The following is a 109,060-nucleotide window of genomic DNA, read 5'->3' as shown; positions in this document are numbered from 1 at the left end:
CACGCCGACGCCCGCCCGCTGCTCTTCGCCCACGAGCCCGCCTTCCTCCAGCGCCTGTCCGCCGAACGCCCCGGTCTCGTCGTCGAGCCGCTCACCGTCGACGAGAAGCGCGCTTGGATGCTGCTCCCCGACCTCGGCGAACCGCTCGCGATCCAGGACGACCTCGACCAGTGGTCGACGGCGATCCGCACCCACGCCCAGCTCCAGCGCAGCTACGTCGACTCCCCCGACGCCCTGCTCGCGATGAGCTGCACCGACCGCCGCCTCGACCAGCTCGAGGCGGCGATCGACGACGTGCTCGGCGCGAACGAGCTGACCGCCGACCTCACTCCCGCCGAACGCGACCAGCTCGCCACCCGCGGCCCCGCGCTGCGCGAAGCGATCGCCGAGCTCGCGGCCATCGGCGTACCGGAGACGCTCCTGCACGGCGATCTCCATCCGCGGAACATCGCCGTACGGGACGGCCGGGCACTCGCCTTCGACTGGACCGACGCGTGCCTCGCGCACCCGTTCCTCGATCTCGTCACCTTCGTCGAGGGCCGGTCACCGCACTCGCGCGATCCGCAGGTGCTGGACGCTTATCTCACCGAGTGGCTCGACTACGCGCCGATGCCTGCACTGCGCCGCGCACTCGAGCTGGCGAACCAGATCGGCGCCCTCCACCAGGCGGTCACCTACCTGCACCTGGTCGACAGCCTCAGCGGCCCGAGCCGCGCGTCGATGCGCTCCGGCGGCGTCTGGTGGCTGCGCAAGATCGCGACCGGCGAGCGGCCCGGATAGGTTGGCCGTATGACCCTGCAGATGCGCCCGCTCGGCTCCTCCGGTATCGACGTCAGCACCATCGGGCTGGGGGCGTGGCAGCTCGGCCGGTCGTCGAGCTGGCCGACCGGGCCGGACCCGGACGAGGCGGTCCGGATCGTGCACTCCGCACTGGATGCCGGGATCAACTTCATCGACACCGCCCCGGCGTACGCCGACGGGCAGAGCGAGCTCAACGTCGGTACGGCGCTGCAGAGCGTCCCGCGCGAGCAGGTCGTGCTCTGCACCAAGGTCGGCCCGACGCACGACGGGCGCACCGACTGGTCGGTCGACGCGATCGCGACGTCGGTCGAGGGCAGCGCGCGCCGGATGGGCGTCGAGCACATCGACGTGGTCGTCCTGCACAGCCCGCCGCCGGAGGTGCTGACCAGTGCCGAGCACTACGCCGCCCTGGAAACCCTGCGGGACAAGGGGATGATCCGTGCGTTCGGCGCATCGGTCGACTGGGACGCCGACGTCCGCACGGTCCTGGCCACCGACTCGCAGGCTGCCGAGGTCCGGATGTCCGCGCTCTTCCAGGAGACCTGGCCGAGCGTCACCGAGGCGCCCGCCCACGGCGTCGGCGTGATCGTCAAGGTCCCGCTGGAGTCCGGCTGGCTCTCCGGCCGGTACGACGCCACCAGCACGTTCGACGACGTCCGGTCGCGCTGGTCCGCCGAGGACGTTGCGCTGCGCGCCGGCCTGGTCGACGAGCTGCGCGAGCTGCTGCCGCCGGGTGTCAGCCTGGTCGACGCGGCGGTGCAGTTCCTGCTCGCGAACGACGGTGTCTCGACGGTCATCCCCGGCACCCGCTCGGTCGACCACCTGGAGACCAGCATCGACGCGGTCGCCAACCCGCTGCCCGCGGAGACCGTCGAGGCGATCCGCGCTTGGTACGCCGACCGCTTGGGCACGCAGCACCTGGACTGGTGAGCGAGCCCGCCTACTTCAGCAGCAGCTTCCCCAGGCGCCGGGAGGCGACGTACATCCCTGCGGTGCCCATCGCGATCAGGTAGAGCGCGTTGATCAGCAGGGTCCAGCTCACCGTGCCGGTGGTCAGCGCGCGTTCCAGCGCGACGCCCTGGTACAGCGGGGTGATCTCGACCAGCCAGCGGATCGCGCCGGGGTAGGTCTCGATCGGGTAGAACGTCGCCGAGAACAGGAACATCGGCATCGTCGCCAGCTGGACGAACTCGAAGTCCTGCCAGCTGCGCATGAACGTCGTCATCGCCATCCCGGCACCGGCGAACGCGTACCCGATCAGGACCGAGGCCGGCAGCGCCAGCAGCGCCCACCACGACTCGACCAGGCCCATGATCAGCATCACCACGATGAACGCCGCCGAGTAGCAGGCGCCGCGCAGCAGCGCCCAGGTCACCTCGCCGGTCGCGACGTCCCACGGCCGCAGCGGCGTCGCCAGCATCGAGTCGTACAGCCGGGCGTACTTCATCCGGAAGAAGATGTTGTACGTCGAGTCGAAGATCGCGCCGTTCATCGCCGAGCTGGCCAGCATCGCGGGCGCCACGAACGCGGCGTACCCGATCGCCGTACCGTCGGCCAGCGTGAAGTCGCCGACCAGTTGCGCGACGCCGATGCCGATCGAGAGCAGGTAGAAGACCGGCTCGAAGAAGCCGGACACGAACACGACCCAGGACCGCTTGTAGACCAGGAAGTTGCGCTCGACCAGATGCCGGCCGCTGCCGAGGCGGACCGGCAGCGGCAGCACGCGCGCGGTGAGAGTGGCCATCAGCTGATCAACCTCCGGGTCAGGCCGCGGACCGCGAACCACGTACCGACGACGAACCACGCCGCCAGGTAGGCCAAGTTGCCGAGCGCGGCCAGCGGGTCGACCGTGCCCAGGCTCAGGTCACGCGACAGCTCGACGCCGTGCCACAACGGGCTCAGGTAGGCCAGCCACTCGATCCAGTTCGGCAGTTGGGAGACCGGGAAGAAGGCGCCCGAGAACAGGAACGCCGGCACGACGCCGAACCGGAAGATCATCGCGAAGCCGGAGTCGTTCTCCAGCCGGGTCGCGACCGCGCAGACCGGCGCGGACGCCGCCATCCCGACCAGCAACGCGACCGGCAGCGCGAACAGCCCCCACGCCGTCGCCAGCCCGCCGAACGCCGCGATCACCACCAGGAACACCGTGCAGGTGGTCAGCACCCGGAAGCCGACGAACGCCAGCTGCCCGTACATCACGTCGGCCGGCCGCAGCGGGGTCGCGATCATCGAGAAGTAGAACTTCTGCCACTTGATCCCGCCCATCACCGGGTACGTCGACTCGCCGACCGCGATCTGCAGCGCGGTCGCGGCGAGCAGACCGGGCGCGATGAACTGCAGGTAGCTGATCCCACCGAGCGCGCCGGACCCGTTGTCGTCGACGAACGAGCCGAGCCCGATTCCCATCGCGGCCAGGTAGAGCAGTGGCAGCAGGAAGCTGCTGACCAGGCTGCCCTTCCAGGTCCGTTTGTAGACCGTCGCCCAGTAGTCGAACTGACGGCGGCCGTTCTCCACGACGACGCTCATCAGTCGACCAGCGTCCGGCCGGTCAGCCGCAGGAACACGTCCTCGAGCGTCGACCGCCGCACCAGTACGGCGGCCGGCTGCAGCCCACGCTCGTGCACCGCCGCGACCGCGCGCTCACCGTCGTCGGTGTAGAGCAGCAGCCGGTCGGGGAGCACCTCGATCCGCTGCGCGAGGTCCTCGACCTTCCCGGCCAGCGCGTCGTGGTCGGACGACATCACCTCGGGCCCGAACCGCAGCTCGGTCACCTCACGGGTCGAGTAGTCCCGGATCAGCTCGGACGGCGAGCCCTCGGCGGCGATCAGGCCGGCGTCCATCACGACCAGCCGGTCGCACAGCTGCTCGGCCTCGTCCATGTAGTGCGTGGTGATGATGAGCGTGACCCCGGCCTGCTTGAGCCGGAACAGCTTGTCCCACAGCAGGTGCCGGGCCTGCGGGTCGAGGCCGGTGGTCGGCTCGTCGAGCAGCAGCAGGTCGGGCTTGCTGACCAGGGACCGGGCGATCGTCAGCCGCCGCTTCATCCCGCCGGACAGCTCGTCGACCTTCACCTTGGCCTTGTCGGTCAGCGCGACGAACTCCAGCAGCTCGTCGGCGCGCTCCCGGCAGTCGGCGCGGCTGAGCCCGAAGTACCGGCCGTAGACGGTCAGGTTCTCGTGCACGGACAGCTCGGTGTCGAGCGTGTCGTCCTGCGGGCAGACCCCGAGCCGGGCCCGGATCGCCGGCCCGTCGGCCGCCGGGTCCATCCCGAGGATCCGCAGCTCACCACCGCTGACCGGCGAGACCGCGCCGATCATCCGCATCGTCGAGGACTTGCCCGCCCCGTTCGGCCCGAGGAACCCGAACGCCTCGCCCCGCAGCACGTCCAGGTCGATCCCGCGCACCGCCTCGAACCCGCCGTACGCCTTGGTCAGCCCACGCGCGTGGACCAGGGACTCCCGCTGCTCACTCACCCTGCAGACCCTAGACGCCGCCGCCGACAAACTTCTTGTCGATTTGCCCCCCACGCCGTCCGCCGCGCCGATCGCGGAGGGTGACCGCACACTGACTGTTAGGACCCGTCCGTCCGTTCTGCCTGGGGAGGCCTCGTGAAGTTCCGTCGTACGTCGTTCCTGCTCGCCCTCAGCACCGCCCTCGTCGCCCTGACCGCGTCACCCGCGTCCGCCGCATCGATCGTCGCCAGCGGCTTCGAGACACCTCGCCTGACCGTCGAGTTCAAAGGCTTCGGCACCGGCCAGCAGCTCGACGGCTGGACCGTGACGTCCGGAGGCGTCGACCTGACCACCGACTGGCAGGACGCCGAAGGCCGTCAGTCCCTCGACCTGAACAGCTCCAGCCCGGGCGCGGTCGCGCGCTCGTTCCCGACGCAGCTGCTGACGACGTACAAGGTGACGTACGCGCTGGCCGGCAACACCGAAGGCCCGCCGACCCTCAAGTCCGGCCGCGTGTCGGTGAACGCGCAGGAGGTCGACACGTTCACCTTCGACGTCACCGGCAAGTCCAACGCGAACATGGGCTGGACCTACCGCACCTTCTACTTCACCAACCTGTTGAACAGCACGGCAACGCTGGAGTTCGCCAGCACGTCACTGCAGGCCTGGGGCCCGGTGATCGACGACGTCAAGGTCGACAGCTGTCTGCTCGTGCTCTGCCCGGCCGGGGCCTCGCAGGTCAACCGGATCAGCTGAAGCCGGTACGCCGGTCGCTAGCCGCGGCCGGCGTACGGCATGCCGGCGGCCATCACCGTCAGCGTCGGTACGGCGACCGACGTCGGCAGCAGCGCGACCCGCGCCACGAAGTCCGCGACGATCCGCGGGTCGAAGGTCGGCTCGACCGCGGTCGAGCCGTCGGGCTGCAACGCGCCCTGCTCCATCCGCTCGGTCATCGCGGTGGCGGCGTTGCCGATGTCGATCTGGCCGGCGGTGATGCCGTGCGAGCGGCCTTCGAGCTCGAGACCCTTGGTCAGGCCGCTGACCGCGTGCTTGGACGCCGTGTACGCGATGGCGTGCGGCCTCGGGACGTGAGCCGAGATCGAGCCGTTGTTGATGATGCGGCCGCCCTTGGGGTCCTGCCGCAGCATCAGCGCGAACGCCGCCTGGGCGCACAGGAACGACCCGGTCAGGTTGGTGTCGACGACGGCCCGCCAGTCGTCCTCGCCGACCTCCTCGACCGGCGCCGCCGGCATCCCGGTCCCGGCGTTGTTCACCAGGACGTCGATCCGCGACAGGCTCGCGAAGAACTCCCGGACCGCCGCGCCGTCGATCACGTCGAGCACCGCCGTCCGGACCTCGCCGACCCCGGCATCCCCGACCGCGTCGATCTCCTCGGCCGCCGCCGCGGTCTCGCGCAGCTTGGCCTCGGTCCGCCCGGTCACGGTCACCTGGAACCCGGCCGCGGCCAGCGCCAGCGCCATCTCCCGCCCGAGCCCGGACCCACCGCCGGTGACCACCGCGATCCTCTGCATGCCCGTCCCCAATCCGTTCGGTGACCGCCAGACTACGGGCGGTTAATCATTGGCGATTCTCGGAACATCTTAGGAAACTCATTTGCATGCATCACGCATGCATGTATATGCTTGCACCATGCATGTAAATGACGGGTACGCCCCGCAGACCCCGGTCGAGGGGGTCCTGCACGCGTTCACCCGGATCGGGCGGCGGCTGAAGGCCAAGCAGCCCGGTGACTCGCTCGACCAGAGCGCCCACCTGGTGCTCTTCGTCCTGCGGTGCAACGGCGCGCTGCGGCTGTCCGACCTGGCCAACAAGATGGAGATCGACGCCTCCACCGCCAGCCGGCACGTTCGCTCGCTGGAGCAGGCCGGGCTGGTCCAGCGCTCGGCCGACCCCGACGACGGCCGCGCCTTCCGGGTCGAGCTGACCGCCGAGGGCACGGCCTCCTGGGAGGAGAACGCGCGCCGCCGGATGGCGCTGCTCACCCAGGCCATGGAGGGCTGGTCCGAGCAGGACATCAAGAACTTCGAGCAGTTGATGACGCGGTTCGCCGACGGCGTCGCGAACCTCACCGACGCACGCGACGACAAGTCCTGGGCCGACAAGGGCTGGGCCGCCGCCGCGCGACTGAACACCGAACAGAACGTGGAGAGCACCAGATGAGCACCACCGAGCCCGCCGTCAGCGGCGGCGCCCCGCCCGATCCGAACACCCCGAGCTACCTGTCCCACAAGCAGATCCTGGTCGTCCTCGGCGGCCTGATGGCCGGCATGTTCCTGGCCGCGCTCGACCAGAGCATCGTCGGGACCGCGCTGCCGCAGATCGTCAGCGAGTTCAACAGCCTGGACAAGCTGTCCTGGGTGGTCACGGCGTACCTGCTGACCTCGACCGCCTCCACCCCGCTGTGGGGCAAGATCTCCGACCTGTACGGCCGCCGCCCGCTGTTCATCGCGGCGATCGTCACCTTCCTGGCCGGCTCCGTGCTGGCCGCGCTGGCGCAGAACATCGAGATGCTGATCGGCTTCCGGGCCGTCCAGGGCCTCGGCGCCGGTGGCCTGATGTCGCTGGCCTTCGCCACCATCGGCGACGTGATCCCGCCGCGCGAGCGCGGTAAGTACATGGGGTACTTCGGTGCCGTCTTCGGCCTCTCCTCGGTGGCCGGCCCGCTGCTCGGCGGTCTGCTCACCGACGGTCCGGGCTGGCGCTGGATCTTCTGGATCAACCTGCCGATCGGCCTGGTTGCCCTGGGCATCGTCGGCGCGGTGCTGAAGCTGCCGCACGTGAAGCGTTCGCACAAGATCGACTACCTGGGCGCCGCTGTGGTCACCGCCGCGGTCACCACGCTGCTGCTGGCCGTCTCCTGGAGCGGCCCGGACAACGGCTGGGGTTCGGCCACCACGATCGGCCTGCTGGTCGCGGCCGTCGTGCTCGCCGTCGCCTTCGTCTTCGTCGAGCTGCGGGTCGCCGAGCCGATCATCCCGATGGACCTGTTCAAGGGCCGGATCTTCTCCGGGTACGCCGGGTTCGCGTTCCTGCTCGGTTTCGCGATGTTCGGTGCGCTGATCTTCCTGCCGCTGTACCTGCAGGCGGTCAAGGACCTGTCGCCGACCCGGTCGGGCCTGGCGCTGCTGCCGATGATCGTCGGCATCTTCAGCGCCTCGATCCCGAGCGGTCAGCTGATGAGCCGGACCGGCCGGTACAAGATCTACCCGATCATCTCCGCGGTCCTGGTCGGCGGCGCGATGGTGCTGCTGTCCACGCTGAGCATGAGCACGCCGTACTGGCAGCTCGCGATCTACATGTTCGTGATGGGTTCCGGCCTGGGCCTGTCGATGCAGATCACCGTCACCGCCGCGCAGAACAGCGTGCCCCGCAAGCACATGGGCACCGCGACCTCGACGATGACGTTCTTCCGCTCGATGGGTGGCGCGATCGGTACGGCCGTGTACGGCGCGGTGCTGACCAGCCGGCTCACCGACCACCTCGGCGACATCGTCCCGAGCTCGGCGCAGAACATGGTCGGCATGCTGGCCAAGGCGGCCAACAGCGTCCAGGCCCTGCACGCGCTGAAGGAGCCGATGAAGGGCTGGGCCCTGCTCGGTCTGGTCGAGGCGATGGGCGACGTCTTCCTGGTCTCGCTGCCGTTCCTCGCGATCGCCCTGGTGGTCGCGATCATCACCCCGGAGCAGCGCCTGGCCGGCCGCGACGACGCCCCGAAGGACGGCGAGGAGCCGAACCTCGAGGCCTCCGCAGCCGCCGCCATGCACTGACCCGTACGACGAAAAGCAGCCGCCCCCGGGGACTCCCGGGGGCGGCTGTTCTCGTCTTTGGTCAGACCGTGTCGGTCGCCGGTGGACGCCGTGGTCTTCGTGGCAGCGGTCGTGGTGGTTCCGGGTCGACGTCGTTGCCCGCGAGGTGGTTCACGATCGTGTTCAGGACCGCCGCTGTCGGTACGGCGATCAGCGCGCCGACGATGCCCGCGACCACGACGCCGGTCGCGATCGACAGGATGACGGCCAGCGGGTGCACGCTCACCGCGCGGCCGAGCAGGAACGGCTGCAGGACGTGCGCCTCCAGCTGCTGCACACCGATCACCACCGCGAGCATGATGATCGCGACCAGCGGGCCCTTGGCAACGAGCGCGACCAGGACGGCGACGATGCCGCTGACCAGCGCGCCCACGACCGGGACGAAGGCGCCGACGAAGACCAGGATCCCGATCGCGCTCACCAGCGGCAGGCCGAGGATCGCCGCACCGAGCGCGATACCGATCGCGTCCACCGCCGCGACGATGATCGTCGCGCGCACGAACGCGGTCAGCGAGACCCACGCCTTGCGGCCGGACGAGTCCGCCTTCTCGCGGGCCTGGCGCGGGAACAGCCGGACCAGCCAGGCCCAGATCTGCTCACCCTGGTACAGGAAGAAGAACAGCGAGAACAGCGCGATGAACAGGCCCGCGACGACGTGCGTGGCCGTCGTACCGACCTCTGCGGCCCGCTGACCGATCGCGCCGCCGGACATCACGGTGTCGCGCAGCCGGTTGAGCGCGTCGGTGATGTCGGCGTCCGTGACGTTCAGGTTGATCCGGGCCAGGTCGCGCAGCTTCTGAACACCCTCGCCGACCTGGGTCGACAGGTTCTCGAACTGGGTCGCGATCTGCGTCCCGACCAGCGTCAGCAGGCCGGCCACGAGCACGATCGTGAAGATCACCGTGATCCCGGCCGCGGGCCCGCGGGCGAGCTTCGCCTTCTGCAGCGCGTTGGTGATCGGGATCAGCAGCGCGGTGAGCAGGATCCCGACGGTCACCGGGACGACGACCTCGGACAGGTAGCGCATCGCGTACGCGATCACGAGCACCGCCGCGACCACGACCAGGAACCGCCACGCCCAGGCGCTGGCGATCTGCATCCCCGGCGTCACCCCGGTGTCCACCGCGCCACGACTCGACGCGACCACCAGATGGTCCTCCGCCGGGCCCGGTACGACGGTGTCGCTGACCCCCTCGGCGACGTCGTTGTCGGCGACCGGACTCGGCTCGTCCCGACCCACCTCCGGTACGTCGGACCGCTCCTGCTCCGGCTTGTCCGGTTCGCTCATGGCACCTCCCCAGGGTTCGTCCCTGACCCTAGTGCCCGGTGGCGACCGATCCATGTAGCTCGGCGCCGATCCCGCGCGCCAGTCCCTCGGCAGCCACCGGATCCACCTCGGCGAGCAGCCCCACGCCCGCGAGCACGTAGTCCTTGTCGACACAGACCTTGGCTGTCGTCGGGACCAGCCAACCCTCCTCCTGCGCGTTGCGCCCGACCGCTCCGAGGATCCGCTCGGCCACCTCGGGCCCGTTGTGCCGCAGCACTCCCCCGGACCCGACCAGCAGGTCGACCTCCCGCAGGTCCTTCCCCGACCGCTCGATCACCCGCCCACCCGAGCTGAACACGACCCGCTGCCGCCCCGCATGCCGCCGGAGGGCGACGGTCGCCGCGATGGTCGCCAACTGCTCGTCGTACGCCGCCTCCTGCTCGCTGTCCGGCAGGTACGCCGGATCCTCGTGCCTTCTACTCGCTGCTTGCTGCAGAGTTGGTGACTCTTCCAGCAGCCCGGCCTCCACACCGGCCTCCACCACCGGAACCGCACTCCACCGCATCCCGAGATCCCCCTCGACCGTCCGCGTCACCGGATGCGTCGCGACGACCTCACGCCCCAGGTTGGCGTCCTCCGGGTCGAGCTCGATCACCGAGTGCACGTCGGTGGTCGCCCCGCCGATGTCCACCACCGCGACATCCCCGTGCAACCCCGCCAGCACCTCGACACCCCGCAGTACGACGTCAGGCGTAGCCGCCCGCACCATCCGCGCGAACGCCGGATCCTTCGACAGGTTCTTCCCGCCGATCACGTGCGCCAGGAACATCTCCCGGATCGCCGCCCGCGCCGAGTCCGGCGCGAACACCCCGATCTCCGGCACCACGTTGTCCGCCAGCACCGCCGGCACCCCACCGTCAGCGAGCAGCCCAGCAACCTCGTCCCGCGCCTCGACGTTGCCCGCAGCAACCACCGGCTTCCGCCACTTGTACTTCGCCAGCACCCCCGCCGCGCCGGTCAGCACCGCCGAGTTCCCCCCGTCGGTCCCGCCCAGCAACAACACCACATCAGGCTTCTCCCCCCTGAGCGCCTTCACCGACGAGGCAGTCAGCCCCCCACTGACAACCGCCACCACCCGCCCGCCACTGGACAAGGCAACCCGCCGCCCAGCCTCAGCAGTAACCAGCTCCTCGTTCCCCACCACAGCAATCCGCAGCCCACCCCCAGCCGACGAACAAGCCAACACCTCAGCCCGCTCCACTCCCCGATCAACCGCAACCAACTGCTCCCGGCAAGCAAACCACCCATCCAGCACGTCGGTCTCAACAGTCGTCCGATGCTCAGCCCGCCCGACAAGCTCCCCAGACCCAGCGTCCACAGCAATCGCCTTGGTGAACGTCGACCCGAAATCCACCGCCACCAGCAAACCCACGCCAACTACCGCCCCTCACCAACAACGCGCCACGCCACCCACGACCCCACGGCCTCTACCACCTTCCGCTTTCTCCGGCCGCCGCGGCCTCAGCCCCCGCAACCTCCCCGGCCGCATCCCCGCCGACCTCAACCCAGCGCAGAAACACCAACGCGACCCGCCACCAGCAAGGCAACGGGTCGCGCGGCATTCAGCAAATCACCCCATGGCGCGGTCAAGATCCTGCAGCAGGTCGTCGACGGTCTCGATCCCGACGCTCAGCCGGATCAGATCCGCCGGCACCTCCAGCGGCGTACCAGCGACCGAGGCATGCGTCATCTTCCCCGGGTGTTCGATCAGCGACTCGACACCACCCAGCGACTCACCCAGCGTGAACACCTCCGCCTTGTTGCAGATGTCCAGCGCGTGCTGCTCGCCACCGGTGACCCGGAACGACACGATCCCGCCGTACCGCTTCATCTGCTTCGCCGCCGTGTCGTGCCCCGGGTGACCCTCGACGCCCGGGTACAGCACCGAGGTCACCGCCGAGTGCCGCTGCAGAAACTCCACGACCTTCTCCGCGTTGTCGCTGTGCCGGTCCATCCGTACACCGAGCGTCTTGATCCCGCGCAGCACCAGCCACGCGTCGAACGGCCCCGCGACAGCACCGATCGCGTTCTGGTGGAACGCGATCTTGTCCGCCAGCTCGGCGTCGCGCACGATCAGCGCACCGCCGACGACGTCGGAGTGACCGCCCATGTACTTCGTGGTCGAGTGCACGACCACGTCGGCGCCGAGCTCCAGCGGCTGCTGCAGGTACGGCGAGGCGAAGGTGTTGTCGACGACCAGCAGCGCGCCGGCGTCGTGGGCGATCTGCGCGACGATCGCGATGTCGGCGACGTTCAGCAGCGGGTTGGTCGGGGTCTCCAGCCAGACCACCTTGGTCTTGCCGGGGCGGATCGCGGCCCGGATCGCCTCCGGGTGCGTGACCGCGGCTGGGGTCATCTCGACCCCCCAGTTCCCGAGCACCTTGGAGAACAGCCGGAAGGTGCCGCCGTACGCGTCGTCGGGGAAGACCACGTGGTCACCGGGCACGCACAGCGACCGGATCAGCGTGTCCTCGGCGGCCAGCCCGCTGGCGAACGCGAACCCGCGCTTGCCGCCCTCGATCGCGGCCAGACACTCCTCGAGCGCGCTCCGGGTCGGGTTCGCCGACCGGGAGTACTCGTAGCCGTTCCGCAGCCCGCCGACACCGTCCTGCTTGTAGGTGCTGGTCGCGTAGATCGGCGGCACCACCGAACCGGTGGTCGGGTCAGGCTCGTTCCCGGCGTGAATGGCAAGCGTCTCGAAGCCGTAGGGCTGGTTCATGTCCACCGAACCAATGTACGGCGTGGTTCTATCCGTTCCCGAATCGTGCCATCGGTGCTGTGGACAACTTTGCCGTCAGGTGCAGTCCGGCCTGCCTGTGGACAACGCTGTGCGTTGACCCCGGAATGCACCTAAATTTTCCTCGTTGAGCGAAAGGGATCCGGGATGAACACGCAGGACAGGCCGCTGGACGAGGACGACCTGGCGATGGCCGACCTCGCCGAGGTGCGGGACTGGACCGCCGTCGCCGGGCCGGACAGCGACGACACCGGGCCGGCTGTGGTGACCGCGCTGGTCAACCGCGTGATGGCCGCGACCGGCTGGGCGCCGTGGGACCTGGAGCCGGGCGAGACGATCGACGAGTCGGCGGCGTCCTGGGGGTTCACCACCCGGCGCGGTACGACGATGATCGTGTTCGACGGCCTGGTCTTCGCGGACTGCCGCAACTCCGGCTGGTCGGCGTACCAGATCGGGCCGGACGACATCGCCGACGCCGAGGACGGCCTCGACGCGCACTGGCCGGACCATCTCGCGCTGGCCCGCAAGCACTGGGGCGAGCCGGACTACGTCGGTGACGAGTCCAGCCCCGACTTCCTGGACGGGTGGGGCCCGGGCGCGGGCGCGGACCGGCGGCACCTGGCCGTCTGGGCCCGGCCGGGCGCGCAGCTGCACCTGTTCAGCAACAAGCCGACCAAAGACCCGCTGACTCCGGCGGTGGGCGTCAACTACGCGGTCTACATCGACTAGGAGATCCGATGAGCACACCGAACGAGGGACAGGGGTTGCAGCCGTGGACGCCCGGTGACGCGAAGGACGCCGCGGAGAAGCTGGCCGCGCTGAACCCGCGGGAGCAGCAGGCGCTGCGCGGCGTGATCCGTGCGGGCGCGGCCGCGATGGCGATCGTGAACAACGTCGCGCGCGGGATCCGCGTCGTCCGGAACACGATGACCCGGCTCAGCCAGCTCGCGCAGCGGCTCACCCGCACCGACCGCGCGCTCACCCCGCCGGAGCAGTCGCAGGGCGGCCGGCACCGCGCCGAGTCCTCCGGGCTGAGCATGCCGACGCGAGAGGCCGTCACCCAGGCCCGCGACACCGCGCTCGGCCTGGCGCGCGACGCCACGATGGCGACCGTACGGGCGACCGGCCGCGGGCTCGCCGCCGCGGGCCGTGGGCTCGCCGCGACCGGCCGCTGGGCCTGGTCGAAGGGCCGCGAGGGCCTGAGCGCCGCCGGCCAGTACGCCGAGGTTCAGGCGAACCGGGCCGACCAGTGGCTCGACCAGAAGCTGCAGCCGATCGCCGACAAGATCGACGAGAAGCTCGCCCCGATCGACGCGTGGGCGGACAAGACCTACGCGGCGGGCGCGGCCTGGGCCTCGGAGAACTACAACAAGGCGTCGACCGCGGTGAACCACCAGATCAGCAAGGGCGCCGCCCGGGCGAGCGCCGTACTGGCGGGTCTGGCCGCGAACCGGATGGACCCGACCGCCCGCGGCCAGCTCACCTCGCCGGACCAGAAGCTGCAGAAGCGCGAGACCCTGCTCGCGCAGAAGGCCGCCGAGTACTTCACCGCCCCCGAGAGCCAGCAGCCCGCCAAGGCCGCCGAGCTCGCGGCGTTCGTCCAGGCGGCGTACGCCAACCAGCAGAGCGGCCCGCAGCAGGGCGCGCCGGCCAACCGCGATGTGGAGGCCTCCCAGGCGATGTCCGCGGCCCTCACCGGGATCGCCCCGCCCGGCAACCGCGCCGAGGGCGCCGAACAAGGCACCCAGTCCGGCGACCAGCCCGGCACCGGCCGCCACCGCGCGCAGCCCGGCCAAGCCCCGAAGACCCCGGGCAAGGAAGTCTGATCCGAACACCAGCCTGAGGGCGATCAGAAGCACTGCCTGAGGGCGACCACAGCACCACCTGTGGTCGCCCTCAGGCATTTCAGGCTGTGGTCGCCCTCAGGCTTTCAAGCTTCTTCCGGCCGCAGCGACCTCAGCCCCGTGCGACCTCACCGGCCGCATCACCACCGGCCCTGGCCGCCGCTCAGCGCGGGATGTTGCCTCTTCCCGAGAGCACTGCGGTCGCCGCCTCCAGCAGCGTCTCGCGGATCTCCGTGTCGCTCAGCTGCGCCGGCTCCAAGCCTGACGACAGCACTGCGCCCACAACCTCCACCGCGGCCGCAGCGAGGACCCGGTCCTTCGGCTGCGGCTCCGGACCCGCCAGCCACAGCTGGAAGTTCCGGCTGCGCGCGATCAGCACGTCCAGGTCGTCGCCGAACGCCGCCAGCACCGCCGCGATGTCGCGCAGCACCGTCGGGCCGGTCCCCCGGTGCTTGATCACCACTTCCAGGTACGTCGTCAGCAGCTCCTGCTCGGCGGCCAGCGACCACGGCGTCGCCTCGACCCGCAGGAACACCGCGTTCATGTCGTCGAAGAACGTCCCGATGATCGCCTTCAGCAGGTCCTGCTTCGACGAGTAGTGGTAGTACAGCGACGCCTTGGTGATCCCGACCTGCTCGGCGATCTCGCGCAGGCTGGTCTTCTCGTACCCCTGCCCGCTGAACAGCTCGAGCGCGGCCCGGTGGATCTCGCCCTTGGTGTCGCGGGCTCTCGTCTCGTGCTGCAGGTCACCCAGGACCTGCAGACCATCCTGACCGTCGTCCTGTACGGCGTCGGCACCGACTACATCCTGTTCCTGCTCTTCCGGTACCGCGAGCGCCTGCGCGCCGGCGAGGAGCCGAAGCAGGCCCTGATCACCGCCGCGGGCCGGGTCGCCGAGGTGATCGTCTCCGCGGCCGGCGCGATCGTGGTCTCGTTCAGCGCGCTGCTGCTGGCCGTGTTCGGCGGGTTCAAGAGCCTCGGCCCGGGCCTCGCGATCGCGGTCGCGGTGATGGCCTTCGCCGCGATCACGCTGATCCCGGCCGTCGTCTCGCTGCTCGGCCCGAAGGTGTTCTGGCCGTCGAAGTCCTGGCAGCAGACGCCGAAGGGCGCGACCTTCAAGCGGCTCGGCCGGTTCACCGCGAAGCGCCCGGCCCTGGTCGCGACGATCTCCGGCGGCATCATGGTCGCGCTCGCCCTCGGCACGCTCGGAATGAAGATCGACTACGACGCGTTCGCGCAGCTCCCGGCCGACACCGAGTCGGCGCGGGCGATCAAGGACCTGCAGACCGGCTTCCCGGCCGGCGCGCTGAACCCGACGACCGTCTACGTGAAGAGCACCGACGGCAGCCCGCTCGACCCGGCCGAGCTCACGGCGTACGCCGGGAAGCTCGCGCAGGTCGACGGGGTCGGCGCTGTCCTGCCCGCCGCGGCCGACGGTTCGCCGGCGCTGCTCAGCAAGGACAAGACCGTTGCCCAGATCAACGTCGTGCTCGACGGCGCGCCGTACGCCGCGGAGTCGCTCGACCTGGTCGACGGTGCCCTGAAGGACGCGGCACACGCCGAAGCCCCGGCCGGTACCGCGACACTGCTCGGCGGCGTTTCGTCGTCGTACACGGACATCCGGGACGCCAACAGCCGCGACCTCTCGGTGATCTTCCCGGTCGCCGGCGGCCTGATCGCGGTCATCCTGGCGCTGCTGCTGCGCAGCCTGCTGGCGCCGCTGGTGCTGATGATCGCGGTGGTGCTCAGCTTCTTCAGTACGACGGGCGCCACGGTCCTGGTCTTCCAGGGCGCCGCCGGGCACGCGGGCGTGTCGTTCTCGCTGCCGATCATGCTCTACCTGTTCGTCGTTGCCATCGGCACCGACTACAACATCCTGATGATCGCCCGGCTGCGCGAGGAGGCCGAGCAGGGTATCGATCCACGGACCGCGGCCGACCTCGCGATCGAGCACGGCGGCCCGTCGGTCGCCGCGGCCGGGCTGATCCTGGCCGGCACCTTCTCCTCGCTGATGCTGGCCGGGATGGCGCTGCTCACCGAGATGGGCTTCTCGGTCGCCGTCGGGATCGCGATCTCGGCGTTCGTGATGTCGATCTTCCTGGTGCCGAGCGTCACCGCGCTGCTCGGAACGAAGGCCTGGTGGCCGCGGAAGCTGAAGAAGCGCGAGCCGGTGCCCGAGGACCGGGAGCTCGAACCGGTCGGTTAGACCCGCAGCCTGAGGGGTGCTGCGCAGCGAGGCCCGGACCGTTCGCGGTCCGAGCCTCGCTGCGCTTGTTCGGTGTCGGCGCGCGGCGGTCGCCTGCTAGAACACCGGTATGGCGGAGCGCAGCATTGTCGTGGTCGGCGCCGGCATCGTCGGCGCATCGCTCGCGTACCACCTGAGCGGACAAGGCCGACCGGTCACGCTGATCGACTCGGGCCTGCCGGGGTCGGGCGTCACGCGGGCGTCGTTCGCGTGGATCGGGCGGCCGGTGACCAGCGACCGGCCCTCGGCACTGCTGCGGTACCTCGCGGTCGACGAGTACCGGCGGCTGGAGGCGGAGCTGCCCGCGCTGGCGATCCGCTGGACCGGATCGCTGGTCTGGGACGGCTTCGACGACTCCCCGGGGCCACTCACGCGCGACGCGCGGGCGCTGGAACCGAACCTGATCGATCCGCCGGCTGAAGCGGCTCACCATCCTGACGACGCGGCGCTCGATCCGGTCGCGGCGGCCGAGGTGCTGGTCGCCGCGGCGCGTGCGCGAGGCGCGAAGGTGCTGGTCGGTACGACGGTGACCGCGCTCGAACAGCACGCGGGAAGGGTGACCGGCGTACGGACCACCGCCGCGACAATCGCCGCCGACACCGTCGTGCGGGTTGCCGCCGGGACGACTCGCGCCGACACCGTCGCGCGGACTGCCGCCGGGGCGATTCGTGCCGACACCGTCGTGCTGGCGGCTGGTACCGGGAGTGTCGCACTGTGCGCGGGGGTCGGCGTCGAGCTGCTGGTCGAGCCTTCGCCCGCCATCCTCGTGCGGTTGCGCGCGAAGCCCGGCGTGGTCCGGGCGATCGTGGCGACGCCGGCGCTGGAGGCCAGGCAGCTGGACGACGGGACCGTCCTCGCCCCCACGGTCTACTCAGGTGAAGCCGATCAGGCCGCGCTGCACGCGACCGCACAGCGCGTACGAGACCGGTTCGCCGCGTTCTTCACCGGTGCCGGCGACACTGAGGTGATCTCCGTCGACGTCGGCTGGCGCCCGATGCCCGTGGACGACGAGCCGATCATCGGTGCACCGGCGACCACCGAAGGCCTGTACGTCGCGGTGATGCACTCGGGGATCACCCTGGCCGCCGCAGCCGGCCGGCTCGCCGCCGCCGAGATCCTCAGCGGACAGCCGGCGCCCGAGCTCGAAGGCTGCCGACCCACCCGCTTCCGCTGAACTGCTACACCTTCGCGCGCTCCGGCAGCCGCACCGTGAAGAGCGGCAGCAGGACGTGCACGAGCGGGCCGATCGCCAGCGCGTAGGCGACCGTCCCGAGGCCGACCGCGCCGCCGAGCAGCCAGCCGATCGCGAGCACCGTCACCTCGATGCTGGTCCGGACGAGCCGCACGCTCAGGCCGGTACGGCGTACCAGGCCGGTCATCATGCCGTCGCGCGGGCCCGGGCCGAACTGGGCGCCGATGTAGAGCGCGCCGGCCAGCGCGTTCAGCACGATGCCGCCGACGGTCAGGAACAGGATCCGCACCCAGAGCGCGTCCGGCGTCGGGACCAGCGACAGCGTCAGGTCGGTGACCAGGCCGATCACGATCGCGTTGCTGATCGTGCCGAGCCCCGGCCACTGCCGCAGCGGGATCCACAGCAGCAGCACCAGGAAGCTCATCGCGATCACCACCGTGCCGAAGGTCAGCGGCAGGTGCTCGGTGATGCCGGAGTGCAGCACGTCCCACGGGTCCAGGCCGAGGTGGCTCTCGATCATCAGGCCCATCGAGGCGCCGTACAGGACCAGGCCGACGTACAGCTGGACCAGGCGGCGCGGGAGGCGACCGGCTTTCAGCTGCTCGATCGGGTTCAGCGCGGCCAGGGTCCGAGGGGGTGCGGTGGGTTCTGCGGTGGCGGTCACACGCTCCAGTTTGCGCGCCAGTGGCCTGGTGATCGATAGCCAATTGCGCAATAGTGGACTGCATGAGCGGCCAACAACTCCCTGCGAGCACCCTGACCGGCCTGCTCGGCGGCTGGTCCGACGACGGCGGCCCGGCGTACCGGGCACTGGCCGAACGGCTCCGGCTGCTGATCGCGGACGGGCGGATCATGCCCGGCGCGCGGCTGCCGAGCGAGCGGGAGCTGACCGACGCGCTCGGAGTCAGCCGGACCACCGTCGCGTCGGCGTACCGGGAACTGCGCGACCGCGGGTACCTGACCAGCCGGCGCGGGTCGGGCAGCGTGACCGCCTTGCCGTCGCGGATCGAGCCCGAGCTCGGGCGGCACCACGCACCGGGGATCGACACCGACGGGCTGTACGACTTCACGTGTGCGGCGTCGCCGGCCGTACCGGGGATCAGTACGGCGGTCGCGGCGGCGATGGTGGACCTGCCGCATCACCTCGCGACGCCGGGCTACCACCCGCAGGGGCTGCCTGAGCTGCGCGCCGAGATCGCAGCGTCGTACGAAGCGCGGGGGCTGCCGACGTCACCCGACCAGATCATCGTCACCGCGGGGGCGCTGGCCGCGACGTCGATCGCGGTCCGCGCGATGACGCAGATCGGCGACCGGGTGCTGACCGAGAGCCCGACGCACCCGAACTCCGTGGACTCGATCCGGCGCAGCGGCGCCCGCGTCGTCGCCGCGCCGATGAGCCCTGGCGGCTGGGACCTCCCGTTGCTGGAGGCAACGATCAGGCAGACCGCGCCACGGGCGGCCTGGATGGTGGTCGACTTCCAGAACCCGACCGGTGAGCTGATGCCGGCCGCCGACCGGCAGCGGCTGGCGATCGCGTTCGCGCGCAGCCGGACCACCGCGATCATCGACGAGACCCTGTACGAGCTGCCGCTGGACGGGCAGGAGATGCCGCCGCCGTTCGCGTCCTTCGACCCGTCCGGCGTGATCACGGTCGGGTCGGTGAGCAAGTCGTTCTGGGGCGGGCTGCGGATCGGCTGGCTGCGCGCGCCGGAGTCGCTGGTCGCGCGGATCCTGGACGCGCGGGCGTCGATGGATCTGGGGGCGCCGGTGCTGGAGCAGCTGGTCGTCGTACGGCTGCTGCGGGAGCGCGCTGCGATCTTGCCGGAGCGGCGGGCTGGACTGCGGGAGCGGCGGGACGCGCTGGCGGCCGCGGTGCGGTCGGTGCTGCCGGACTGGCGCTTCACGCTGCCCGGCGGCGGGCTGTCGCTGTGGTGCGAGCTGCCGGCTGCTGTCGGGTCGTCGCTGGTGGGGGTGGCGCAGCGGAACGGGGTGCTGCTGGTCGCTGGGTCGCGGTTCTCGCCGGAGGGTGGGCTGGAGACGTTCATGCGGTTGCCGTACACGCAGGATCCGGACACGCTGCGTCACTCGGTGGAGCTGCTGGCGGCGTCGTACGGGCAGTTGACCGAGCGGGGGCCGGCGGCCCGGCGTACGGCGTCGGCGTTGATCGCCTGACGTCATCGTGGCGTAATGCCGGGCGGGAAGGTTCGCTCCTGGGGTCGTGTTGAGACACTATGAAAGTCATTCTGCGAGAGGCGTGAGATGTCGTTCTTCAAGCGCAACACCGCTCTGGTCGAGCAGTCGGCCGCCCTGCCCGGCCGCCCGGAGCCCGGCTACGCCGTCCCGGCGGACAACATCGTGCTCGGTACGCCGCAGACGGCGCCGGTGCCCGAGGGCCTCGAGGAGGTCTGGTTCGGCACCGGGTGCTTCTGGGGCACCGAGGAGATCTTCTGGCAGCAGCCCGGCGTGTACACCACGGCGGTCGGCTACGCGGGCGGGTACAGCCCCAACCCGACGTACGAGGAGGTCTGCACCGGCGGAACCGGCCACACGGAGGCCGTCCGCGTCGTCTACGACCCCACCAAGACCACCTTCACCGACCTCCTGAAGGTCTTCTGGGAAACCCACGACCCGACCCAGGGCATGCGCCAGGGCAACGACCTGGGCTCCCAGTACCGCTCCGCCATCTACTACACGACCGAGGCCCAGCGCGCGGAGGCCGAGCGCACCCGCGACCTCTACGCCCCGGTCATCAAGCCCCGAGGCTACGGCGACATCACCACGGAGATCGCGCCGCTGGGCGCCTTCTACTACGCCGAGGGCTACCACCAGCAGTACCTGGCCAAGAACCCGAACGGCTACCGGTGCCACAGCAACACCGGGGTCCCGTTCCCGGCCTGAAAGCCTGACCGAGGGCCCCACCGCATCGCGGTGGGGCCCTCGACGCGTTTCAGGCCAGGCTCGGCAGGACGCTCTCGACGGCCTTTGTGTTGATGCCTGCGGCGCTTGTCCACCAGCACGCCGGATAGGCCTGGTCGATGAACCGGCGCGAGGGTAGGGCCCTTCGGCTCCACGGGACGAAGCCGTCGGCGTAGCCGCGGTGGTCGGTGGTGTCGAGCACGCCGCAGATCCCGAGGATGTCGATGAGGACCTGGCGCTCGGACCTGTTGCCTTTCAGCGGCTTGAGGTGGGTGACGGCCTGGGCTGCGGTGACGCCTTTCGGGAACTCGCTGAGGGTGGCGAGGATCGTGCGGCCGAGCCGGCGATCGGCGGCGGTGGGCTCGAGCTGCGGGGCTCGGTGGAACTGCTGCAGGTCGAAGGCGGCGTAGATGACGCTGTCGTGGCGAGCGCCGCCCCACTTGAAGCGCTCGAAGTTGAGGACGTTGAGGTCCTGGGCGAGCGCGTCGTCGTACAGGCCGCAGATCGCGCAGTGGCCTTCGGCGCCGGGTGTGAAGCTGTGGGCGGGGAGATCGCGCGCGACCAGGTACGACGCCAGCGCCGAGCGGAGGTCCAGGCGGCGCGTGGTCAGGCTGGCGACGAAGGCCGCTTCGACCTCCTCGAGGGTCGTCTCCCCCGCCGCCGCTCGTGCAGCTGCGACCCAGGCGTCGTGGTCGAGGGCGGCCGGTTCGGCGAACATCACGCCTCGGTCGACTGCGGCGCTGAGCGTCTCGTCGGTGGGCCATTGGACCGGCCGGCGCCATCCCGCCGGGGACCAGAACGTGTCGAACAGTGGCCGGAGGCTGCTCGGCGACGGGTCGTAGGTGTGCACGAGTCAGATGATGCCGTTCAGACCATGCCGTCGGTAGCGTGTCGGATTCGGGGGGCGCCGTTCGTAGTACGGGTGATGGGTCACCTGGACAAGGAGTGTTGAGATGGCGAAGTACCTGATCTCGTTCGACAAGGGCGCGATGGATCACATCCCGGACGAGGACTTTCCGGAGGTGGGGCGGGCCGGGCATGCGGTGTGCCGGGAGGCGAAGGAGGCTGGGGTGTTCGTGTACTCCGGTGGGCTGGACTACGACGCCGAGGATCCGAAGTACGCCGTCGAGCCTGCGGTGGTGGGGGTGGACGGTGTGGTCACCGACGGGCCCTATCCGGAGAGCAAGGAGTTGATCGGCGGGGTGTTCATCGTCGAGGTGCCTACGCGGGCAGAGGCGTTGGAGTGGGCGGCGAAGGTCGCGGCGGCGTGCCGGTGTGCGCAGGACGTGCGGAAGTTCATGTACGACCCGGACGAGGTCTGAGCCTGCGGTTGTCGCCTGATCACCTTGTGTTGCGTCGTTTGTGCTGTTTTCACCGGGGTACCGGCCTGGCGGCTGGGGGCCTGGTACGTGGTCGTGACGTCATGATCAGATCAGGGAGGCAGCAACATGGCCGGAACAGGGACCGCCGGACGGCTGGTCAAAGCCTGGGGCCACGGGGTGAAGGACTTGCCGCGCAACACCACCTGGCTGCTGTCGAAGGCCTTGGCGCCGTTGGAGGCGACCAAGGACGCGGCCGGCAACGCGACGCAGGCAGCAGGTAGCGGGTTGGTCGATTTCGCTCGGCAGGCTGGGGCGTCCGTCATGGACGTGCTGCCTGTCGGCGACTCGATCGAGCTGAAGCTGCAGCGGGCGCGGGCCGCGGCCGACGAGGCGCAGCAGGCGGAGGAGCAGGCTGTTCGGGAGGCCGAGGCCGCCAAGGCTCACAGCGATGACGCGCGGCAGGTCGCCGAGCGGTGCCGGGCGTACGTGCGTGACGTCGAGCGGGAGCAGAGCCAAGAGGTCAGCGACAAGGTCGCCGAGGCTCGGCGGGAGGCCGATGCGCGCGTCGAGCGGGCGCGCGGGTCGGCGCAGGCGGACGCGGATCGCGTGGTGCAGCGGGCGAAGGCCGAGGCCGACGAGCGGGTCGCGAAGGCGCGCGAGGAGGCTGAGGCGGCGCAGGCGAAGGCGAAGCAGGCGATGGCTGACGCGACCGCGAGCCTTGCGGAGGCGCGGCGGTTGGCCGACGAGGCCACCGAGGCGACGAAGGCCGCTGCCGAGGAGGCGCATCGGCAGGCGGCGCAGCTGGCGGCGTCGGCCGATCGCGAGGCGCGGAGTGCTGACGAGCGGGTTGCCGAGGCCGAGCAGGTGCGGTCGCGAGCGACTGCGTCACGCAGTACGGCGGCACGCAGCACGGCCGCTCGCAGCACGGCCGCTCGCAGCACGGCCGCTCGGAGTACGGCCGCCCGGAGTACGGCCGCACGCACGACCGCCTCGCGGCCCGCCGTACAGCGCAAAGGTCGCGCCCGGGCCGATCTCAACGAGATGACCAAGACCGACCTGCTCGACCTCGCCGGGAGCGAGGACGTGAAGGGCCGCTCGTCGATGAGCAAGACCGAGCTGGTGACCGCGCTCGCCCGCGGATCGAGACGGCGCTGACGCCGGCAGGAGGAACGACGATGAGACTGTTCCACAGGAAGAGCCGGTGGGAGCGGATCGTCGAACCGGTCGCGACCGGGGCGACGAACGCGATGCGCCGCGGCGCGGTGCGCAACGGCGTGGCCGCGGGAGTCGCGGCGATCGGGATGAGCGTCGCCAGCGCGGTGGTGTCCTCGCGGCGCCAGAAGGACAAGCGATGAAGCTGCGGACGGTCGCCGTGTTCGGCGTCGGGTACGTGCTGGGAGCCAAGGCGGGACGGGAACGCTATGCGCAGATTGTCGAAGCGGTCCAGACGGCGTCGCAGCGGATCGACGAGGTCCGGCGCGAGCGCGGCAAACCCGCTCAGCACGGGAAGAACGGACTCGACAGCTATCTGGACGAGCCCAGCCGGAACTGACACGCTCGACGGCGGTGCACTGGTCCGGACGTCGCTGGTCGCGCGGTTGCTCGGCGTACGGCTGCTGACGGTCGAGGGGACGGTGCTGCTCGCGCCGGTCTCGTTCGGTACGGCGCCTGGCGGCCGTCTGGACGTCGGCACGCCGATGGGCGGTAGGGCGGCCGAAGCCATCGGCGCGCGGCTCGGCCCGACCGCCCGGCTGATCGACCAGAGCGTCGACGAACTGCGCGCGCTGGACTGACCCCCTATCGCCCAGCGCGCGGCGAACCTACGCTGGCGAAGGTGAGCACGAAGGTGCAGGACCTGCTGTTCGGGGGCTTTCCGCTGCTGCGGTACGAGCCGACCGAGATGCGGGTCCGGGTTCGCGACGGGGAGTTGCTGGTCGCGGACACGGTGCGAGCGATGCTGGTCTGGGAGCCGCGCCGGATCGTGCCCTCGTACGCCGTACCGGTCGCTGATCTGCGCGCCGGGCTGACGGCGTCGTCGCTGCCGTCGATGCCGGCGCCGGAGCGGATCCTCGACCCGGGGACGCCGTTCGCGGCGCACTCGTGCCCGGGTGAGGCGGTCGATCTGGTGGTCGGCCGGACGCGGTTCGCCGGGGCGGGGTTCCGGCCGGAGGACGCGGAGCTGGCGTCGTACGTGGTGCTCGACTTCCGGGCGTTCGAGGAGTGGTACGGCGAGGACGACCGGCTGTTCGCGCACCCGCGCGATCCCTACCACCGCGTCGATGTGCGGCCGAGCTCGCGGCCGGTGCGGATCGAGGCGGACGGCGTACTGCTTGCTGAGAGCAACCATCCGGTGCTGGTCTTCGAGACGAGTCTGCCGACGCGGTACTACGTGCCGCTCGAGGATGTCGTCGCGGAGCTGACGCCGAGCGAGCGGATCAGCGAGTGCGCCTACAAGGGGCGGGCGTCGTACTTCTCGACGGCCGGCTACCGGGATCTCGCGTGGATGTACCCGGCGCCGCTCGACGGCGCGACACCGCTGGCCGGGCTGGTCGCGTTCCTCGACGACAAGCTCGACGTGTTCATCGACGGGGAGCCGCGGCGGGCCCTGTCGTCGCCGGCGGCCGGGCTGTTCAACGACCGCTTCGGGCTGAAGAACGACGCCTGAGTCGGGCTTCAGCACGACGCCTGAGTCGGGCTTCAGCCCGGCGCCTGACCGGCTTTTGGCGCCGGCCAGGCGTCGGACGGCTCAGCCCATCGACTTCTGACCGTCGATCGTCTCCCGGATGATGTCGGCGTGCCCGGCGTGCTGCGCGGTCTCCGCGGTGATGTGCAGGAAGACCCGGCGGACCGACCAGAACACCCCCGGCGGCTGCCACGGCGCGGCCGGCAGCTCGTAGGTCGTGTCGAGGTCGAGCGTCTTCACCAGCTCGTCGGTCGCGGCGGCGACCTTCTCGTACTCCGCGAGCGCGCCGGCCAGGGTCTCCCCCTCGGTGAGCCGGAACTTGTCCTCCCACGCCGCGATCACCTCCGGCGTGAACTCCACCTCCGGCACCTCCGCGCCGCCCCCGTTCACCGCGAACTCGGCCCAGTGCTGCTCGACCGACGTCACGTGCTTGATCAGCCCGCCGACGGTCAGCGCACTCACCGTGCTCCGCGTGTTCGCCTGCTCGTCGGTCAGCCCCTGCGCCGTGTGCCGCAGGAAGTACCGGTGCTTCCCGAGGAACTCCAGGATGTCGGCCCGCTCACCGGTCAAGGTCTGCTCGTTTGTCGTCATGCAGATGACTCTAGAAGGGGTAGCGGCCAGGTTGTGTCCTCTTCTCCAGGCGATGTCCGAGGGGCTTGCTGGAATGGCCGGGTGCGGAAACTGGTGCGGGATCGGATGCCGGAGATCATTCGGGCGAAGGGCGAGGAGGCGGTGGTCTACCGGGCTGACGCTGCGGAGTACCGGCGGCGGCTGCGGGAGAAATTGGTGGAGGAGGTGGATGAGTTCCTGCGCGAGGGCGAGCGGGAGGCCGCGCTGGAGGAGCTTGCGGACGTGATGGAAGTGGTGCGGGCGCTGGCTGTTGATCTGGGGGCCAGTGCGGAGGAGGTCGAGCGGATCCGGGTGGCGAAGGCGGCGGAACGGGGTGGGTTCGCCGAGCGGGTGGTGTGGACCGGGTGAGGTCTCCGGTGTCTCCGTCCGGTTGAGCGCGCATTCTCAACGCTCTCGAGCTTCAGCAGCGTGGTTCGTCGTACGGCGGGCTGATTCTGTCGGTGGCTGGTGGGAAAGTCTGTGCATGGATGCGGCGGACGGGTTGTTGGTGGAGTTTCTCGATGCTCAGCGGGGGCGGGTGTTCGAGGTGTTGGACGGGTTGGGGGACGAGGAGTTGCGGCGGGCTGTGTTGCCGTCGGGGTGGGCGCCCTTGGGGTTGGTGGAGCATCTGGGGCATGCGGAGCGGCACTGGTTTCAGCAGGTGACGTTGGGGGCGGCGGAGGCGTTGCCTTGGGAGCGGTTGCCGGAGGACGACGCGGACGGGCCGTTCACGACTTCGCGGAGTGCCGAGGATGTGTTCGGGTTCTACCGGCGGCAGATCGCGGTGGCCAACGAGGTGCTGGTGTCGACTTCGTTCGACGCGGCGCCGGTTGGGAAGCACGGGTTCGGGCCGGAGCCGGTGGAGTTGCGGGTGATCGTGCTGCACATGATCGAGGAGACGGCGCGGCATCTGGGGCATCTGGATGCGGCGCGGGAGCTGATCGACGGGGCGGTTGAGCTGGGGCGGGATCAGTGGTGACGGAGGGCGAGACCGAGCAGGTCGAGAGGGGCGTCCACGGCAGCGTCATACGAAGCGCAGAGAGCCAATTGAATCTTGTACGGACTGCAACGACGACGCTACGGCCCGTCGCGACGGAACGGGAGAGGGTGGCTGGCATTCTCTGCGGATGGTGATCGAGCGGCGCAGTCCGTGGTGGCGGGGGTCGGTGAGTACTGATCTTGCGGAGTTCCTGATGGTGTTCTCGCACGGGCAGGTGAGCGAGATCGTGCCGGCGCGCTGTGACGGGTGTGGGGACTCGGTGTTCGTGGTCGGGATCGACGAGCAGCACGGGTACGCCGTACGCCGGTGCGCCGGGTGCGACCGGCCGTGGGTGATGCTCGGCGGGACCGACTGGTCGGACGTGCAGCGCGCGGTCTGCCCGTGCGGCGGCGAGCTGTTCGAGGTCGCGGCCGGGTTCACGGAGCGGCTCGACGGGGAGCTGGGCTGGGTGTACCTGGGGCTGCGGTGCACGACGGACGACGTACTGGGGTTGTACGGCGACTGGCGGATCCCGGCCCGGCCGACGCGGAAGCTGCTCGATCTCGTCTGATCCTCCGGGTGGCATCCTTGGCATCCGATCGAGGAGGCCTGGATGGCGTTGCGGTGGTACTCCGTGGTGGTGGACTGCGTCGATGTGCGGGCGCAGGCGGCCTGGTGGGCCGAGGCGCTGGACTGGCGGGTGATCCACGCGAGCGACGACGAGTGCGTGATCATCCCGTCGTGGGTCGACGAGGCGGTGATGCGGGAGACGCAGTGGGAGCGGGTCGGGCCGGGGATCGTGTTCGTGCCGGTGCCGGAGGGCAAGGCGGTGAAGAACCGGCTGCACCTCGACTTCGCGCCGCACACGAGCCAGGACCGCGAGGCCGAGATCGCGCGGTTGCTCGCGCTGGGCGCGAGCCGCGTCGACGTCGGGCAGCCGGAGGGGCCGAGCTGGACGGTGCTGGCTGATCCGGAGGGGAACGAGTTCTGCGTGCTGAGCTCGCGGGACAGCTGACCGCGCGGGCGAGCGTACTCGCGGGGCGAGCGCCAGGGCTGGTCAGTCGCCCGAGGTCAGCCGCAGGTCGACGAACGCGATGGTGTCGCCGGGCAGCACGTAGCGGTCGGTCTCGACGAAGCCGTGGTGCTCGGCGAAGCGGAGACCCTCGAGGTTGCTGGCGAGGATCACGGTCTCGATCTCGGCGGCACCGAGCTCCTTGGCCTTGGTCAGGCCGCGCTGGTAGAGCAGCTCGCCGTACCCGCGACGCCGGTACGCCGGGAGCACGCGCGCGATCACGGTCGCCGCCGGCGACTCGCCCGGCGCTGCCGGTTCCTCAGCCACCTCTTCAGGCGGCCGCACCGTCGAGCACCCCACCAGCACCTCCCCCGCGTACAGCACCTCCAGATGATTCCGCCCCGCCCGCTCCCGCACCTCCGCGCTGGACAGCGCCGCCGTCGGGATGATCGCGTTGTGGACCTCCCGCCAGTCCTCGATCGCCCGCTCGTCGCCCGCCTCGACCACCACCACCCGCAGCTCGCTCATCCGCCCACCCAACCCGCCGAGGACCAACCAGGTCAACCGGAGCCGCCCATGCACAACCACACCCCGCCCGGCTACGTCTGCCCGTTCTGCCGCCTGATCGCCGGCCGCGCGGACGCGCTCACCAGCCAGCACGACGTCGTACGCCGTACCGACGGCGCCCTCGCTTTCGTCGCCTCGCGCTGGTGGCCGAACAACCGCGACCACTTCGAGCAGGAGGAGCACCGATGATCGGCCCCACCCACGAACTGCTGCCCGAGGCAACCATCACCCAGCCGGGCCGGATCGTGTTCCTGAACGGGACATCGAGCTCCGGAAAATCCACCCTCGCCGAGGAGCTGCTGCGCACGCTCGACGGCGCCTGGTACCACCTGGCGATCGACCACTACCACCGGGCGCGCTCGCGGCACGACTGGTCGGAGGAGGAGTTCCTCCCGATCTTCCAGCGCACCGTCCGCGGCTTCCACCGCGTGGTGGCCGGGATGGCGTCGGCGGGGAACGACGTCGTCGTCGACCACATCCTCGGCGAGCGGTGGCGGGTCGCCGACTGCCTGGAGACGTTCGCGGGCCTGCCGGTCTACCTCGTCGGTGTGCACTGCGCCCTGCCCGAGCTCGAGCGCCGCGAGCAGGCCCGCGGCAACCGCACGATCGGCCGGGCCGCGCTGCAGTTCCCGATCGTTCACGAGAACCTGCGGTACGACGTCGAGGTGCACACCGACCAGCAGACCGCACAAGACTCCGCCGCGCAGGTCGCCGCCCGGCTGAGCGAACCCGCGACAGCCTTCGAACAGCTCAGGACCGCAAAACCTTCGCGCTCGTGACCACGCTCCAGGAAAACGCGGGAGAAGCACTTCGCAGCCAGGGACAACCAGCTAGTACTCCCCGTGCCGCCGCATCCGGCGCGGCCGGCCGTCCGGGTCGTAGACGTGGTCGAACACCGGTCGCGCCCAGACTCGTTGCCATCGGCTCACTTCAGCGGGCCGATGGCAACGAATCTGCCCGGCCGGCCGCTCTCCCACAGCACCCGCTGAATGCCAAGCATCCAAGGCTTCAGCCGTCCGCCGCCACAACGAGAAACCCTCGACCGGATCCAGATCACCAGCGACCCCGAGATGCTCCGCCCACAGCTCAGCACGCAACCCCCGAGCTACCTCAGGCGAAACCACGGCACACGTCAGCTCACTGTCGTTCGTCCAGGACCGCCGGTTGAAGTTGTCCGACCCGCAAGCGAACCACTCGTCGTCGATCAGACAAACCTTCGCGTGCACGTAGATCGGCACCCCGTCAGCGTTCTCCAAGTCGTACACCGCAACCCGAGGCGACTTCAGCAACGCCAACGCCCGCCGCTGCCCGTCCAACGCCGGCGGCCCGGTGAACCGCCCGTCAGCATCCGGATAGCGCGGCACCACCACGATCACCCGCAACTCCGGCGACCGCTCCAACGCCTCCTGCAGCGCCGCCGCCACATCCCGCGACCAGAAGTACTGATCCTCGATGTAGATCAACGACCGCGCCCGCCGCAACGCCTTCAAATATCCGCGCGCGATGCTGTACTCACCCCGAGGCGCAAACGGAAACCCCGGATGCTTGTGCGCGTAGGTCCGCAGCACCTGCACCGCACTCCGCCCGGCCGCGGGCGGATCAGGAAACGACTCCGGCAACGCGGAAGGATGCCGGGGCATCCGCGACAACCGCTGCACGAACAGCCGGTACGGCGTCCGCCGATCGAGCGGATGCGGGTCGTCCCACCGCTCGACGAAGGTCCGCAACAGATCCCCGACGACCGGCCCGCGGATCTCCAGCGCCACGTCGTGCCACGGCGTCCGCGACCCGTACCGTGGATCCATCGGCGCCTGCTGCGGATCCCCGCGATGCGTCGCATCGTCCCGGCGCTGGTGCGACAGATCGATTCCGCCGACGAACGCGACATCGGCCGAACGATCGTCGAGGTGCTGGATCACGAACAGCTTCTGGTGGTGCGAAGCGAGACGCCGTACCCGCTGATCGAGCAGCACCTCCGCCCCCGCCTCGTTCAGCGCCGTCCCGAGTCGCTGGTTCTCCTGCGCGTTGAAGCTGACGTGGTCGGAGTGCGACCGCCAGAGCAGCCCGCGCACCTCGACACCGTTGCGCGCGAGGTCGCACAGCACCTCACCGACGCTCGTGCCGTCGGGGATCAGCGCCTCGTCCTGATCCCCGCGCCAGTCGGTGAAGTAGACCCGGTCACCCTTCTCGAGCCGGCACAGCTCGTCGTACAGACGCTGGAAGTACGTCGCACCGTGGACCAGCGGCCGGACCAGGTTGCCCTCGGACCAGGAGCCGTCCCGGTCGATGTCCGTCCCCGCGTTGCCACGCTCACTCGCCGTCAGGAACCAGTCGTGCTTCATCTCGTTCCAGTGCCCAGCCGGCCGCAGACCATGAGAGGCTGACCGGCGATGCGCACGCGAAACTGGCTCCTGGCCCTCGGTCTGCCCGCCTCGATGGCCTGGTCGGTCGCGGTGACCGCCGCGCTGCCGGACTGGCTCTCCCCGGCCGAGGACTGCGCCCTGACCGCCGGTCGTGCGTCCAGCGCCGGCGTGACCGTGCGCGACTCCTGGTTCCCGCCGCGCGCGAGCTGCGACTTCGGCGACGGCCAGGTCCACGAACTCATCTCGACAACACAGTCAGCCGTCCTGACCGTGCTCGGCGTCCTGATCGCACTCGCTGTGCTCGCCGGACTCACGCTCTGGGTCAAGAGCCCCCAGGACGAAACACCACGCACAGCCGAGAACGTCGACCTCCGCCAGCGCCGCCGAGCCCACCTCACCAGCGGTCTCGTCGTCGGCGCCCTCGGCACCGGCGCCCTGCTCACCCTGGTCGTCGTCGGCTTCGTCTTCGGCGGCCCACCCGGCGTGGTCAGCGCGGTCCTGATCGGCATCGTCGGCCTCACCGCCGCGACCACCGCCCTGGACCGCTCGGTCGGCCCACTCCCGAGCACCCGGAAGCAGTCCCGCCGCCGCGGCGCGACCCTGACCGCCCTGATCCTCGTCTGCGCCTCGATCGGCGCCGTCCCGCGCTTCCCGTTCCCTCAGTTCGGCGTCCTGGTCCTCGCCGCCGCCCTGTTCGGCGCGACCGTCCTGATCCAGTGGTCCATCACGACTGAGGCTTGATGTTCTGGTTCAGCCGGAACACGTTGTCCGGGTCGTACTCCGCCTTCACCCGGGCCAGCCGCCGGTAGTTCTCCTCGCCGTACCCGGCGACCACCCGGTCCTGCCCCTCGTCCCCGATGAAGTTCAGGTAGACCGCCCCCGTCGACCACTCCCGGACATCGGCGCACACGTCCCGCGCCCACTGCGTCCCCCGTACGTCGTCCGCCGGGTCCGACCACACCCCGAACGGGTGCACCACCCACGCGGCCGACCGGTGCGGCAACGGCCACTTGTCCGCCTCCCGCGCGACCGCGCCACCCCACGGCACGATCATCTGCTGCGACGGAGACGGCGACAGCATGTCGCCCGCCCGGCTGCAGAACGCGGCGACCGCCTCGTCGGGCAACTCGTTCAGGTGCTCGGCCGACCAGTAGTTCCGGAACCCCGGCGGGTCGTCGAGCGCCGACTGCAGCGCGGCGTACGGCATCTCGGCCACCATCACGCCCTCGGGCGTCAGGTCGAACAGCGGCCGCAGCACGTCCCGCGTCGCCGCCTCGTCGCCCAGATGCACCGCCGCCGCACCCACGAGGCGCCCCCCCTGCAGATGCAGCGGCACGAACTCCTCCGGCGGCCCGGTCAGGAAGAACGTCCCGCCCCCGAGCTCCTCCGGCGCACCGCCCTCGATCAGATCCCGATAAGCCCGTACGACGTCCGGCCCGGCGGCCGCCGGCCAGAGCAGCAGCGCCAGCGTGACCACCGGCAGCACCTGCAGCCGGAAGGTCAGCGCCGTCGCGACCCCGAAGTTCCCACCCCCACCGTGGAGCGCCCAGAACAGCTCGGTGTTGCGGGTCTCGTCCGCGATCACCAGCTCGCCGTCGGCCGTCACCAGCTCGACCGAGACCAGGTTGTCGCAGGCCAGGCCCCACTTGCGTTCCAGCCAGCCCGACCCGCCCCCGAGGGTCAGCCCGGCGACGCCGGTGGTCGACACCCGGCCGCCGGTCGTGCCGAGCCAGTACGGCTGGCACATGCTGTCGAAGTCGCCCCAGGTCGCCCCGCCGCCGACCCGCGCGATCCGCGCGTCGGCATCGACCTGGACCGTGTTCAGCCGGCGCAGGTCGACGACGAGCCCTCCGTCGCTGACCCCCGTTCCCGCCACGCCGTGCCCGCCCCCGCGGACCGCGATCTCGAGCCCCTGACCGACGCCGTACCGGACCGCGGCGGCGACGTCGGCGGCCGACTCGCACTGCGCGATCATCGCCGGCCGTTTGTCGACCATCGCGTTGAACACCGTGCGCGCCTGCTCGTAGTCCGGATCCCCGGACCGCAGCAGGCGGCCCCCGAACCCGAGCGGACGCGTGATCACCGTGTCGGACATGGGAACTCCCCCTCGATCTCATCCCCAGCTGACAGGCTCGATGCTGCTCCCGCGGGCGTCCCCGGTCAACGCCTCGATTCCCTTACTACGTTGGGTTTCCGGGCGGTCACCCCAGGCAGTCGACCCCCGGCAATCGCTTACCAACTACCCTGGTGCCATGCTCGACTCTTCTGTGATCGGCGACAGCACCCGGACGCTCACCGAGGACGAGGTCACCACCTTCGTCCAGGACTCGCTGGCCTCGGCCGGGCTGGACGGTCGCAGCGTCTGCGTGATCGTGCCCGACGCGACCCGCAGCTGCCCGCTCCCGCTGCTGCTGAAGGCGGTCCACCAGGCGCTCGCCGGGCGGGTCAGCAAGCTCACCGTGCTCGTTGCCCTCGGCACCCACGCCGAGATGTCGCCGGAGGCGCTGCGGGAGCACCTCGGCGGCGAGTACGACGTACTGAACCACGAGTGGTGGAAGCCCGAGACGTTCGCCGAGCTCGGCACCATCGACGCGCGCCGGGTCGGCGAGATCTCCGACGGGCGGCTGCACCAGGAGATCAGCGTCAAGCTCAACCGCGCTGTCGTCGAGCACGACGTCGCGCTGGTCGTCGGCCCGGTCTTCCCGCACGAGGTGGTCGGTTTCTCCGGCGGCAACAAGTACTTCTTCCCCGGTGTCGCCGGCCAGGAGGTGATCGACCTGTCGCACTGGCTCGGCGCCCTGATCACCAGCGCGAGCATCATCGGTACGACGGGCACGACGCCGGTCCGCGCGCTGATCGACGAGGCCGCCGCGCTGATCCCGGCCGAGAAGCTCGCGCTGTCACTCGTCGTCGAGTCGGGCACGCACAACCTGCACGCCGTCGCCTTCGGCGACACCCAGTCGTCCTGGCGCGCCGCGGCGGAGATCTCCGCGCAGACCCACGTCCGCTACCTCGACCACCCGGTCCGCCGGATCGTCTCGCTGATGCCCGAGCGCTACCAGGACATCTGGACCGCGGCCAAGGGCTTCTACAAGGTCGAGCCGGTCGTCGCCGACGGCGGCGAGGTGATCCTGTACGCGCCGCACGTCCGGCAGTTGGCCGCGATGCACCCGGAGATCGAGGAGATCGGCTACCACTGCCGCGACTACTTCGTCGGCCAGTGGGAGAAGTTCCGCGACCTGCACTGGGGCGTGCTCGCGCACTCCACCCACCTGCGCGGCGCCGGCACCTGGGACCCGGCAACCGGCGAGCACCTCCGCGTCCAGGTCACGCTGGCGACCGGCATCGGTGAGGACGTCGTCCGCCGCGCCAACCTCAACTACCTCGACCCGGCCGCGTTCGACCTCGCGGCGTACGAGAACGACCCGGAGACCCTGGTCATCCCGAACGCCGGCGAGATCCTGCACCGGCTGCGTTAGGGCGGGAGCCCCGCCCTCAGCCCTCGGGGCTCAGCCTCGGCCCCGGGAGCTTGCTCTTCACCAGGTCGGCCTCGGCCTTGGCCGCCTCGACCGCCTGCCGCAGCGCGTCCACGACGTACGTCGGCACCCGCAGCCCCTTGCGCGTCGCCCACAGCAGCTCGTGCTCGACGCGGGCGATCTGCTGCGCGTGATGCACGACGTCGGAGTCCTGCTTGGACATCCCGAGCGCCTCCATCACCCGCCCGAAGTCGGCCCGCTGCCGCTTGTGGTCGACCCCGACCGGCGTGAAGGTGAGCCGCCGCAGCGACCGGACCAGCCACTTCTGCCAGCCGCTCATCTGACCCCACAGCCCGCGCGAGGACATCTGGTAGAAGGCGAAGTGCCCCGGCTCCTGACGGCGGATCGGCGCGATCACGGTCTCCGAGATCGCCCGCTCGTCCAGCTCGCGCAGCCCGCTGTGCAGCTGCCCGTACGCCAGTACGGCGGACCGCTCGGTCGCCATGCCGGTCAGGTAGTAGAGCATCCGGCTGACGTCCTGCACCGGCCCGAACCGGCCGAGCGCGCCGAGCAGCCGGAGCCGGATCGACACCTGGGTCAGGTCGGCCTTGAGCGGGTCGAGCCCGATGATCGCCTGCAGCTTGTCCAGGATCTCGCCGTGGCGGGTCTCCTGCGGCATCCAGACGTCGGCGTAGAAGTGCCGGTCGACCTCCGGTGGGTTGGGCAGCAGCGCGGCCAGCTCGAGCACGTTGCGCTCGACCTCGAGCTCGACCCGCGCCATGTAGCTGAGCACCGGGCCGAACCGGCGCGCGATCAGACCGGGCTGGTTCATCGTGTAGTCGACGCTGTCCAGCTCGATCGGCGGATGCTCCTCACCGAGCTTGTCGACGTGCTCGGTCAGCCGCTCGTCCAACTTGTCGCGTCCGCTCATCCGACCGGCCCGTCGTGGGTCGTCGCAGCGTTCACGTCCGCCTCCTCACGAGACACCTGGCAGGGTCACCAGAATAAAGAACGGTTGTTCTTTGACCTAACGAGTATCGGGTCACCGAGCCAGTGAATCCGTTCACACTCCGGGGAGTGAGCACGCGGACCGGTGAGCGGGAGGTCTTCGGAGCCGACGCTGGACCGGATCGGAGCAAGCCGACCCTTACCTCCTAGCCTAACCCGCCGGTAACCTTCCGGTCATGGGTCAGACCGAGGTCGTTGTCATCGGATCGGGTTTCGCCGGGTTGGGCATGGCGATCAAACTGCGCGAAGCCGGGATCGAGGACTTCGTCGTCCTCGAGCAGGCCGACCGCCTGGGCGGCACGTGGCGGGACAACACCTACCCCGGCTGCGCGTGCGACGTCCCGTCGTACCTGTACTCGTTCTCGTTCGAGCAGAACCCGCGCTGGCAGCGGATGTTCGCGCCCTGGGACGAGATCCTGGCCTACCTGGAGCACTGCGCGACCAAGTACGGCGTCGCCGGCAAGATCCGGTACGGCGCGGAGGTGACCGAGGCCGCGTTCGACGAGACGACCGGCCGCTGGACCGTGACGGTCAACGGCGACGAGACGATCGAGACCCGCGCCCTGGTCGCCGGCGTCGGCAGCCTGCACCAGCCGAACATCCCCGACCTGCCCGGCCTGGACACGTTCGCCGGGCCGGCCTTCCACTCCGCCCAGTGGGACCACAGCCAGGACCTGACCGGCCGCCGCGTCGCCGTCGTCGGGACGGGTGCGAGCGCGATCCAGTTCGTGCCGAAGGTCGCCGAGCAGGCCGCGCAGCTCGACCTCTACCAGCGCACGCCGCCGTGGATCACCGCCAAGCCCGACCGCGCGATCGGGCGCCGCGAGCAGGCCCTGCACGCCCGCTTCCCGACCGGGCAGCGGATCATCCGGGACGCGATCTTCTGGGGTCTGGAGGCCCGCGGCCTCGGCTTCGCGGGCAACCCGAAGCTGATGAAGGGCCTGGAACTGCAGGCCCGCCGCCAGCTCGGCAAGCAGGTGAAGGACCCGGTACTGCGGGCGAAACTGACCCCGGACTACCAGATCGGCTGCAAGCGGATCCTGCTCTCCAACGACTACTACCCGGCGCTCACCCGGCCCAACGTCGACGTGGTCACCACCGGGATCAGCCGGATCACCCCGACCGGCGTGGTCGATGCCGAGGGCATCGAGCGACCGGCCGACGTACTGGTTCTCGGCACCGGTTTCGAGGTCTCCGGCAACCTGCTGCGGATGCGGATCCTCGGCCGCGACGGCACCGACCTGGCCGACCACTGGAAGCAGCAGGGCATCGGCGCCCACCTCGGCATCACCGTCGCCGGCTACCCGAACCTGTTCCTGCTGGTCGGCCCGAACACCGGCCTCGGCCACTCCTCGATGGTCTTCATGATCGAGGCCCAGGTCCGGTACGTCGTCCAGGCGCTGCGCCTGCTCGGCCGCGCGACCTCGATCGAGGTCCGCGAGGACGTCCAGGAACGCTTCGTCGACGAGGTGCAGTCGGAGCTGGACGGGACGGTCTGGGAGTCCGGCTGCAACAGCTGGTACCTGGACGCGCAGGGCCGCAACTCGACCATCTGGCCGGAGTTCACCGTCGGCTACTGGCGCCGGACCCGGCGGCTGAAGCCCTCGGACTTCGTGCTCACCCGGGGATGACCCGGACTCCCTTGGTCGTAGCGCTCAGGGTCCGGCGTACGACCAAGGGATGAGCCGGAGTCGGGCCCAAGGGCCGATGTCCGGACGGGCCTGGACGGACACCATGGATGACATGAACCTCATCCAGATCCTGAGCGCAGTTGTCATCGTCGGCGGTGTCGTGATCACCGCCCTGATCGCCATCGTCCCGACCGTCATCGACCGCTGAACCTCAACTTGCCGTAAGCAACGAATGCAGTAGCCGCAGGCAAGCGTCCGTGGCTCAGTCGACGGCGATGTGGCTCAGCAGGTCCTGCCGGGTCAGCACGCCGACCGGCTTGCCGTCGTCGAGCACCATCAGCGCGTCCCGGCCCTCGAGCAGCGCGACCGCCTTCGACACCTCTTCGCCGGCGCCCAGCGAGGGCAGCGCCGGGTCCATGTGCAGTTCGACGATGTCGGCCAGCCGGGCCTTCCCGCTGTAGAGCGCGTCCATCAGGGTCCGCTCCGAGACCGCACCGGCCACCTCGGCCGCCATCACCGGCGGCTCGGCCCGAACGACCGGCATCTGCGATACGCCGTACTCGCGCAGGATCTCGATCGCCTCGGCGATCGTCTCGTGCGGGTGGGTGTGCACCAGCGGCGGCATGCTGCCGTCCTTGCCGGCCAGCACCTCACCCAGCGTCGTGCCCTGCCGGGTGTGCGCGAGGAAGCCGTACTGCGCCAGCCAGTCGTCGTTGAAGACCTTGGTCAGGTAGCCGCGGCCGCCGTCGGGCAGCAGCACCACGATCACCGCGTCCGGGTCGTCGATCTCGTGCGCGAGCCGGATCGCCGCGGCCGCCGCCATCCCGGCCGAACCGCCGACCAGCATCGCCTCCTCGCGGGCCAGCCGCCGGGTGACCGCGAACGAGTCCGCGTCGGAGACCTCGATGATCCGGTCGGCGATCGTCTTGTCGTAGGTCTCCGGCCAGAAGTCCTCACCGACACCCTCGACCAGGTACGGCCGGCCGGAGCCGCCGGAGTAGACCGAGCCCTCCGGGTCCGCGCCGATGACCTGCACCTTGCCGCCGGAGACCTCCTTGAGGTACTTGCCGGTGCCGCTGATCGTCCCGCCGGTGCCGACACCCGCCACGAAGTGGGTGATCTTGCCCTCGGTCTGCTCCCAGATCTCGGGTCCGGTGGACTCGTAGTGCGAGATCGGGTTGTTCTCGTTGGCGTACTGGTTCGGCTTCCAGGCGCCCTCGATCTCGCGGACCAGCCGGTCGGAGACGTTGTAGTAGGAGTCCGGGTGCTCCGGCGCGACCGCGGTCGGGCAGACCACGACCTCCGCGCCGTACGCCTTGAGCACGTTGCGCTTGTCCTCGCTGACCTTGTCCGGGCAGACGAAGACGCACTTGTAGCCCTTCTGCTGGGCCACCATCGCCAGCCCGACCCCGGTGTTGCCCGACGTCGGCTCGACGATCGTGCCGCCGGGCTTGAGCTCGCCGGAGGCCTCCGCGGCCTCGATCATCCGGACCGCGATCCGGTCCTTCACCGAGCCACCGGGGTTGAAGTACTCGACCTTGGCGAGGACGAGCGGCGTGGCGCCGTCGGTCGTCTTCGTCAGGCGTACCAGCGGGGTGTTGCCGACCAGGTCCAGGAGTGAGTTCGCGTAGCGCACGAATCTCACTGTATGGGATGCGCGTGTTTCCCCCTATTTCACTTGCTTCGGTGTCACAGCGTGTAATCCTTGAACCATGAGCACAGCCCGGGCCGCGAAGCGACTGGCCCAGGCCGCAGCCTTCGGTGGTGGGGGACTCGGACTGATCGGCGCCACGCTGTACGGCGTACTGACCGCGGAAGCGCGGTACGCCGCGCGCGTGATCGGGCCGATGAAGGCTCACCCGGCCAAGGGCGACGGCCTGTACGGCCGGTATCCAGGTCGACCGATCACCTTGGCGATGATCGGCGACTCCAGTGCGGCCGGATACGGAACGTCGTCGGCCGACGAGACCCCGGGCGTCCTGCTCGCGTGCGGTCTCGCCGAGCTCGCGCAGCGTCCGGTCCGGCTCGTCGACGTGTCGAAGGTCGGGGCCAAGTCCACTGATCTCGCGCCGCAGATCGACACCGCGCTGCTGTCCGGGCCGCACGTCGCGGCGATCCTGATCGGCGCCAACGACGTGAAGTCGCAGATGCCGCCGTCGGTCTCGGTCCGGCTGCTCGACCACGCCGTCCGCCGGCTGCGCGCGGCCAACTGCGAGGTGGTCGTCGGCACCTGCCCGGATCTCGGCGTGGTCCGGCCGATCATGCCGCCGCTGCGGCAGGTCGCCCGGTCCTGGAGCCACCGGCTCGCGGCCGCGCAGACGATCGCCGTCGTCGAGGCCGGCGGGCGGTCGGTGTCGATGGGCTCGCTGCTCAGCGAGGTCTTCCGGACCGACCCGCGGATGTTCGGGCCGGACCGGTTCCACCCGTCCGTGACCGGGTACGCCGCGGCCGCCGCGGCGTTGCTGCCGTCGGTCGCGGCCGCGATGGGGGTCGGGACGGAGTCGTTCGTCCAGCCGGAGGCGTTCCGCGGCGAGGCGGTGCTGCCGATCGCGGAGGCCGCCGTACAGGCTGCTCGTACGGCCGGCACGGAGGTGGCCCCGACGGAGGTCGCGGGGCGCGAGCGGGGTCCGCGTGGGCGCTGGGCGCAGCTGCGGCACCGGCGCCGGCACCCGAAGGCCGACATCGAGCGCGTCGACGAGGAAGGCTCGGAAGAGCTCGGCCCGGAGGCCGGCAAGTCGATGGCCGGCTCGCCGTCCTGAGGCGGCCGGGCCGGTCCTCCCGGGCACTCGCCGGCGCCAGGCACTCCCCGGCGCCAGGCACTCCCCGGCGGCAGGCACTCCCCGGCGCGAGGCGCTCGCCCTGAGCTGACGGTTCAGCCGCACTGGATCCCGGCGACGTTTCGCCAGGATCCCGACTTTTCCACGTCCTTCGATCAGTAGCTGAATACGGTACCGCCGTACCGATTTCTACTCTCGAGGGGAACCACCATGACGCGAGTGCTCGACAAGGTCGCGCTGATCACCGGAGCCGGCCGCGGGCAGGGCCGCAGCCACGCCGTCCGGCTGGCCGAGGAGGGCGCCGACATCATCGCGCTCGACATCTGCGCGCCGGTCGACGGCATCAACTACCCGATGGCGACTCCGGAGGACCTGGAGCTGACCCGCGAGCTGGTCGAGAAGACCGGGCGCCGGATCGTCACCGCGGAGGTCGACATCCGCGAGCGGCACGCCCTGGGCGAGGCCGTCGACGCCGGCGTCGCCGAGCTCGGCGGGCTGGACATCGTGGTCGCCAACGCCGGTGTCGCGACGATCGCGCACTGGAACGAGTTCCCGCAGGCGCAGTGGGACGCGGTGATCGGCACCAACATCACCGGCACCTGGAACACGCTGCAGGCCACCGTCCCGCACCTCCTCGAACGCGGTGCCGGATCCGTCATCGCGACCGCCTCGACGGCCGGCCTGGTCGGCATGCCGTTCCTGGAGCCGTACGCCGCCTCCAAGCACGCGGTGATCGGCCTGGTGCGTTCGCTGTCGATCGAACTGGCCGAGCAGAACATCCGGTTCAACGCGGTCTGCCCGACCGGTGTCTCCGGCACCGGCCTGGACAACAGCCCGGGCGGCGAGGTGATCGCGGCCGCCAGCGAGCGGGTCCGTTCGGCGTACCTGAACGCCTTCGAGATCCAGACCGTGCAGACCATCGACGTCAGCAACGCCGTGCTCTACCTGGCCTCCGACGAGTCCCGCTACGTCACCGGTACGGCGATGTCGGTGGACGCCGGACTGGTCGTGCTCTGAGCGTTTCGCCGGGGTTGCCGAGGGCCCGGATCTCCCGTGCAGGAAGGGCTGCGGTGAAATCGTGCGTCCGCTGAGCGGCGACTTTCATCAAGAGGCCCTTGCCTGCACGGATTTCGTGATGCACAGTCGATAGCACTACGCACGACCCCGACGACGGGAGGCGAAGATGGGCCTGAACCACTCCGAGGAGACGCACAAACGTCTGGTGGAGAAGGTGCCCCAGTGCACCGGACGCGAGATGACCGAGTGGTTCGGCCTGATGAACGACGGACCGTCGTTCTCACGCTTCGACGACAGGGTGAGATGGCTTTCCAGCGAGTACGCCCTCGCTCACGGGCACGCCACAGCCATCGTTCACGAATACGACCTGGTCAAAGCGCACCGGCGAATGGGCTGACGAGCCGAACAGGAGTCGAATTTCGCGCGGGCCTGCCCTTTCAGGTGGAGGGGCAGGCCTGCTGCGTTTCCGGGCTGACGTGAGTCACTCGCGCAGCCGGGCGTTGTCGGCCGTCCCCTCGACCTCGACGATCTGCCCGTCGACGACCCGGTACAGGTCGAACTCGTCGGTCTCCACCTTGGAGCCGTCGCCGTCCGCGCCGAGGAACTCCCAGTGCCGCGTCCCGGTGTCGTACAGGTGCACCGCGAGCCACTCCCCCTCGACCACCGCGCGGCGCAGCTCCCAGCGGTAGTCCGGGAAGATCATCGTCGTCCGCCGGACGCCGGCGACGTACTCGGCGCGTGAGCGCGTCTCCCCGTTGACCAGCACCTGGTCGGCGACGAACGCCGCCACCGCGTCCCAGTCGCGCCGGTTGCACGCGTCCAGGTACTCGCCGTACCACCGCACGATCTCGTCCCGACCGGTCATCTTCTGATTGTGGACGCAGACAGGGCCGGTCTCCAGGTGGAGACCGGCCCTGTCGTCAGATCGTGCGTCAGTTGTCTCCGCGCAGGATCGCGAGGATGCGCAGCAGGTTCCAGTACAGCCAGACCAGGGTGACGGTCAGGCCGAACGCGGCCCGCCAGGCCTCGTTCTGCGGGGCGCCGTGCTTGACGCCCTGCTCGATCATGTCGAAGTCCAGGATCAGGTTGAACACCGCCAGGCCGGCGCCGAGCGCGGCGAACAGCAGGCCCATCGGGCCGAAGCCGCCGATCCCGGAGTTGAAGCCGAACAGGCTGGCGACGAAGTTGATCAGGATCACTCCGGCGAAGCCCATCGTCGCGATGATCACCATCTTGGTGAACCGCGGCGTGACCTTGATCGCGAAGTACTTGTACGTCGCCAGTGTCATCCCGGCGGTGACCATGGTCGCCAGCACCGCCTGCACGACGACGCCGGAGTCACCGACCCAGTTCGCGATGAACTTGCTGCCGATGCCCAGGAAGACACCCTCGGCGGCGGCGTACAGCATCACCAGCACCGGGTTGATTTTGCGCGAGAACGACAGCACCATCGCCAGGGCGAACGCGACCAGCGCGCCACCGAGGAAGGCCGGCGTGACCAGCGAGGTCGGGATCTTCCACCAGGCGACCGCGGCGGCCGCGACGACGACACCGAGCGTGATCGCGGTCTTCACGATCACGTCGTCCAGCGTCATCGGCCGGCTGTCGGCACCGGAGTACTGCTGCTGCGGGGGCATCCCCTGCCCGCCGTAGCCCTGGCCCGGCTGGCCGTAGGGACCCGGCTGACCGTACGGAGCGGCCCCGGGGTAAGCCTGGCCCTGGCCAGGCGCGAACGCACTCGACCGGTTCAGAACCGGGTTACTGCTCTGCATGACGTCCTCCTGATGACCCACTGTGGGTCGTACCGGAATAGTACGGTCCCACCCTTAACAACTGCTGAGGAAGAACCCACTGTTCCCCAACCGAAATCGCAGCGGGGAAAGCGGTTGCAAACCCCAACAGATCGGCGCCCGATGTATTCCCGCACGCGGCGCGGCGCCGTACTCGTATGGGCGAGTACGACGCCGGCTTCCGTGGCCACCCAGGAGACGTACTTCCCGCAGGCCAGTCCTGGGGTCAGCCGCTCGGCTGCTGCTCGGCCGGCGTGGAGAGGGCCGCGCCGACCTGGTCGGCGAGGGCCACCGCGACCAGGCGCTGCTCGAGGTCCGGGCGGGTCACCCTGGTCGCGGCGGTGAGCAGGAAGCGGCCGCGGGTGCGCCCGGCGTGCTGCACCGGCAGCTCGATCTCGGCGTTCGTGGGCAGGCCGTCGCGCTCGACCTTCAGCTCGTGCGACCCGCGGGTGACCGAGCCGTCGTGGTTCAGCAGCGGCCCGCGGCAGCGGAACTCACCGGGGACGAAGCGGCACCCGTCGATCCGCAGTACGACGATCAGCTGCGCGCCGACCTGGTCGATCAGCTCGGCCGTCGACGAACCGGAGGCGACCGCGCCCGACGTCGTCAGGACGCCGTCCAGGTAGCCCTTCTGCCGGCTCGCCCGGGCTTGTTGCCGACGGCCCCAGATCGCGAGCTGGGTGACCAGGAGACCGATCAGCACCAGCAGGAAGGTCATCTCCAGGTCGTCGCGCCGGTCGATCGTCAGCCGGTAGTACGGCGGCGCCAGCAGCAGGTCGAACCAGACCGCGCTCGACAGCGCGGCGACGATCCCCGCCGACCGCAGCCCGGCCGCGGCCACGGCGACGATCACCAGCACCAGCAGCAGCGCGGCGTTCGCGTTGGCGAAGCCGTCCCGGAAGGGGATCAGCGCCGCGCAGACGACGAGCGGGCCGGCGAAAGCCGCTGTCAGCACCCGTGCCCGGTAAGTTCCCACGACTCCATTGACGCGCGCCGACCGCCGCCGATCAACGCTTCTCACCGGACTCTGACAACAATTCGCCTGGCAGTCGGCCGTTCGTCGTACGCCGAACGGCTACTCGAGCCACTCCGTCTCGAACGACGAGTTCGCGTGGATGTGGACGGCCTCGTAGCCGCCCGGTCCGGTCTTGAACTTGTGCGGCGTGTCGGCCGGCACCACCAGGATCTGGCCGGCCCGCCCGACCACCTCGGTGGTGTCGACGGTGAAGGTCGCCGAGCCACGCCGGATGATGAAGGTCTCCGGGTACGGGTGCTTGTGCAGCCGCGGCCCGACGCCTTCCTGCGTGGTCGCCTCGAGGATGATCGAGATCCCGGCGGCGCCCGGCAGCTCCTCGTAGTTCTCGGTCCAGTCCTCGCCGTCGTCGCGCCCGTCGGCGCGGTTGACGACGAGCTCGCTCACGTCGGTCATCGGTTGACCCCCTCCTGGTGGCGTTCTGGGCACGCTACTGCGCGGGCGGACCTCCCGTGGAGCTTTTCGACCAGACCTTCACTGTGCGAGCCGCGCGGCGACGAAGTCCTCCCAGGTCCGCCCGGTGCCCTGCCCCGGGGACAGGTTCGCACCGGCCCGGTGCGCCGCGGCCGCCTTGCCCGGGGTGTGCATCGGCATCGTCAGCCGCCGCTTGCCGGCCGCCCGCAGGTAGACCTTGACCATCTCCTTGAACGTGTAGGTCCGCGGCCCGGCGATGTCCGCGACCTGCCCCTGCGGCGCCGCCAGCGCGAGCTCGACCATCCGCTCGGCGACGGCGCCGGAGTCGACCGGCTGGATCCTGAACCCGCTCGGAGCCGGTACGACGGGCAGCTTGGCCAACTGCTCGGCCGCGGTGAAGGTCAGCTCGTGGAACTGGGTCGCCCGCAGGTTCGTCCACGGGATGCCGGACCGCTCGATCAGCACCTCGGCGGCGCGCTTGCGCTCGAAGTACCCGAACATCTTGCGGTCCAGGCCACTGACGACCGGGACCGTGTCCGCGCCGACGACGGAGATGTTGACGATGTGCCGCACGCCGGCCGGAACCGCCGCCGCGACCAGGTGCTCGGCCTTGACGTCGTCACCCGTCGCGGAACCCGCGCAGTGCACGATCGTCTCGATCCCGTGCACGGCCTTCTCGACGCCCGCACCGGTCTCGAGGTCGCCGACCACGACCTGCACCCCGTCGTACGGCGCCTTGTCGCTGCGGCTCAGCACCCGGACCTCGCGGCCCGCGTCGAGCAGCCCGCGGACGACCTTGCGGCCCAGCGTTCCCGTTCCACCAGTCACCAGAATCATCGTCGGCATCCTTCGTCGTCGTTCCCCCGGGTTTTCCGGGGTCTCATCGGTGCGACGGATGCCGAACGGAGATTGTGACTAGCGCTTGGCGAGAAACTCCAGGACCCGCTCGGTGGCCAGCGTCGCGGCCTTCTCGTCGTACGACGGCAGCGAGCTGTCGGCGAACAGGTGCTGGTCGCCGTCGTACAGGAAGAGCTCGGCGCCCTCGGCGACCAGGCCCTTCGCCGCCTCGGCGTCCTCGAGGTAGAACTCGTCCCTTTCGTTGGCGTGCACCTGAACGGGAAGGCCTCGCGGCCAGGTCCCGAACTCCGCCACGGGCAACGCCGAGTCGAAGAACACCGCGCCCTTCGCACCGGGGCGGGTCTGCGCGAGCCGCTGGGCCGGGACGACGCCGAGCGAGAACCCGGCGTACACGAGCTCGGCCGGCAGCTTCTCCGCTTCGCGCGCGCCGCGCTCGGCGATCTCCCCGAACCCGACGCTGCGCACGTACTCCATTCCTTCGGGCAGGCTGCCGAACGTCCTGCCCTCGAACAGGTCCGGCGTGTGCACCGTGTGCCCCGCGGCCCTGAGGATGTCCGCGAACGCCCGCACCCCGTCCGTCAGCCCCACCACATGATGAAACAGCAGCACCTCGGCCATGACCGTCCCTTCCGGTTTATGATCCATCACCATAGAACGATCCATGGATTTGGATCAATAGGCGAGTGCTTCCAGCTCGTCCACCACCACGTCCAGCGGCCCAGAGGTGTCGATCTCGAGATCGGCCGAAGCCCTGAGCAGCGGCTCGACCGTGGCCAGGTGCTCCAGCACCAGCGCTCGCTCGCCGGGTGACTTCCCGTACGGGTTGTCGCTGCGCTCGCCGATCCGCCGCAGCATCACCTCAGCCGACGCACTCAACAACACCACCCGCTCGAACCGCGGGTAGAACACCCCCTGATTGCTCTTGCACCCGGCAACGAACAGATCGTCGTACCGCGCCAGCAGTTCGTCCATGGCGTCAGCCCGCCACACCCAGTCCTCGTTCCCCTGCTCGTCGACGACCCACTCACACCACTCGTCGGCGTCGGTGTCCACCGCGCGATGCCCACGGGCCCGCAGCGCCCGCAGTACGGTCGACTTCCCCGTCCCCGACATCCCCGTCAACAGAACCCTCACCGCCGCACCCCACCGACCTCCCGATCAGCCTCAGCCACACCGCCGCTCCAACACCCCGAGCCACCCCAGCCCACCGAACCAGCTTGTATCGTCATTCCCTGCGCACCCCAGCCCGGGTGGCGGAACGGCAGACGCAGCGAGCTTAAACCTCGCAGACCGAAAGGTCGTACGGGTTCGAATCCCGTCCCGGGCACCTGATCTGCGTGGGTTCACGCGTGTGCTCCCACCCACCCTTGGCGGGCGCCGTACCTTTGTGTCCGGCTAGCGCCGGCGGTCTTCGGGCCGGGAAGTCGGTTGATCCGCGCGGGTGGCGGCCCGAGACTGAGCACCGTGGCCCGTCGAAAGCACCCCGTCTACCGGTTCTCAGGCGCACCGTCGTGGGATCCGTCCGCCCTTCGCACCGTGCTGTCGAACGCACGGTCCGTGCGGCTGTCGCTGGGCGGATTCCTCATCTCCGCGGTGGATCCGGACGACGACGTCCTCGACGCGGCGACCGCGAAGTACGTTGGTGTTCTGCGTGACGACGACGGCCCGCTCGTCGACGAACCCCACGCGGTCGCGGATCTCGTCGAGGCACTCACGGTCACCCAGGTCACCGACGAGCTCTGCATGTGCGCCGGCGACGCCACCGCCGAGTTCTTCGACGTCGACCGCACGCTGATTGCCGTTGTCCGGATCGACTTCCCGGCCCAGATCGAGTGGCCACACTGGCCCGGCAAGGCAGAGGTCGCCGACCCGGAGCACCTGCGCCGATGGTTCTCGACGCACTACAGGCGCCCGCAGTGATCGCTTCGCCCACGCCCAGACCGCGATCTGCGGTCTCGGACCCGGCAGGTTCGCGGCGCTCGGTCAGTCGTCGAACGATGCCTTCAACGCGTCGATTGTGACAGTCCGCTCCTTCACCGCGAGCCGCCGCAGCACCGGCTTCGCCAGCCCCCACACGCCGTACGCCATCAGCTTGGCCTGGTGCCGCACCACCGTTTGATCGGCGCCCGAAGCCTCCAACCGATACCCCGGCCAGCCCTCGAACTTCAGCTTGCCCGCCTTCGACTTCTCCCACCAGTGGAAGACGATCGTGTGCGGCGCGATCAGCTCGGTGATCTCCCCCGGCATGTCCCCCTGGCTCGTCTCATCGACGAACGTCGTGCCGACAGCAGCCGGACCAGGCGATGTCTGCCGCGTACGCCGCAGCATGCTCCCGGTGCCGGCCAGCCACGTGTTGTGCCCCTCGATGTCCGCGAGCCGCGCGAACACCTCGTCGATCGGTGCCCCGACCGTCCGCTCGAGCTCGAACTCGATGGGCTTCATCCCCTCAGCATCGTCCTCTGGCTGATCGACCACAAGACGCAGCCGGCGGTCAGCGTTTCTCGGCGCGAAGCGCCAGGATCCAAGGCACCGGATCACTCCGGGGCTCGATCGCACGGGTGATCGTCAGCCCTGCCTGGGCGAACGCATTGAGCAGATCCGCGAGTGGAACATGCCGCATGCCGAGCCTCTGGCGGATGCCGTTCTCGCCCCACCACGGCGCGGCGGCGTGCCAGCCCGAGATCCGGTACGTCGGGTGAACGATGCGCCCGTCGTCGGCGCGGGTCTCCGTGTGCGGGCCGTTGAAGCACGGGTGTGCGCCGTAGAACACCAGTACGCCGTCCGGCCGCAGGACCCGCGCCGCCTCCAGAACGACCGCCGCGAAGTCGTCGACGTCCGTGGAGATCCACAGCATCGCGACCGCCGAGAAGACCCCATCGGCGAACGGCAGAGCGGCCGCGTCGGCGCGGGTCAGCAGCTCACCGTCAGCGACGCGTCGCCGCGCAAGGCGCAGCTGGTCGGCGGAGTACTCGACGCCGACGACCGTACGACCGGTGCTGCGCAGCGTGTCCAGGTTCTGGCCGGTTCCGCAGCCCAGGTCGAGGCACAGGCCCGTCCCAGGACCCAGCAGATCCAGCAACGGCTCGCGGTTGTTGTCCGCCGCGACGGCGTTGTGCTCGTCGTACCAGTCGGCGAGGCCGTCGTACCGGGCCATCAACTCAGCAGGGTGTCGAGGTCGCGGACGGCGTAGCGGTGGTGTTCCCACTCCTCTTCGAGGATCACGTAAAGGCAGGAGAGCACGGTCTCCGGGTACTGCGGGGCGTGCGGGTTCTTCCGCGGAGCCTGCAACATCTCGGGCGTCACCTGAGCGATGTACTCGCGGACCATCGTCTGGTGCTCGGCGCGAGCCTTCAGCACGTCCTCGTACGGCGGGGTGCCGTCAACGAAGAGCGACGAGTCACGATTCGAGTCGGTCCCCGCGTCCGCGAGCCCGAGCGGGTGGTACGGCTGCTCCTGCTCGAGGATCCCGCGGCCGAACCAGGTGTTGGTCGCCAACACCAAGTGTCGCAGGGTCTGCGCGAACGACCACTCGCCGTCGACCGACTCGTCGACCTTCTCAGCCGGAGCACGCTCGACCGTCTGAGCCCAGGTCGATTCGAGCACCGCCCAGGCCTCACACAGCCCCGCGGGATCCCCCGCCCGCCGCAGCTCGCGCCCGGGGAAGCGGCGGTTGAGCTCGCTCTCGACGTAGGGCGCGACGTCCACACCGTTGACCCGCAACGTGCTCAACCACGGCGCGTCGATGTCCCCGGACCCGATCTCGACCCCGCGCATCACCACGCCGGACAGATCGCACTCGACGAACCGGGCCTTCTGCAGATCCACACCGCTGAACCGAGCACCGCGCAGCTCGTCGGACCGATCGAAAGTCGCCATCGCCCCAGCATCGCCGACCGACGAGGTCGTGCGCGACCCCACCTGAGGGTCGCGCACGCGCGGCAGCCGCCCACTGCCGCGGTCTTCGGGTCGGTCAGCAGCCGCGTTTCCAGGAGCTGATCCGGTTGTCGATCCAGTGCGGCAGCACCGCCTCTCCCCCGAACTGAAAGGCAGCTCCTATCGCCTACAGGTAGACCTTCCGCGGATACACCGCGTGCGCCCCCGCCACCCGGTCCAGGAACAGCGCCCCGTTGCAGTGGTCGATCTCGTGCTGGAGGGCCCGCGCTTCGAAGGCGTCCGTCGACAGCGTCACGACATCCGTTGTCCCCGGCAACACCCCCGAGACCGTCACCCGCGTCGCGCGCTTCACGTCGCCGGTGAGATCCGGCACGGACATGCACCCCTCGCGGGCTTTCTCGCGGCGGCTCGACTCGTCGACGACCGCGTTGCAGAGCACGAAGACCCCGTGGCACGTCCGCGTCTTCGGGTGCCCCGTCACGTCCAGCGCGAACATCTGCGCCGCGACCCCGACCTGCGGCGCGGCCAGCCCCACGCACCCGGGCGACACCCGCATCGTCGCCACCAAGTCAGCGGCCAAGGCCAGCATCACCGGATCCAGCGGGTCGACGACAGCACCCTCCAGCGCCAGCACCGGATGCGGCGCCCGGACGACCTCCAGCACATCCCCCGCCAGCCCGAGCTGCGCGGGCGACCACGCGGCGAGCGTCCGGTTCAGGTGTCCGATCACAGGTCGTCGCTCTCGGCGGGATGCAGCGTGACGCCGACGCCGAGCTCCTCGGCCGTGATCTCCAGGGCGCGCTGCAGCATCGGGAGCTCCGCGGCCGGCGGGATCTCGACCTCCGCGGTCAGCACGTACAGCTCCCCGCTCAGCCGCGTCGTCAGGTCCGTGACCGTCCCGCCGACCGACGCGACCATCCGTGTCACCGCCGACACGATCCCGGGCCGGTCCGCACCGTGCACGCTCAGCAGGTACGGCGCCCCGAGCGGCGCGTGCGCGGTCTCCGGGCCCATCTCGCGCACCGTGATCACCAGCTCGCCGCGCAGCGGTTCGAGCGCCTCCTTGACCGGCGCGAACGGCCCGCTGCAGACGATCATCATCGCGAAGTGCCCGCGCAGCAGCGTCATCGTGGAGTCCTCGAGGTTCACCCCGACCTGGGCGAGCGCCTCGGTGACGTCGGCGATGATGCCCGGACGGTCGGGCCCGATCACGGTGACAGCCAGCTGAGTCATGGACGCACCGTACCCAACCGAAAGTCTCGACCTGCCCCGACTTCGGTATCCGGACCGCCGCTTCACCCCGTACGGCGGCCGCCGGCTCGCTATCGTCGGATCCGTGGACCAGTCGCTGAGTCGCAAGCGCAGTGCCCGCGACTGGTTCGTCGACTCGGTCGTCTTCCTGGTCGCGCTGCTGATCGGCGTCGTCCTGTACGACGAGAACTCGACCGACGACATCCCGCGCTGGCTGTTCCTGGCCGACTTCGTCAGCGGTATCGCGCTATGCCTGCTGCTGTGGTTCCGGCGGCGCTGGCCGATCCAGCTGGCGCTGCTGTCGACGGCGGTGACGGTGTACTCCGAGACCGGCGGCATCGCCGCGCTGATCCTCGCGATGACCGTGGCGGTGTACTTCCCGCTCCGGATCACGCTGCTGGTCGGCGCGGCGAACGTCGTCAGCGTCATCCTGTACTCCGTCGTCCGCGAGACCACCGACCCCGACGTCATCGTGTACGCCACCGCGATCCCGCTCTACATCGCGGCGGTCGGCTGGGGCTCCTACATCCGCTCCCGGCGTCAGCTCCTGCAGACGCTGCGCGAACGCGCCGAGCGGGCGGAGAGCGTCGCGCGGCTGGAGGCCGAGCAGGGCCAGCTCCGGGCGCGGGAGGAGATCGCCCGCGAGATGCACGACGTGCTCGGGCACCGGTTGTCGCTGCTCAGCGTGCACGCCGGTGCGCTCGCCTACCGGCCGGACGCGTCGACGGAGGAGATCGCGGGCGCCGCGGAGATCATCCGGTCGAGCGCGCACCAGGCGCTGCAGGACCTGCGCGAGGTGATCGGCGTACTGCGAGCGCCCGTCGGCGAGCTGCCGCAGCCCGCGTTCGGCGACCTGCCGGTCCTGGTCGAGGGAGCGCAGCGGGCCGGCGTACCGGTGGAGCTGGAGCTGGACGCGCCGGGGTCGTTGCCGGAGCACGTCGGGCGTACGGCGTACCGGATCGTCCAGGAGGGGCTGACCAACGCGATGAAGCACGCGCCGGACGAGCCGGTGCTGATCCAGGTGACGGGCGCCCCGGGCAACGGCCTGACGGTTGTCGTGAGCAACCCGGCGCCGCGGCAACGACCCGGCGACCAGGGCCAGGGGCTGAAGGGCCTGCGCGAGCGCGCGGCGCTCGTCGAGGGGCGACTCGAGCACGGCCGCACCCCGGAGGGCGACTTCCGGCTGACCGCCTGGCTACCGTGGCCCCCGTGAACCTGAAGCGAGGACGCAGATGACCATTCGCGTGGTGATCGTCGACGACGACCCGTTGCTGCGGGCCGGGCTCAAGCTGATGCTCGGCGGCGCCCCGGACATCCGGGTGGTCGCCGAGGCCGACGACGGCGCCGGCGTGCAGGCCCTGATCGACCGCGAGTCGCCGGACGTCGTGCTGATGGACATCCGGATGCCCGGGATCGACGGCCTGACCGCGACCGAGTCGGTCCGGTCGCGCGCGGGCGCGCCGGAGGTCGTCATCCTGACCACGTTCGACGCCGACGAGCACGTACTGCGCGCGCTCCGGGCGGGCGCGGCCGGCTTCATCCTGAAGGACACGCCGCCGGCCGAGATCGTCGAGTCGGTCCGCCGGGTCGCGAACGGCCAGCCGGTGCTGTCGCCCGCGGTGACGAAGCGGCTGATCAGCCGGGTCGCGTCCTCGGGCCAGGACCTGCGCAAGAACCGCGCGGCCACCCGGCTGGAGGAGCTCAACGAGCGCGAGCGCGAGATCGCCGTCGCGGTCGGCGAGGGCAAGTCGAACGCCGAGATCAGCGCGACGCTCTACCTGAGCGTCCCGACGGTGAAGACGCACGTCTCCCGGATCCTCACCAAGCTCGACCTGAACAACCGGGTCCAGATCGCGCTGCTGGTGCACGACGCCGGCTTCCTGGACGACAGCCGCTGATCACCCGCGCGTCACCGACCGCGCCTAGCCTGAGGAAGTCCGTCCGCTCCCGGAAGGTTTCCTCATGCGCCGCGTCGTCGCCGCCCTCACGGGTCTGGCTCTGCTCTTGCCCGCACTGCCCGCTCAGGCCCAGCCGCTCGACGGCGCCGCGAGCACCGATCCCGCGGCCGCGGTCGACCCGCTGATCGGGTCGGCGCGGGACGGCAACACCTGGCCGGGCGCGGTCCGCCCGTTCGGGATGATCTCCTGGAGCCCGACCAGCACGCGCGGCGACCAGACCAGCACCGGTGCCGCCAACGGCTACCAGTACGACACCACCCGCGTCCGCGGCTTCAGCCTCACCCACGTCAACGGCGCGGGCTGCAACCCGGGCGCGGCCGGCGACGTACCGATCCTCCCGTACGCCGGTGCGGTCGACTCCTCGCCGACGGCCGACACGAAGGACGCCAAGTACGCGAGCAACTTCAGCCACGCGAACGAGAAGGCGGTCCCCGGCCGCTACACGGTGAAGCTCGACAACGGCGTACAGACCGATCTCGCCGTCACCACCCGCGCGGGCGTCGGCGACTTCACGTTCCCGGCCGACCAGCCCGCGAACCTGCTGTTCCGGACGTCGAACTCGCTGAACGGCAGCGAGGACGCCGAGATCACCATCGACGCCGCGCACCGCAAGGTCACCGGCTCGGTGCTCACCGGCGCCTTCTGCGGCCGTCGCGCGAACGGCGGGGTCAACAACCGCAAGACCTACTACCGGCTCTACTTCAGCGCCTCCTTCGACCAGCCGATCGTTGCCAACGGCACCTGGAAGGACGCGGAGCTGGCGCCGGGCAGCACTCACACCACCGGCGGCGAGGGCTACGCGACCGGCGCGGACCGGGCCGGCAAGGGCTCCGGCGGGTACGTGACGTTCAAGCCCGGCGCCAAGGTCCGGACCCGGATCGGCATCTCGTACGTGAGCCTGGCGGGCGCCGAGCGCAACCTCGCGACCGAGGTCCGGCCGGACGCGACGGTCAACCGGATCGCCGCCGACGGGTACCGGGAGTGGAAGAACGAGCTCCAGGACGTCGAGGTCACCGGCGGCAGCGACGCGCAGCGGACGACGTTCTACACCGCGCTCTACCACGCGTACCTGCAGCCGAACATCTTCAACGACGTCGACGGCCGCTACCTCGGCACCGACCAGGCCATCCACCGGCTGGCACCCGGGCAGAAGGCGCAGTACGGCACCTTCTCCGGCTGGGACCAGTATCGCGCGCACATCCAGCTGCTCGCGCTGCTGAAGCCCGACATCGCCGGTGACTTCGCGCAGTCGATGTACCAGTTCGCCCAGCAGAACAACGGGATCTGGGACCGCTGGTTGCACAACAACGGCGCCACCCACGTGATGACCGGCGACCCGGCCGCGCCGACGCTCGCGACCTTCGCGGCGATGGGTGTCCGGAACTTCGATGCCTCTGGCGCCTATCAGTCGCTCTTGCACCAGGCAACCGTTCAGAACGCCGAGGCAACGAACGACGGCGGTTGCCCCGGACAATGCACCGGGCAACGACCGGCGCTGGACACCTACCTGGCCAAGCACTACGCGCCGCAGGACGCCTGCCACTGCTGGGGCGGCGCCGCCGAGACGCTGGAGAACTCGCTCGCAGACTTCTCGCTCGGTCAGTGGGCATCCCGCCTCGGTCAGGACGCGACGGACCTGAACGATCGCGGCACCTGGTGGAAGAACACCTTCGACCCGGCCGTCGGCTACCAGCGCGCCCGGCTCTCCGACGGCTCGTGGCAGCCCAACTTCACGCCCTCGACCGACGTCGGCTTCGCGCAGGGCTCCAGTGCGACGTACACGTGGATGGTCCCGCAGGACGTCTCCGGCCTCGCCGAGGCGATGAATGGCCAGGCGGTCCCGCGGCTGGACGCGTTCTTCCACGACGCCGCCGGCAACTGGGCGGTCAAGGGCGGCAGCGCGCTGCGCTACGACCCGACCAACGAGCCCGGCCTGCACGCGCCGTGGCTCTACAACGGGCTCGGCGTCGCCTGGAAGACGCAGGCGACCACCCGCGAGATCGTCGACACCGTGTACGGCGTCGGCCCGTCCGGCCTGCCGGGCAACGACGACCTCGGGACGCTGTCGGCCTGGTACGTGTTCGCGGCGATCGGTCTGTTCCCGCAGACACCGGGCCGGGCCGAGCTGCTGGTCGGGAGCCCGCTGTTCCCGAAGGTCGCGATCAAGCGCAGCAACGGCGTACGGCTGACTGTGACGGCGCCGCGGACGTCGGACACCAACCAGTACGTCGAGTCGCTGTCCCTCAACGGACACGAGCGCACCGAGTCCTGGCTGCCGGAGTCGTTCGTCACCCAGGGCGGGCGGATCGACGTCCGGATGGGAGCGGCGCCCACGAGCTGGGGAACCGCTCCGATCGACCGCTAAGGTTCGCGCGGTTCCAGTACGACGACCGCGGTCGGCCGCGACCGGCGGGCGGCGAACAGGTCGAGATTGGCGTCGATCTCGGCCCAGCGGGCCCACAACCGGGCCCGCTCGTCGCCGGCCGCGGCCCGGCCGCGCACCGCGCGCTTGCCGCCCCGGAGCTCGACCTCGGCGTCCGGTGCGGCGAGCAGGTTCAGCCACCAGGCCGGCTCGGGATCGCCCCAGCCGTTCATCGCCAGGGTGACCAGGTTCGCGCCGTCCTCGAAGTACCCGAGAATCACGCTGCGCGGCTGACCGGACCGGCGCCCGGTCACGGTCAGCCGCATCAGGCCGTACCGCCCGGGCTTCGGCCGGGACAGGCCCATCCGGCCGCCGCTCGCGCGGAAGATGCCGCGGTGGACCGTCCAGGCCGACCGGATGAACCAGCGCGGTGGAAGCCGCGCCTTCCCTTCACTCATGGTCCCCCCACGGGTGTTGGCTAGCTACTGGTCGCGCGCCGGAACTCCTCGTTCGGCATCTGCAGACTGCCGAGGCTGGTCACCTCGCGCCGGAAGAACAGCGCGAGCGTCCAGTCCAGGATGACACGGGCCTTGCGGTTGAAGGTGGGGACGCGGGACACGTGGTAGGTCCGGTGCAGGAACCAGGCCGGCCAGCCCTTCACCTTCACGCCGTACAGCTGCGCGACACCCTTGTGCAGGCCGAGGCTCGCGACCGAGCCGACGTACTTGTGCTTGTAGTCCTGCGGCTCCTGGCCGTCGACGACGCGCAGGATGTTCGCCGCGAGGCGGTGCGCCTGCCGGACGGCGTGCTGCGCGTTCGGCGCGCAGTACGCGCCGGTCTCCGACGTCAGGTCCGGTACGGCGGCGTTGTCGCCGGCCGACCAGGCGTCGTCCAGGCCCTCGATGCGCAGGTCCGCGCGGCACCTCACGCGGCCCTTCTCGTCGAGCGGCAGATCGGTCCTGGTCAGCGCCGGGTTGGCCTTCACGCCCGCGGTCCAGACGATCGTGTCGGCGTCGAACTCGTCGCCGTCGCTGAGGATCACGTGACCCTTCTCGCAGGACTCCAGCCGGGTCTCCAGCTTGATGTCCATGTCGCGCTTGCGCAGCTCGTCGACCGTGTACTTGCCGAGCTCCGGCCCGACCTCGGGCAGGATCCGGTTGGTCGCCTCGACCAGCACCCAGCGCATGTCACCGGGCTCGATGTTGTCGTAGTACCGGGTGGCGTAGCGGGCCATGTCCTCGAGCTCGGCGAACGCCTCGATCCCGGCGTACCCGCCGCCGACGAAGACGAAGGTCAGCGCCGCCTTGCGCAGCGCCGGGTCGGGCTGGGAGGCCGCGACGTCGAGCCGGTCGAGCACCTTGTTGCGCAGCGCGATCGCCTCTTCGACGTTCTTGAAGCCGGTCGCCTCCTCGGCCAGGCCGGGAATCGGCAGCGTCCGCGCGATCGACCCGAGCGCGACCACGACCTGGTCGTAGGCCAGCTCGTAGTCCGGGCCCTCCTCGGGCATCACCTTCGCGACCTTGTTCGCGTGGTCGATCCCGGTGACGCGGCCGGTGACCACCCGGCAGCCCTTGAGCGTCTTCCGCAGCGGCACCACGACGTGCCGCGGCTCCACCGAGCCGGCCGCGGCCTCGGGCAGGAACGGCTGGTAGGTCATCACCGACCGGGGGTCGACCACGGTCACCCGGATCTTGCCCCGACGGGCGGCCTTGCGCAGGCCGTACGCGGTGTACATCCCGACGTAACCGCCTCCGACGACAAGGATGTGCGGTACCTGGGCTGTCATGCGGCTCACTCTCCCTGAGTGCGAATCCTTCATGTCCCCTTCAGGTTACGCGCTCGTGAAAACTTTCACAAACACTCCCGCGGGTGATCTCGCCCACCGGGATCTCACTCCTGCGAGGGACCTCATGGCCTTAGTGTGCGCCCTGTACTCCGCCTCCGGAGGCGCTCAGAGCCCCGCGAGTTCCTTGGCCCTGACCAGCAGTCCGTCCTGCATCTGCTCGGTGAGCTTCCCGGTGAAGGTGTTCTGCTGACTCGGATGAAAACTCCCCATCACCGTCACCTCCCGCCCGCCGACCGCCACGACGCACTCAACCCCGTGCCCGAACTTCGCTCGCGGCTTGACCGCCCCCAGATCCCGCAACGCGTTCAACACCACGTCGAACCCGAACTTCCCCAGACACACGATCACCTTCGTGCTCGGCAGCACCAACTCCAACTCCCGCCGAAACCACGGCGAACAGGTGTCGCGTTCCTCAGTCGTCGGCTTGTTGGCCGGCGGCGCACACCGCACCGCGGCAATCATCCGCGTCTCGCGAAGCTGCAGCCCGTCCCCCGCATGCACGCTCGTCGGCTGATTCGCCAACCCCACCCGGTACAACGCGGCGAACAACCAGTCCCCCGACCGATCCCCCGTAAACACCCGCCCCGTCCGGTTCCCCCCATTGGCCGCCGGAGCCAACCCAGCAATCAAAATCCGCGGCTCCACAGCACCCCACCCAGCAATCGGCCGCCCCCAGTACGGCTCCCCCGCAAACGACTTCCGCTTCGTACGGGCCACCCCCTCCCGCCACTCCACCAACCGAGGACAGGCCCCACACACCGAAACCCGAGCCTCCAACTCCCCCAAGCTGTCGGTCCCCGCCAGCTCCACAACCTCCGCCGCATCATGCGCCACCGGCGTACGCCGTACAGCCGGATCCTCCGGCCACCCAGCCCCCGGCGGCACCGGACTCTCGAACAACTCCCCCGTCAGAGGATGCGGAAGCTTCATCTGCTCAGGTTAGGTCCCCAGCGACACAGCAGAGCCCACACACCCGAAGAGCATCAAAGGAAGAAAGGAACAGAACAAAGAAAAAGAAAGATAGGGAACAGTACGCAAAGTCCGCTCCAGCTAAGGCAGTGCCGCGTGCTGAGGTCAGCACCAAGACAGGACTTGCGTTGTCGAAGCTGAGCCAGTCTCAAGCGACCCGAAAGATCCATCCAGAACCCCACCGCGCTCCGGGCCGACACGTCGCAACCCGCACCTTCCTCCACCTCGACGATCGCAAACCCGGAGCCGACTTCAGAGTTGCGCGAGATCAATTTCGAACTGGGCCGGACGAACCTGAACCAGCCGCAGGCCTTTGGATGGCGGCGGCTCGGTGTCGTCCTTGTCTTGGTTTCGTTCCCCACACAGGTCTATCCCCGGCCGTGCGATCCTCGGTGGTATGGCTCCAGACGACGAGAAGCCGCCGACCGTCTCGGACATTGCGATCCGGGCGGCGATCGAACTCTTGCCGTATGGCAAGGAATCGATGATGACGATTTACCAGGGTGTCAGGGATCGCCGCTTGTACCGTGCGAACCAGGCGATGGCCGAGATCGCCGCCCGGGTTCCACAGGAGCAACTTCAAGCACGTCTGCTCGAATCGGAGAGTCTCGACGCGCTGCTCGGGCGCGCGATAGCCGCGGCCGCCGACTCGGCGCTCGAGAGCAAGCGTCGCATGTTGGGAATCGTCATCGCTGAGGCAGTTTTGGATGACGCACTGATCGATGACTCAACCCTCTGGGTTGATGTGCTTGCTCAGGTCGAGCCGATGCATGTCCGGTGCTTAGAGGACATACTCCGGGTGCAGAAGGAAGTTGAGGGCGCCGGGGAGCGGTCGATAGCTGCATCCGGAGCTGAGCGAGAGATCAACCAGAAGATCTTGGATGCCGGACGAAAGTACCCGTCACCGCTGTTGAAGACTCTGGCCAACCTCAGCCTGCTGGATGCTCAAACGTCTTGGGACAGGTCGCTTGACTACGTACACGGGCTGACTCTGTTCGGCGAGGAGTTTCTGCAGCATCTTCGCGCGGCAGGCAACCCCGAGGAGACGACACCCTTTGCGACCCCCGACGCTTGACACCTGCGTGCCGACCGACCGTGCGTCGGTCAACAATGACTGACCAAGTCGACGCTGTGTTGGACGCAAAATTCTCACCCCTCGAAGGAAGGAGATCGTCCGGGAAGGGCTCTACAGTGCCGGGTATGGGTGATACCGGGGTGGACTGGCGGGTTGTTGACGGGGTGATGACGGCGTGGTTCGGGGCGGCGTCTATGGGGGTGGGGGCTGCGTTCGTCGGGCGGGTGGTTGAGCTGGCGGTGGAGGTGGATTTGCGGGCGGCCGGGGTGCGGGTGCGGGTTGGCTCGGGCGGGGACGCCGAGGCGGTTTCGGGGGCTGCGCGGGAGGTTGGGCTGGTTGCGGAGCCTGGGGTGTTGCAGCAGGTGAGTGTTGTGCTGGAGTCTTCGGAGCCGGATGGGGTGCGGCCCTTCTGGGGGCGGGTGCTCGATTACGCGGCGGAGGGTGACGGCGGGTTGGTGGATCCGTTGCGGCGGGATCCTGCGCTGCGGGTTCGGCGGTCGAGCGAGGTGCGGGCGTTGCGGCAGCGGATTCATGTCGACGTGGTGCGGCCGGCGGCGGTGGTCGAGCAGGTGCGGCCTGGGGAGGCGTCTGGGCCGTACGGCGTTTGTCATGCGGACACTGATGGGAACGAGGTCGATCTGGTGCCGGGGGATCCGCTTGGGGAGCCTGGGGCGGATGACTGGCAGGCGGTGTTCAGTGCGATGGTTTGCTATCGGACGACCACGCCGATGCAGCAGCGGGAGTTGGCGGCTGCTGCGGCGACCCTTGCCGACGCGACCGGGTTTCCGTTGATGGTCGATCTGCGGCCGGGGCTGGTGATCATCGACAGCGGGAAGGATCTGTGGGAGAAGGACGCGCACGGTCTCGACCTGGATTTCGGCGAGCTGGCGGCGAGTCTGCAGAAGACTGCTCGTTGGCTCGGTGTCACCGCCGATCCGGAGTTGCCGCGGTTTGTTCAGTTGTTTCTCGATGCGGCTGATGTCGACGCCGTACGGGCGTTCTGGATGGGTGCGCTCGGGTACGTCGGTGATCGGCGGGAGGGACTCAGCGACATCCACGACCCGCGCGGGCTGAACCCGGTGCTGCTGTTCCAGGAGCTCGATGAGTCGGACGCCGAGCGCAGGCGGCAGAGCAATCGGATGTACTTCGAGCTCGCAGTGCCGGCGGACGTCGCAGAGACGCGGCTGGCGGGCATGATCGCTGCCGGCGGCCGGCTGATCGGCCAGGAGGACGGGCGGTGGCGGGTCGCCGATCCTGAGGGCAACGTGCTGGTGATCGTGAGCTGACCTACTTCTGCGGATGGTCCGCGGTGCACCAGACCTCAGCGTCGGCGATGAATGCGGTCGACATCGGCGCCGACCGGTCGACCTTCGGCGCTCCAGGCAAACGCAGGCCGGCGACGGCGATGCTGCCCGACAGGCACGGGATCCACACCGTGGAGAGGATGTTCGGGGTCCCGCCGAGGTCGTAGCGGTCGTTGCGGGTCAGGTAGCGCTCGATCGGGGTGCTGATCTCGACCTGTACGTCGTCAGCGGCAGCGGTGAACCCAGCGGCAAGATCGAGGGTGAACTCGACCGGCGCAGTGGTGTGCTCGGGCGCAGACCACGGAATGCCGTCGCTCACCGAAACGATGTGCCGGTTGAACTCCTCCCCGAGCCACGCACCCAGATCCGGATCCGGGCCGATGATCCGGATCCGATCCCAAGTTCCAAGGACCAGCGCGTGGCCTGCTCCCCGAAGGGACCAGTCCACGCGCCAGACCGAGGCGTACGCCGTGGCGCGGCCTGCTTCGTCGTACAGGGTGATGCAGGGGTTCGCGCCCATCAGCCGGAGGGTCATTGCCCTACCTAACCAGCTCCTCCAGCAGCGGGTCCGGGGCTGCGGGCTGGGCGCGGCGCGCGGCGGGGATGGCCAGGGCCAGGATCACCGCGGCGGCAGCGAAGGCGGCCAGCAGCAGGAACGTGTCGGTGAAGCCGGCCTCCGCGGGGAGACCGTTGGACTGCAGGTGCGCGGTGATGATCGAGCTCGCGATCGCCGTACCGATGGAACCGCCGATGGTGCGGATGTTGGCGTTCATGCCGGTGGCGGCGCCGGTCTGTTCGCGGGGGACGTTCTGGACGATCAGGCTGGTCATCGACGCGTACGCCAGTCCCAGACCAAGGCCGAAGATCGCGGTGGAGACGGCGACCTGCCAGGGCGAGTCGTGGAACTCGGCGAACAGCAGCGACGCGACGAGGCTCAGCGCCGACCCGGAGATGACCTGGGCCTTCACCGAGAAGCGCGGCGCCATCGGGCCGCTGAAGGTGCCGGCCAGGGCCATCGTGACGAGCATCGGGAGCATCAGCAGGCCGGCCTGGGTGACGGTCGAGCCGAAGCCGAAGCCCGCGGCCTTGGGGATCTGCAGGAACTGCGGGACGAACGCGTAGACCGCGAACATCGCGGCCCCGAAGAGCAGCGCCACCAGGTTCGTGGTCCAGACCGCGGGGATGCGCATCATGCGCATGTCGATCAGCGGGTTGCGCGAGCGCAGTTCGACCGTGATCCACGAGGCCATCAGTACGACGGCCGCCGCGAACAGCCCGATGGTCTGGGCGGACGCCCAGCCCCACGAGCGGCCCATGCTCAGCGGGAGCAGCAGCGCGATCAGCCAGCCGGACAGCAGGGCTGCGGCGAGCCAGTCGATCCGGCCGGGGACCTTGTTCGGGGACTCCGGGACGTAGATCCGGACCATCACTGCGGCGAGCGTGACGACGATCAGCGGGATCCAGAACAGCCAGCGCCAGCCCAGGTTCTCGACGATCGGGCCGGCCAGGACGATGCCGAGGCCACCGCCGGCGGCGATCACGGCCGACACGACGCCGACCACGGACGGCACCCGCTCGGCGGGGAACTCGTCGCGGATGATGCCGAACGACAGCGGGAACACCGCGCCGCCGAGGCCCTGCACCACCCGTGCGGCGATCAGTACGCCGATGTTGGGCGCGAGCGCCGCGAGCAGGCAGCCGACCGCGAGCGCGACCAGGCCGATCAGCAGCGTGCGCTCCTTGCCGACCATGTCGCCGATCCGGCCGAGCAGTGGGGTCGCCACCGAGACCGAGAGCAGGAGGGCCGTGAAGACCCAGGTGACCGTGCTCGCCGAGGCGTGCAGGTCGTGTTGCATCACGGGCAGTGCCGGGGTGACCAGCGACTGCAACATCGAGAACGCGGCCACGACGGTCGCGAGGACAGCCAGCGTCAGCCGTGGTGACGTCGTCTTCCGATGGTAAAGTTGAGGCATGCCTCCACTATAGCGGAGGTACCCCTCCGTTTCTAGTCGGTTAAGGTGATCGAGGTGACCCAGACCCCACGCGGCGGACTCGCCGCCGCGGTGAAGCGCCCCCAGCGGGCCGACGCGCGCCGCAACTTCGACGCCCTGCTGACCGCCGCCCGCGACACGTTCGCCGAGCAGGGCACCGACGCCTCGCTGGAGGAGATCGCGCGCCGGGCCGGCGTCGGGATCGGCACGCTGTACCGCAACTTCCCCACCCGCCAGGACCTGTTCGAGGCCGTGTACTTCGGCGAGGTCGAGGAGCTGTGCGCCGCCGCCGACGACGTCGCCGACCTGCCCCCGTGGGAGGCGCTGACCGCCTGGCTCGAGCGCTTCGTCCAGTACGCCGCGACCAAGCGCGCGATCATCGAGGCGCTCAACCGCGACTCCGAGATGTTCACGACCGCGCGCGAGGCGATGTACGCCGCCGGGACGCCGCTGTTCGAGCGCGCGCAGCAGGCGGGCGAGGCGCGGACCGACATCGCGTTTGACGACCTGCTGCGGATGGTCAGCGGGCTGACGGCGGCAGGGTTCGTCGACGACGCGCAGCGCGAGCGGGTGCTGAAGATCGCGCTGGACGGCGTCCACACCTAGGCCTTCAGCCGAGCAGTTCCTCGAGCCTGGCGTCGAGGTCCGGCTCGGATCCCTCGACGTCGACGACCTTGTCGCGACTCGTTGCCCCACGGACCAGCGTCACGGCCGACCGCCGTACGCCGAACGCTTCGGCGACCGCGACCAGGACAGCCTTCGTCGCCTGGCCCTCCACCGCACGAGCGGCGACGGCGACGACCAGCGCGGGACCCGCGGGGCCGTCGTACCGGCCGCCGACCGACGTACGCGACGCGCCCGGGCGGACGCGGAGCAGGAGCCTCATGAGTGAATTCTCGCGGAGAAAGCAGTGGTAGCCGGCGTGGTCCGCGGGGAATGATCGGCGGCGTGGACATCGACGTCGCGCGCAACAGGGTCGCGTGGGAGCAGGCCTCCCAGAAGCACATCCGCGAGTACGACGAACTGCTGGCCGAGGCTTCCCGGCGGGAGTCGCTGAACGCTGACGAGCTGCGGCTGCTCGGGCCGGTGCTGCGGGAGCGGCCGGTGGTCGTGCATCTGCAGAGCGGGCACGGGCTGGACGACGTGGCGCTGGTCGCTGCGGGCGCTAGCCGGGTGGTGGGGGTCGACTACAGCGTCACCGCGGCGACAGCTGCGGGGCGGCGGGCGCGGGAGCTCGGCGTACCGGCGTACTACGTGGTGGGTGAGGTGCCGGGGGTGCCGCTGCGGGCGGGCGTTGCTGACCTCGTCTACACAGGCAAGGGCGCGTTGATCTGGATGCGGGACATCGACGCGTGGGCGCGTGGGGTGGCTGAGTTGCTGAAGCCTGGCGGGCAGTTGTTCGTGTACGAGGGGCATCCGGCGGTGCCGTTGTGGTCGTGGGAGGAGTTCGCGATCCGGGCGGATCGCAGCTACTTCGCCGAGTCGCACGTCAACGACACGTTTCCGGCGAACGGCGCGCGAGAGTGGCAGCGGACGCTCGGGCAGATCGTCACCGCGGTGATTGCGGCCGGGCTCGAGGTGCGGGTGCTGGAGGAGTATCCGGAGCCGTTCTGGAAGCCGAACGGGCAGGACGCGGAGGTGTGGGACGGGCGATTGCCGAACGCGTTCGCGCTGCTGGCGCGGAAGGCCTAGTCCTCTGGGTCGTCCACGGCTCGCCGGCCGACCGCGACGGCGTGATCGTCGCCGTGCAGGGTGACTCCCGCTTGCACTTCCAGCCAGGCCGGGCCGAGGAGTTCGCCGTCGATCGGGCCGAAGTGGTCGAGGGCGGCGCGATGCAGGTCGGCGACTGCGGTTGTGACCGGGTGCGGGAGGCCGTCGGCTGCCTGCTCGACGGCGTTCAGCTCCTCGACGCAGCGGTCGAGCCCGAAGTCGGGAAGGTAGTTGCCCGCGAGCAGTGCGGGGAGATGCCGCTGGGCGAACGCGCTGTCCCCCGCGCTGCCGCTGAGCAGCTCGGCGAAGCGTTCGGGCGACTGACCGTGGCGCTGCGCGAGGAGCAGCGCCTCGGTGGTGAGCGCCGCCTGGCCGAACCAGAGCAGGTTGATCAGGAGCTTGGTGAGGTACCCGCTGCCGTGCGGGCCGGTGTGGTGGATGGTCGTCGCGAAGGTCCGCAGGATGGGCTCGGCGGCAGCGAGTACGTCGGCGGAGCCGCCGGCGTACAGGGTGAGCGTGCCGGAACGCATGCCGTCGACTCCCCCGCCGATCGGGCACTCCAGGTAGGAGATCCCCGTCGCGGCGCGGGCGATGGACTCGCCAAGCTCGGGCGACGCGCTGGTCAGGTCGATCCACAGCGTGCCGGGCTCCAGCCGGGCCAGGAAGCCCTCAGCGACGAGCGCTTCCAGCTCGGGAGCGCCGGGCAGGACGGTGATCAGTACGTCGGCACTCGGCAGCGTCGGGGACCAAACAGCACCGGCCTCTTCAACAGCTGCGCGCCGTTCGGCCCGAATGTCGTTGCCGAGAACATCGTGGCCTGCAGCAACCAGTCGCTGGATGAGCGGGAGGCCGATCCGCCCCACGCCGACGACCGCGACGCGAACTCCCCCGCCCACGCGATCAGCTCCGGCCGAGAGCCAGTGCGACGCCGTCCAGGATGTCGTGCTCGGACACAACCACCTCGTCGCGCGTCAGCGTCAACCGGTCGTACAGACGCTGCAGGATCAACGCACCGGCACCGATCACGTCGACACGCCCCGGATGGATCGCCGGCTCGACCGTGCGCTGAACCCGGGTCGACCCCATCAGCCACGACGTCGTGTCGAGCAGCACCTCTCCCTCGATCCGCGCGTGGTGGATCACCGCAGGGTCGTACTCCGTCAGCTTCAGCGCGACCGCGGCAACCGTCGTCACGGTTCCCGCGACCCCGATCAGCGTCCGCGCCTGATCCAGCGGAACCGTCGTCGAGTCGAGCAGCTCGTCGACGTCCTTCGTCGCGGCCGCCATCTCGGGAATCGTCGACGGATCGGATCCGAGGTGCCGCTCGGTCATCCGCACCGACCCCATGTCGAGCGACTGCGCCGCGATCACCCCGGACGCGTCACCGAGCACGAGCTCGGTCGAGCCGCCGCCGATGTCGGCGACCAGATAGGGCCCCGGTACGTCGAGATCAGCGAGCCCGGCGGTCGCGCCGTGGAAGCTGAGCGCCGCCTCCTCGTCCCCGGAGATGATGTCGGGGGTGACGCCGAAGCGCTGCTCGATCCCGGCGAAGAACTCGTCCCGGTTCCGCACGTCCCGCGCCGCCGACGTCGCGACGAAGCGGATCCGCTCGACGCCGGCCCGGCGTACCAGAGCGGCGTACTCGTCGGAGGCCGCGAACGCCCGCTCCAACGCTTCCGGCGCGAACACGCCGGTCGAGTCGACCCCCTGACCGAGCCGTACGACGGTCATCCGCCGGTCCAGCTCGGTCAGCTTGCCGTCAGCAACATCCGCGATCAGCAGCCGCAGCGAATTGGTGCCGCAGTCAACGGCAGCGACCCGAACGGCGCCCTCGGCAACTGGTGGGAAGTCGGTCGTTGCCGACCGCCCCATCGCCTCGGCCGAGCTCGCCTCACCGGAGAACTCAGACACAGGGACCCCGACGGCCCCAGTCCTCCAGCGCCTTCAACGCCTCGTCCCCCAGCGGATTCACGCCCGGCCCGGCGGCCAAGGAGTGGCCGATCAGCACGTGCAGGCACTTCACGCGCGTCGGCATCCCGCCCGCGGAGATGCCGGCGATCTCCTCGACGTGCTCGATCGACTCGCGGTGCTCCAGGTACGACTCGTGCGCGGTCTTGTACGCCGCCGCCAGCTCCTCATCGGTGCCGAGGCGCTCGGTCATCTCCTTCATCATGCCGCCGGCCTCGAGCGTCCCGATCGCCGACGCCAGCCGCGGGCACGTCACGTAGTACGTCGTCGGGAACGGCGTACCGTCCGGCAGCCGCGGCTCGGTCTCGACCACGTCCGGCAGGCCGCAGGAGCAGCGGTGCGCGATGCTGCGGATGCCACGCGCCTCCCGCCCGAGCTGGGCGCTGACGGCGGCGGTGTCTTCGGGGGTGACGCTCAACGATTGGCCTTCGGGGTGAGGATGGGCTTCGGGGTCGGCTTCACAGCCGGCGGTTTGGGCGGCTCGGCGGGTTTGCCGGCGCCCTCGACGCTGCCCCACAGCTTGGTGTACCAGGTCGGCTTCTGCACATCCGCCTCGGCGTCGGCCGGACCGGTCGGCTCCGGCGGCGCACCGATCGGTTTGCCGTCCGCGCCGATCACCCGGTACCCGACCTCGCCCGGCATCACCCAGCCCAGCCGCTGTCGGGCCTGCGCGCGCACGTACGCGTCGTCGTCCCAGCGGGCGATCTCGTCGTTCAGCTGGTCGACGCGCTTCTCCCGGTCCCGGATCTCCTGCTGCAGCGCGGTGATCTGCTGGTGCTGGTCGAACCAGACCCGCAGGCTCTGCGCGTACGACACGATCAGGGCCCCGAGGACGAGCAGTACGACGGCCGCCCGGCCGGTCAGGTTGCGCGAACCGCGCGTCCTGGGCGGCGGAGGCGGCGCTCCCGTCGTACGGCGTTTGGGCTGGGTGCCGTCCCGCCGGACCGGTGGCCGCGACTGGGTCCGGCTCGACGGACGCGAGCCGGGTCGGGCACCGGTATCCCGGCGGGACGCCATCAGATCAGCCCTGGAACCGCGGGAAGGCCGAGCGGCCGGCGTACCGGGCCGCGTCGTCCAGCTCCTCCTCGATCCGGAGCAGCTGGTTGTACTTCGCGGTCCGGTCCGAGCGCGCCGGGGCGCCGGACTTGATCTGGCCGCAGTTCGTCGCGACCGCCAGGTCGGCGATCGTGGTGTCCTCGGTCTCGCCGGACCGGTGCGACATCATGCAGGTGAACCCGTTGCGGTGCGCCAGGTCGACGGCGTCCAGGGTCTCGCTGAGCGAGCCGATCTGGTTCACCTTGACCAGCAGGCTGTTCGCCGACTTCTCGGTGATACCGCGCTGCAGCCGCTCGACGTTGGTGACGAACAGGTCGTCGCCGACCAACTGGGTCTTGGTGCCGAGCTCGGCCGTGATGGCCTTCCAGCCGTCCCAGTCCTCCTCGTTCAGCGGGTCCTCGATCGACACGATCGGGTACGCCGCCACCAGCTCGGCGTAGTACGCGATCATCTCGTCGGCCGACTTCTTGCCGCCCTCGAAGGCGTACACGCCGTCGGTGTGGAACTCGCTGGCCGCCACGTCCATCGCCAGCGCGATGTCGGTGCCGAGCTTGAGACCGGTCTTTTCGACCGCGACCGCGATCAGGTCGAGGGCCTCGCGGTTGCTACCCAGGTTCGGCGCGAAACCGCCCTCGTCGCCGAGCCCGGTGGACAGGCCGCGCTCCTTCAGGACCGCCTTCAGCGCGTGGTAGACGCCGGCGCCCTGCATCAGCGCCTCGGCGTACGTCGCCGCGCCGATCGGGGCGATCATGAACTCCTGCACGTCGACGTTGCTGTCGGCGTGCGCACCGCCGTTCAGGATGTTCATCATCGGGACCGGCAGCACGTGCGCGTTCGGGCCGCCGACGTAGCGGAACAGCGGCAGGCCGGCCGAGTCGGCGGCGGCCTTCGCGACGGCCAGGCTGACGCCGAGGATGGCGTTCGCGCCCAGCTTCGCCTTGTTCGGGGTGCCGTCCAGGTCGAGCAGGGCCTGGTCGATCAGCCGCTGCTCGTGGACGTCGTAACCCACGATCTCCTTGTCGATGTCCTCGAGAATGGCGGTGACGGCCTTGAGCACGCCCTTACCGCCGTACCGGGCCTTGTCGCCGTCCCGGAGCTCGACGGCCTCGAACTGGCCCGTGGACGCCCCGGACGGCACCGCGGCCCGGGCGACGGTGTCGTCGTCGAGCAGAACCTCGACCTCGACAGTGGGGTTCCCGCGCGAGTCGAGGATCTCGCGCGCGCCGACGGCCTCGATGGTGGCCACATCTACTCCCAAGCTTCAGATGACGGATCACCGCCGAGCCTAACGGTCAGACCAGCTTAGAGGGTGGACCTGTACCACCCCACGCGTGCTACGCAGCCGTCTTCCGTCGCTCCGCTCCTCCAGACGGCAGCTCCGCCCGCTCCCACCCACCCACCGGCTTAGCGCCGGCATGCGGCCTGCTTATCGCAGGCAGTGTCCGGCTGACGCCGGCGAGTGGCGGGCTGGCGCCCGCAGTGCGCGCTACCGCGCGGCGACCACTCGGTGGCTGAGGTGGGCGTGAAAGCAGAGGCGGTCACAACAAAAGACATTCGAACTCACACTCCCGATGTCGTAACGGAACTCATCCTTGCCGACTACGCGCCACTCGGCGAAACCTTGGAGCGAAGAGCAAGGTCTTTCGTTTGCTTCAAGGTGACAAGAATGATCAGCGCGATGAGGACCGAGTAGCCGACAGCACCTAGGACCATCGCCACGATGTTCTGTTCACTTGCCCGAACGAGCATGACAACGCAGTGACCGAGCACGATGACGGCCGCACCTACGTACGGAATCGTCAGCCCGACCTTGTCGACGCCCTTGACTTGATCGATGTTGAAGAGCGGCTCGGTTGCCTTGACGCCGATCATCTCTCGGGAGGGCGTTCCATGCTCCGCTGGTCCGGCGGCGAAGAGGATGTCCTCCAGGCACCGCGCCGACGCTGACCGTCGGCCTTGCGCGAACGCCAACAAGATCCAGAGGCATCCCAAGACGAAGACCGGAAGAGGGATGAGGACCAGTACCCAGGGACCTGCCTGTCGTGCGTTCTCACCGGTCAGCAAGGCCACGGTCGCAGCTATGTACCCGAGAACCATCGCAAGAATGTTGGTGGACATCGACGAAAGACCCGCGAGATCGGATCGTTCCGCGGCGTAGAGCACCGCGACTGCGTCGATCTTCTGGTCTCGGTGCGAATTCGAGCTCGTCATCTGCCACCTCATTTGCGGATACAGGGCAGTTGGACGCAGTTGCCCTGACCTCGGTGCCCGCTTTTTTGTTTCAGCTGATTCGGTGGGTGGTGAGGCTGAGGCCGGGCGGAGGACGAGAAGGCAGCTTTCCACCTTCACGTCGTCGATCACCGCGCCCCAGATAGTGCCGAAAGTACCTCAAAAGGACAGCACCGGCGACGAGGTCGACCGTACCTGTGGCGACCGGCCGTCGAGTTGTGCGCCGGTGGGGAGAGTCTTGAAGCCTGAGGAGATGGCCGGTTGATCGCAGCGGCGCGCCATCGCTCACAGCGCTGCAACCATCTGAGCCGCCAGTCGTTCGGCCTGCTCGACGCTCGACGGCTGTAGCCAGCCCTCGTCCAGCGCCGGAGTGCCGCCGTTTTTCACGGTCATGCGGAAGTCGAGGCAGGCCAGCCACAAGGGCCGTAGGTTGAGGATCGCGGGGAGTCTGTGGAGTTCCTCGTCGGTGAGGTGGACGTGCTGGGAGTAGCCGTGCATCACCGCGGGGATGTTCTCGGCGGCGTTCTGTTCGGCGGCGGTGCGGAGGAGCCAGGCCAGGGCGGGGAGGCGGGGGCCGCGGCCGGCGCCGGCCCAGCCGACGATGGACAGGTTGCCGACGTCGCCGACGGCGGCCCAGGGGTGGTAATTGCTGTGGGTCAGGGCCTCGGGGAGGCCCTCGGCGGCGTCGGCGGATTCGACCTGGTCGCGGAGCCAGGTGAACTTCTCGTGGGCGGCGGGGGGCAGGTTGGTCTCGACGCTGACCAGGAAGCTCATCGCGGCGGCGAGGTCCTGGTGCGGGCGGCCGACGTGGAAGCCGCCGTCGTGTTCCTCGGCGCCGCCGTCTCTCGCGACCGCGCCGTCAGCAGCGGGGAGCGTGTGCAGGCGGCCGAGGAGGTCAGCTAGTTCGTGCCAGACGGCGGGGGAATCGGCGCTCGGGCGGCCGCCGGGGACGAAGTCGGTGACGATGACGCCCTTGCCGTCGTGGACGGTGACGGGGTCGTCGTGGATGACGCGTTCGGCGGGGAAGTCGTGGGCGGCGAGGAAGCGCAGGATCTCGGCGTCACCGTTGACCCGACTGACCTGGTCGGCCGACGAGGAGAACACCCGCGCGATCCAGCGCCGGTGCGCTGTCGCCCCGGTCGAGGTCGGAGAGTTACTGCGCGACGGCCGGCCGCCGGTGTGCTCGACGACCAGGGTACACGGGTAATGCCCCGGCCAGGAGTCGCGGGGGCGGGTGGCGGGGGCGTCGTCGATCGGCATCATCGAGCTGATCGCGATCCCGTACCGGTCCTCGAGATGGCGCTTCAGGGCCGCCGGGTCGACCGGGCGGGAGTGCACGAACTCCTGCCGGTTCGCCAGCTCCAGATCGGCGCGGGCCTGGGTGTACCGCTGTCCGGTGGCGCGGGCGCGTTCGCGGGCCGCGCGCTTGAAACCGCTCTGCTTGGTCATGACGAGCCTCCTCGACGTGTCGTCGTCCCCCAGCAACGGGACACTCGAACAGGCTTGGACCGGGTCGCGACCGTGAGGGCAGATTCCCCTTCGCCGTCCCGAGGTCCCGGCTGGGGCGGGTCCTCGCAGGCTCGGCGTCAGGTCAACGCCACCACCGATCGTCGTCGAACACCCGCCGCACGTCAACCGACTCTTGCGCGCTGGCGAAAGTCTCCGGTTCGGCGAAACAAAACCCGGCCCGGCTCGCTCTTACCTCCCCGACAGCACCTGCCACGGAAGGAGAAGCCGCGACCTCCAGCCGGCGGAGACGCCGTACCCACCCCGAACCCCAGCACATCGGAGACCCCAGATGATCCCCGCACTCGTGACCGTTCTCAGCCTGCTCGCCGCGCCCACTTCGCCGACCTGGGTCGAGCAGCCGATCCCCGACAGCGGCTCGGCGTTCGACTCGATCAGCTCGGGTGGCGGTGCGCTGTGGGGTGTCGGGTTCCGCCGCGACGACGGCAAGGACTGGGACCACCCGGTCGCGGCCCGTTGGGAGAACGGCCGGTGGCAACCGACGGCCCAGCCGCGGGCTGTCGGCCGCTTGATGGACGTGGCGGTCCGCTCGGCGAACGACGTCTGGGCCGTGGGCAACTGGGCCGAACCGGATGGTCCCAGCGGGCCGCTGGTCCAACACTGGGACGGGACCACCTGGCGCGAAATCCCGCTGCCGAGCCATCCGGACGGGCTGCTGCAGTCCGTCGCCGTCGTCGAGGACGAGATCTGGGTGGTCGGCGTCGAGGGTGAGCAGTCGACGGTCTTCGTCGAGCGGTACAACGGCAAGAGCTGGCTCCCGCTGACCGACGACGTCCTCGGCGTCCCGGGGTACGCCTCGGACATCGCGGTGGTGTCCCCGATCGACATCTGGGTCGCGGCGTTCGACGACGGGATCAAGCACTACGACGGCGAGCGCTGGACGAAGGCCGCCCTGCCCGGGGCCGCCGGGGTCTACGTGAACGACTTCGCGGTCGTCGGGCCGAACGACATCTGGGCGGTCGGGCACCGCGAGGACCCGGTCTTGTTCCGTACGCCGGTCGCCTACCACTTCGACGGCCGGCGCTGGTCGGAGGTGCGGACGCCGCGGCAGTCCAGCCAACCGCTGGCCGTCGAGGTGGTGAACGGCAAGCCGTTCGTCGTCGGGGACGGGTGGGGAGAACGGGAAAGCACCGCGCTGCGCTGGACACCGGCCGGTTTCGTGGACGCGCCGGCTCCCGCCGCGCCGTCGGTGCTGCTCGGTGCGACCGTGCACGACGGCCAGCTCTGGGCGCTCGGCTGGCAGGCCAGCAAGCTCGAAGGCGTCGAGGACACCTACCTGGCCGAGGTCTCCGACGAGTAGGCCGGGGTCAGGTGATCGCGGCTGGGGGGACGTGGCGGGTGAGGAGGACTCCGTTGGGGGCTTCGAAGATCACCAGGTCGGTCGGGTCGATCCTCAGGAGTACCGCGGCGCTGAAGCGTTTACCGACGTGGCTGTCCGCACTGGGGGCCAGGTGGACGTGAGTACGGCGGCCAGGGCGCAGCCCCTCGCGGCGAATCGCCGGGAGGGCAGCCGGGGTGGTGCCGTGCCAGAGCGGGCCGACGGGGTGGACGCGCAGCCAGCTGGATTCGAGTGCCTCGACGGTGACTGGCATGCCGGCCAGGGAGTGGCCTTGGCAGGCACGGATGAGCGGGCCGTCGACCTGGAGGCGGTTCTTGTCGTTGCGGGCGACCGCCAGGTCCAGGGCGGAGCGGTCGATACCGAGCAGCGCGAGGACGTCCTCGATGGTGGACCAACCATCGGGCGTCATCGAGAGGCCCTTCTCGCCGGCACCGTGTCGCAGGAGCCAGGACAGGCGTTTGCTCGTGCGTACGACGTCGCTCACAGGAGCATTTTGCGCAGGACGGTCAAGCGGTCGTCGGTGGCGCGTTCGGGGCGGGTGAGGACGTAGTAGCGGATCGGCGGCAGGTCGCGGATCGGGACGGCTCGCAGCGCGGCGGGAACGCGAACCGAGCCGTTGACGACCGCGGGACCGATGCCCAGGCGGACGAAGTGGACCAGCAGATCCCAGCCTTCGGCCTCGACAGCCACCGACCACTCGACACCGGCGTCGAGCAGGCTTCGTTCGAGCTGGCGGCGGTGCGGCCTGCTCGACGGCGGTACGACGAGCGCTTCGCCGCCGAGGTCCTTCAGCCGGATGCTGCGGCGGTCGGCCAGGCGGTGGTTCGGGCGGGTGACCAGGACCTGGGGGAACCGGGCGAGCTGGACGCAGGCCAGGTCCTTCGGTGGGATCGCCAGCGCGGTGACGCCGAGGTCCGCCGTGCCGGTTCGGACGGCGTCGACCGTGCCGGTGGCGTCGGCGGTCACCAGGCGGAGATGGCGGCGGGGCGTGAGGTAGCGGCGGATCGAGTCGCCGAGCAGGTAGAGGTATGCGCCGGAGCCGGCGACCAGGACCAGCGGGCGCTCGACGCCCGCGCCGAGACTGCCCAGGAACGTGTCGGCGCGGGAGCGGGACTCGTTGGCCAAGGCCGCGAGGGACTCCCCCGCGGCGGTCAGCCGGAGCTCGCGGCCGTGCTTGGAGTAGAGCGACTGGCCGAGGCGTTGTTCGAGCTTGCGGATGCGGGTGTGCAGCGCGGGCTGGCTGACGTGCAGCTCCTCGGCGGCGCGGGTGAAGTTGCGGTGGGCGGCGAAGGCCGCGAACGCGGTCAGATCGTCGGCCACCAGCTCCATAACCGCAGACTATAGTCGCCGTGTCGATAAATAGTTCTGCTGGAGAGTCTGAGCGAGCAGGCTTGACGGCATGGAGCAACGACTGGGGATCGACATCGGCCGGGTGATCATCGACGGGACCAACGGACCAGGTGACACCTCCTTCTTCCAGGGCGACACCGCGGCGATGCTGCGGACGCCCGCAGTTCCCGGTGCCTTCGCGACGATCACCCGGCTCACCCGTGTCTTCGGCCAAAGGGTCTGGCTGGTGTCCAAGTGCGGCCCGCGGATCCAGCAGCGGTCGCTGCAGTGGCTCGCCCACCACCGCTTCTTCGAGCAGACCGGGATCCCGGCGGAGAACGTCCGGTTCTGCCTGCAGCGGCGGGACAAGGCGATCCACTGCCGGGAGCTCGCCATCACCCACTTCGTCGACGACAAGCCGGACGTGCACGAGGCCCTCGACGGGCTGGTCGAGCACCGGTACCTCTTCGGTCCGCAACGCAGCCGGTACGTCGCACCCGGCGTCACCCCCGGCCCGCACCTGGGCCGAGGTCGAAAGCTTTCTACTTGCGAAAGTGGAAAGTGATCTCTAGGCTTTCCGATATGGAAAGTGATGCGCGGGAGCAGTTGCGGGAGCTCGAGCGAGCCGAGGCGGCGCCGTACGTCGAGTACCCGGTGACGCCGTGGTGGTACGCGCCGGCGATCGGGCTGTGGGTGGCGGCGATGATCGGGACGTTCACCTGGTGGCGGGAGAACGCGGCGCTGTTCACCTCATCGCTGGCGGTGCTGATCGTGGCGGAGATCGCGTTCGTCACCTGGATGCAGCGGCGGCACGGCGCGATGCCGATGCCGGGACGCGGCAAGCCGCCGGCGGAGATCGGCGCCTTGTGGAGCAAGTACTTCGCGGGCCTCGCCGCCGTGGTGGTCGCGGTCGGCCTGGTCTGGTGGCTGGTCGGGGTCCCGGCGGCAGCACTCGTCGCGTTCGTGCTCGTCACGAGCGGATTGGTCGTCTACGAACGCCGGTACGCCGTCGCGGCCGCACTCGTGAAGGAGCGGCTGGCGTGATCAAGGGGCTCGACCCGGTCATCCACGCGCCGAAGCGGCTGGCCGCGATGGCGGTGCTGGCGAACGCGCCGACGGCCTCGTTCCGCTTCCTGAAGGACTTCCTGGAGGTCAGCGACTCGGACCTGTCGAAGCACATGTCCGCGCTGGAGGCCGCCGGCTACGTCAGCGCGGCGAAGGACGGCCGCGGCCGCGGCGCGACGACGACGTACAAGCTGACCCGGACCGGCCAGAAGGCGTACGCCGCCCACCGCGACGCCCTCCGCGCCCTGCTCGACGGGCCTCTCTAGAGGTCAGCTGGACTCGGTACTGCGGACCTGGTCAGCCAGGTCGTGCGTGGCTTTGCGGAGCGCCTGCTCGGGGTCGACACCGAGCTCACGCGCCTGGCGGACCAGAGCGAGCAGAGCCTCGCCGATGTCAGTGGAGGAAGCCTCGACCGATACAGGAGGCAGCACCTTCGCCGCCCGCCCGACCACCTTGTCCGCCAGCGCCAGCGCCGGCAACGCCAGCGGGATCCCGTCCAGCACCGACGCCCGCTGCTTCTCGGCCGCCTTGATCGTCTCCCAGTTCGCCTCGACATCGGCGACCCCGTCGACCGCAACCCCGGCAAACACATGCGGATGCCGCCGAATCAGCTTCTCCACGATCCCACCAGCGACGTCGTCGATGGTGAACCCGTCCTCGGCCTCCTCCGCCACCCGCGCGTGGAAGGCGATCTGCAGCAGCAGATCCCCCAGCTCCTCGCGCAGGTGCTCGTAGTCGCCGGTGTCGATCGCCTCGAGCGTCTCGTAGGTCTCCTCGAGCAGGTACTTCGCCAGCGACTCGTGCGTCTGCTCCTGGTCCCACGGGCAGTTGCGGCGCAGCCGGTCCATCACCTGGACCAGGTCGATCAGCCGAGCCCCCGGTACGTCGTACGAGCCGTGCAGGATCTCCACCTCGTACGCCGGCCGCGGCTCCCGCGCCAGCTGGTCCGCGACCAGCCGCAGCAACGCCGGCTCCCCGTCCTCGCCGACCAGCCAAGCGACAGCCTGGCCTTCGGAGGCGGCGGCAACCAGCCACGACCACTGCGCGTCCGCGCCACCTTCGACCGACGTCACGACGAGCCCGGAGCCGACCACCGCCTGCACCGAGGGGCTCTCCACGCCGGCCGCCGCACCGATCACCGAGGCCTGCTCGAACGCCTGCCAGGCCGCGCGGGTCAGCAGACCCGGCGCGACCCGCGGGCTGGTCAGGACGACCTTGATCAACGCGTCAGCCCTGCGGCTGCGGCTGCTGTTGCTGCTGTTGCTGCTGCTCGGCGGCCTCGCGCTTGGCCTTGGCCTGCGCGGACTCCTCCGACAGCGAGCCGGAGACCTTGCCGTCGATCGCGCCGTCGGTCCACTTGCCGAACCGCGGCGAGATGGTGACGTCGATGTCCTTCGAGGCGTCCTTGACCGCGACCAGACCGGCCTGCTGGGCCTGCTGCACGTTCGGGTCGGTGATCCCGGTGCCGCCGCCGAGCTTGATGGTGCCGACCGCCGCCTTGGCGACGCCGCGCAGGAACTCCTCGGCCACCGGGTCGGCGACGAACTTCTCGTACGCCGCCTGGTCGCCGACGACCGCCTTCATGGCCGGCGCGAGCTCCGCGTCGCTGACCGTGACCGAGCGCTGGTCGGCGATCTGCTGCACCAGCGCGCTGTTCACCAGCTCGCTGAGCGCCAGCGACGCCGTGAACGGCTGGCCGAGCGCGGTGGTCACCGAGCGCGAGGTGTCGTCGACGTCGCCGACGGTGATCTCGGTCCCGCCGACGACGGCCGCGGCACCCGGGTGGGTCCCGGTGGCGCAGCCACCCAGCAGCAGCACCGAAGCCAGCGCGGCACCCGCCACCTTGACGAGGTTTCTGCTCAACGCACTCTCCTCCAGCTGGAACTCATCAGGCCGTCGCCCCCACGGGCTCGGCGATCACGTCGTCGATCAGTCTCGCGCACCACTGCAGCAGCTCCTGGTCGCGCAGCGGCTCGCCGGCGACCGGCCGGGTGGCAGGTCTCGGCACCAGGATCGTACGCAGTTGCGGCTTGACCAGACTCTTCGGGTACAGCCTGTTCAGCCGCAGCACCTTCGAGTCGGGCAGTTCGACCGGCCCGAACCGGATCAGATTGCCCTGCAGGGTGACGTCGTGCAGCCCCGCGACGCGCGCGTGGTTGCGGAACTTCGCCACCTCGATCAGGTTCAGCACCGGCTGCGGGATGTCGCCGTACCGGTCGTGCAGCTCCTCGACCAGCTCCGCGATGCCCGCCTCGTCCCGTACGGCGGCCAGCCGCTGGTACATCTCCAGCCGCAGCCGCTGCGAGGGCACGTAGTCGTGCGGCAGGTGCGCGTCGATCGGCAGCTCGATCTTGACCTCGGGCTCCTCGGCCTGGGTGTCACCGCGGTACTCCGCGACCGCCTCGCCGACCAGCCGGACGTACAGGTCGAACCCGACGTCGGCGATGTGCCCGGACTGCTCGCCCCCGAGCAGGTTGCCGGCGCCGCGGATCTCCAGGTCCTTCATCGCCACGGCCATCCCGCCGCCGAGGTCGGCGTGCTGGGCGATCGTGGCCAGCCGGTCGTGCGCGGTCTCGGTGAGCGGCTTCTCCGGCGGGAAGAAGAAGTACGCGTACGCGCGCTCGCGGCCGCGCCCGACCCGGCCGCGCAGCTGGTGCAGCTGCGACAGACCGAGCAGGTCGGCGCGCTCGACGATCATCGTGTTCGCGTTCGAGATGTCGATCCCGGACTCGACGATCGTCGTACAGACGATCACGTCGGACTGCTTCTCCCAGAAGCCCTGGATCACGTTCTCCAGGGTGTGCTCGTTCATCTGGCCGTGCGCGACGCTGACCCGTGCCTCCGGGACCAGCTGGCGGATCCGCGCGGCGGCCTTCTCGATCGTGTTCACCCGGTTGTGGACGACGAAGACCTGGCCCTCGCGGAGCAGCTCGCGCCGGATCGCGGCGGTGATCTGGCCTTCCTCGTACGCGCCGACGAAGGTCAGCACCGGGTGCCGCTCCTCCGGCGGGGTGGCGATCGTGGACATCTCCCGGATGCCGGTGATCGACATCTCCAGGGTCCGCGGGATCGGCGTCGCCGACATCGTCAGGACGTCGACCGCGGTCCGGAGCCGCTTCAGCTGCTCCTTGTGCTCGACGCCGAAGCGCTGCTCCTCGTCGACGATCACCAGGCCGAGGTCCTTGAACGCGACCTCACCGCCGAACAGCCGGTGGGTGCCGATCACGACGTCGACCGAGCCGTCGGCCAGCCCGTCGATGGTCGCCTTCGACTCCTTGTCGGTCTGGAACCGCGACAGCGGCGCGACGTTCACCGGGAACGCGGCGTATCGCTCGGCGAAGGTCGCGTAGTGCTGCTGGACGAGCAGCGTGGTCGGCACCAGGACGGCGACCTGCTTGCCGTCCTGGACCGCCTTGAACGCCGCCCGGACCGCGATCTCGGTCTTGCCGTAACCGACGTCGCCGCAGACGATCCGGTCCATCGGCGTGATGCGTTCCATGTCGTGCTTGACGTCGTCGATCGTCGCCAGCTGGTCCGGCGTCTCGACGAACGGGAACGCGTCCTCGAGCTCACGCTGCCAGGGCGTGTCCTTGGCGAACGCGTGCCCCTTGGTCGCCTGGCGGGCGGCGTACAGCTTGATCAGCTCGCCGGCGATCTGGCGGACCGCCTTGCGGGCGCGGCCCTTGCGCTTGGCCCAGTCGCCGCCGCCCATCTTGTCCAGCGTCGGCTGCTCGCCGCCGACGTACCGGGTGACCTGGTCGAGCTGGTCGGTCGGGACGAACAACCGGTCGCCGGGTTGCCCGCGCTTGCTCGGCGCGAACTCGATCACGACGTACTCGCGAGTGGTGCGCTGGTTGCCGGTGCCGACCGTGCGCTGCATCATCTCGACGTACCGGCCGACCCCGTGCTGCTCGTGCACGACGAAGTCGCCGGGGGCCAGCTCGAGCGGGTCGACGGCCTTCTTCCGGCGGCTCGGCATCCGTTGCTGGGAACGGCGTTCGGCCGCCGAGCGCTGACCGGCCAGGTCGTTCTCGGTGAGCACCGCGAACTTGATGCCGTCGGCAATGAACCCGTGGTCGAGCGCGCCCTGCGAGATCAGGACGACGCCCGGCTCCGGGATGCCGTCGATCGAGTCGACGGTCCGGGCCGGCAGCTCCGCCTCGGAGAACACCTCGGCCAGCCGCTGGGCCGGGCCGTGGCCCTCGGTGACGCAGACGACCCGCCAGCCGTCGCGCAGCCAGCCGCGGATGTCCTCGGCGGCGGCCGCGGTCTCGCCGCGGTAGGCCTCGACCTCGTGTGCGGCGATCTGCCGGCTGCGGACCGCGCCGGAGTCGGTGTCGATGTCGAACGAGACCCGCGCGCCCATCGAGTCGCGCAGCTCGGGCTCGTCGGTCGGCGCCGCCGCGAACGGCGACAGGCTCCACCAGGCCAGCCCGCGGTCGAGCGCCTGCGTCCGTACGTCGGCCAGCGACATGTACGCCGCCGCCCCCAGATCGATCGGGGCCTCACCACCACCGGCAGCCGCCGCCCACGACGCCTCCAGGAACTCCTGGCTGGTCGCGACCAGGTCGTGCGCCCGGGCGCGAACCCGCTCGGGGTCGCTGACCACGACGTGGGTGCCTTCCGGCATCAGGTCGACCAGCAGCTCCATGTCGTCGACCAGGACGGGCGCGAGCGACTCCATCCCCTCGACCGCGTGCCCCTCGGCGAGCTTCTCGAACAGCTCCGCCAGCTCCGGGTGCTCCTTGGCCAGTACGGCGGCCCGCGCGCGCACCTCGTCGGTGAGCAGCAGCTCACGGCACGGCGGCGCCCACAGGCCGTGCTCGGCGATCTCCAGCGAGCGCTGGTCGGCGACCGCGAAGTACCGGATCTCCTCGACGTCGTCGCCGAAGAAGTCGACCCGCAGCGGGTGCTCCTCGGTCGGCGGGAAGACGTCGATGATGCCGCCGCGGACCGCGAACTCGCCGCGCCGCTCGACCAGGTCCACCCGGCTGTACGCCGCGGCCGCGAGGCGCGTGACCACGTCCTCCAGCTCGACGGTGTCGCCGACGTGCAGCTGCACCGGTCGCAGGTCGGCCAGCCCGGCGACCTGCGGCTGCAGCACGGACCGCACCGGCGCGACCAGGATCTTGATCGGCCCGGTCGTCTCGTCGGACGGGTCCGGGTGCACCAGGCGGCGCAGTACGGCGAGCCGCCGGCCGACCGTGTCGGACCGGGGTGACAGCCGCTCGTGCGGCAGCGTCTCCCAGGCCGGGTAGTAGGCGACCGAGCCGGGCTCGACCAGGCACTGCAGCGCCTCGGTCAGCTCCTCGGCCTCGCGGAACGTCGCGGTGACCGCCAGCACCGGCCGGTCGGCGCCGAGCCGCTCGGAGGCGAGCGCGGCGAGCAGCACCGGACGGATCGGGCCGGGCGCGCTCAGGTCGAGCGTGGCGACCCCGTCGGCGCGGATGTCCTTGCTGGCGTCACGGAGCGCGTCCGCGACCACCGGATCGGTGACGAGGGTGTCGACCAGACCGGCTAACTTCACGAGTTGTACTTCCCTTGGGAGACTTCGAGTCCATCGGCGAGCAGCGATTCGATGGCGTCCGCCGTACGGTCGAGCTCGAACGGCAGGTCCTTGCGCTCGGTGCCGGAGAACTCGTTCAGCACGAAGTCCGCCGGGCTCTGCCGGCCGGGCGGGCGCCCGACCCCGAACCGCACTCGATGGTAGTCACCGGTGCCAACCGACTTCCGGATCGACTTCAGGCCGTTGTGCCCGTTGTCGCCGCCGCCGAACTTCAGCCGCAGCGCCGCGAAGTCGATGTCCAGCTCGTCGTGCACGGCGACCAGGTTGACCGGCTCGACCTTGAAGAACTTCAGCAGCCCGGCGACCGGGCCGCCGGACTCGTTCATGAACGACCGCGGCTTGGCCAGGATCGTCCGGTAGCCGCTGAGCCGGGTCTCGATCACCTCGGCGCGGGCCTGCTTGTGCTGCTTCCAGCCGCCGCCGACCCGGCCGGCCAGCTCGTCGACGACCATCTGACCGACGTTGTGCCGCGTCTTGGCATAGGAAGGGCCGGGATTCCCCAGCCCGACGACCAACCACACGTCGTCCGCCACGGATCTCCCGGCCCTCTCCTGATTCGATGCCTGTACGGCGAGGTGCTTACTCCGCGGCAGCGGCGACCGGCTCCTCGGCGGGGGTCTCCGCCTCGTCCTTCTCGATGCCCGCCTCGGCCTCGGCCTCGGCCAGCTCCGCGTCCAGCTGCTCGGCGGTCGCGGCGGCGGTCACGTTCACGATCAGCGTGTCCGGCTCGACGGCCAGCGTGACGCCGGTCGGCAGCTTCAGGTCGGAGGCGTGGATCTGGGCGCCGGCCTCGAGGCCCTCGATGGAGACGGTGACGCCGTCCGGGATGTGCGTCGCCTCGGCCTCGACCAGGACGCTCGCGTTCTCCAGCACGACCAGGGTCTCGCTGACGGCCTCGCCCTCGAGGTGCACGGCGATGTCGACCTGCACCTTCTCACCGCGCTTCACGATGACCAGGTCGACGTGCTCGATGAAGCCCTTGATCGGGTCCCGCTGGACCTGCTTCGGCAGCGCGAGCTGGCTCTCGCCACCCTCGATCTCGATCAGCAGCAGGGCGTTGGCGGTCTTCAGGGCCAGCATGGTGTCGTGCCCGGGCAGCGTGATGTGCACGGGGTCACTGCCGTGGCCGTACAGAACGGCGGGGACCTTGCTGTCCCGGCGGATTCGGCGGGCAGCACCCTTGCCGAACTCAGTGCGCGACTCGGCTTGGATCTTGACCTCGGCCACGAGATGAACTCCCTCAAGCTTGTTGCGGTGATCTGTTGACTGGTGGTGGAACCGGTTGCAGAGCCTCAGCGGGCACGTCTTGACTCCGGAAAAGGCGTCAGGCAACGAACCACCGCGTCGATCACGGAGCCGCGCCCGCCTAGCACTTCTCACCGAGTCGAGCGCTTGGTAGAGCGCAGTCGGGGGGCGTCCCTCGCCGAGGCAACCAAAACAGTCTACCCACCACTGCGCCCAGAGCGGAAATCCGGGTCGGGGCAGGGTTGGGGACCGGGCCGGACACCCTAAGGTCGAGACATGAAGATCGTCTCGCTGCTGCCGTCGGCGACCGAGATCTGTTTCGCGTTGGGGGCCGGGGACGACGTCCACGGGGTCACCTTCGAGTGTGATCACCCGGCGGCGGCGCGGGAGCGGCGGATTGTTTCGACGACGAATCTGCCGGCGGGGCTGACTCCCGCTCAGATCGACGCGGCGGTGCGGGAGCGGGTGGCTGCTGGGGAGGATCTGTACAAGCTCGACCGGGACGCGTTGCGAGCGGTCGACCCCGATCTGGTGATCACGCAGGACCTGTGTGCCGTGTGTGCGATCGACGTGGACGACGTCGAGGAGGCGTTGTCCTACCTCGGGTGTCAGGCGAAGGTGGTCACCACCGATCCGCACGACCTGACCGAGGTGCTGGAGTCGATCGAGCAGATCGCGCAGGCGATCGGGCGCTCGTCCGCCGGGCTGTTGAAGGAGCTGCGGCACCGGCTGTCGGCAGTGGAGGTGCAGCCCAGGACCGGGCGGCGGATGCTGGTGCTGGAGTGGACCGATCCGCCGTTCGCGCCCGGGCACTGGATTCCGGAGATGGTCGAGGTCGCCGGTGGGGTGAACGTGCTGGGGTCGGCCGGGCTGCGGTCGGGCCGGACGACCTGGCCGGCGATCGCCGCCGCGAGGCCGGAGGTCGTGGTGGTCGCGCCGTGCGGGTTCGGGCTGGACGAGTCCGCCCGGCTCGGCGAGGAGCTGCTCGACCAGCTCCCCGACGTACCGGTCTGGGCCGTCGACGCGAACGGGTACTTCGCCCGCCCCGGCCCGCGGCTCGTCGACGGCGTCGAGGCCCTCGCGGCGATCCTTCACGACCAACCCGTCGCCCCCGAGGTGGCCCGCCGGATCCGCTAGTTTCACCGGCGTGCTGATCTTCTGCCTGCTGCTCGTCGCCGCGGCCCTGGTCGCGCTCGCCGTCTGGGCGAAGGCCAAGCGGGACCGCCTCTTCGCGGCGCGCACCGAGCAGGCGGTGCGGGCCGGCTGGACGCCGATCCCGGTCGACCCGGCGCTCGACGCCCTGGCCAACCGGCTCCTGGCTCCCGGCACCAACACCCGGATGGTCGCCGGCGAGTACGCCGGGCACTCCTTCCGCGCCTTCGACCACTCGCACTCGGCCAGCCGTACCAGTACGGCGACCAAGCAGCACCTGGTCGCCGTACTGCTCAATGTGTCCCTGCCGTCGATCGCCGTTACCACCGACAGCGCCATCGGCCGCACGCTCGGAGTCCCCGACCAAGAGCTGGAGTCAGGCCACTTCAACGACGCCTTCGTCGTCGAAGCGCCCAACCAGCGCTACGCGTCCGCCGTCGTCCACCCGCAGCTGATGGAGTGGATGCTGCAGCACCCGCACCTCCAGTGGCGGATCGACGGCCCGTACCTCGTCACCTGGGGCCTGCACTGGTGGACGGTCGACGGCGTCAACGCCACCCTCGACGAGCTGACCAGCGTCCTGCGCCTGATCCCGCCGTTCGTCCTGACCGACTACCGGCTCAGCTGAGTCCACACCGCTCGCAGCGCCCGCGCCGCGTCGCCTTCGAGCCCGGCCGCGTCCAGCGTCTCCGCCAGCTCGTCGAACTCCGGCCCCCACCGCCACGCCACCGCCCGCAGCTGCTCGGGCAGCTCCGGGTCCTTCAGCGACCCGCCGTCGGCGCGCGTGTGCTGCGCGGTCAGCGCCTCCGTCACGCCGTACGACGCCGCCAGCTGGAACGCGAGCACCGCCAGCGCCGCCTTCCCCTTGTTGTAGAGCGCGTACGACGACTTGGCCGCGCTCGCGGCGCCCGGTTCGGCGCCGACGACCATCGGCGTCACCGCGGTCCCCGCCCACAGCGCTGCGACCTGCTCGGCCGCGGCGCCCGACAGCATCAGGTGCGTCGGGCTCGCGCCGCCGGTCGGCGGCGGGCCGATCACGCCGCCGTCCACGAATGTTGCCTCAGGCAACGCTTCCTGGGCCTTGTGCAACGAGCTCGGGGACAGCGGGTTCGCCTCGACGTAGATCCCGCGGAAACCGGACGCGCCCACCTGCTCGGCGATCGCGACCGCGCCCTGCGGCGCGCACGAGCAGAGCACCACCTCGGCCTGGCCGACCGCTTCGTCGTACGGCGAACCGATCAGCCCCGCCGCCTCGGCGCGCGCGGCGGACGCCGTACTGCGTCCCTCCGGCACCCAGCGCACCTCGTGCCCGGCCGCGACCAGCTGCGCGGCGAGCTGCGATCCCATCGCTCCGGGGTGGAAAACAGCGACCCGCATGCTCGCGGTCCTCTCGTCGACGCGGTCAGTGCTCCCCAAGATAGGCGAGGACGGCGAGCACCCGCCGGTGCTGCTCGTCGTTCACCAGCAGCCCGAGCTTCCCGAGAATGCTGCCGATGTGCGTCTCCACGGTCCGCTCGGTCAGCCACAACCGCCGGCTGATCCCCACGTTCGTGCAGCCCTCGGCCATCAGCGCGAGCACCTCCCGCTCGCGCGCGGTCAACGCCGCCAGCCGGTCCTCGGCGCGCGACCGCCCGATCAACCGCTCGACCACCTCCGGATCGAGCGCGGACCCGCCGGCCGCCACCCGCTCGAGCGCGCCGAGGAACTCGTCGACGGCGAGCACCCGATCCTTCAGCAGATACCCGAACCGCCCACCGGCCACGAGCTCGGTCGAGTGCCGCGTCTCCACGTGCTGCGACAGCAGCACGATCGCCAGCTCCGGACAGAGCGTCCGCAACCTCCGAGCGGCCCGCGCCCCGTCGTCGGTGAGATCCGGCGGCATCCGTACGTCGATGATCACCAACTCCGGCGAACTCTCCGCCACCACGGTCACCAGCGACAAAGCATCCCCCGCCACCCCCACGACCTCGTGGCCCGCATCCACGAGCAACCGCTCCAACCCCGCGCGAAACAAGGCGGAGTCCTCCCCGATCACGATCCGCACGGCAGCACCACCTCGATCGCCGTACCGGCTCCCACCGGGCTCAGCATGGTCAGCGACCCACCCAGCGCGACCACCCGATCGGTCAGCCCGCTCAACCCCGACCCCGGTCGAGCCCGCGCTCCCCCGCAGCCGTCGTCCTCGATGCGGATCCGGACGTCCTCCCGTGACCGCGTCACCCGTACGCCGATCCGGCTCGCCTGCGCGTACTTGGCCGCGTTCACCACCGCCTCCGCCGCCACGAAGTACGCCGTGGTGACCAGCTGCTCCGGCAGCTCGTCCCCCACCACCTCCACGCGTACCGGGATCGGCAGGTTCCGCGTGATCGCCGCCAGCGCTGCCGGCAGCCCGTCGTCCAGGCTGGTCGGCCGCAGCCCGTGGGCGATCTGCCGCAGCTCTGCTACCGCAGTAGCCAGCTCAGCGACCCCCTGGTCGAGCACCTCGTCCACGTCGACCGTGCCATCTCCCAGGTGCCGCTGCGCCAGCCGCAGGCTCATCCCGAGCGAGACGAGCCGCTGCTGAGCTCCGTCGTGCAGATCCCGCTCGAGCCGGCGCCGCTCGGCGTCGCCAGCCTGTACGAGCCGAGCCCGGCTGGCCTCCACCTCCCGCAGCGCCCCCGCCAGCTCGGCCCGTAGGCGCGTCACCTCAACCAGGTTGGCCGCAGCCGTAGCAACAGTCCGTAGTACGGCCGGACTGCTCCCGGCAAGCACCCCGATCTGCATCCCGCCGAGCATCACCGGCACGACCTCCCCGCCCACCGCCTCCCCCGCCACATCCACAAACCCCGCAGCCCCCGGCACCAGATACCCCACCCGCAGCCCCGGATCCCGCAGCGCCTGCCGCAGCACCCCCTCCAGCTCCTCCGGGCTCCCCTCCCCCGCGTGGATCCGGTGCTGCAGCTCCTCGATCGCCGCCAGCGCAGCCCGCCGCGGCGGATACAACCGCCTGTCCACCACCCGCCGCAGCGACGACCGCAACGGCGCCAAGACCACCGCACACACAGCAGTCGCCGACGCAGCAGCCACCGCAGACCCCCGCCCAACCACCAGCCCCAGCACCAACGCCGACACCGCGTACGTCCCCAGCAACGCCACCAGTACGACGGCGTACGTGACAGCGTCCGCAACAGCCCGGTCCACGTCGTACAGGTCGTGCCGCAGCATCGCCACCGCGACCGCCACCGGCAGACTGACCAGCGCCAGCACACCGCTGACGGTCGCGAACACCCCCGACTCCCCCGTCACCACGATCTCCACCAGACAGACGAACGGGTAGCAAACGGCCGCGACCCCAGCGATCGCCAGCCACTTCACCTGTGCCCGCGCCCGCCCGGTAGATCGCCGGAACCGCACCACGACGGACACCGCCGCCGCCAGCATCAACACCAGCGAACTGGCGAACACGACCTCGCTCAGCACCCGCAACGCCCCCGTCAGCGGCGGGTACGGCTTGGCCCAGTCCTGCAACGGCGCAAGGAACGGCGTCGAGGAGAACGCCCCCGAGGCGTGCTGCACCGCTCCCAGCACCAGCAGCCCGACCGGCACGACCCGCCACCGCGGGCCGAGCAGCCGGCCGTCCGGGAAGTAGAGCAGCAGCAACGAGATCGCCACCAGCAACCACCAGCCGCTCTCGTCCAGCCAGGCGACCAGCCGGCTGTCCAGCGGCAGCCGGCCAGGCTCAGCGACCACTGCGTCGTAGTACACGACCCGCAGTACGAGGTACGCCACGACAGCGCCGATGACAGCGAGCAGCGCACCGACCACGTTGCGAGGCTCCCGCCGCGCGACCAGCAGCCCGACCACAGCCAGCCCGGCCGCGATCACCCCGAGCCCAGCCGCTGCCGGACCGCTCAGGGTCGCCGCGGACGACGAGGTGGTGAGCAGCAGCCAGCAACTCCCCCCGAGCATCGTCGCCACGAGCAGGGAGGTGCCGACTGCGAGCCCCCACGGCCACCGCATGACGTCACTGTAAGTCGCGAACCGCCCCCGCGGCTCCGGGCCAGCACGGAGATCTGTTCCCGTACCAGCGCGGATCCGGCAGCCACGCTCAGCGGCTTCGCTGGAGGGGTCAGCTTTCCGTGGCGATGGGAGACCCACGATGTCCACCTCGACGATCGACACCCAGCTCGGCAGCGACCCGGTCACCCGGCGTCGCGTCGGCCTGGTCGCACTCGCGCTCACCGTGACGTCGCTGACCGCCGTACCGGGCGGGCTGCTCTGGCCCGAGCCGTCCGGCGGCGGCGAGACCTACACCTACGCCGACATCCAGCCGCTGCGCGACCGCTGGTGGGGCCTGCTGGTGTTCCTCAGCGCCGCCCTGGTGCTCAACGTCCCGGCGCAGGCGTTCCTGACCAGCCTGTTGGTCCGCGCCCGCGGCGCGACCTGGGCGACCGTCGGCGGCGTCGTGATGTGGATCGGCACCGCCCTGTACGCCGTGGGCGGCGCCGGCTGGGCGGCCGCGGCGTACTTCGCGACCGGCGTCGACGCCCCCGCCGGGAGCGCGGTGATGGACGCGATGAACGCGGACACCGCGCACCTGTTCGGCCCGATGATCACCGGCGCGCTGCTGGTCGCCGTCGGCACGCTGATCCAGGTCGTCGGGCTGTGGCGCTCGCACGCCGTACCGCGCTGGATCCCGCTCGGCGCCGCGACGGTCCTGTTCACCTTCGTCGTCCCCGGCAACGGCGTCGCCGGTCTGGTGACCGCGTTGCCGATGACCGCGGCGGCCATCGGCATCGCGTACTACGCCCGGTGGGCCGTCCGATGATGTGGGGACCGTGGCCGTTGCTGTTCTGGCCGGTTCACTGGTACCGCGGCCGGCCCGACCAGGTCAGGCCCGAGGTCAGGCCCGAGGTCAGGCCCGAGGTCAGGCCCGGCCCTCGAACAGGCTGGTCACCGATCCGTCCTCGAAGACCTCGCGGATCGCGCGGCTGATCAGCGGAGCGATCGACAGCTCGGTGAGCTTGTCGAACTTGCGGTCCTCCGAGATCGGCAGCGTGTTGGTGACGATCACCTCGCTGGCCTGGCAGTTCTTCAGCCGGTCCACCGCCGGACCGGACAGGATCGCGTGGGTGGCCGCGATCACCACCCCGGCGGCACCGTCGGCGTACAGGGCGTCGGCGGCCTTGGTGATCGTGCCGGCGGTGTCGATCATGTCGTCGACCAGGATGCAGACCCGGCCGGCCACCTCACCGACCACCCGGTTGGCGACGGTCTCGTTCGGCCGGTCGATGTCGCGGGTCTTGTGGATGAAGGCCAGCGGCGCGTTGTTCAGCCGGGCCGACCACTGCTCGGCGACCTTGATCCGTCCGGCGTCCGGGGAGACCACGGCCAGCTGCTGGTCGCCGTACTTCTCCCGGACGTAGTCGGACAGGATCGGCAGCGCCATCAGGTGGTCGACCGGTCCGTCGAAGAAGCCCTGGATCTGCGAGGTGTGCAGGTCGACGCAGATCAGCCGGTTCGCGCCCGCGGTCTTGAACAGGTCGGCCATCAGCCGGGCCGAGATCGGCTCCCGGCCGCGGTGCTTCTTGTCCTGCCGGGCGTAGCCGTAGAACGGGAGCACGACGGTGATCCGCTTGGCCGACGCCCGCTTCAGCGCGTCGACCATGATCAGCTGCTCCATGATCCACTCGTTGATCGGCGAGGTGTGGCTCTGGATCACGAACGCGTCGCTGCCCCGGACCGACTCCTCGAACCGGACGTAGATCTCGCCGTTGGCGAAGTCGTACGCCGAGGTCGGCACCAGCCCGGACCCGAGCTGCTCGGCCACCTCCTCGGCCAGACCGGGATGGGCCCGGCCGGAGAACACCATCAGGTTCTTCTCGGTGGTTCGCTTCATCCCGCTCATCGCCACTGCCTCCCGTTACGCCTTCTCGCCAGTGTCGCCCGATGTGTCGGCGAGTGCTTCTTCAGCCGCCTTCGCCGTCTTCGTCCCGGCCCGCTTGCGCGCGACCCAGCCCTTGATGTTGCGCTGCCGCCCGCGCGCGACCGCGATCTCGCCCGGCGCGACCGGCTGGTCGATCGCCGACCCGGCCGCGATGTACGCCCCGTCGGCGATCTCGCCCGGCGCCACCAGCACCGAGTTGCTGCCGACGAACGAGTAGCGCCCGACGTTCGTGTGGTGCTTGTTGACCCCGTCGTAGTTGGCGAAGATCGTGCCGGCGCCGATGTTGGCGCCCTCGCCGATCGTCGCGTCCCCGGCGTACGACAGGTGCGGCACCTTCGCGCCGTCGCCGATCGCCGCGTTCTTGGTCTCCACGAACGTCCCGATCTTGCCCTTGACGCCGAGCGACGTCCCCGGCCGCAGGTACGCGAACGGCCCGACCGAGGCACCGGCCCCGATCACCGCGCCCGACCCGTGCGTCCGGATGATCGAGGCGTCCTGGCCGACCTGTACGTCGGTCAGCGTCGTGTCCGGCCCGATCACCGCGCCGGTCGCGACCGTGGTCGCGCCGTGCAGCTGGGTGTTCGGCAGCAGCGTGACGTCCTGCTCGAGCTGCACGGTGGCGTCGACCCACGTCGTACCGGGGTCGACGATCGTGACGCCGGAGCGCATCAGCGTGTCGAGCGTGCGCCGGTTCAGCTCGGCGCGCAGCGTCGCCAGCTGGACGCGGTCGTTCACGCCCTCGGTCTGCATCGCGTCCTCGATCACGTACGCGCCGACCCGCTTCCCGTCGCCGCGGGCGATCGCCAGCACGTCGGTCAGGTACAGCTCGCCCTGCGCGTTGTCCGTGGTCAGCCGGCTCAGCCCGTCGCGCAGCGTGGCCGCGTCGAAGGCGTAGATGCCGGCGTTGATCTCGTCGATCTGGCGTTGCTCGGGCGTCGCGTCCTTGTGCTCGACGATCCCCGCGACGGTCCCGTCGGGACCCGGCAGGATCCGCCCGTACCCGGTCGGGTCGGGCACCCGCGCCGTGAGCACTGTCACAGCGTTGCCCCGCTTGTCGTGCTCGCCGATCAGCTCCAGCAGCGTCTCCGCGGCCAGCAGCGGGACGTCGCCCGACGTCACCACGACCGTCCCGTCGAAGTCACCCGGTACGGCGGTGAGCCCGGCCCGGACGGCGTCGCCGGTCCCGAGCTGCTGCTCCTGGACGGCGGTCCGGACGCCGGCGTCGACCTCGGCCAGGTGCGCCTCGACCAGCTCCCGGCCGGTGCCGACCACGACCACCAGGTGCTCGGGCGCGAGTGCACGCGCGGTGACGACCGCGTGCCCGACGAGGCTGCGCCCGCCGATCTCGTGCAGGACCTTGGGGGTCGCGGATTTCATCCGGGTCCCCTGACCGGCGGCCATCACGATGACCGCCGCAGGACGGTGGGAAGTCACGCGGTCTTCTCCTCGGGTTCCCTACGCGTTCGGGCGAGTGTGGTGCGTGAGCACCCGGAACGAGCGCCCGCGCAAGCCTACTTCCTCACTGTGCGAGGGTCCGCAGCGCATCCACAAGCTTCTGCTCGGTCAGGCCGGTGTACTCCAGCATCAGCCGCTCCTGGGCCGGCCGGTTGTACCCGCGCCGGGCGACCTGCTGGTAGAAGTCGGTGACCGCCCGGAGGCCGACCAGCTTGATCATCTGCTCGACCGCCAGCCAACTGATGTCGTCACTGTCCGTAGCGGCGTACTCGTCGTCGGCCGGGAGCCGGGTCAGGTCCCCGAGCGCGCGGCGGCGGATGTCGTCGCGGGCCGCCGCGACCTGCTTGCCGCGGCCGGTCGCGACCAGCTGCAGGCTCTCGGCGTACTGGGCCATGCCCTCGGCGAGCCAGCGCGGCGCCTCCTCGCCGAGCCGGACCGGGAGCAGGTGCATCAGCGCGTGGCTGAGCTGGGCCGAGTCGAACCGGGCCTGCGACTCCGGCCGGACGACGATCCAGCCGCCGACCGGGCGGCCGTCCTTCGCCGGGCTCGGGATCGGCTGGACGCGAGCCGGCTCGGCGCCCTTCAGCGTCGGCGGCAGCTCGGTCAGTACGCCGGGCTCGCGCATCGCGACGACCATCGGGACGATCTGCAGGTAGCCCTTCCAGAGCTGCCGGGTCTTGCGGGCCATCGCGACGGTCTCGTCGGCCTGGCGTTCGGCGTACGCGAGCCGGCCGCGGTCGACCACGACCAGCACGTTGCGCCGCTTCACGACGTCGATCGGCCCGTAGTCCCACGGCTGCCGGCCGGAGCCGATCGCGCGGTCGAGGTCGTTGTCGTCGACGAGGAACAGCCGCCCGTCGCGAACCGTGTAGGTGTAGCCGACGTCGGTCGCCGCCTGCGCCAGCCGGCTCCCGGAGATCTGGTACCGCATGCTGACCCGGAACGTCCCGGTCGCCAGCCCGTACTTCTGCACGGCCTCGTAGTTCGTCCACACCTCGGCCCGGCGGTACGTCACGGACATGCCGAGCGACCGCATGTTCTGGAACACCTGCCGCTGCTCGTCCCGCAGCTCCGGCGCGACATCCCGCAGGAACAAGTCGACCTTGTTCTGCTTCACCGCGATCCCCCGCCGCGCCAGAATCGCGTCCACCGCCGCACCCAGCCGCGGGTCCACGTCACCGGTCGTACTAGGCCGGACCTGCTGCAGCGTCGTCCCACCCATCGCCTCAGCCGTCAGCGAGATCCCCCGCCCGGCCGACGGCACACCGACCCACAGCCCGCCCCCGACGACCACCATCGCCACGACCACCGGCCACACCGCAGGCCCTTCGGCCACCACGACCCGCCGAACCGCCGCCCACAACCCCGGCATTCCAACCCTCTCCCGGCCCTAGACCCCGCGCGCCCCCATGGTGTCCCAGACCGAGTCCAGCCACCAACTCCTCAACCCAGCCCGCAGCCTCCCGCCGGTGGTCAGGCTCGACTTACAACGCTTTCCCTCGGCCGCCGCGACCTCAGCCGAAGACCACCTCCCCGGCCGCATCCGCGCCGACCTCAGCGTCGTACCAGTCAGCCGTGCGCCTTGACCAAGCCCGTCTCGTACCCGAGGACCACCAGCGCCACCCGATCCCGCAGACCCGTCTTCGCCAGGATCCGCCCGATGTGCGTCTTCACCGTCGCCTCCGACAGCGTGAACAGCTGCGCGATCTCCGTGTTCGACAACCCCCGCGCCACCTCGACCAGCACCTCGCGCTCCCGCGCCGTCAGATCAGCGAGGTCCGGCACCTCCCGCTCCTCGTCCGGCAGCGCGCCGGCGAAGTGCTCGAGCAGGCGGCGCGTCGTACTGGGTGACACCACCGCATCCCCCGAGTGCACCTGACGGATCGCCGACAAGAGATCAGCCGGCGGCGTGTTCTTCAGCAGGAACCCCGCGGCCCCCGCCTTGATCGCCGCGAACGCGTACTCGTCCAGGTCGAACGTGGTCAGCACGATCACCCTCGGGGCCTCCGGCAACGACTGCACCTGCCGGGTCGCCTCGACGCCGTCCAGCCGCGGCATCCGGACGTCCATCAGCACGACGTCGCTCCCGGTCACCCGCAGCTTCTCCAGCGCCTCACCGCCGTCGCCGGCCTGGCCGACCACCCGCATGTCGGGCTGGGAGTCCACCAGCATGGTGAACCCGGCCCGGACCAGTTCCTGGTCGTCGACCAGGAAGACCCGGATCACGCCGTCGTCGGTCTCGCTCACAGTTCCTCCGGAATCGCTTACTGGTCAGGCGGTCCGGCGTACGGGAGCTTCGCGACCACCTCGTACCCGCCGCCCGCCTTGGGACCGGCGTTCACCGTACCGCCGGAGATCGAGGCGCGTTGCCGCATCCCGACCAGTCCGTGCCCCGGGTCGCTGCTCGGCGCGACCCCGCCGCCGCGGCCGTCGTCGGTGACCACCACGGTCAGCATCTCGCGGCCGAAGTCCAGAGTGACGGAGGTCCGCGCCCCCGGCCCGGCGTGTTTCAGCGTGTTCGTCAGCCCTTCCTGCACGATCCGGTACGCCGTCAGGCCGAGCAGCGCCGGCAGGTCGCGCGGCGTCCCGGTCACCGAGTAGTCCACGGTCAGGCCCGCCTCGCGAACGTTCTCGACCAGCTCGGGCAGCGACGAGACACCGGGCTGCGGGCGCGGCTGGTTCGGGTCGAGCTCGTTCTGCTCGTCCTGCTTGAGCAGCCCGAGCATCTTGCGCATCTCGGTCAGCGACGCCCGCCCGGTGTCGCCGATCGTGGCCAGCGCCTTCTTCGCCTGCTCCGGCGACGCGTCGGCGGCGTACAGGCCGCCGTCAGCCTGGACGATCATGATCGACAGGCCGTGCGCGACCACGTCGTGGATCTCGCGGGCGATCCGGGTCCGCTCGTTGGAGACCGCGAGCGCGGCCTCGCGGTCACGGTCCCGCTCGGCCTGGACGGCCCGCTCCTCCAACTGCTGCACGTAGAGGCCTCTCGTGCGCCGCCGCTCGCCGAACGCCCAGACGCCGAACACGACCGCGCCGAACGCGACCATCATGGTGATCTGCTGACGCCAGTCCGAGCTCGCGTAGTACCGGGCGGTCGCCATCAGCACGCCGAGGCCGCCGACGCCGAGCGCGATCCGGCTGTACCTGACCTCGCCGTACACGGAGATCGTGTAGAGCGCGACCAGGAGACCGACGTTGCCGGCCTGCAGGTCGATCCCGGCCAGCCACTGCAGCACCGCGATCGCGGAGACGCCGAAGAAGACCAGCTCCGGGTAGCTGCGCCGCCAGACCAGCGGCACCAGCAACGCGACCCCGACCACGCCGGCGAACTGCACCTGCGCGAGCGAGAGGAACCCGAAGAACAGCGTCAGCCCACCCGCGAGCAGCAGGTCGAACGCCTTGGACTGCGGCGAGACGCGCCGAGCCGTGAAGAACCCCGTCATGGCGGTCAGCGTACGGCGGAGGTGGCCGGAAAACGTCGTTCCACGGGCGGATGTGGGGGTCCTACCTGCGTAGCACGGACGCCTACTTGTGCGGACGCGTCGACAGGACCGGCTTGGCCTCCAGGCCGGACAGCCCGTTCCAGGCCAGGTTGACCAGGTGGGCGGCGACGTCCGGCTTCTTCGGGCGGCGCGCGTCCAGCCACCACTGCCCGGTCAGCGCGACCATCCCGACCAGCATCTGCGCGTACATCGGCGCGTTCTTCGGGTCCAGCCCGCGCCGCTTGAACTCCTCGGCCAGGATGTGCTCGACCCGCGTCCCGACATCGCTCAGGATCGAGATGAACGACCCGCTCGACGACCCGACCGGCGAGTCCCGGACCAGGATCCGGAACCCGTCCGACGAGCTCTCGATGTAGTCCAGCAGCGCCAGCGCCGCCTGTTCCACGAGTTCGTGCGCCCGGCCGGCGGTCAGCGAAGCCGTCACGGTGTCGAGCAGGCTGCGGACCTCGCGGTCCACCACCACGGCGTACAGGCCTTCCTTGCCGCCGAAGTGCTCGTAGACGACCGGCTTGGAGACCTCGGCGCGCGCCGCGATCTCCTCGACCGAGGTGCCTTCGTAGCCCTTCTGGGCGAACAGCGCACGGGCGATGGTGATGAGTTGCTCGCGGCGCTCCGCACTCGTCATCCGGACCCGGGTGGATCGTCGCGGTTTGGGTTCCGTCACGTCGAGATCACGTCAGCATCATGCCGTACGCCGGTGCCGCCCGCCGGGAGATTTCTCCGCACGCACCGGATTGTGACCGGCGGGCCGTCGTACCGGACTGCGCGGACCAGCTCAGGCCGCGACCTTGGTCTTGCGCAGCGCCGCGCGCTCGGCGGCCTTGTCCGCGGCCTGCTCCTCCGCGCTGACCCGCCGCGCCTCGAGCCGCTCCGGCACCGGCCAGCGCACGTCGCTGACCCAGCCGCGCTTCTCGAAGAACCAGATGCAGCGCGCCGAGGTGTCCAGCTGACCCTTCAGTACGCCGTGCCGCGCGCAGGTCGGGTCGGAGTGGTGCAGGTTGTGCCACGACTCGCCCTGGCTCAGGATCGCCAGCCACCACACGTTGCCCGACTTGTCGCGGCTCTTGAACGGCCGGTCGCCGATCGTGTGGCAGATCGAGTTGATCGACCAGGTGACGTGGTGCAGCAGCGCGATCCGGACCAGGCTCGCCCAGAAGAACGCGGTCAGCGCACCCTGCCACGACCACGACCAGAGCCCACCGATGACGGCCGGCAGCAGCAGCGAGACCAGCACCAGGAACGGGAACATCCGCGACACCTTGACGATGTCCTTGTCCTTCAGCAGATCCGGCGCGTACTGGCGCTGCGGCGTCTGCTCGGTGTCGAACAGCCAGCCGATGTGCGCGTGCCCGAACCCCTTGGCCAGCGCCCCGAGCGTGTTGCCGTACTTCCACGGGCTGTGCGGGTCGCCGTCGCGGTCGGAGAACTTGTGGTGCTTGCGGTGGTCAGCCACCCAGCGCACCACCGGCCCCTCGATCGCCAGCGACCCGGCGATCGCCAGCGCGTACTTCATCGCCCGGTTCGGCTTGAACGACTTGTGCGTGAACAGCCGGTGGAACCCGATCGAGATCCCGTGCCCCGCGACCGTGTAGAACACCACCGCGATCACGATGTCCCGCCACCCCAGGAACCCGCCCCAGGCGATCGGTACGGCGGCCAGCACGGCCAGGAACGGGATCCCGATGAACAGCGCCAGCGCGACCTGCTCCCAGACCTGCTTCTGCTCACCCCCCAGCGTTCCGGTGTCGACGTCGAGCTCGTCGGCCTGCGCGGCGCGGGTCGGCGCCTCCGGTGCGGCCACGGCGGGTGGAGTCATGTCGTGTTCCCTCAGGTGGAGGACGGCTTACCTACGCAACCGTAACCTACGGAGCCGTAGGTAAGGAACCCCTACGCGTGTCGTGCGCCCCACCCATGGCAAACTGTCCGCACGCACCAGCGGTCCCCCGTGGGGTAATCGGCAGCCCGCGAGACTTTGAATCTCGAAGACCAGGATCGAAACCTGGCGGGGGAGCAAGATCGTTTCGGGCGGTTGACGGGTTCGTCCCACGCGGTGCTACGCCCGCTCCTACGTCGCGTGCTCCGCGCCGCTCCCACCCACCCTGGGTTCGGGTGCGCGTGCTTGCGCGCGCTTCTTGTGCGCGGCGACCCGCGGGCAAACACAGTGACCTCCACGCCAACCGCACCGCGAACCATCGTCCGCCAGGTGATCTGCAACAGCCTCAAGCCACCAATCGCGGGAGCGGCGACTGCTCCCACGCACCTAGCCTCCGTCCACCCCGGCGACGGGCGTCCCCTCCGGTAGTCCCGTGGCTAGCCGGATCAACTGACTCATCAGCTGCCAGTAGACGTTCATGTCGACCAGCTCGAGATTGGTGACGACGTCCGCGCCACCGAGGAACAACGGCGTGACGTACCCCACGCACTCGCTCCCATCGGGCGACGGCGCACCCGTTCCCAGGTACTCGGCGAAGAAGCCGGTCGCGAGGGCGGCGTCGTCGTACTCGACGAACTCCTGGTCGTGGATGTCGGCGAACGGCACCGGGATCTCCAGGACCTCACGGGTGCCCGGCTCGAACATCAAGCTCGTCGCCGACTCATCGCTGCCGGTCGCGCAGAACTGGCGGCCGAGCCAGTCGTACCCGTACGGCGTCGTGTGGCGCGGTGCCGCCGGGAAGGCGATGCGCAGATGCTGCTGCATGACCTCCGCCGAAGCATCGGTGTGTAACCGGTAGAGCCCACCGCCGAACGAAAGACCCCCTCCAGCGCTCCGCAGCGAATCTGGCGTCCGGTCACATCCCGGACGGAGGCTGCCGTCGCCGTCGGGCGGGTAAGCCTGAAGGAAGCGCTCGAGCATGACGCCCAGCATGCCAGCCCGTGGCGGCGTAGCTGGAGAAACCTGAGCCGCGCGCATCGCCTGAATGGCTTTGCTCGGGCGCAGGCCGCGACGTCATCCTGTCTGTGTGGTCGACGACGACGGATACACACGCTGCGAGGTCTGTAGCCTTCAATACAAGCCTGGTCAGCCGGCGGATGAGTGGATCGAGGTCACCGTCGAGCGAGACGGCCGCTACGCCGCGCCGGACTTCTGCTCGCAGGAGCACGCTGCCCAGTGGTTCTCCGAATCCCTGCCGGCGTTCGAACCGCTCACGATCATGAAACCGACGTTGCATGACCGCCTCACAGACATCGGCGTCGCCCTGCCGTTCGGTGCGGTGGCCGTACTCGCGGGAATCGGCGTGTGGACAGCCATCGGGTGGATCTGGCCGTGACGGCTCAGGCGAGGTGTTCCTGGTTGTCGTTCCACTTGATGTAGTCCGGCTCAGGGTCGGTCTCGAAGCGCCTGGCGTTGATCGTCGTGGCGCCGGCCAACCAGGCCTTGGCGATTCTGTGGCCGCCGTCCATCGAGCGCCCGTCGGCGGACAGGATGACGGGGTACGTCAGATCGGCGTTCTGGATCCGGCCCGCGTGTTCGGCGACCATGCGGCAGGTGACGGCGCGGCCGCCGAACCAGCAGTCCTGGTCGAACTCTGCGATCGCGTCGATCGGGACGGGCTCGACCGGGAGGTCTGCAGCGAAGTGCCAGAGGCGTTCGGTGGTGAAGAAGGCGCGGCCGCCGGGGACGGGGCGGGAGTGTTGTTCGGGCATTGCAGCATCTTCGTGGGTCAGAGGCCTTCGGCGTACGCCGTGCGGATGCTGTCGCCGTAGGCATCGTCGGCCAGCGCGCTGAGATGGGCCTCGCCGAGGGCGTAGTGCCGGTGCGCGTTCGGGAGGTCGCCGAGGCGGTGATAGTCGACGGCGAGGTTGAGGTGGAGGGACGGGAGGAGGGCGTTCTTGCCGCCGGGGTTGCCGCGGGCGAGGGCCTGGGCGTCGGTGAGGGTGTCCATCAGGGCGAGGGCGCGGAGGTCCCAGGCGAGTTCGTCCTCGGGGGTCTCCTGGACGTCGGCCAGGGAGTGGGCGAGGAAGATCTGGAGGTACGGGTCGTCGCTGCGGTCGACCTCGGGGACGAGGGATTCCAGCAGGGTCTTGGCTTCGGGTGAGCGGCCTTGTTCGCGGAGGGCGATGCCGTCGCGGATCACGCCGTACGCCGGGGAGTCGGTGCTCATCGGTTGTCGCCGCTGCCGCCGAGTACGGCGCGTTGCTGGCGGTCGGCGAGTTTGGCGATGTTGCGGCGGCCCACCTCTTCGAGGGGGATGTCGAAGTAGTCGGCGAGGACTGCCAGGTACCAGAGGGTGTCGCCGAGTTCCTTGGTGAGGTCCTCGGTGTCCCACTGGGTGAAATCGCTGCCCCGGTCGCGGACGATCTTCTTGGCCTTCTCGGCGATCTCGCCGGTCTCGCCGACCAGGCCGAGGAGGAGCTGGAAGACCTCGTTGGGCTTGTCCTTCGGGGCCGCCGTGCGGAGGGCCAACTGCTGGTACTCGTTGAGGTCCACGAGGGTCAGCCTAGGAGGAGTTCGGCGAGAGGCCGTACGACGTCAGCCGGGTAGAGGCCGAGGGTGGCGAAGTCTGCGGGCTCGGCCCAGAGCAGTTCGTAGCTGTCATCGGCATGGTGAGCGAGAGCTTCGGGGGGCTCGCCGGGTTCCACGTGGCCGCCGGGGAGTACGGCGTACGAGTGACCGGGGCAGGTGGGCCCGGTTCGAGCCGCTTCGCTAGCGGCGGTGCGTGAGGGCGAGGAGGAGGACGGCGACCGTCACGCCGGTGGGGACGGCACGCCTCCGGAGGACCGAGCGGTTGCCCTCGCTGCTGAGGAGGGACCAGCGGGAGCGGGCCGAGAGGGCGGAGCCCACGGAGAGGACCGAGCCGGTGGAGAAGGCCGACAGCGTCGAGCCGACCGAGCCGATCGACAGCGCGGAGCCGACCGAGCCGATGCTGAGGACCGAGCCGGCCGAGCCGATCGACAGGACCGAGTCGCGGCTGGCGATCGAGAGGAACGAGTTGTTCGACCACAGGGAGAGGGCCTTCATGGCGCGAGTGTCGCACACGGCCGGGGACGGCATCCAGACGCCGAGGTCCAGGAAAAGACTGTTGTGTAAGGCAAACACTGCCGGCGTACGACCACAGTCGTACGCCGATTGCATGCCGTGGTCCGACGTGACGGCGCCAGGAAATCACTAACTTCTGGAGGGTGCCGGGAACCACCCCGGCACCGAATGCTCCAGAGGAGAACGATGACCATCCAGACCGGTGAGCTGCCGCTCGGGCGTTTGCCGCAGGACGCCGCCACGAAGACTGCGATCCGGGCGCACGAGCTGCGCAAGGTGTACGGGCAGGGTGACACCGCGGTGGCGGCCCTCGACGGGGTGTCGGTCGACTTCGGGGTCGGGCGGTTCACGGCGATCATGGGGCCGTCGGGATCCGGCAAGTCGACGCTGATGCACTGCCTGGCGGGGCTGGACACGCCGACCGGTGGGCAGGTGCTGCTCGGGGACACCGAGCTGACCACGCTGCCGGACGCCGAGCTGACGCGGATTCGCCGGGACCGGATCGGGTTCGTGTTCCAGTCGTTCAACCTGCTGCCGATGCTGTCGGCCAAGGACAACATCCTGCTGCCGCTCGAGCTCGGCAACCGCAAGCCCGACCAGCAGTGGCTCGGCACGCTGGTCGACGTGCTCGGCCTGCAGGACCGGCTGACGCACCGGCCGTCGGAGCTGTCCGGTGGTCAGCAGCAGCGCGTCGCGGTCGCCCGTGCGCTGGTCGGCCGTCCGGAGGTCGTGTTCGCCGACGAGCCGACCGGAAACCTGGACTCCCGCTCGGGCGCAGAGGTCCTCGGGTTCCTGCGGCGCAGTGTCCGCGAGTTCGGGCAGACCGTCGTGATGGTCACCCACGACCCGCTCGCGGCCTCGTACGCCGACCGCGTGGTCTTGCTCGCCGACGGCAAGCTGGCCGGCGAACTGCTCGAGCCGACGCCGGAGAGCGTGCTCGGCGCCCTGCGGCAGCTGGGGGCCTGACCGTGCGACGCTCCATCCTCTCCTCGCTGCGCGCCCACCTGGGCCGCCTGATCGCCGCCTGTCTGGCGATCGTGCTGGGGGTCGGTTTCGGCACCCTGGCCCTGTCGGTGCACGCGTCGGCGTCGCACGGGATCGACGAAACGATCGGCAAGGCGAACGCCGGTGTCGACGCCGTCGTCGAGAGCGACCGGCGCTCGATCGAGCCCAAGGACGTCGCCGCGGTGCAGAAGCTGCCGCAGGCTTCGTCGGTGGTCGTCGACACCGGCGCCTACCTGCAGATCCAGTGGGCCGGCCAGGTCCGCCCGAGCTACCTGCCGATCAAGGCGCTGTACGACACCTCGAAGATCGCCGGGCCGAAGACCAGCTCCGGCCGGCTGCCCACGAGCAACCTCGAGATCGCGATCCCGGCCCGCACCGCCGAGAAGAACAAGGTCGCCCTCGGCAACAAGCTCCAGCTCAGCTCGTACGACGAGAAGCGCTGGACCGTGACCGTGGTCGGCATCCTCGACGACTCCACCAGCTTCGGCACCGGTGACGCCGTGGCGACGCCGCAGGCGGTGAAGATCTTCGAGCCGCAGGGTTACGTGAACCAGATCAAGCTCAGCGCCCAGCCCGGCACCGATCAGGCCGCGCTGGCCGCGGCGGTCGGCAGCGTCGTACCGGGGCTGCAGGTCTACACCGGTGAGGGCTGGATCGACCACGAGGTGAAGAGCTTCACCAACGGGATCGACGTGCTCGGTGGTGTGTTCGGCATGTTCGCCGTGATCGCGCTGTTCGTCGCCTGCCTGGTGATCGCGAACACCTTCACGATCGTGATCGCCCAGCGGACCCGCGAGATGGCGCTGCTGCGCTGCGTCGGCGCGTCCCGCCGGCAGGTGTTCTCCTCGGTGCTGGCCGAGGCCTCGGTGGTCGGTCTGGTCGCCTCCGCGATCGGTGTCGTGGTCGGGGTGGCGCTGTCGGCGCTCGGCCTGGCGCTGTCCCGCGAGTTCGACCTGGAGCTGCCGCCGATCAGCCTGCACCTCGACCTGGTGTCGATCTTCGCGCCGCTGCTGCTCGGTACGGTCGCGACCGTGCTGGCCGCGATCGTCCCGGCCCGCCGGGCCACGAAGGTCGCCCCGCTGGCGGCCCTGCGTCCCGAGGCCGCTCCCGCGGCGGCGTCCAAGCGCGGTGTCGTCCGGCTGATCCTCGGCTTCCTGCTCCTGGCCGGCGGCGGGTTGTTGCTGGCGGCAAGCGCTGCGATGAGCCAGGTGGTGATCGGTGTCGCCGGCGGCGTGATCTCCTTCGTCGGTGTCCTGGCGATCGGCTCGCTCCTCGTCCCGGCGCTCGTCCGGTTGCTCGGCGCGCTCCCGGCCCGCAAGGGCGGCGTACCGGCTCGGATCGCGGTCGCCAACGCGGTCCGCAACCCGCGCCGTACGGCGGCCACCACGTCGGCGCTGCTGATCGGGGTGACTCTGATCAGCCTGACCTGTGTCGGGATCGCGTCGGTGCGCAAGACGTTCGACGTGACGATGGACGGCGAGTACCCGGTCGACCTGACCGTCCGCACGTACGACGAGAAGCTGCCGGTCGGCGCGGAGCAGCAGTTGCGCGACATCAAGGGCATCACGCAGGTGGTCCCGATCCGGTCCGTCGACGTGAAGACCGGCGACCAGGTGCTGACCATCACCGGGGTCGACCAGACCCGCGCGGGCTCGGTCATCCACAACCCACAGCTGGCCGCGCAACTGCGGCCCGGCGTCGCGCTGCTCGACCTGCAGACGATGCGGATGCTGCAGCTGTCCGACGGCTCCGACATCACGCTCGTTGCCTCCGGCCACAAGGTGACGCTGAAGGCGCAGCAGGCGGCCGGGCTGGAACCGATCACCATCACCCAGGGCGATCTGCAGAAGCTCGCACCGGCCGCCGCGATCTCCGGGTTCTGGCTGGCCAGCGACCCGAAGGCCGACGGCCCGGAGGTGATCGACGCGGTGCAGCAGTCGCTGCCGTCGGTGAAGGTGCTGAACGTCGACGGCGGTCTGGCCGAGCGCAGCGCGTACACCCAGGTGTTCGACGTTCTGCTGATCGTCGCGGTCGGTCTGCTCGGGGTGTCGGTGCTGATCGCGCTGGTCGGCGTCGGCAACACGCTCAGCCTGTCGGTCCTGGAGCGCACCCGGGAGAACGCGTTGCTCAGGGCAATGGGTCTGACCCGGCGCCAGCTGCGCGGCATGCTCGCGGTCGAGTCGTTGCTGATGGCACTGGTCGCCGCCGGGCTCGGGATCGTGCTCGGGCTGGTCTACGGCTGGACCGGTACGGCGGCCCTGATGAGCTCGCAGACCGACGGCAAGGTCCAGTACGCCGTACCGGTGACGCTGCTGGTCACGATCGCGCTGGTCGCGGCGATCGCCGGCCTGCTCGCCTCGGTGCTCCCGGCCCGCCGGGCCGCGAAGGTCGCTCCGGCGGGGGCGCTGGCGACCGAGTGAGCTGGTGGCGGCCGGGGTTCAGAGGGGAGCTCCGGTCGCCGCCCAGGTCAGACGATCTCGACCCGGTTCCCGTGGCCGTCGGCGGTGTGAAACCGCCGCCGGCCCGGGATCGTCTCGTTGTCCCAGGTGATCGGGTAGCCGAGCCCTTCGAGCTTGGCCGCCAGGGCGTCCAGGTCGTCGACCGCGAACGCCGGGTGCGCCTTGCGGGCCGGGCGGAAGTCCTGCTCGACGCCGACGTGGATCTCGGCCGAGCCCTCCCGGAACCAGCAGCCACCCCTTGCCGCGAGCAACGGTGGCTTCGCGATCTCGGTCAGCCCGAGCGCGTCGCGGTAGAACGCGCGGGCGACCTCCTCGCCACCGGGCGGGCAGGAGACCTGGACGTGGTCGAGGCGCATCAGGCCTCCTTCTGGGCGACGGCGAAGATCCGCCGGAACGGGAGCAGCGTGCCGTAGTCGCGGCGCGGGTAGGCCTCGGCCAGGCGCGCGCCGTACTCGGTCTCGAACTGTGCGCGCAGCCCGTCCGGCAGCGACTGCAGGACCGGCCGGGCGCCGGTCCCCTTCACCCACTCCAGCACGGCGTTGTCGCCGGGGAGCAGATGGCTGTACGTCGTCTCCCACGCGTCGACCGTGCACCCGAGCCCGCTCAGCACGTCGACGTACTCGGCCGGTCCCGGTACGTCGGGACGCAGCGACTTGCCGGCGGCGTACTCGGCGTACGGCGGACGCCCGGCCAGCTCGCGGAGGATCGCGTGCGAGGGGGCGTCGCCGTTGCCGGGGATCTGGATCGCGAGCCAGCCGCCGGGGCGCAGGGCGCGGACGAACCCGGGCAGCAGGTCGAGCTGCTCGGGGATCCACTGCAGGGTCGCGTTGGTGACGATCACGTCGACCGACTCGTCGGGCGCCGACCACTCGCGCAGGTCGCCGACCTCGAAGGTCAGGCGGGCCGAGCTGAGCTTCTGCGCCTCGGTGATCATCTCGACCGAGCTGTCGACGCCGTGGACCGTTGCCGAGGGCCACCGGTCGAGCAGGCCGACGGTGAGGTTGCCGGGGCCGCAGCCGAGGTCGAGCACCACGGCCGGGGCGTCGGCACCGGGCCGGTCCTCGCCGCGGATCAGGCCGATCCGGGCGATCAGGTCCGCGAAGGGGCGGCCGCGCTCCCCGGCGTACTTGCCGTACTGCTGCGGGTTCCACACCGGCGAGGTGCGCATGCTGGGCTCCCTGTCACTAGGTCTCTTGACATCGAGATACTTTACGCTCAGGCATTGTCTTGATGTCAAGAGTCTTGACGGATACTCTCGATCCATGAAAGACGAGGTCGACCGGCTGATCGAGGCCTGGCGCCGCGAGCGGCCCGATCTCGACGTGGCGCCGATGGAGGTGCTGTCCCGGGTCACCCGCCTGGCGCGGCACCTGGACCGCGCCCGCAGTCACGCCTTCGCGACATACGGGCTGGAGTCCTGGGAGTTCGACGTGCTGGCGGCGCTGCGCCGCGCGGGCGCGCCGTACCAACTCTCCCCCGGCCGGCTACTCAAGGAAACCCTGGTCACCTCGGGCACGATGACGAACCGCGTCGACCGGCTGGCCGCGCGCGGCCTGGTCGAGCGGCTACCCGACCCCGCCGACCGGCGCGGGGTCCTGGTCCAGCTGACCACCGCCGGCCGCGACTCCGTCGACGCGGCGCTGGCCGACCTGCTCGCCCACGAGCGCACGCTGCTCGCCGCGGTCACCGACCGGGACCAGGCCAAGCTGGCCCGGCTGCTCCGCGAACTGGTCGGTCCGTTCGACCAGGAATCACACTGACCGGTAACCACGGAAACCGCCGCGAATTGCGCCGGAATAATCCGAAAAGACCGCGCGTCACTTAATACCTGTTCCGATCGTTGCTAGTTGCAACCGGATCGTGAAGGTGCTGTAGCAGACCACTGTCGACACTGAGTGACCATGCGCACTAAGGTCCTCACTGTCGGTACGTTTTCGGCTACACATCGTTGCGAACAAGGTGTCTTTCGGCGGCAAGAGGTGGTCTGCCGAAGGAGGTCGGTGGTGTCCGGGGCTCGGGGCCCGGACAACGACGACCACAACGGGGCCCGCTCACCCAAGGGATCGCGGCGTACCTCCCAATCACAGGGGATGGGAGAGTACGCCGCGATTTCCCGTGGTCAAACATTTGATCATGTATACAGTATTTAAATGCATTTCCGGCCCGCTCCCGAGCACGCCGACAACGCCTAGCTCTCGGCGCGTTCGGCGGCTTCCAGCCAGGCCAGCTCGAGCTCTTCGCGTTCCTCGGTGAGTTTGCGCAGCTCGGTGTCCAGCTCGGCCAGGCGGCCGTAGTCGCTGGCGTGGGTGGCGAGCTGGTCGTGCAGCTTCTTCTCGGTGTCGGACAGCTTCGAGAGCTGGCGCTCGATCCGGTTCAGCTCCTTCTTCGCGGCCCGGGCGGCCGCCGCGTCGACCGGCGCGGCCACGGCCGCGGTCGGGGCCGGAGCCGCAGGCATCGACGCCGGAGAAGGCGCACTGGCCACGATCCGGCGCGCGGGACCGCCACCGGACTCCAGCTCGTCCAGGTACTGCTCGACGCCGCGCGGCAGGTGCCGGACCTTGCCGTCGCCCATGATCGTGTAGACCATGTCGCTGACCCGCTCCAGGAAGTACCGGTCGTGGGTGACCACCACGACGACGCCGGGCCAGCTGTCGAGGAAGTCCTCCAGCACGGTCAGCGTCTCGACGTCCAGGTCGTTGGTCGGCTCGTCGAGGATCAGCACGTTCGGCTCGTCGAGCAGGATCCGGAGCAGCTGCAGCCGGCGGCGCTCACCACCGGACAGGTCGCTGATCCGCGTGGTCAGCTTGTCGCCGGTGAAGCCGAACCGCTCCAGCAGCTGCGACGACGTCAGCTCGCCGCTGTGCCCGGCCAGCGCCGCCGTACGGCGGATGTCGGTGATGTGCGCGAGCACGGTCGACTGGCCCTCGACCTCGTCGAGGGTCTGCGAGAGGTTCGCGATCCGGACCGTCTTGCCCTGCTTCACCAGACCGGAGTCCGGCACGAGCTGGCCGGTCAGCACCTTCAGGAACGTCGTCTTGCCGGCGCCGTTCGGGCCGAGCAGCCCGATCCGGTCGGCCGGGCCGAGCCGGAAGGTGACGTGGTCGAGCATCACCCGGTCACCGAACGCCAGGCTCACGTTCTCCGCGTCGAACACGTCCTTGCCCAGTCGCGACGTCGCCAGCTGCGACAGCGCGAGCTTGTCGCGCGGGGCCGGCTCGTTCTCGATCAGGGCGTTCGCCGCGTCGATCCGGAACTTCGGCTTCGACGTCCGGGCCGGTGCGCCGCGACGCAGCCAGGCCAGCTCCTTCTTCAGCAGGTTCTGCCGCTTGCCTTCCATCACCTGCTCGGCGCGCGACCGCTCGGCCTTGGCCAGCACGTACGCCGCGTAGCCGCCCTCGTACGACGAGACCCGGCCGCCCTGCACCTCCCACGTCTCGGTGCAGACCGCGTCAAGGAACCACCGGTCGTGGGTGACGACGATGAGCGCGCCGGCCCGGTCCACCACGTGCGCGGCGAGCCAGTTCACCGCCTCGATGTCGAGGTGGTTGGTCGGCTCGTCGAGGACCAGCAGGTCCACGTCGGTCAGCAGCAGCCGGGCCAGCGACGCGCGGCGGCGCTCGCCACCGCTCAGCGTGCCGATCAGGGCCTCGTGGTCGATCTCGCCGAGCAGGTGCTCCATCACCGACCGGGCCCGCGGGTCGGCGGCCCAGGTGTAGGTCTCGACATCGCCGAGCACGGCCTTGCTGACGGTCAGCGTCGGGTCGAGGTCGTCGCTCTGGCCGAGGTATCCCAGCCGGAGGTCGCGGTTCTGGGTGACCCGGCCGTCGTCGGGCTCCTGGGTGCGGGCCAGGAGCTGCAGCAGCGTCGACTTGCCGTCCCCGTTCCGCCCGACCACGCCGACCCGGTCGCCCCGGCCGACGCCGAGGCTCACCTTGTCGAGCAGAAGCCGGGTTCCGAAGCCTTTGGAGACGCCTTCGAGATTGACCAGATTGGGTGCAGGGGTGGCAGCCATAACCGCCCCAGCGTACGGGATCGGTACTACAGCTGATTCAGATGCACCAGGTACTCCTTCTGGTTCAGCGGGTTGCCGTCGGTGCGTGGGCGGGTCGGTGGCGGGCCGGGGAACGGCCGGAAGGAGTCGAAGGTGGTGAGCAGGATGCCTTCGCCGTGGGTGAGGCCGGGGAGCTGGGACTCGAAGGTGTGCACTCGGGCGGCGGGGATGAGGCCGGTGAGTTGAGCGTGGCTTGGGGTGATCTGAGTGGTTTCGACCGTGGCGTGGGACTCGGCCAGGCGGCCGAGGATCGGGGAGACGGCATCGGGCGGCAGGTCGAGCTCGAAGTGGTTGACCGGCTCCAGCACGGTGGTGCCGGACTGGGCCAGGGCCTCCATCAGCACCGGCGGGACCAAGGAGCGGAAGTCGCCGGCGGTCGAGGTGACGGAGGAGTAGCCGGTGCGGGTCAGCTCGATCCGTACGTCGTCGACCTCCCAGCCGTAGAGTCCTTGGAGCAGGGTCTGCCGGACGGTCTCCTCGATCGCGGTGTGGAAGGCGCGCGGGAGACCGCCGAGCTCGACGCCGAGGCGGTAGTCGACGCCCGCGCCGGGCTCGGCCGGACCGACGCGGAACCCGACCGTGGCGATCCAGGGGTTACCGGGCTCCCCCATTTCCCGTACGGCGGAGCCGACACCGATCGGGTGCTCCTGGTGGATCGGGCGGGTCTGGTCGAAGGTGACGTCCAGCCCGTACTCGTCGGCGAGCAGGCTGGCGATCACCTCCTTCTGGACTTCGCCGTACAGGCTGACGGAGATCTCGTCGTCCTGGCGGACGCGGATCAGTGGGTCCTGTTCAGCGAGCTGCTGAAGGGCCTGGAAGAGCTTGAGGCGGTCCTTGGCCCGGACGACGGTTTCGAGGGTCGGTGGCGCGAAGAGCCGGCCGCCGCGGTCGCTGGGGGAACCGAGCTGGTCGCCGATCTGGATCTCCTTGAGGCCGCGGAGCGCGACGATGTGACCGGCCTCCACAGCGTCGACCCGCTCGGTTCGCCCGTGGGAGAAGAGCGCAAGAGAGGAAGGCTTGGCGGAGTAGGTCGCTCCGGAGGGCGAGCCGCCTCCGGCGGCCGCCGGGCCGGCCCGGTGGATCACCGTCTGCTCGCGGGCGCGCAGCGTCCCGGCGAAGACGCGGGCGGAGGCGATCTTCTCCCCCACCGGTCCGCGCTCGACCTTGAAAACCGTTGCCCGCAACGGGTCGTCCGCCGCAGAACTTGCTCTTGGCAACAGACTGGTGATGCCCTCGACCAGCGGGTCGAGACCGTCGCCGGTGATGGCCGAGCCGAAGTACACCGGATGCACGACCGCCGCCCCGACCTGAGCAGCAAGCTCAACCTGCTGAGCGGCAGGAGTCAGGTCGTCCGCCAGATACCGCGCCAGGTACGCATCGTTGCGCTCGGCAAGCACCTCGTCGATCGACGGATGCCCCACCGGGTACGGCGTGAAGCGCGCCGCGCGCGTCCCCAACGCCTCGACCTCGCCGAGCGGAATCACCGCCGGTGTCAGCAACCGCCGGACATCGGCCAGCAGTTCGTCGTACCGGGCGCCCATCCGGTCGATCTTGTTCACGAACAGCAGCGTCGGAATCCGCAGCCTTTGCAGCGTGCGCATCAGCAGCCGCGTCTGGACCTGCACCCCCTCGACCGCGGAGATCACCAGCACGGCGCCGTCCAGCACCGAGAGGGCGCGTTCGACCTCGGCGATGAAGTCGGAGTGTCCGGGGGTGTCGATCAGGTTGACCGTCGTCCCGGCGAGCTCGAACGAGACCACCGCGGAGCGGATCGTGATGCCGCGGCGGCGTTCGAGGTCCATCGTGTCGGTGCGGGTGCTGCCGGCGTCGACGCTGCCGAGGCGGTCGATCACGCCCGCCGTGTGCAGCAGCCGCTCGGTCAGGCTGGTCTTGCCGGCGTCAACATGCGCCAGGATTCCCATCGTCAGTGTGCTCAAAGGTCCCTGCCAAGGTTTCGATCCATCGGGTGGTGATGGGGTGGATCGAAAGTCGGCGCATCAGGGTCTCCTTCTCACAGGACAAACGTTTGACGAGCGTAACGCCGGGACAACACCGGGCGCAGCTGGTTTTCCAGCCCTTCCGAAGTAGTTGCCGCGACAAGTACCCTGCCGCCCACACGACCGCCCAGGTCTTGTTTGAAACACTTCGCGGAACAAGGGTTCTCGGGCGTCGTGGACACGAGGAGTTCCCGATGTCCCTGACGGACGACTATCTCCGGGCGGCCGCCGATCGCGGCCCGAAGGCCAGTGCGATCCTCGCCGCGGCCGCCCCCGAGCTCGACGCCACCACCTACCTCGGCCGCTGCCTGAGCCGGCCGACCTTCCTCGAAGCCGAGCCGTACCGGCAGCTGGTCGCGGATCTCGACCTGCTGCACTCGGCGCTGACCCGGCTTCCCGAACGCGTCTTCGGCGGCGACCTCGCCGAGTTCGCGCGCACGGTCGGGATGGCCGAGACCCAGGTCCGGGCGATCTCCCGCGGCCGCGGTCCGGCGCCGAGCCGGATGGGCCGCGCGGACCTGTACCGCGACGCCGACGGCTTCCACCTGCTCGAGATCAACATGGGCAGCACCGTCGGCGGCGTCGACAACCCGGTGCTGAACGCGGCGATGCTGGAGCACCCGTTCATCGCCGACTTCGTCAAGAGCAACGAGCTCGAGTACGCCGAGACGATGACCGAGGTGGTCCGCACCATCGTCACCGAGGCGAAGGTGCCGACCGGCGTCCGCCCGGTGATGGCGATCGCGGACTTCCCGGACAGCTACCCCGACCTGGAACGCCAGCTGCACAAGAGCGCGCAGATGCTGGAGCCGCTCGGGATCGACGCGATCCCCTGCCCGGTCGACGCGCTGGAGTACCGCGACGACCGGATCTGGCTGGGCGACCGCGCGATCGACGTGGTGTTCCGGCTGTTCATGATCGAGGACGTGCTCAAGCCCGGCGCGGTCGAGCTGCTCGAGCCCGTACTGCAGGCCGCCGAGCGCGGGCACGTGTCGATCTTCACGCCGCTGGACGCCGAGCTGTACGGCAGCAAGGGCGCGCTCGCGCTGCTGTCCGACGAGGCCTACCGCGACCGCTACCCGGCCGACGAGCTGGCCGCGCTGGACCGGATCCTGCCGTGGACCCGGATGGTGCGCAGCGGTCCGGTCACGGTCGACGGCGTACAGACGGACCTGGAGCAGTACGCGCTCGCGAACCGCGAGGAGCTGGTGCTCAAGCCGACCGCGCTGCACGGCGGTGACGGTGTGCTGCTCGGCTGGCTGACCGACGAGGCCACCTGGGCGGCCAAGATCGGCGAGGCGATGGACAACCCGTGGGTCCTGCAGCGCCGGATCCGGCCGGTCCCCGAGGTCTTCCCGACCGACGACGGCAGCGAGGAGTGGCTGCTGACCTGGGGCGCGTTCCTGGTCGCGGACGGACTCGGCGGTTTCCTGATCCGCGGCTCGCAGGAACTGGACGGCGGCGTTGTCAACATGGCCACCGGCGCCACGGCGACCTGCTGCTTCCACCAGCGCTGATCCTCAAGCAAACGACCGCTTCAGAAATCGAGGCCGGAAACCCTGGTGAACAAGGGTTTTCCGTCTCGCCTCACGCGCGCGCACGGGAGTAACGTCGCGGACTGCGACCGGCCCGGTGGCACCTGTCACCAGGCCGGTCACAGCCCCCGGCCGCTGCTGTGAGGAGTCGTATGAGCACCTCGACGAGAACCGGCGCCACCGTTGTCATCGTCCCGCCCGCGACCGCGAACGGCCCCCTGCACGTCGGCCATCTGTCCGGCCCGTACCTGGCCGCCGACATCGCCGCGCGGGCCGCCCGGGCCCGCGGCGAACGCGTCGTCACCACCGCCGGCTTCGACGTGCACCAGAACTGGGTGCTGACCCGCGCCGAGAACGAGGGCGTCGACGTCGAGAAGCTGGCGGCGGCGTACCGGAACGAGATCGTCGCCGCGCTGGACGCCGCCCGGATCCAGTACGACGTCTTCCTGAACCCGCAGAGCCCGGAGTACCAGTACGGCGTCACGACGCTGGCCGCCGACCTGACCGACGCCGGGCGGTTCCCGCTGCGTGAGCTGGAGCTGCTCGCCTGCGAGGACTGCGACCGCACGCTGCACCAGTCGTACGTCGTCGGCGAGTGCGCTTGGTGCGGCGCCGAGGCGGCCGGCGGTGGCTGCGAAGGCTGTGGCGGCTACACGTCGGCCGAGAACCTGGTCGGCCCCCGGTGCAACCGGTGCGGTGGCGAGCCCCGCCCGTTCCTCGCCACCGTGCCGGTGCTGCCGATGGAGGACTACCGCGACGAGCTGGTCGAGATCTGGCTGCGCGCCGAGCTGCCCGAGCGGGCGCGCCGGATCGTCTCGCACTACCTGGAGCACCCGCTGCCCGACGTACCGATCGCCTACCCGACGAACTGGGGTCTGCGCGGGACCGGGCCGCACGAGGGTCTGCGGCTCGAGGTGTACGCCGAGGTCGGGCTGAGCACCGTGTACGGCGTCGCGCAGTCGCTGCGGCCGGGCGCGCTCGGCCTCGAGGCGACCGCGGAAGCGTGGTCCGAGGTCGCGTCGCTGTGGCACTTCAACGGGATCGACAACGGGTTCTACTTCGCGCTGTTCTGGCCGGCCGTGTACCTGGCCGCGGGGGTGCCCGCGGACGCGATCGGCGGCGCGCAGGTCAACGAGTTCTACACCCTCGACGGGCAGAAGTTCTCGACCAGCCGCAACCACGCGATCTGGGCCAACGACTTCCTCACCGACGAGGACGTCGACATCGTCCGGCTCTACCTGGCCTGGGACCGGCCGGACCGGTTCGCCAGTGATTTCACGCTGTCGGCGTACCGGGAGTTCGAGGCGTACGTGCGGCCGCTGCTGGACCGCGCGCGGGCCTCGGCGCCGCCGGCCGATCCGGCAGGCGACAAGCTCCGTGGGCCCGACCCGGCCGGCGGCGCGCTGCCGGCTGCTCTGGCGGCAGCGGACGTGAC

The 109,060-nt window shown here is 70.1% G+C and carries 117 protein-coding genes, 2 tRNA genes and 1 pseudogene (2 of these 120 only partly in view); 53 read left to right on the top strand and 67 right to left on the bottom strand.

Annotated elements, in window-relative coordinates; all coding sequences use genetic code 11:
• Both ACZ6Z4_RS23485 and ACZ6Z4_RS23480 read left to right on the top strand, forming a co-directional pair.
• Positions 1-780, top strand: partial view of an aminoglycoside phosphotransferase family protein gene (locus tag ACZ6Z4_RS23485; RefSeq protein WP_465568276.1) — the 3' portion only. The gene continues 546 nt to the left of window position 1, outside the view; only the last 780 of its 1,326 coding nucleotides appear in the window; the start codon falls outside the window, past its left edge; its stop codon occupies positions 778-780.
• A gap of 9 nt (positions 781-789) precedes the next feature.
• Positions 790-1,731, top strand: a complete 942-nt coding sequence (locus ACZ6Z4_RS23480; protein WP_465568273.1) for an aldo/keto reductase — start codon at positions 790-792, stop codon at positions 1,729-1,731.
• Positions 1,732-1,741: 10 nt separating this feature from the next.
• Here the strand turns inward: ACZ6Z4_RS23480 and ACZ6Z4_RS23475 are convergent, their stop codons facing one another.
• Genes ACZ6Z4_RS23475 through ACZ6Z4_RS23465 form a run of 3 tightly spaced genes read right to left on the bottom strand, consistent with a single transcriptional unit; the run spans position 1,742 to position 4,274 of the window.
• Positions 1,742-2,545: an ABC transporter permease gene (locus ACZ6Z4_RS23475; RefSeq protein WP_465568270.1), complete on the bottom strand. Its 804-nt coding sequence runs from the start codon at positions 2,543-2,545 to the stop codon at positions 1,742-1,744.
• Entirely contained in the window at positions 2,545-3,327 is a 783-nt protein-coding gene (locus ACZ6Z4_RS23470; RefSeq protein WP_363665390.1) for an ABC transporter permease, read from the bottom strand. Before ACZ6Z4_RS23470 ends, ACZ6Z4_RS23475 begins: the two co-directional genes overlap by 1 nt.
• Positions 3,327-4,274: an ABC transporter ATP-binding protein gene (locus ACZ6Z4_RS23465; RefSeq protein ID WP_465568266.1), complete on the bottom strand. Its 948-nt coding sequence runs from the start codon at positions 4,272-4,274 to the stop codon at positions 3,327-3,329. The genes ACZ6Z4_RS23470 and ACZ6Z4_RS23465 overlap by 1 nt, the downstream gene beginning before the upstream one ends.
• A 135-nt stretch (positions 4,275-4,409) precedes the next feature.
• Between ACZ6Z4_RS23465 and ACZ6Z4_RS23460 the strand changes: the two genes are divergently transcribed.
• Positions 4,410-5,009: a choice-of-anchor C family protein gene (locus ACZ6Z4_RS23460; protein ID WP_465568263.1), complete on the top strand. Its 600-nt coding sequence runs from the start codon at positions 4,410-4,412 to the stop codon at positions 5,007-5,009.
• Between the two features lie 17 nt (positions 5,010-5,026).
• On the opposite strand, the gene ACZ6Z4_RS23455 is transcribed toward ACZ6Z4_RS23460, so the two are convergent.
• Positions 5,027-5,785, bottom strand: a complete 759-nt coding sequence (locus tag ACZ6Z4_RS23455) for an SDR family oxidoreductase (RefSeq protein WP_465568260.1) — start codon at positions 5,783-5,785, stop codon at positions 5,027-5,029.
• 118 nt (positions 5,786-5,903) lie between these two features.
• Here ACZ6Z4_RS23455 and ACZ6Z4_RS23450 point away from each other — a divergent pair, with 118 nt between their 5' ends.
• The gene (locus ACZ6Z4_RS23450) at positions 5,904-6,434 is read left to right on the top strand and encodes a MarR family winged helix-turn-helix transcriptional regulator (protein ID WP_465568257.1); all 531 of its coding nucleotides are present in this window, start codon (positions 5,904-5,906) and stop codon (positions 6,432-6,434) included.
• Positions 6,431-8,041: an MDR family MFS transporter gene (locus ACZ6Z4_RS23445; protein WP_465568254.1), complete on the top strand. Its 1,611-nt coding sequence runs from the start codon at positions 6,431-6,433 to the stop codon at positions 8,039-8,041. Before ACZ6Z4_RS23450 ends, ACZ6Z4_RS23445 begins: the two co-directional genes overlap by 4 nt.
• Positions 8,042-8,102: 61 nt before the next feature.
• On the opposite strand, the gene ACZ6Z4_RS23440 is transcribed toward ACZ6Z4_RS23445, so the two are convergent.
• From ACZ6Z4_RS23440 to ACZ6Z4_RS23430, 3 genes are all read right to left on the bottom strand, one after another.
• Positions 8,103-9,368 carry an AI-2E family transporter gene (locus ACZ6Z4_RS23440; RefSeq protein ID WP_465568251.1) on the bottom strand — a complete coding sequence of 422 codons (1,266 nt, stop codon included), beginning with the start codon at positions 9,366-9,368 and terminating at the stop codon, positions 8,103-8,105.
• Positions 9,369-9,396: 28 nt separating this feature from the next.
• On the bottom strand, positions 9,397-10,761 hold the full coding sequence (locus ACZ6Z4_RS23435) for a glutamate mutase L (RefSeq protein WP_465569262.1): 1,365 nt from the start codon (positions 10,759-10,761) through the stop codon (positions 9,397-9,399).
• Between the two features lie 216 nt (positions 10,762-10,977).
• Positions 10,978-12,126: a cystathionine gamma-synthase gene (locus ACZ6Z4_RS23430; protein ID WP_465569260.1), complete on the bottom strand. Its 1,149-nt coding sequence runs from the start codon at positions 12,124-12,126 to the stop codon at positions 10,978-10,980.
• A 165-nt stretch (positions 12,127-12,291) separates the two neighbouring features.
• Here ACZ6Z4_RS23430 and ACZ6Z4_RS23425 point away from each other — a divergent pair, with 165 nt between their 5' ends.
• The 3 genes from ACZ6Z4_RS23425 to ACZ6Z4_RS23415 all read left to right on the top strand — a co-directional run bounded on the left by ACZ6Z4_RS23425 (position 12,292) and on the right by ACZ6Z4_RS23415 (position 14,587).
• Entirely contained in the window at positions 12,292-12,873 is a 582-nt protein-coding gene (locus ACZ6Z4_RS23425; protein ID WP_465568248.1) for a hypothetical protein, read from the top strand.
• Positions 12,874-12,881: 8 nt separating this feature from the next.
• Positions 12,882-13,970, top strand: coding sequence for a hypothetical protein (locus ACZ6Z4_RS23420; protein ID WP_465568245.1), 1,089 nt, complete (start codon positions 12,882-12,884; stop codon positions 13,968-13,970).
• Between the two features lie 191 nt (positions 13,971-14,161).
• Positions 14,162-14,587, top strand: a complete 426-nt coding sequence (locus tag ACZ6Z4_RS23415) for a hypothetical protein (RefSeq protein WP_465568242.1) — start codon at positions 14,162-14,164, stop codon at positions 14,585-14,587.
• Here ACZ6Z4_RS23415 and ACZ6Z4_RS23410 read toward each other — a convergent pair.
• Positions 14,566-14,694: pseudogene (locus ACZ6Z4_RS23410) on the bottom strand (TetR/AcrR family transcriptional regulator); the annotation flags it as partial. The gene ACZ6Z4_RS23415 and the pseudogene ACZ6Z4_RS23410 sit on opposite strands and share 22 nt — an antisense overlap.
• Here ACZ6Z4_RS23410 and ACZ6Z4_RS23405 point away from each other — a divergent pair.
• A complete protein-coding gene (locus ACZ6Z4_RS23405) occupies positions 14,689-16,194 on the top strand; it encodes an MMPL family transporter (RefSeq protein ID WP_465568239.1) in 1,506 nt (501 codons plus the stop codon). The pseudogene ACZ6Z4_RS23410 and the gene ACZ6Z4_RS23405 sit on opposite strands and share 6 nt — an antisense overlap.
• Positions 16,195-16,303: 109 nt before the next feature.
• Positions 16,304-17,407, top strand: a complete 1,104-nt coding sequence (locus tag ACZ6Z4_RS23400; RefSeq protein ID WP_465568236.1) for an NAD(P)/FAD-dependent oxidoreductase — start codon at positions 16,304-16,306, stop codon at positions 17,405-17,407.
• A gap of 4 nt (positions 17,408-17,411) precedes the next feature.
• On the opposite strand, the gene yczE is transcribed toward ACZ6Z4_RS23400, so the two are convergent.
• Complete coding sequence (gene yczE, locus ACZ6Z4_RS23395; RefSeq protein ID WP_465568233.1) at positions 17,412-18,089, bottom strand: membrane protein YczE; 678 nt, start codon at positions 18,087-18,089, stop codon at positions 17,412-17,414.
• Positions 18,090-18,151: 62 nt separating this feature from the next.
• Between yczE and yczR the strand changes: the two genes are divergently transcribed.
• Positions 18,152-19,597, top strand: coding sequence for a MocR-like transcription factor YczR (yczR, locus tag ACZ6Z4_RS23390; protein ID WP_465568230.1), 1,446 nt, complete (start codon positions 18,152-18,154; stop codon positions 19,595-19,597).
• Between the two features lie 87 nt (positions 19,598-19,684).
• Positions 19,685-20,323, top strand: a complete 639-nt coding sequence (gene msrA, locus ACZ6Z4_RS23385; RefSeq protein WP_465568227.1) for a peptide-methionine (S)-S-oxide reductase MsrA — start codon at positions 19,685-19,687, stop codon at positions 20,321-20,323.
• Between the two features lie 49 nt (positions 20,324-20,372).
• On the opposite strand, the gene ACZ6Z4_RS23380 is transcribed toward msrA, so the two are convergent.
• Positions 20,373-21,191: a hypothetical protein gene (locus ACZ6Z4_RS23380; protein ID WP_465568224.1), complete on the bottom strand. Its 819-nt coding sequence runs from the start codon at positions 21,189-21,191 to the stop codon at positions 20,373-20,375.
• A 103-nt stretch (positions 21,192-21,294) separates the two neighbouring features.
• Here ACZ6Z4_RS23380 and ACZ6Z4_RS23375 point away from each other — a divergent pair, with 103 nt between their 5' ends.
• The 6 genes from ACZ6Z4_RS23375 to ACZ6Z4_RS23350 all read left to right on the top strand — a co-directional run bounded on the left by ACZ6Z4_RS23375 (position 21,295) and on the right by ACZ6Z4_RS23350 (position 24,328).
• The gene (locus ACZ6Z4_RS23375) at positions 21,295-21,663 is read left to right on the top strand and encodes a YciI family protein (protein WP_465568222.1); all 369 of its coding nucleotides are present in this window, start codon (positions 21,295-21,297) and stop codon (positions 21,661-21,663) included.
• A gap of 126 nt (positions 21,664-21,789) precedes the next feature.
• Positions 21,790-22,818 (top strand): hypothetical protein, encoded by a 1,029-nt coding sequence (locus ACZ6Z4_RS23370; RefSeq protein ID WP_465568219.1) that lies wholly within the window; start codon positions 21,790-21,792, stop codon positions 22,816-22,818.
• A 20-nt stretch (positions 22,819-22,838) separates the two neighbouring features.
• A complete protein-coding gene (locus ACZ6Z4_RS23365; protein ID WP_465568216.1) occupies positions 22,839-23,018 on the top strand; it encodes a hypothetical protein in 180 nt (59 codons plus the stop codon).
• Entirely contained in the window at positions 23,015-23,215 is a 201-nt protein-coding gene (locus ACZ6Z4_RS23360) for a hypothetical protein (RefSeq protein WP_465568213.1), read from the top strand. Before ACZ6Z4_RS23365 ends, ACZ6Z4_RS23360 begins: the two co-directional genes overlap by 4 nt.
• 46 nt (positions 23,216-23,261) lie before the next feature.
• Complete coding sequence (locus ACZ6Z4_RS23355) at positions 23,262-23,456, top strand: hypothetical protein (RefSeq protein ID WP_465568210.1); 195 nt, start codon at positions 23,262-23,264, stop codon at positions 23,454-23,456.
• Between the two features lie 41 nt (positions 23,457-23,497).
• Positions 23,498-24,328 (top strand): DUF427 domain-containing protein, encoded by an 831-nt coding sequence (locus ACZ6Z4_RS23350; protein ID WP_465568206.1) that lies wholly within the window; start codon positions 23,498-23,500, stop codon positions 24,326-24,328.
• 81 nt (positions 24,329-24,409) lie between these two features.
• Here the strand turns inward: ACZ6Z4_RS23350 and ACZ6Z4_RS23345 are convergent, their stop codons facing one another.
• Positions 24,410-24,937, bottom strand: a complete 528-nt coding sequence (locus ACZ6Z4_RS23345) for a DinB family protein (protein ID WP_465568203.1) — start codon at positions 24,935-24,937, stop codon at positions 24,410-24,412.
• 81 nt (positions 24,938-25,018) lie between these two features.
• On the opposite strand from ACZ6Z4_RS23345, the gene ACZ6Z4_RS23340 reads away from it, so the two are divergent.
• From ACZ6Z4_RS23340 to ACZ6Z4_RS23325, 4 genes are all read left to right on the top strand, one after another.
• Complete coding sequence (locus ACZ6Z4_RS23340; protein WP_465568200.1) at positions 25,019-25,324, top strand: nucleoside triphosphate pyrophosphohydrolase; 306 nt, start codon at positions 25,019-25,021, stop codon at positions 25,322-25,324.
• A gap of 115 nt (positions 25,325-25,439) precedes the next feature.
• Positions 25,440-25,934, top strand: a complete 495-nt coding sequence (locus ACZ6Z4_RS23335; RefSeq protein WP_465568197.1) for a DinB family protein — start codon at positions 25,440-25,442, stop codon at positions 25,932-25,934.
• Positions 25,935-26,121: 187 nt separating this feature from the next.
• The gene (locus ACZ6Z4_RS23330; RefSeq protein ID WP_465568195.1) at positions 26,122-26,505 is read left to right on the top strand and encodes a hypothetical protein; all 384 of its coding nucleotides are present in this window, start codon (positions 26,122-26,124) and stop codon (positions 26,503-26,505) included.
• Between the two features lie 42 nt (positions 26,506-26,547).
• Positions 26,548-26,949 (top strand): VOC family protein, encoded by a 402-nt coding sequence (locus ACZ6Z4_RS23325; protein WP_465568192.1) that lies wholly within the window; start codon positions 26,548-26,550, stop codon positions 26,947-26,949.
• Between the two features lie 42 nt (positions 26,950-26,991).
• On the opposite strand, the gene ACZ6Z4_RS23320 is transcribed toward ACZ6Z4_RS23325, so the two are convergent.
• Entirely contained in the window at positions 26,992-27,474 is a 483-nt protein-coding gene (locus ACZ6Z4_RS23320) for a GNAT family N-acetyltransferase (protein ID WP_465568189.1), read from the bottom strand.
• Positions 27,475-27,522: 48 nt separating this feature from the next.
• Here ACZ6Z4_RS23320 and ACZ6Z4_RS23315 point away from each other — a divergent pair, with 48 nt between their 5' ends.
• The gene (locus ACZ6Z4_RS23315; protein WP_465568186.1) at positions 27,523-27,702 is read left to right on the top strand and encodes a hypothetical protein; all 180 of its coding nucleotides are present in this window, start codon (positions 27,523-27,525) and stop codon (positions 27,700-27,702) included.
• Positions 27,699-28,292 carry a chloramphenicol phosphotransferase CPT family protein gene (locus ACZ6Z4_RS23310; RefSeq protein ID WP_465568183.1) on the top strand — a complete coding sequence of 198 codons (594 nt, stop codon included), beginning with the start codon at positions 27,699-27,701 and terminating at the stop codon, positions 28,290-28,292. The genes ACZ6Z4_RS23315 and ACZ6Z4_RS23310 overlap by 4 nt, the downstream gene beginning before the upstream one ends.
• 51 nt (positions 28,293-28,343) lie before the next feature.
• Here the strand turns inward: ACZ6Z4_RS23310 and ACZ6Z4_RS23305 are convergent, their stop codons facing one another.
• Positions 28,344-29,855: a phospholipase D-like domain-containing protein gene (locus tag ACZ6Z4_RS23305; protein WP_465568180.1), complete on the bottom strand. Its 1,512-nt coding sequence runs from the start codon at positions 29,853-29,855 to the stop codon at positions 28,344-28,346.
• Positions 29,856-29,903: 48 nt separating this feature from the next.
• On the opposite strand from ACZ6Z4_RS23305, the gene ACZ6Z4_RS23300 reads away from it, so the two are divergent.
• Positions 29,904-30,617, top strand: a complete 714-nt coding sequence (locus ACZ6Z4_RS23300; RefSeq protein WP_465568177.1) for a hypothetical protein — start codon at positions 29,904-29,906, stop codon at positions 30,615-30,617.
• Here the strand turns inward: ACZ6Z4_RS23300 and ACZ6Z4_RS23295 are convergent.
• A complete protein-coding gene (locus ACZ6Z4_RS23295; protein WP_465568174.1) occupies positions 30,601-31,971 on the bottom strand; it encodes an FAD-binding oxidoreductase in 1,371 nt (456 codons plus the stop codon). The genes ACZ6Z4_RS23300 and ACZ6Z4_RS23295 overlap by 17 nt on opposite strands.
• Before the next feature lie 157 nt (positions 31,972-32,128).
• Between ACZ6Z4_RS23295 and ACZ6Z4_RS23290 the strand changes: the two genes are divergently transcribed.
• On the top strand, positions 32,129-33,355 hold the full coding sequence (locus tag ACZ6Z4_RS23290) for a lactate racemase domain-containing protein (protein WP_465568170.1): 1,227 nt from the start codon (positions 32,129-32,131) through the stop codon (positions 33,353-33,355).
• A gap of 16 nt (positions 33,356-33,371) precedes the next feature.
• Here the strand turns inward: ACZ6Z4_RS23290 and ACZ6Z4_RS23285 are convergent, their stop codons facing one another.
• Complete coding sequence (locus ACZ6Z4_RS23285) at positions 33,372-34,283, bottom strand: GTP-binding protein LepA (RefSeq protein WP_465568167.1); 912 nt, start codon at positions 34,281-34,283, stop codon at positions 33,372-33,374.
• Positions 34,284-34,536: 253 nt separating this feature from the next.
• Between ACZ6Z4_RS23285 and ACZ6Z4_RS23280 the strand changes: the two genes are divergently transcribed.
• Positions 34,537-35,991, top strand: a complete 1,455-nt coding sequence (locus ACZ6Z4_RS23280) for a flavin-containing monooxygenase (RefSeq protein ID WP_465568164.1) — start codon at positions 34,537-34,539, stop codon at positions 35,989-35,991.
• Between the two features lie 262 nt (positions 35,992-36,253).
• Here the strand turns inward: ACZ6Z4_RS23280 and ACZ6Z4_RS23275 are convergent, their stop codons facing one another.
• Complete coding sequence (locus ACZ6Z4_RS23275; protein WP_363665426.1) at positions 36,254-37,627, bottom strand: cystathionine beta-synthase; 1,374 nt, start codon at positions 37,625-37,627, stop codon at positions 36,254-36,256.
• 76 nt (positions 37,628-37,703) lie between these two features.
• Between ACZ6Z4_RS23275 and ACZ6Z4_RS23270 the strand changes: the two genes are divergently transcribed.
• From ACZ6Z4_RS23270 to ACZ6Z4_RS23260, 3 genes are all read left to right on the top strand, one after another.
• A complete protein-coding gene (locus ACZ6Z4_RS23270; protein WP_465568161.1) occupies positions 37,704-38,750 on the top strand; it encodes an SGNH/GDSL hydrolase family protein in 1,047 nt (348 codons plus the stop codon).
• A 228-nt stretch (positions 38,751-38,978) separates the two neighbouring features.
• On the top strand, positions 38,979-39,785 hold the full coding sequence (locus ACZ6Z4_RS23265; RefSeq protein ID WP_465568158.1) for a mycofactocin-coupled SDR family oxidoreductase: 807 nt from the start codon (positions 38,979-38,981) through the stop codon (positions 39,783-39,785).
• 166 nt (positions 39,786-39,951) lie between these two features.
• Positions 39,952-40,182 carry a DUF4287 domain-containing protein gene (locus ACZ6Z4_RS23260; protein WP_184797718.1) on the top strand — a complete coding sequence of 77 codons (231 nt, stop codon included), beginning with the start codon at positions 39,952-39,954 and terminating at the stop codon, positions 40,180-40,182.
• Positions 40,183-40,266: 84 nt separating this feature from the next.
• Here ACZ6Z4_RS23260 and ACZ6Z4_RS23255 read toward each other — a convergent pair whose 3' ends face one another.
• The 7 genes from ACZ6Z4_RS23255 to ACZ6Z4_RS23225 form a co-directional block, all read right to left on the bottom strand.
• Positions 40,267-40,650, bottom strand: coding sequence for an ester cyclase (locus tag ACZ6Z4_RS23255; RefSeq protein WP_465568154.1), 384 nt, complete (start codon positions 40,648-40,650; stop codon positions 40,267-40,269).
• A 67-nt stretch (positions 40,651-40,717) separates the two neighbouring features.
• Entirely contained in the window at positions 40,718-41,557 is an 840-nt protein-coding gene (locus ACZ6Z4_RS23250) for a Bax inhibitor-1/YccA family protein (RefSeq protein WP_465568151.1), read from the bottom strand.
• A 244-nt stretch (positions 41,558-41,801) separates the two neighbouring features.
• Positions 41,802-42,530 (bottom strand): DUF4118 domain-containing protein, encoded by a 729-nt coding sequence (locus tag ACZ6Z4_RS23245; protein ID WP_465568148.1) that lies wholly within the window; start codon positions 42,528-42,530, stop codon positions 41,802-41,804.
• Positions 42,531-42,650: 120 nt separating this feature from the next.
• Complete coding sequence (locus ACZ6Z4_RS23240) at positions 42,651-43,004, bottom strand: cupin domain-containing protein (RefSeq protein WP_465568146.1); 354 nt, start codon at positions 43,002-43,004, stop codon at positions 42,651-42,653.
• 78 nt (positions 43,005-43,082) lie between these two features.
• Complete coding sequence (locus ACZ6Z4_RS23235) at positions 43,083-43,859, bottom strand: SDR family oxidoreductase (RefSeq protein ID WP_465568142.1); 777 nt, start codon at positions 43,857-43,859, stop codon at positions 43,083-43,085.
• A gap of 78 nt (positions 43,860-43,937) precedes the next feature.
• Entirely contained in the window at positions 43,938-44,498 is a 561-nt protein-coding gene (locus ACZ6Z4_RS23230) for a dienelactone hydrolase family protein (protein WP_465568139.1), read from the bottom strand.
• 54 nt (positions 44,499-44,552) lie between these two features.
• Positions 44,553-45,014, bottom strand: coding sequence for an AAA family ATPase (locus ACZ6Z4_RS23225; protein ID WP_465568135.1), 462 nt, complete (start codon positions 45,012-45,014; stop codon positions 44,553-44,555).
• Positions 45,015-45,124: 110 nt separating this feature from the next.
• Here ACZ6Z4_RS23225 and ACZ6Z4_RS23220 point away from each other — a divergent pair.
• Positions 45,125-45,207: transfer RNA gene (locus tag ACZ6Z4_RS23220), tRNA-Leu, on the top strand.
• Between the two features lie 230 nt (positions 45,208-45,437).
• Entirely contained in the window at positions 45,438-45,800 is a 363-nt protein-coding gene (locus ACZ6Z4_RS23215; protein WP_465568128.1) for a hypothetical protein, read from the top strand.
• A gap of 63 nt (positions 45,801-45,863) precedes the next feature.
• On the opposite strand, the gene ACZ6Z4_RS23210 is transcribed toward ACZ6Z4_RS23215, so the two are convergent.
• The 5 genes from ACZ6Z4_RS23210 to ACZ6Z4_RS23190 form a co-directional block, all read right to left on the bottom strand.
• A complete protein-coding gene (locus ACZ6Z4_RS23210) occupies positions 45,864-46,322 on the bottom strand; it encodes an SRPBCC family protein (RefSeq protein ID WP_465568114.1) in 459 nt (152 codons plus the stop codon).
• 49 nt (positions 46,323-46,371) lie between these two features.
• Positions 46,372-47,034: a class I SAM-dependent methyltransferase gene (locus tag ACZ6Z4_RS23205; protein ID WP_465568109.1), complete on the bottom strand. Its 663-nt coding sequence runs from the start codon at positions 47,032-47,034 to the stop codon at positions 46,372-46,374.
• Positions 47,034-47,756 (bottom strand): DinB family protein, encoded by a 723-nt coding sequence (locus ACZ6Z4_RS23200; RefSeq protein WP_465568106.1) that lies wholly within the window; start codon positions 47,754-47,756, stop codon positions 47,034-47,036. Before ACZ6Z4_RS23200 ends, ACZ6Z4_RS23205 begins: the two co-directional genes overlap by 1 nt.
• Positions 47,757-47,940: 184 nt before the next feature.
• Positions 47,941-48,504, bottom strand: coding sequence for a peptide deformylase (locus tag ACZ6Z4_RS23195; RefSeq protein WP_465568103.1), 564 nt, complete (start codon positions 48,502-48,504; stop codon positions 47,941-47,943).
• Positions 48,501-49,007, bottom strand: coding sequence for a glycine cleavage system transcriptional repressor (locus ACZ6Z4_RS23190; protein WP_465568100.1), 507 nt, complete (start codon positions 49,005-49,007; stop codon positions 48,501-48,503). Before ACZ6Z4_RS23190 ends, ACZ6Z4_RS23195 begins: the two co-directional genes overlap by 4 nt.
• Before the next feature lie 103 nt (positions 49,008-49,110).
• On the opposite strand from ACZ6Z4_RS23190, the gene ACZ6Z4_RS23185 reads away from it, so the two are divergent.
• From ACZ6Z4_RS23185 to ACZ6Z4_RS23175, 3 genes are all read left to right on the top strand, one after another.
• Positions 49,111-50,238: a sensor histidine kinase gene (locus ACZ6Z4_RS23185; protein WP_465568097.1), complete on the top strand. Its 1,128-nt coding sequence runs from the start codon at positions 49,111-49,113 to the stop codon at positions 50,236-50,238.
• A 19-nt stretch (positions 50,239-50,257) separates the two neighbouring features.
• Entirely contained in the window at positions 50,258-50,923 is a 666-nt protein-coding gene (locus ACZ6Z4_RS23180; RefSeq protein ID WP_363665443.1) for a response regulator transcription factor, read from the top strand.
• A 64-nt stretch (positions 50,924-50,987) separates the two neighbouring features.
• Complete coding sequence (locus ACZ6Z4_RS23175) at positions 50,988-53,348, top strand: GH92 family glycosyl hydrolase (RefSeq protein WP_465568093.1); 2,361 nt, start codon at positions 50,988-50,990, stop codon at positions 53,346-53,348.
• Here ACZ6Z4_RS23175 and ACZ6Z4_RS23170 read toward each other — a convergent pair.
• From ACZ6Z4_RS23170 to ACZ6Z4_RS23160, 3 genes are all read right to left on the bottom strand, one after another.
• On the bottom strand, positions 53,345-53,803 hold the full coding sequence (locus ACZ6Z4_RS23170) for a nitroreductase/quinone reductase family protein (RefSeq protein ID WP_465568090.1): 459 nt from the start codon (positions 53,801-53,803) through the stop codon (positions 53,345-53,347). The two genes, ACZ6Z4_RS23175 and ACZ6Z4_RS23170, sit on opposite strands and share 4 nt — an antisense overlap.
• A 20-nt stretch (positions 53,804-53,823) precedes the next feature.
• Positions 53,824-55,131 carry an NAD(P)/FAD-dependent oxidoreductase gene (locus tag ACZ6Z4_RS23165; RefSeq protein WP_465568087.1) on the bottom strand — a complete coding sequence of 436 codons (1,308 nt, stop codon included), beginning with the start codon at positions 55,129-55,131 and terminating at the stop codon, positions 53,824-53,826.
• Positions 55,132-55,296: 165 nt separating this feature from the next.
• Positions 55,297-56,121, bottom strand: coding sequence for a uracil-DNA glycosylase (locus ACZ6Z4_RS23160; protein ID WP_465568084.1), 825 nt, complete (start codon positions 56,119-56,121; stop codon positions 55,297-55,299).
• A gap of 436 nt (positions 56,122-56,557) precedes the next feature.
• Between ACZ6Z4_RS23160 and ACZ6Z4_RS23155 the strand changes: the two genes are divergently transcribed.
• Together ACZ6Z4_RS23155 and ACZ6Z4_RS23150 are read left to right on the top strand one after the other, a co-directional pair.
• Positions 56,558-57,235: a hypothetical protein gene (locus tag ACZ6Z4_RS23155; RefSeq protein WP_465568081.1), complete on the top strand. Its 678-nt coding sequence runs from the start codon at positions 56,558-56,560 to the stop codon at positions 57,233-57,235.
• A 125-nt stretch (positions 57,236-57,360) separates the two neighbouring features.
• On the top strand, positions 57,361-58,521 hold the full coding sequence (locus tag ACZ6Z4_RS23150) for a VOC family protein (RefSeq protein WP_465568079.1): 1,161 nt from the start codon (positions 57,361-57,363) through the stop codon (positions 58,519-58,521).
• Position 58,522: 1 nt separating this feature from the next.
• Here the strand turns inward: ACZ6Z4_RS23150 and ACZ6Z4_RS23145 are convergent, their stop codons facing one another.
• Both ACZ6Z4_RS23145 and ACZ6Z4_RS23140 read right to left on the bottom strand, forming a co-directional pair.
• On the bottom strand, positions 58,523-59,074 hold the full coding sequence (locus ACZ6Z4_RS23145; RefSeq protein ID WP_465568077.1) for a hypothetical protein: 552 nt from the start codon (positions 59,072-59,074) through the stop codon (positions 58,523-58,525).
• Positions 59,075-59,078: 4 nt separating this feature from the next.
• Positions 59,079-60,512: an MFS transporter gene (locus ACZ6Z4_RS23140; protein ID WP_465568075.1), complete on the bottom strand. Its 1,434-nt coding sequence runs from the start codon at positions 60,510-60,512 to the stop codon at positions 59,079-59,081.
• A gap of 54 nt (positions 60,513-60,566) precedes the next feature.
• On the opposite strand from ACZ6Z4_RS23140, the gene ACZ6Z4_RS23135 reads away from it, so the two are divergent.
• Positions 60,567-61,136 (top strand): TetR/AcrR family transcriptional regulator, encoded by a 570-nt coding sequence (locus ACZ6Z4_RS23135; protein ID WP_465568072.1) that lies wholly within the window; start codon positions 60,567-60,569, stop codon positions 61,134-61,136.
• Between the two features lie 4 nt (positions 61,137-61,140).
• Here ACZ6Z4_RS23135 and ACZ6Z4_RS23130 read toward each other — a convergent pair whose 3' ends face one another.
• Complete coding sequence (locus ACZ6Z4_RS23130) at positions 61,141-61,416, bottom strand: DUF167 domain-containing protein (protein WP_465568069.1); 276 nt, start codon at positions 61,414-61,416, stop codon at positions 61,141-61,143.
• Positions 61,417-61,478: 62 nt separating this feature from the next.
• Between ACZ6Z4_RS23130 and ACZ6Z4_RS23125 the strand changes: the two genes are divergently transcribed.
• Positions 61,479-62,222, top strand: coding sequence for a class I SAM-dependent methyltransferase (locus ACZ6Z4_RS23125; protein WP_465568066.1), 744 nt, complete (start codon positions 61,479-61,481; stop codon positions 62,220-62,222).
• Here ACZ6Z4_RS23125 and ACZ6Z4_RS23120 read toward each other — a convergent pair.
• The 7 genes from ACZ6Z4_RS23120 to ACZ6Z4_RS23090 form a co-directional block, all read right to left on the bottom strand.
• Positions 62,219-63,136, bottom strand: coding sequence for an NAD(P)-dependent oxidoreductase (locus ACZ6Z4_RS23120; protein WP_465568063.1), 918 nt, complete (start codon positions 63,134-63,136; stop codon positions 62,219-62,221). The genes ACZ6Z4_RS23125 and ACZ6Z4_RS23120 overlap by 4 nt on opposite strands.
• Before the next feature lie 4 nt (positions 63,137-63,140).
• Positions 63,141-64,151, bottom strand: coding sequence for a Ppx/GppA phosphatase family protein (locus tag ACZ6Z4_RS23115; RefSeq protein WP_465568060.1), 1,011 nt, complete (start codon positions 64,149-64,151; stop codon positions 63,141-63,143).
• Complete coding sequence (locus ACZ6Z4_RS23110; protein WP_465568058.1) at positions 64,144-64,626, bottom strand: DUF501 domain-containing protein; 483 nt, start codon at positions 64,624-64,626, stop codon at positions 64,144-64,146. Before ACZ6Z4_RS23110 ends, ACZ6Z4_RS23115 begins: the two co-directional genes overlap by 8 nt.
• On the bottom strand, positions 64,623-65,225 hold the full coding sequence (locus ACZ6Z4_RS23105) for an FtsB family cell division protein (protein WP_363665459.1): 603 nt from the start codon (positions 65,223-65,225) through the stop codon (positions 64,623-64,625). Before ACZ6Z4_RS23105 ends, ACZ6Z4_RS23110 begins: the two co-directional genes overlap by 4 nt.
• Positions 65,226-65,229: 4 nt before the next feature.
• Positions 65,230-66,510, bottom strand: coding sequence for a phosphopyruvate hydratase (gene eno / locus ACZ6Z4_RS23100; RefSeq protein WP_363665460.1), 1,281 nt, complete (start codon positions 66,508-66,510; stop codon positions 65,230-65,232).
• 353 nt (positions 66,511-66,863) lie between these two features.
• Positions 66,864-67,625: a hypothetical protein gene (locus ACZ6Z4_RS23095; protein ID WP_465568053.1), complete on the bottom strand. Its 762-nt coding sequence runs from the start codon at positions 67,623-67,625 to the stop codon at positions 66,864-66,866.
• Between the two features lie 153 nt (positions 67,626-67,778).
• Complete coding sequence (locus ACZ6Z4_RS23090; RefSeq protein ID WP_465568048.1) at positions 67,779-68,942, bottom strand: phosphotransferase enzyme family protein; 1,164 nt, start codon at positions 68,940-68,942, stop codon at positions 67,779-67,781.
• A 349-nt stretch (positions 68,943-69,291) separates the two neighbouring features.
• Between ACZ6Z4_RS23090 and ACZ6Z4_RS23085 the strand changes: the two genes are divergently transcribed.
• Entirely contained in the window at positions 69,292-70,320 is a 1,029-nt protein-coding gene (locus ACZ6Z4_RS23085) for a beta propeller repeat protein (protein WP_465568045.1), read from the top strand.
• 7 nt (positions 70,321-70,327) lie between these two features.
• On the opposite strand, the gene ACZ6Z4_RS23080 is transcribed toward ACZ6Z4_RS23085, so the two are convergent.
• Both ACZ6Z4_RS23080 and ACZ6Z4_RS23075 read right to left on the bottom strand, forming a co-directional pair.
• Positions 70,328-70,843 (bottom strand): RNA 2'-phosphotransferase, encoded by a 516-nt coding sequence (locus ACZ6Z4_RS23080; RefSeq protein WP_465568043.1) that lies wholly within the window; start codon positions 70,841-70,843, stop codon positions 70,328-70,330.
• Positions 70,840-71,688 (bottom strand): LysR family transcriptional regulator, encoded by an 849-nt coding sequence (locus ACZ6Z4_RS23075; RefSeq protein ID WP_465568039.1) that lies wholly within the window; start codon positions 71,686-71,688, stop codon positions 70,840-70,842. Before ACZ6Z4_RS23075 ends, ACZ6Z4_RS23080 begins: the two co-directional genes overlap by 4 nt.
• Positions 71,689-71,758: 70 nt before the next feature.
• Between ACZ6Z4_RS23075 and ACZ6Z4_RS23070 the strand changes: the two genes are divergently transcribed.
• Genes ACZ6Z4_RS23070 through ACZ6Z4_RS23060 form a run of 3 tightly spaced genes read left to right on the top strand, consistent with a single transcriptional unit; the run spans position 71,759 to position 73,019 of the window.
• Positions 71,759-72,253 carry a hypothetical protein gene (locus ACZ6Z4_RS23070; protein WP_465568036.1) on the top strand — a complete coding sequence of 165 codons (495 nt, stop codon included), beginning with the start codon at positions 71,759-71,761 and terminating at the stop codon, positions 72,251-72,253.
• Between the two features lie 17 nt (positions 72,254-72,270).
• Positions 72,271-72,732: a hypothetical protein gene (locus ACZ6Z4_RS23065; protein WP_465568033.1), complete on the top strand. Its 462-nt coding sequence runs from the start codon at positions 72,271-72,273 to the stop codon at positions 72,730-72,732.
• The gene (locus ACZ6Z4_RS23060; RefSeq protein WP_465568030.1) at positions 72,729-73,019 is read left to right on the top strand and encodes a transcriptional regulator; all 291 of its coding nucleotides are present in this window, start codon (positions 72,729-72,731) and stop codon (positions 73,017-73,019) included. The genes ACZ6Z4_RS23065 and ACZ6Z4_RS23060 overlap by 4 nt, the downstream gene beginning before the upstream one ends.
• A 3-nt stretch (positions 73,020-73,022) precedes the next feature.
• Here the strand turns inward: ACZ6Z4_RS23060 and ACZ6Z4_RS23055 are convergent, their stop codons facing one another.
• Genes ACZ6Z4_RS23055 through ACZ6Z4_RS23035 form a run of 5 tightly spaced genes read right to left on the bottom strand, consistent with a single transcriptional unit; the run spans position 73,023 to position 79,546 of the window.
• Entirely contained in the window at positions 73,023-73,976 is a 954-nt protein-coding gene (locus tag ACZ6Z4_RS23055; RefSeq protein ID WP_465568027.1) for a nucleoside triphosphate pyrophosphohydrolase, read from the bottom strand.
• Positions 73,977-73,980: 4 nt separating this feature from the next.
• Entirely contained in the window at positions 73,981-74,616 is a 636-nt protein-coding gene (locus ACZ6Z4_RS23050; RefSeq protein WP_465568024.1) for a SurA N-terminal domain-containing protein, read from the bottom strand.
• A gap of 25 nt (positions 74,617-74,641) precedes the next feature.
• A complete protein-coding gene (gene mfd / locus ACZ6Z4_RS23045) occupies positions 74,642-78,280 on the bottom strand; it encodes a transcription-repair coupling factor (protein ID WP_465568020.1) in 3,639 nt (1,212 codons plus the stop codon).
• Positions 78,277-78,852 carry an aminoacyl-tRNA hydrolase gene (gene pth / locus ACZ6Z4_RS23040; protein ID WP_465568016.1) on the bottom strand — a complete coding sequence of 192 codons (576 nt, stop codon included), beginning with the start codon at positions 78,850-78,852 and terminating at the stop codon, positions 78,277-78,279. Before pth ends, mfd begins: the two co-directional genes overlap by 4 nt.
• 46 nt (positions 78,853-78,898) lie before the next feature.
• On the bottom strand, positions 78,899-79,546 hold the full coding sequence (locus ACZ6Z4_RS23035) for a 50S ribosomal protein L25/general stress protein Ctc (protein ID WP_465568012.1): 648 nt from the start codon (positions 79,544-79,546) through the stop codon (positions 78,899-78,901).
• Between the two features lie 294 nt (positions 79,547-79,840).
• On the opposite strand from ACZ6Z4_RS23035, the gene ACZ6Z4_RS23030 reads away from it, so the two are divergent.
• Together ACZ6Z4_RS23030 and ACZ6Z4_RS23025 are read left to right on the top strand one after the other, a co-directional pair.
• The gene (locus ACZ6Z4_RS23030) at positions 79,841-80,701 is read left to right on the top strand and encodes a cobalamin-binding protein (RefSeq protein WP_465568009.1); all 861 of its coding nucleotides are present in this window, start codon (positions 79,841-79,843) and stop codon (positions 80,699-80,701) included.
• 10 nt (positions 80,702-80,711) lie between these two features.
• Positions 80,712-81,344 (top strand): hypothetical protein, encoded by a 633-nt coding sequence (locus ACZ6Z4_RS23025; RefSeq protein ID WP_465568006.1) that lies wholly within the window; start codon positions 80,712-80,714, stop codon positions 81,342-81,344.
• Here ACZ6Z4_RS23025 and ACZ6Z4_RS23020 read toward each other — a convergent pair.
• Genes ACZ6Z4_RS23020 through ACZ6Z4_RS23010 form a run of 3 tightly spaced genes read right to left on the bottom strand, consistent with a single transcriptional unit; the run spans position 81,329 to position 84,715 of the window.
• Positions 81,329-82,093 (bottom strand): NAD(P)-binding domain-containing protein, encoded by a 765-nt coding sequence (locus tag ACZ6Z4_RS23020; RefSeq protein ID WP_465568001.1) that lies wholly within the window; start codon positions 82,091-82,093, stop codon positions 81,329-81,331. The two genes, ACZ6Z4_RS23025 and ACZ6Z4_RS23020, sit on opposite strands and share 16 nt — an antisense overlap.
• A gap of 25 nt (positions 82,094-82,118) precedes the next feature.
• Positions 82,119-82,760, bottom strand: coding sequence for a response regulator (locus tag ACZ6Z4_RS23015; protein WP_465567998.1), 642 nt, complete (start codon positions 82,758-82,760; stop codon positions 82,119-82,121).
• Positions 82,748-84,715 carry a sensor histidine kinase gene (locus ACZ6Z4_RS23010; RefSeq protein ID WP_465567993.1) on the bottom strand — a complete coding sequence of 656 codons (1,968 nt, stop codon included), beginning with the start codon at positions 84,713-84,715 and terminating at the stop codon, positions 82,748-82,750. The genes ACZ6Z4_RS23015 and ACZ6Z4_RS23010 overlap by 13 nt, the downstream gene beginning before the upstream one ends.
• 139 nt (positions 84,716-84,854) lie before the next feature.
• Here ACZ6Z4_RS23010 and ACZ6Z4_RS23005 point away from each other — a divergent pair, with 139 nt between their 5' ends.
• Entirely contained in the window at positions 84,855-85,523 is a 669-nt protein-coding gene (locus ACZ6Z4_RS23005) for a hypothetical protein (RefSeq protein WP_465567991.1), read from the top strand.
• Between the two features lie 99 nt (positions 85,524-85,622).
• Here ACZ6Z4_RS23005 and ACZ6Z4_RS23000 read toward each other — a convergent pair whose 3' ends face one another.
• The 7 genes from ACZ6Z4_RS23000 to ACZ6Z4_RS22970 all read right to left on the bottom strand — a co-directional run bounded on the left by ACZ6Z4_RS23000 (position 85,623) and on the right by ACZ6Z4_RS22970 (position 93,416).
• Positions 85,623-86,603, bottom strand: coding sequence for a ribose-phosphate diphosphokinase (locus ACZ6Z4_RS23000; protein WP_344180570.1), 981 nt, complete (start codon positions 86,601-86,603; stop codon positions 85,623-85,625).
• Positions 86,604-86,618: 15 nt separating this feature from the next.
• On the bottom strand, positions 86,619-88,076 hold the full coding sequence (gene glmU / locus ACZ6Z4_RS22995) for a bifunctional UDP-N-acetylglucosamine diphosphorylase/glucosamine-1-phosphate N-acetyltransferase GlmU (protein WP_465567988.1): 1,458 nt from the start codon (positions 88,074-88,076) through the stop codon (positions 86,619-86,621).
• Between the two features lie 85 nt (positions 88,077-88,161).
• Positions 88,162-89,469, bottom strand: a complete 1,308-nt coding sequence (locus ACZ6Z4_RS22990; RefSeq protein WP_465567983.1) for a hypothetical protein — start codon at positions 89,467-89,469, stop codon at positions 88,162-88,164.
• A gap of 197 nt (positions 89,470-89,666) precedes the next feature.
• Complete coding sequence (locus ACZ6Z4_RS22985) at positions 89,667-90,344, bottom strand: response regulator (protein WP_465567980.1); 678 nt, start codon at positions 90,342-90,344, stop codon at positions 89,667-89,669.
• A 17-nt stretch (positions 90,345-90,361) separates the two neighbouring features.
• Entirely contained in the window at positions 90,362-91,540 is a 1,179-nt protein-coding gene (locus tag ACZ6Z4_RS22980; protein WP_363665488.1) for a sensor histidine kinase, read from the bottom strand.
• A gap of 82 nt (positions 91,541-91,622) precedes the next feature.
• Positions 91,623-92,264 (bottom strand): TetR/AcrR family transcriptional regulator, encoded by a 642-nt coding sequence (locus ACZ6Z4_RS22975; protein ID WP_465567976.1) that lies wholly within the window; start codon positions 92,262-92,264, stop codon positions 91,623-91,625.
• Between the two features lie 111 nt (positions 92,265-92,375).
• The gene (locus tag ACZ6Z4_RS22970; RefSeq protein WP_465567973.1) at positions 92,376-93,416 is read right to left on the bottom strand and encodes an acyl-CoA desaturase; all 1,041 of its coding nucleotides are present in this window, start codon (positions 93,414-93,416) and stop codon (positions 92,376-92,378) included.
• Between the two features lie 123 nt (positions 93,417-93,539).
• Between ACZ6Z4_RS22970 and ACZ6Z4_RS22965 the strand changes: the two genes are divergently transcribed.
• Positions 93,540-93,611 (top strand) — tRNA-Gln (locus ACZ6Z4_RS22965).
• A 249-nt stretch (positions 93,612-93,860) separates the two neighbouring features.
• Here the strand turns inward: ACZ6Z4_RS22965 and ACZ6Z4_RS22960 are convergent.
• The gene (locus ACZ6Z4_RS22960) at positions 93,861-94,298 is read right to left on the bottom strand and encodes a T6SS immunity protein Tdi1 domain-containing protein (protein ID WP_465567970.1); all 438 of its coding nucleotides are present in this window, start codon (positions 94,296-94,298) and stop codon (positions 93,861-93,863) included.
• 262 nt (positions 94,299-94,560) lie between these two features.
• Between ACZ6Z4_RS22960 and ACZ6Z4_RS22955 the strand changes: the two genes are divergently transcribed.
• Positions 94,561-94,869, top strand: coding sequence for a hypothetical protein (locus ACZ6Z4_RS22955; protein ID WP_465567967.1), 309 nt, complete (start codon positions 94,561-94,563; stop codon positions 94,867-94,869).
• Between the two features lie 4 nt (positions 94,870-94,873).
• Here the strand turns inward: ACZ6Z4_RS22955 and ACZ6Z4_RS22950 are convergent, their stop codons facing one another.
• The 4 genes from ACZ6Z4_RS22950 to ACZ6Z4_RS22935 form a co-directional block, all read right to left on the bottom strand.
• Positions 94,874-95,245 carry a hypothetical protein gene (locus tag ACZ6Z4_RS22950; protein ID WP_465567965.1) on the bottom strand — a complete coding sequence of 124 codons (372 nt, stop codon included), beginning with the start codon at positions 95,243-95,245 and terminating at the stop codon, positions 94,874-94,876.
• Between the two features lie 17 nt (positions 95,246-95,262).
• On the bottom strand, positions 95,263-95,703 hold the full coding sequence (locus ACZ6Z4_RS22945) for a hypothetical protein (protein WP_465567962.1): 441 nt from the start codon (positions 95,701-95,703) through the stop codon (positions 95,263-95,265).
• Positions 95,700-96,029: a nucleoside triphosphate pyrophosphohydrolase family protein gene (locus ACZ6Z4_RS22940; protein ID WP_465567959.1), complete on the bottom strand. Its 330-nt coding sequence runs from the start codon at positions 96,027-96,029 to the stop codon at positions 95,700-95,702. The genes ACZ6Z4_RS22945 and ACZ6Z4_RS22940 overlap by 4 nt, the downstream gene beginning before the upstream one ends.
• A 216-nt stretch (positions 96,030-96,245) precedes the next feature.
• The gene (locus tag ACZ6Z4_RS22935; RefSeq protein ID WP_465567956.1) at positions 96,246-96,560 is read right to left on the bottom strand and encodes a hypothetical protein; all 315 of its coding nucleotides are present in this window, start codon (positions 96,558-96,560) and stop codon (positions 96,246-96,248) included.
• A 204-nt stretch (positions 96,561-96,764) separates the two neighbouring features.
• Between ACZ6Z4_RS22935 and ACZ6Z4_RS22930 the strand changes: the two genes are divergently transcribed.
• Together ACZ6Z4_RS22930 and ACZ6Z4_RS22925 are read left to right on the top strand one after the other, a co-directional pair.
• Positions 96,765-97,544, top strand: a complete 780-nt coding sequence (locus ACZ6Z4_RS22930) for an ABC transporter ATP-binding protein (RefSeq protein ID WP_465567953.1) — start codon at positions 96,765-96,767, stop codon at positions 97,542-97,544.
• A 2-nt stretch (positions 97,545-97,546) separates the two neighbouring features.
• Positions 97,547-100,003: an ABC transporter permease gene (locus ACZ6Z4_RS22925; RefSeq protein WP_465567950.1), complete on the top strand. Its 2,457-nt coding sequence runs from the start codon at positions 97,547-97,549 to the stop codon at positions 100,001-100,003.
• Positions 100,004-100,050: 47 nt separating this feature from the next.
• Here ACZ6Z4_RS22925 and ACZ6Z4_RS22920 read toward each other — a convergent pair whose 3' ends face one another.
• Positions 100,051-100,398 (bottom strand): VOC family protein, encoded by a 348-nt coding sequence (locus ACZ6Z4_RS22920; RefSeq protein ID WP_465567947.1) that lies wholly within the window; start codon positions 100,396-100,398, stop codon positions 100,051-100,053.
• Complete coding sequence (locus ACZ6Z4_RS22915; RefSeq protein WP_465567941.1) at positions 100,398-101,210, bottom strand: methyltransferase domain-containing protein; 813 nt, start codon at positions 101,208-101,210, stop codon at positions 100,398-100,400. Before ACZ6Z4_RS22915 ends, ACZ6Z4_RS22920 begins: the two co-directional genes overlap by 1 nt.
• Before the next feature lie 94 nt (positions 101,211-101,304).
• On the opposite strand from ACZ6Z4_RS22915, the gene ACZ6Z4_RS22910 reads away from it, so the two are divergent.
• On the top strand, positions 101,305-101,802 hold the full coding sequence (locus ACZ6Z4_RS22910) for a MarR family winged helix-turn-helix transcriptional regulator (RefSeq protein ID WP_465567939.1): 498 nt from the start codon (positions 101,305-101,307) through the stop codon (positions 101,800-101,802).
• Positions 101,803-102,230: 428 nt separating this feature from the next.
• On the opposite strand, the gene ACZ6Z4_RS22905 is transcribed toward ACZ6Z4_RS22910, so the two are convergent.
• The gene (locus ACZ6Z4_RS22905) at positions 102,231-104,054 is read right to left on the bottom strand and encodes an ABC-F family ATP-binding cassette domain-containing protein (RefSeq protein ID WP_465567936.1); all 1,824 of its coding nucleotides are present in this window, start codon (positions 104,052-104,054) and stop codon (positions 102,231-102,233) included.
• A 26-nt stretch (positions 104,055-104,080) separates the two neighbouring features.
• The gene (locus ACZ6Z4_RS22900; RefSeq protein WP_465567933.1) at positions 104,081-106,030 is read right to left on the bottom strand and encodes a GTP-binding protein; all 1,950 of its coding nucleotides are present in this window, start codon (positions 106,028-106,030) and stop codon (positions 104,081-104,083) included.
• 254 nt (positions 106,031-106,284) lie between these two features.
• Between ACZ6Z4_RS22900 and ACZ6Z4_RS22895 the strand changes: the two genes are divergently transcribed.
• A complete protein-coding gene (locus ACZ6Z4_RS22895) occupies positions 106,285-107,607 on the top strand; it encodes a hypothetical protein (protein WP_363665504.1) in 1,323 nt (440 codons plus the stop codon).
• A gap of 170 nt (positions 107,608-107,777) precedes the next feature.
• Positions 107,778-109,060, top strand: partial view of a class I tRNA ligase family protein gene (locus ACZ6Z4_RS22890; RefSeq protein WP_465567930.1) — the 5' portion only. 127 nt of this gene lie beyond the right edge of the window; only the first 1,283 of its 1,410 coding nucleotides appear in the window; it begins with the start codon at positions 107,778-107,780; its stop codon lies off the right edge, out of view.

The sequence above is a fragment of the Kribbella sp. NPDC104740 genome, assembly GCF_055583505.1.
This window is presented reverse-complemented; position numbering and strand designations above follow the sequence as displayed.

What these genes read in the sequence shown, in the direction of transcription:
- ACZ6Z4_RS23480 (WP_465568273.1), top strand. Translation starts at nt 790, where the DNA reads ATGACCCTGCAGATGCGCCCGCTCGGCTCCTCCGGTATCGACGTCAGC.
- ACZ6Z4_RS23475 (WP_465568270.1), bottom strand. Translation starts at nt 2,545, where the DNA reads ATGGCCACTCTCACCGCGCGCGTGCTGCCGCTGCCGGTCCGCCTCGGC.
- ACZ6Z4_RS23470 (WP_363665390.1), bottom strand. Translation starts at nt 3,327, where the DNA reads ATGAGCGTCGTCGTGGAGAACGGCCGCCGTCAGTTCGACTACTGGGCG.
- ACZ6Z4_RS23455 (WP_465568260.1), bottom strand. Translation starts at nt 5,785, where the DNA reads ATGCAGAGGATCGCGGTGGTCACCGGCGGTGGGTCCGGGCTCGGGCGG.
- ACZ6Z4_RS23450 (WP_465568257.1), top strand. Translation starts at nt 5,904, where the DNA reads ATGCATGTAAATGACGGGTACGCCCCGCAGACCCCGGTCGAGGGGGTC.
- ACZ6Z4_RS23445 (WP_465568254.1), top strand. Translation starts at nt 6,431, where the DNA reads ATGAGCACCACCGAGCCCGCCGTCAGCGGCGGCGCCCCGCCCGATCCG.
- ACZ6Z4_RS23440 (WP_465568251.1), bottom strand. Translation starts at nt 9,368, where the DNA reads ATGAGCGAACCGGACAAGCCGGAGCAGGAGCGGTCCGACGTACCGGAG.
- ACZ6Z4_RS23430 (WP_465569260.1), bottom strand. Translation starts at nt 12,126, where the DNA reads ATGAACCAGCCCTACGGCTTCGAGACGCTTGCCATTCACGCCGGGAAC.
- ACZ6Z4_RS23425 (WP_465568248.1), top strand. Translation starts at nt 12,292, where the DNA reads ATGAACACGCAGGACAGGCCGCTGGACGAGGACGACCTGGCGATGGCC.
- ACZ6Z4_RS23420 (WP_465568245.1), top strand. Translation starts at nt 12,882, where the DNA reads ATGAGCACACCGAACGAGGGACAGGGGTTGCAGCCGTGGACGCCCGGT.
- ACZ6Z4_RS23415 (WP_465568242.1), top strand. Translation starts at nt 14,162, where the DNA reads ATGTTGCCTCTTCCCGAGAGCACTGCGGTCGCCGCCTCCAGCAGCGTC.
- ACZ6Z4_RS23400 (WP_465568236.1), top strand. Translation starts at nt 16,304, where the DNA reads ATGGCGGAGCGCAGCATTGTCGTGGTCGGCGCCGGCATCGTCGGCGCA.
- yczR (WP_465568230.1), top strand. Translation starts at nt 18,152, where the DNA reads ATGAGCGGCCAACAACTCCCTGCGAGCACCCTGACCGGCCTGCTCGGC.
- msrA (WP_465568227.1), top strand. Translation starts at nt 19,685, where the DNA reads ATGTCGTTCTTCAAGCGCAACACCGCTCTGGTCGAGCAGTCGGCCGCC.
- ACZ6Z4_RS23375 (WP_465568222.1), top strand. Translation starts at nt 21,295, where the DNA reads ATGGCGAAGTACCTGATCTCGTTCGACAAGGGCGCGATGGATCACATC.
- ACZ6Z4_RS23370 (WP_465568219.1), top strand. Translation starts at nt 21,790, where the DNA reads ATGGCCGGAACAGGGACCGCCGGACGGCTGGTCAAAGCCTGGGGCCAC.
- ACZ6Z4_RS23365 (WP_465568216.1), top strand. Translation starts at nt 22,839, where the DNA reads ATGAGACTGTTCCACAGGAAGAGCCGGTGGGAGCGGATCGTCGAACCG.
- ACZ6Z4_RS23360 (WP_465568213.1), top strand. Translation starts at nt 23,015, where the DNA reads ATGAAGCTGCGGACGGTCGCCGTGTTCGGCGTCGGGTACGTGCTGGGA.
- ACZ6Z4_RS23345 (WP_465568203.1), bottom strand. Translation starts at nt 24,937, where the DNA reads ATGACGACAAACGAGCAGACCTTGACCGGTGAGCGGGCCGACATCCTG.
- ACZ6Z4_RS23335 (WP_465568197.1), top strand. Translation starts at nt 25,440, where the DNA reads ATGGATGCGGCGGACGGGTTGTTGGTGGAGTTTCTCGATGCTCAGCGG.
- ACZ6Z4_RS23325 (WP_465568192.1), top strand. Translation starts at nt 26,548, where the DNA reads ATGGCGTTGCGGTGGTACTCCGTGGTGGTGGACTGCGTCGATGTGCGG.
- ACZ6Z4_RS23320 (WP_465568189.1), bottom strand. Translation starts at nt 27,474, where the DNA reads ATGAGCGAGCTGCGGGTGGTGGTGGTCGAGGCGGGCGACGAGCGGGCG.
- ACZ6Z4_RS23315 (WP_465568186.1), top strand. Translation starts at nt 27,523, where the DNA reads ATGCACAACCACACCCCGCCCGGCTACGTCTGCCCGTTCTGCCGCCTG.
- ACZ6Z4_RS23310 (WP_465568183.1), top strand. Translation starts at nt 27,699, where the DNA reads ATGATCGGCCCCACCCACGAACTGCTGCCCGAGGCAACCATCACCCAG.
- ACZ6Z4_RS23305 (WP_465568180.1), bottom strand. Translation starts at nt 29,855, where the DNA reads ATGAAGCACGACTGGTTCCTGACGGCGAGTGAGCGTGGCAACGCGGGG.
- ACZ6Z4_RS23300 (WP_465568177.1), top strand. Translation starts at nt 29,904, where the DNA reads ATGCGCACGCGAAACTGGCTCCTGGCCCTCGGTCTGCCCGCCTCGATG.
- ACZ6Z4_RS23295 (WP_465568174.1), bottom strand. Translation starts at nt 31,971, where the DNA reads ATGTCCGACACGGTGATCACGCGTCCGCTCGGGTTCGGGGGCCGCCTG.
- ACZ6Z4_RS23290 (WP_465568170.1), top strand. Translation starts at nt 32,129, where the DNA reads ATGCTCGACTCTTCTGTGATCGGCGACAGCACCCGGACGCTCACCGAG.
- ACZ6Z4_RS23285 (WP_465568167.1), bottom strand. Translation starts at nt 34,283, where the DNA reads ATGAGCGGACGCGACAAGTTGGACGAGCGGCTGACCGAGCACGTCGAC.
- ACZ6Z4_RS23280 (WP_465568164.1), top strand. Translation starts at nt 34,537, where the DNA reads ATGGGTCAGACCGAGGTCGTTGTCATCGGATCGGGTTTCGCCGGGTTG.
- ACZ6Z4_RS23270 (WP_465568161.1), top strand. Translation starts at nt 37,704, where the DNA reads ATGAGCACAGCCCGGGCCGCGAAGCGACTGGCCCAGGCCGCAGCCTTC.
- ACZ6Z4_RS23265 (WP_465568158.1), top strand. Translation starts at nt 38,979, where the DNA reads ATGACGCGAGTGCTCGACAAGGTCGCGCTGATCACCGGAGCCGGCCGC.
- ACZ6Z4_RS23260 (WP_184797718.1), top strand. Translation starts at nt 39,952, where the DNA reads ATGGGCCTGAACCACTCCGAGGAGACGCACAAACGTCTGGTGGAGAAG.
- ACZ6Z4_RS23255 (WP_465568154.1), bottom strand. Translation starts at nt 40,650, where the DNA reads ATGACCGGTCGGGACGAGATCGTGCGGTGGTACGGCGAGTACCTGGAC.
- ACZ6Z4_RS23250 (WP_465568151.1), bottom strand. Translation starts at nt 41,557, where the DNA reads ATGCAGAGCAGTAACCCGGTTCTGAACCGGTCGAGTGCGTTCGCGCCT.
- ACZ6Z4_RS23240 (WP_465568146.1), bottom strand. Translation starts at nt 43,004, where the DNA reads ATGACCGACGTGAGCGAGCTCGTCGTCAACCGCGCCGACGGGCGCGAC.
- ACZ6Z4_RS23235 (WP_465568142.1), bottom strand. Translation starts at nt 43,859, where the DNA reads ATGATTCTGGTGACTGGTGGAACGGGAACGCTGGGCCGCAAGGTCGTC.
- ACZ6Z4_RS23230 (WP_465568139.1), bottom strand. Translation starts at nt 44,498, where the DNA reads ATGGCCGAGGTGCTGCTGTTTCATCATGTGGTGGGGCTGACGGACGGG.
- ACZ6Z4_RS23210 (WP_465568114.1), bottom strand. Translation starts at nt 46,322, where the DNA reads ATGAAGCCCATCGAGTTCGAGCTCGAGCGGACGGTCGGGGCACCGATC.
- ACZ6Z4_RS23205 (WP_465568109.1), bottom strand. Translation starts at nt 47,034, where the DNA reads ATGGCCCGGTACGACGGCCTCGCCGACTGGTACGACGAGCACAACGCC.
- ACZ6Z4_RS23200 (WP_465568106.1), bottom strand. Translation starts at nt 47,756, where the DNA reads ATGGCGACTTTCGATCGGTCCGACGAGCTGCGCGGTGCTCGGTTCAGC.
- ACZ6Z4_RS23190 (WP_465568100.1), bottom strand. Translation starts at nt 49,007, where the DNA reads ATGACTCAGCTGGCTGTCACCGTGATCGGGCCCGACCGTCCGGGCATC.
- ACZ6Z4_RS23180 (WP_363665443.1), top strand. Translation starts at nt 50,258, where the DNA reads ATGACCATTCGCGTGGTGATCGTCGACGACGACCCGTTGCTGCGGGCC.
- ACZ6Z4_RS23175 (WP_465568093.1), top strand. Translation starts at nt 50,988, where the DNA reads ATGCGCCGCGTCGTCGCCGCCCTCACGGGTCTGGCTCTGCTCTTGCCC.
- ACZ6Z4_RS23170 (WP_465568090.1), bottom strand. Translation starts at nt 53,803, where the DNA reads ATGAGTGAAGGGAAGGCGCGGCTTCCACCGCGCTGGTTCATCCGGTCG.
- ACZ6Z4_RS23165 (WP_465568087.1), bottom strand. Translation starts at nt 55,131, where the DNA reads ATGACAGCCCAGGTACCGCACATCCTTGTCGTCGGAGGCGGTTACGTC.
- ACZ6Z4_RS23160 (WP_465568084.1), bottom strand. Translation starts at nt 56,121, where the DNA reads ATGAAGCTTCCGCATCCTCTGACGGGGGAGTTGTTCGAGAGTCCGGTG.
- ACZ6Z4_RS23155 (WP_465568081.1), top strand. Translation starts at nt 56,558, where the DNA reads ATGGCTCCAGACGACGAGAAGCCGCCGACCGTCTCGGACATTGCGATC.
- ACZ6Z4_RS23150 (WP_465568079.1), top strand. Translation starts at nt 57,361, where the DNA reads ATGGGTGATACCGGGGTGGACTGGCGGGTTGTTGACGGGGTGATGACG.
- ACZ6Z4_RS23145 (WP_465568077.1), bottom strand. Translation starts at nt 59,074, where the DNA reads ATGACCCTCCGGCTGATGGGCGCGAACCCCTGCATCACCCTGTACGAC.
- ACZ6Z4_RS23140 (WP_465568075.1), bottom strand. Translation starts at nt 60,512, where the DNA reads ATGCCTCAACTTTACCATCGGAAGACGACGTCACCACGGCTGACGCTG.
- ACZ6Z4_RS23130 (WP_465568069.1), bottom strand. Translation starts at nt 61,416, where the DNA reads ATGAGGCTCCTGCTCCGCGTCCGCCCGGGCGCGTCGCGTACGTCGGTC.
- ACZ6Z4_RS23105 (WP_363665459.1), bottom strand. Translation starts at nt 65,225, where the DNA reads ATGGCGTCCCGCCGGGATACCGGTGCCCGACCCGGCTCGCGTCCGTCG.
- ACZ6Z4_RS23090 (WP_465568048.1), bottom strand. Translation starts at nt 68,942, where the DNA reads ATGACCAAGCAGAGCGGTTTCAAGCGCGCGGCCCGCGAACGCGCCCGC.
- ACZ6Z4_RS23085 (WP_465568045.1), top strand. Translation starts at nt 69,292, where the DNA reads ATGATCCCCGCACTCGTGACCGTTCTCAGCCTGCTCGCCGCGCCCACT.
- ACZ6Z4_RS23075 (WP_465568039.1), bottom strand. Translation starts at nt 71,688, where the DNA reads ATGGAGCTGGTGGCCGACGATCTGACCGCGTTCGCGGCCTTCGCCGCC.
- ACZ6Z4_RS23070 (WP_465568036.1), top strand. Translation starts at nt 71,759, where the DNA reads ATGGAGCAACGACTGGGGATCGACATCGGCCGGGTGATCATCGACGGG.
- ACZ6Z4_RS23065 (WP_465568033.1), top strand. Translation starts at nt 72,271, where the DNA reads ATGGAAAGTGATGCGCGGGAGCAGTTGCGGGAGCTCGAGCGAGCCGAG.
- ACZ6Z4_RS23030 (WP_465568009.1), top strand. Translation starts at nt 79,841, where the DNA reads ATGAAGATCGTCTCGCTGCTGCCGTCGGCGACCGAGATCTGTTTCGCG.
- ACZ6Z4_RS23020 (WP_465568001.1), bottom strand. Translation starts at nt 82,093, where the DNA reads ATGCGGGTCGCTGTTTTCCACCCCGGAGCGATGGGATCGCAGCTCGCC.
- ACZ6Z4_RS23010 (WP_465567993.1), bottom strand. Translation starts at nt 84,715, where the DNA reads ATGCGGTGGCCGTGGGGGCTCGCAGTCGGCACCTCCCTGCTCGTGGCG.
- ACZ6Z4_RS23005 (WP_465567991.1), top strand. Translation starts at nt 84,855, where the DNA reads ATGTCCACCTCGACGATCGACACCCAGCTCGGCAGCGACCCGGTCACC.
- ACZ6Z4_RS23000 (WP_344180570.1), bottom strand. Translation starts at nt 86,603, where the DNA reads ATGAGCGGGATGAAGCGAACCACCGAGAAGAACCTGATGGTGTTCTCC.
- ACZ6Z4_RS22990 (WP_465567983.1), bottom strand. Translation starts at nt 89,469, where the DNA reads ATGCCGGGGTTGTGGGCGGCGGTTCGGCGGGTCGTGGTGGCCGAAGGG.
- ACZ6Z4_RS22980 (WP_363665488.1), bottom strand. Translation starts at nt 91,540, where the DNA reads ATGACGGGGTTCTTCACGGCTCGGCGCGTCTCGCCGCAGTCCAAGGCG.
- ACZ6Z4_RS22970 (WP_465567973.1), bottom strand. Translation starts at nt 93,416, where the DNA reads ATGACTCCACCCGCCGTGGCCGCACCGGAGGCGCCGACCCGCGCCGCG.
- ACZ6Z4_RS22960 (WP_465567970.1), bottom strand. Translation starts at nt 94,298, where the DNA reads ATGCAGCAGCATCTGCGCATCGCCTTCCCGGCGGCACCGCGCCACACG.
- ACZ6Z4_RS22950 (WP_465567965.1), bottom strand. Translation starts at nt 95,245, where the DNA reads ATGCCCGAACAACACTCCCGCCCCGTCCCCGGCGGCCGCGCCTTCTTC.
- ACZ6Z4_RS22945 (WP_465567962.1), bottom strand. Translation starts at nt 95,703, where the DNA reads ATGAGCACCGACTCCCCGGCGTACGGCGTGATCCGCGACGGCATCGCC.
- ACZ6Z4_RS22935 (WP_465567956.1), bottom strand. Translation starts at nt 96,560, where the DNA reads ATGAAGGCCCTCTCCCTGTGGTCGAACAACTCGTTCCTCTCGATCGCC.
- ACZ6Z4_RS22930 (WP_465567953.1), top strand. Translation starts at nt 96,765, where the DNA reads ATGACCATCCAGACCGGTGAGCTGCCGCTCGGGCGTTTGCCGCAGGAC.
- ACZ6Z4_RS22920 (WP_465567947.1), bottom strand. Translation starts at nt 100,398, where the DNA reads ATGCGCCTCGACCACGTCCAGGTCTCCTGCCCGCCCGGTGGCGAGGAG.
- ACZ6Z4_RS22915 (WP_465567941.1), bottom strand. Translation starts at nt 101,210, where the DNA reads ATGCGCACCTCGCCGGTGTGGAACCCGCAGCAGTACGGCAAGTACGCC.
- ACZ6Z4_RS22910 (WP_465567939.1), top strand. Translation starts at nt 101,305, where the DNA reads ATGAAAGACGAGGTCGACCGGCTGATCGAGGCCTGGCGCCGCGAGCGG.
- ACZ6Z4_RS22905 (WP_465567936.1), bottom strand. Translation starts at nt 104,054, where the DNA reads ATGGCTGCCACCCCTGCACCCAATCTGGTCAATCTCGAAGGCGTCTCC.
- ACZ6Z4_RS22895 (WP_363665504.1), top strand. Translation starts at nt 106,285, where the DNA reads ATGTCCCTGACGGACGACTATCTCCGGGCGGCCGCCGATCGCGGCCCG.